The 115,343-nt window shown below is 54.6% G+C and carries 100 protein-coding genes, 2 tRNA genes and 3 pseudogenes (1 of these 105 only partly in view); 64 read left to right on the top strand and 41 right to left on the bottom strand.

The features are described 5' to 3' along the window. The 7 genes from ACX9GT_RS25100 to ACX9GT_RS25070 form a co-directional block, all read left to right on the top strand. Positions 1 to 146 carry the 3' portion of an ABC transporter permease gene (locus ACX9GT_RS25100; RefSeq protein WP_473189209.1) on the top strand. It extends 796 nt beyond the left edge of the window, so 146 of the gene's 942 nt are visible here — the last part of the coding sequence; its start codon lies off the left edge, out of view; it ends in the stop codon at positions 144 to 146. Positions 147 to 148: 2 nt separating this feature from the next. Beyond that, positions 149 to 1,030, top strand: a complete 882-nt coding sequence (locus ACX9GT_RS25095; RefSeq protein WP_473189208.1) for an ABC transporter permease — start codon at positions 149 to 151, stop codon at positions 1,028 to 1,030. A gap of 15 nt (positions 1,031 to 1,045) precedes the next feature. After that, positions 1,046 to 2,647 carry a gamma-glutamyltransferase family protein gene (locus tag ACX9GT_RS25090; protein WP_473189207.1) on the top strand — a complete coding sequence of 534 codons (1,602 nt, stop codon included), beginning with the start codon at positions 1,046 to 1,048 and terminating at the stop codon, positions 2,645 to 2,647. A gap of 247 nt (positions 2,648 to 2,894) precedes the next feature. After that, entirely contained in the window at positions 2,895 to 3,614 is a 720-nt protein-coding gene (locus ACX9GT_RS25085; protein ID WP_473189206.1) for a DUF3053 domain-containing protein, read from the top strand. A gap of 574 nt (positions 3,615 to 4,188) precedes the next feature. Next, a complete protein-coding gene (locus tag ACX9GT_RS25080) occupies positions 4,189 to 6,105 on the top strand; it encodes a PTS mannitol transporter subunit IICBA (RefSeq protein WP_473189205.1) in 1,917 nt (638 codons plus the stop codon). Between the two features lie 64 nt (positions 6,106 to 6,169). After that, positions 6,170 to 7,324, top strand: coding sequence for a mannitol-1-phosphate 5-dehydrogenase (locus ACX9GT_RS25075; RefSeq protein WP_473189204.1), 1,155 nt, complete (start codon positions 6,170 to 6,172; stop codon positions 7,322 to 7,324). A gap of 141 nt (positions 7,325 to 7,465) precedes the next feature. After that, a complete protein-coding gene (locus tag ACX9GT_RS25070; RefSeq protein WP_473189203.1) occupies positions 7,466 to 8,026 on the top strand; it encodes an MltR family transcriptional regulator in 561 nt (186 codons plus the stop codon). On the opposite strand, the gene ACX9GT_RS25065 is transcribed toward ACX9GT_RS25070, so the two are convergent. Further along, positions 8,023 to 8,631 carry a LysE family translocator gene (locus ACX9GT_RS25065; protein ID WP_473189202.1) on the bottom strand — a complete coding sequence of 203 codons (609 nt, stop codon included), beginning with the start codon at positions 8,629 to 8,631 and terminating at the stop codon, positions 8,023 to 8,025. The genes ACX9GT_RS25070 and ACX9GT_RS25065 overlap by 4 nt on opposite strands. Positions 8,632 to 8,772: 141 nt before the next feature. Between ACX9GT_RS25065 and ACX9GT_RS25060 the strand changes: the two genes are divergently transcribed. Continuing rightward, positions 8,773 to 10,230, top strand: coding sequence for an aminotransferase-like domain-containing protein (locus ACX9GT_RS25060; RefSeq protein ID WP_473189201.1), 1,458 nt, complete (start codon positions 8,773 to 8,775; stop codon positions 10,228 to 10,230). 77 nt (positions 10,231 to 10,307) lie between these two features. Next, complete coding sequence (locus ACX9GT_RS25055) at positions 10,308 to 10,670, top strand: YibL family ribosome-associated protein (RefSeq protein WP_459400712.1); 363 nt, start codon at positions 10,308 to 10,310, stop codon at positions 10,668 to 10,670. A gap of 43 nt (positions 10,671 to 10,713) precedes the next feature. Here the strand turns inward: ACX9GT_RS25055 and yiiM are convergent, their stop codons facing one another. From yiiM to fdhD, 6 genes are all read right to left on the bottom strand, one after another. Beyond that, positions 10,714 to 11,385, bottom strand: a complete 672-nt coding sequence (gene yiiM / locus ACX9GT_RS25050) for a 6-hydroxyaminopurine reductase (RefSeq protein ID WP_473189200.1) — start codon at positions 11,383 to 11,385, stop codon at positions 10,714 to 10,716. A gap of 102 nt (positions 11,386 to 11,487) precedes the next feature. Then, positions 11,488 to 13,419: a methyl-accepting chemotaxis protein gene (locus tag ACX9GT_RS25045; RefSeq protein ID WP_473189199.1), complete on the bottom strand. Its 1,932-nt coding sequence runs from the start codon at positions 13,417 to 13,419 to the stop codon at positions 11,488 to 11,490. Positions 13,420 to 13,665: 246 nt separating this feature from the next. Beyond that, on the bottom strand, positions 13,666 to 14,289 hold the full coding sequence (gene sodA, locus ACX9GT_RS25040; RefSeq protein WP_473189198.1) for a superoxide dismutase [Mn]: 624 nt from the start codon (positions 14,287 to 14,289) through the stop codon (positions 13,666 to 13,668). Between the two features lie 130 nt (positions 14,290 to 14,419). Next, entirely contained in the window at positions 14,420 to 15,016 is a 597-nt protein-coding gene (locus ACX9GT_RS25035) for an HNH endonuclease family protein (protein WP_473189197.1), read from the bottom strand. A gap of 7 nt (positions 15,017 to 15,023) precedes the next feature. Next, the gene (locus tag ACX9GT_RS25030) at positions 15,024 to 16,355 is read right to left on the bottom strand and encodes an AAA family ATPase (RefSeq protein ID WP_473189196.1); all 1,332 of its coding nucleotides are present in this window, start codon (positions 16,353 to 16,355) and stop codon (positions 15,024 to 15,026) included. 37 nt (positions 16,356 to 16,392) lie between these two features. Continuing rightward, positions 16,393 to 17,166 carry a formate dehydrogenase accessory sulfurtransferase FdhD gene (gene fdhD / locus ACX9GT_RS25025; RefSeq protein WP_473191687.1) on the bottom strand — a complete coding sequence of 258 codons (774 nt, stop codon included), beginning with the start codon at positions 17,164 to 17,166 and terminating at the stop codon, positions 16,393 to 16,395. A gap of 219 nt (positions 17,167 to 17,385) precedes the next feature. Here fdhD and fdnG point away from each other — a divergent pair, with 219 nt between their 5' ends. The 7 genes from fdnG to selB all read left to right on the top strand — a co-directional run bounded on the left by fdnG (position 17,386) and on the right by selB (position 27,090). After that, on the top strand, positions 17,386 to 20,433 hold the full coding sequence (fdnG, locus tag ACX9GT_RS25020) for a formate dehydrogenase-N subunit alpha (RefSeq protein ID WP_473189195.1): 3,048 nt from the start codon (positions 17,386 to 17,388) through the stop codon (positions 20,431 to 20,433). A gap of 12 nt (positions 20,434 to 20,445) precedes the next feature. Further along, positions 20,446 to 21,348, top strand: a complete 903-nt coding sequence (gene fdxH, locus ACX9GT_RS25015) for a formate dehydrogenase subunit beta (RefSeq protein WP_473189194.1) — start codon at positions 20,446 to 20,448, stop codon at positions 21,346 to 21,348. Continuing rightward, positions 21,345 to 21,986, top strand: a complete 642-nt coding sequence (gene fdoI, locus ACX9GT_RS25010; protein ID WP_473189193.1) for a formate dehydrogenase cytochrome b556 subunit — start codon at positions 21,345 to 21,347, stop codon at positions 21,984 to 21,986. Before fdxH ends, fdoI begins: the two co-directional genes overlap by 4 nt. Then, positions 21,986 to 22,915: a formate dehydrogenase accessory protein FdhE gene (fdhE, locus tag ACX9GT_RS25005; protein WP_473189192.1), complete on the top strand. Its 930-nt coding sequence runs from the start codon at positions 21,986 to 21,988 to the stop codon at positions 22,913 to 22,915. Before fdoI ends, fdhE begins: the two co-directional genes overlap by 1 nt. A gap of 249 nt (positions 22,916 to 23,164) precedes the next feature. After that, positions 23,165 to 23,818, top strand: coding sequence for a DcrB-related protein (locus ACX9GT_RS25000; RefSeq protein ID WP_473189191.1), 654 nt, complete (start codon positions 23,165 to 23,167; stop codon positions 23,816 to 23,818). Positions 23,819 to 23,860: 42 nt separating this feature from the next. Next, entirely contained in the window at positions 23,861 to 25,252 is a 1,392-nt protein-coding gene (gene selA / locus ACX9GT_RS24995) for an L-seryl-tRNA(Sec) selenium transferase (RefSeq protein ID WP_473189190.1), read from the top strand. Continuing rightward, positions 25,249 to 27,090, top strand: coding sequence for a selenocysteine-specific translation elongation factor (gene selB / locus ACX9GT_RS24990; RefSeq protein ID WP_473189189.1), 1,842 nt, complete (start codon positions 25,249 to 25,251; stop codon positions 27,088 to 27,090). The genes selA and selB overlap by 4 nt, the downstream gene beginning before the upstream one ends. Before the next feature lie 43 nt (positions 27,091 to 27,133). Here selB and ACX9GT_RS24985 read toward each other — a convergent pair whose 3' ends face one another. The 8 genes from ACX9GT_RS24985 to xylA all read right to left on the bottom strand — a co-directional run bounded on the left by ACX9GT_RS24985 (position 27,134) and on the right by xylA (position 35,540). Continuing rightward, positions 27,134 to 28,375 (bottom strand): MdfA family multidrug efflux MFS transporter, encoded by a 1,242-nt coding sequence (locus ACX9GT_RS24985; RefSeq protein ID WP_473189188.1) that lies wholly within the window; start codon positions 28,373 to 28,375, stop codon positions 27,134 to 27,136. Positions 28,376 to 28,518: 143 nt separating this feature from the next. Then, on the bottom strand, positions 28,519 to 29,433 hold the full coding sequence (locus ACX9GT_RS24980) for a GlxA family transcriptional regulator (RefSeq protein WP_473189187.1): 915 nt from the start codon (positions 29,431 to 29,433) through the stop codon (positions 28,519 to 28,521). Positions 29,434 to 29,435: 2 nt separating this feature from the next. After that, entirely contained in the window at positions 29,436 to 29,987 is a 552-nt protein-coding gene (locus ACX9GT_RS24975; protein WP_473189186.1) for a cysteine hydrolase family protein, read from the bottom strand. A 120-nt stretch (positions 29,988 to 30,107) separates the two neighbouring features. Continuing rightward, positions 30,108 to 30,395: a type II toxin-antitoxin system RelE family toxin gene (locus ACX9GT_RS24970; protein ID WP_473189185.1), complete on the bottom strand. Its 288-nt coding sequence runs from the start codon at positions 30,393 to 30,395 to the stop codon at positions 30,108 to 30,110. Next, a complete protein-coding gene (locus ACX9GT_RS24965; RefSeq protein ID WP_473189184.1) occupies positions 30,392 to 30,643 on the bottom strand; it encodes a type II toxin-antitoxin system Phd/YefM family antitoxin in 252 nt (83 codons plus the stop codon). Before ACX9GT_RS24965 ends, ACX9GT_RS24970 begins: the two co-directional genes overlap by 4 nt. Positions 30,644 to 30,723: 80 nt before the next feature. Further along, positions 30,724 to 32,175 carry a xylulokinase gene (xylB, locus tag ACX9GT_RS24960; RefSeq protein ID WP_473189183.1) on the bottom strand — a complete coding sequence of 484 codons (1,452 nt, stop codon included), beginning with the start codon at positions 32,173 to 32,175 and terminating at the stop codon, positions 30,724 to 30,726. Between the two features lie 183 nt (positions 32,176 to 32,358). Further along, the gene (locus ACX9GT_RS24955) at positions 32,359 to 33,732 is read right to left on the bottom strand and encodes an IS4 family transposase (protein WP_473189182.1); all 1,374 of its coding nucleotides are present in this window, start codon (positions 33,730 to 33,732) and stop codon (positions 32,359 to 32,361) included. Between the two features lie 488 nt (positions 33,733 to 34,220). Beyond that, complete coding sequence (gene xylA / locus ACX9GT_RS24950) at positions 34,221 to 35,540, bottom strand: xylose isomerase (RefSeq protein WP_473189181.1); 1,320 nt, start codon at positions 35,538 to 35,540, stop codon at positions 34,221 to 34,223. Between the two features lie 318 nt (positions 35,541 to 35,858). On the opposite strand from xylA, the gene xylF reads away from it, so the two are divergent. The 6 genes from xylF (at position 35,859) to ACX9GT_RS24920 (ending at position 41,904) form a co-directional block, all read left to right on the top strand. After that, positions 35,859 to 36,854, top strand: a complete 996-nt coding sequence (gene xylF / locus ACX9GT_RS24945; RefSeq protein WP_473189180.1) for a D-xylose ABC transporter substrate-binding protein — start codon at positions 35,859 to 35,861, stop codon at positions 36,852 to 36,854. Positions 36,855 to 36,881: 27 nt separating this feature from the next. Beyond that, on the top strand, positions 36,882 to 38,423 hold the full coding sequence (locus ACX9GT_RS24940; protein ID WP_473189179.1) for a xylose ABC transporter ATP-binding protein: 1,542 nt from the start codon (positions 36,882 to 36,884) through the stop codon (positions 38,421 to 38,423). Continuing rightward, complete coding sequence (gene xylH / locus ACX9GT_RS24935; protein ID WP_473189178.1) at positions 38,401 to 39,585, top strand: xylose ABC transporter permease XylH; 1,185 nt, start codon at positions 38,401 to 38,403, stop codon at positions 39,583 to 39,585. The genes ACX9GT_RS24940 and xylH overlap by 23 nt, the downstream gene beginning before the upstream one ends. Before the next feature lie 54 nt (positions 39,586 to 39,639). Next, positions 39,640 to 40,818 (top strand): D-xylose utilization transcriptional activator XylR, encoded by a 1,179-nt coding sequence (xylR, locus tag ACX9GT_RS24930; protein WP_473189177.1) that lies wholly within the window; start codon positions 39,640 to 39,642, stop codon positions 40,816 to 40,818. A gap of 74 nt (positions 40,819 to 40,892) precedes the next feature. Continuing rightward, positions 40,893 to 41,513 carry a nucleotidyltransferase domain-containing protein gene (locus ACX9GT_RS24925; protein ID WP_473189176.1) on the top strand — a complete coding sequence of 207 codons (621 nt, stop codon included), beginning with the start codon at positions 40,893 to 40,895 and terminating at the stop codon, positions 41,511 to 41,513. Next, the gene (locus ACX9GT_RS24920) at positions 41,464 to 41,904 is read left to right on the top strand and encodes a DNA-binding protein (protein ID WP_473189175.1); all 441 of its coding nucleotides are present in this window, start codon (positions 41,464 to 41,466) and stop codon (positions 41,902 to 41,904) included. The genes ACX9GT_RS24925 and ACX9GT_RS24920 overlap by 50 nt, the downstream gene beginning before the upstream one ends. 225 nt (positions 41,905 to 42,129) lie before the next feature. On the opposite strand, the gene ACX9GT_RS24915 is transcribed toward ACX9GT_RS24920, so the two are convergent. Continuing rightward, the gene (locus ACX9GT_RS24915; RefSeq protein WP_459400732.1) at positions 42,130 to 42,720 is read right to left on the bottom strand and encodes a DJ-1/PfpI family protein; all 591 of its coding nucleotides are present in this window, start codon (positions 42,718 to 42,720) and stop codon (positions 42,130 to 42,132) included. Between the two features lie 172 nt (positions 42,721 to 42,892). Here ACX9GT_RS24915 and ACX9GT_RS24910 point away from each other — a divergent pair. The 6 genes from ACX9GT_RS24910 to ACX9GT_RS24885 all read left to right on the top strand — a co-directional run bounded on the left by ACX9GT_RS24910 (position 42,893) and on the right by ACX9GT_RS24885 (position 55,698). After that, positions 42,893 to 42,987 (top strand) — tRNA-Sec (locus ACX9GT_RS24910). Positions 42,988 to 43,296: 309 nt separating this feature from the next. Further along, entirely contained in the window at positions 43,297 to 44,934 is a 1,638-nt protein-coding gene (locus ACX9GT_RS24905) for a ShlB/FhaC/HecB family hemolysin secretion/activation protein (RefSeq protein WP_473191686.1), read from the top strand. Next, positions 44,934 to 45,485 (top strand): toxin-activating lysine-acyltransferase, encoded by a 552-nt coding sequence (locus ACX9GT_RS24900; protein WP_473189174.1) that lies wholly within the window; start codon positions 44,934 to 44,936, stop codon positions 45,483 to 45,485. The genes ACX9GT_RS24905 and ACX9GT_RS24900 overlap by 1 nt, the downstream gene beginning before the upstream one ends. Before the next feature lie 51 nt (positions 45,486 to 45,536). Continuing rightward, the gene (locus tag ACX9GT_RS24895; RefSeq protein ID WP_473189173.1) at positions 45,537 to 46,118 is read left to right on the top strand and encodes an Ail/Lom family outer membrane beta-barrel protein; all 582 of its coding nucleotides are present in this window, start codon (positions 45,537 to 45,539) and stop codon (positions 46,116 to 46,118) included. Between the two features lie 124 nt (positions 46,119 to 46,242). Continuing rightward, entirely contained in the window at positions 46,243 to 55,341 is a 9,099-nt protein-coding gene (locus tag ACX9GT_RS24890; RefSeq protein WP_473189172.1) for a hemagglutinin repeat-containing protein, read from the top strand. Continuing rightward, entirely contained in the window at positions 55,342 to 55,698 is a 357-nt protein-coding gene (locus tag ACX9GT_RS24885; RefSeq protein ID WP_473189170.1) for an immunity 8 family protein, read from the top strand. A gap of 36 nt (positions 55,699 to 55,734) precedes the next feature. On the opposite strand, the gene ACX9GT_RS24880 is transcribed toward ACX9GT_RS24885, so the two are convergent. Then, positions 55,735 to 56,085, bottom strand: coding sequence for a hypothetical protein (locus tag ACX9GT_RS24880; protein WP_473189169.1), 351 nt, complete (start codon positions 56,083 to 56,085; stop codon positions 55,735 to 55,737). 57 nt (positions 56,086 to 56,142) lie between these two features. Here ACX9GT_RS24880 and tnpA (ACX9GT_RS24875) point away from each other — a divergent pair, with 57 nt between their 5' ends. Genes tnpA (ACX9GT_RS24875) through tnpC (ACX9GT_RS24865) form a run of 3 tightly spaced genes read left to right on the top strand, consistent with a single transcriptional unit; the run spans position 56,143 to position 58,471 of the window. After that, complete coding sequence (gene tnpA, locus ACX9GT_RS24875; protein WP_473189060.1) at positions 56,143 to 56,475, top strand: IS66 family insertion sequence element accessory protein TnpA; 333 nt, start codon at positions 56,143 to 56,145, stop codon at positions 56,473 to 56,475. Further along, positions 56,462 to 56,842 carry an IS66 family insertion sequence element accessory protein TnpB gene (gene tnpB, locus ACX9GT_RS24870; protein ID WP_473189059.1) on the top strand — a complete coding sequence of 127 codons (381 nt, stop codon included), beginning with the start codon at positions 56,462 to 56,464 and terminating at the stop codon, positions 56,840 to 56,842. The genes tnpA (ACX9GT_RS24875) and tnpB (ACX9GT_RS24870) overlap by 14 nt, the downstream gene beginning before the upstream one ends. A 42-nt stretch (positions 56,843 to 56,884) precedes the next feature. Beyond that, positions 56,885 to 58,471, top strand: coding sequence for an IS66 family transposase (gene tnpC / locus ACX9GT_RS24865; RefSeq protein ID WP_473191545.1), 1,587 nt, complete (start codon positions 56,885 to 56,887; stop codon positions 58,469 to 58,471). A 242-nt stretch (positions 58,472 to 58,713) separates the two neighbouring features. On the opposite strand, the gene ACX9GT_RS24860 is transcribed toward tnpC (ACX9GT_RS24865), so the two are convergent. Together ACX9GT_RS24860 and ACX9GT_RS24855 are read right to left on the bottom strand one after the other, a co-directional pair. Then, positions 58,714 to 58,938 (bottom strand): SymE family type I addiction module toxin, encoded by a 225-nt coding sequence (locus ACX9GT_RS24860; protein ID WP_473189168.1) that lies wholly within the window; start codon positions 58,936 to 58,938, stop codon positions 58,714 to 58,716. A gap of 81 nt (positions 58,939 to 59,019) precedes the next feature. Further along, positions 59,020 to 59,445 (bottom strand): helix-turn-helix domain-containing protein, encoded by a 426-nt coding sequence (locus ACX9GT_RS24855; RefSeq protein WP_473189167.1) that lies wholly within the window; start codon positions 59,443 to 59,445, stop codon positions 59,020 to 59,022. Positions 59,446 to 59,557: 112 nt separating this feature from the next. Between ACX9GT_RS24855 and ACX9GT_RS24850 the strand changes: the two genes are divergently transcribed. Together ACX9GT_RS24850 and xerC (ACX9GT_RS24845) are read left to right on the top strand one after the other, a co-directional pair. Continuing rightward, a complete protein-coding gene (locus tag ACX9GT_RS24850; protein WP_473189166.1) occupies positions 59,558 to 62,770 on the top strand; it encodes a CHC2 zinc finger domain-containing protein in 3,213 nt (1,070 codons plus the stop codon). Continuing rightward, a complete protein-coding gene (gene xerC / locus ACX9GT_RS24845; RefSeq protein WP_473189165.1) occupies positions 62,770 to 63,822 on the top strand; it encodes a site-specific tyrosine recombinase XerC in 1,053 nt (350 codons plus the stop codon). The genes ACX9GT_RS24850 and xerC (ACX9GT_RS24845) overlap by 1 nt, the downstream gene beginning before the upstream one ends. 289 nt (positions 63,823 to 64,111) lie before the next feature. On the opposite strand, the gene ACX9GT_RS24840 is transcribed toward xerC (ACX9GT_RS24845), so the two are convergent. Then, positions 64,112 to 64,255: a hypothetical protein gene (locus ACX9GT_RS24840; RefSeq protein WP_473189164.1), complete on the bottom strand. Its 144-nt coding sequence runs from the start codon at positions 64,253 to 64,255 to the stop codon at positions 64,112 to 64,114. Positions 64,256 to 64,771: 516 nt separating this feature from the next. Between ACX9GT_RS24840 and ACX9GT_RS24835 the strand changes: the two genes are divergently transcribed. Both ACX9GT_RS24835 and ACX9GT_RS24830 read left to right on the top strand, forming a co-directional pair. Then, positions 64,772 to 65,575, top strand: a complete 804-nt coding sequence (locus tag ACX9GT_RS24835) for a hypothetical protein (RefSeq protein WP_473189171.1) — start codon at positions 64,772 to 64,774, stop codon at positions 65,573 to 65,575. Next, entirely contained in the window at positions 65,576 to 65,932 is a 357-nt protein-coding gene (locus tag ACX9GT_RS24830; RefSeq protein WP_473189170.1) for an immunity 8 family protein, read from the top strand. It abuts the gene before it with no gap. A gap of 36 nt (positions 65,933 to 65,968) precedes the next feature. Here ACX9GT_RS24830 and ACX9GT_RS24825 read toward each other — a convergent pair whose 3' ends face one another. After that, positions 65,969 to 66,319 (bottom strand): hypothetical protein, encoded by a 351-nt coding sequence (locus ACX9GT_RS24825; RefSeq protein ID WP_473189169.1) that lies wholly within the window; start codon positions 66,317 to 66,319, stop codon positions 65,969 to 65,971. Between the two features lie 57 nt (positions 66,320 to 66,376). Between ACX9GT_RS24825 and tnpA (ACX9GT_RS24820) the strand changes: the two genes are divergently transcribed. From tnpA (ACX9GT_RS24820) to tnpC (ACX9GT_RS24810), 3 genes are read left to right on the top strand one after another with little or no spacing between them, the layout of a single operon-like run. Then, the gene (tnpA, locus tag ACX9GT_RS24820; protein ID WP_473189060.1) at positions 66,377 to 66,709 is read left to right on the top strand and encodes an IS66 family insertion sequence element accessory protein TnpA; all 333 of its coding nucleotides are present in this window, start codon (positions 66,377 to 66,379) and stop codon (positions 66,707 to 66,709) included. Next, entirely contained in the window at positions 66,696 to 67,076 is a 381-nt protein-coding gene (gene tnpB, locus ACX9GT_RS24815) for an IS66 family insertion sequence element accessory protein TnpB (protein ID WP_473189059.1), read from the top strand. The genes tnpA (ACX9GT_RS24820) and tnpB (ACX9GT_RS24815) overlap by 14 nt, the downstream gene beginning before the upstream one ends. Positions 67,077 to 67,118: 42 nt before the next feature. Continuing rightward, positions 67,119 to 68,705: an IS66 family transposase gene (tnpC, locus tag ACX9GT_RS24810; protein WP_473191545.1), complete on the top strand. Its 1,587-nt coding sequence runs from the start codon at positions 67,119 to 67,121 to the stop codon at positions 68,703 to 68,705. 242 nt (positions 68,706 to 68,947) lie between these two features. Here tnpC (ACX9GT_RS24810) and ACX9GT_RS24805 read toward each other — a convergent pair whose 3' ends face one another. After that, complete coding sequence (locus tag ACX9GT_RS24805) at positions 68,948 to 69,172, bottom strand: SymE family type I addiction module toxin (RefSeq protein ID WP_473189168.1); 225 nt, start codon at positions 69,170 to 69,172, stop codon at positions 68,948 to 68,950. 81 nt (positions 69,173 to 69,253) lie between these two features. Continuing rightward, positions 69,254 to 69,679, bottom strand: a complete 426-nt coding sequence (locus ACX9GT_RS24800) for a helix-turn-helix domain-containing protein (protein WP_473189167.1) — start codon at positions 69,677 to 69,679, stop codon at positions 69,254 to 69,256. A 112-nt stretch (positions 69,680 to 69,791) separates the two neighbouring features. On the opposite strand from ACX9GT_RS24800, the gene ACX9GT_RS24795 reads away from it, so the two are divergent. Both ACX9GT_RS24795 and xerC (ACX9GT_RS24790) read left to right on the top strand, forming a co-directional pair. After that, on the top strand, positions 69,792 to 73,004 hold the full coding sequence (locus ACX9GT_RS24795) for a CHC2 zinc finger domain-containing protein (protein WP_473189166.1): 3,213 nt from the start codon (positions 69,792 to 69,794) through the stop codon (positions 73,002 to 73,004). Then, entirely contained in the window at positions 73,004 to 74,056 is a 1,053-nt protein-coding gene (gene xerC, locus ACX9GT_RS24790; RefSeq protein ID WP_473189165.1) for a site-specific tyrosine recombinase XerC, read from the top strand. Before ACX9GT_RS24795 ends, xerC (ACX9GT_RS24790) begins: the two co-directional genes overlap by 1 nt. A gap of 289 nt (positions 74,057 to 74,345) precedes the next feature. Here xerC (ACX9GT_RS24790) and ACX9GT_RS24785 read toward each other — a convergent pair whose 3' ends face one another. Continuing rightward, a complete protein-coding gene (locus tag ACX9GT_RS24785) occupies positions 74,346 to 74,489 on the bottom strand; it encodes a hypothetical protein (protein WP_473189164.1) in 144 nt (47 codons plus the stop codon). 516 nt (positions 74,490 to 75,005) lie between these two features. On the opposite strand from ACX9GT_RS24785, the gene ACX9GT_RS24780 reads away from it, so the two are divergent. Then, complete coding sequence (locus ACX9GT_RS24780; RefSeq protein ID WP_473189163.1) at positions 75,006 to 75,896, top strand: toxin glutamine deamidase domain-containing protein; 891 nt, start codon at positions 75,006 to 75,008, stop codon at positions 75,894 to 75,896. After that, positions 75,896 to 76,174: a YrhB domain-containing protein gene (locus ACX9GT_RS24775; protein WP_473189162.1), complete on the top strand. Its 279-nt coding sequence runs from the start codon at positions 75,896 to 75,898 to the stop codon at positions 76,172 to 76,174. The genes ACX9GT_RS24780 and ACX9GT_RS24775 overlap by 1 nt, the downstream gene beginning before the upstream one ends. A gap of 34 nt (positions 76,175 to 76,208) precedes the next feature. Here the strand turns inward: ACX9GT_RS24775 and ACX9GT_RS24770 are convergent, their stop codons facing one another. Continuing rightward, positions 76,209 to 76,349: a hypothetical protein gene (locus ACX9GT_RS24770; RefSeq protein WP_473189161.1), complete on the bottom strand. Its 141-nt coding sequence runs from the start codon at positions 76,347 to 76,349 to the stop codon at positions 76,209 to 76,211. Between the two features lie 102 nt (positions 76,350 to 76,451). On the opposite strand from ACX9GT_RS24770, the gene tnpA (ACX9GT_RS24765) reads away from it, so the two are divergent. From tnpA (ACX9GT_RS24765) to ACX9GT_RS24750, 4 genes are all read left to right on the top strand, one after another. Beyond that, positions 76,452 to 76,775, top strand: a complete 324-nt coding sequence (gene tnpA, locus ACX9GT_RS24765; RefSeq protein ID WP_473189160.1) for an IS66 family insertion sequence element accessory protein TnpA — start codon at positions 76,452 to 76,454, stop codon at positions 76,773 to 76,775. Continuing rightward, positions 76,762 to 77,154, top strand: a complete 393-nt coding sequence (gene tnpB / locus ACX9GT_RS24760) for an IS66 family insertion sequence element accessory protein TnpB (protein ID WP_473189159.1) — start codon at positions 76,762 to 76,764, stop codon at positions 77,152 to 77,154. The genes tnpA (ACX9GT_RS24765) and tnpB (ACX9GT_RS24760) overlap by 14 nt, the downstream gene beginning before the upstream one ends. A 66-nt stretch (positions 77,155 to 77,220) precedes the next feature. Continuing rightward, on the top strand, positions 77,221 to 77,505 hold the full coding sequence (locus tag ACX9GT_RS24755; RefSeq protein WP_473189158.1) for a damage-inducible protein J: 285 nt from the start codon (positions 77,221 to 77,223) through the stop codon (positions 77,503 to 77,505). Further along, positions 77,502 to 77,807 carry a type II toxin-antitoxin system RelE/ParE family toxin gene (locus ACX9GT_RS24750; protein ID WP_473189157.1) on the top strand — a complete coding sequence of 102 codons (306 nt, stop codon included), beginning with the start codon at positions 77,502 to 77,504 and terminating at the stop codon, positions 77,805 to 77,807. Before ACX9GT_RS24755 ends, ACX9GT_RS24750 begins: the two co-directional genes overlap by 4 nt. Positions 77,808 to 78,522: 715 nt before the next feature. Here the strand turns inward: ACX9GT_RS24750 and ACX9GT_RS24745 are convergent. Continuing rightward, positions 78,523 to 79,610, bottom strand: a protein-coding gene (locus tag ACX9GT_RS24745) for an IS3 family transposase (RefSeq protein ID WP_473189156.1) whose coding sequence is annotated in 2 segments (ribosomal slippage) — positions 78,523 to 79,358 and positions 79,358 to 79,610 — 1,089 coding nt in all. Because the reading frame shifts where the segments join, the coding sequence is not laid out codon by codon here. A gap of 112 nt (positions 79,611 to 79,722) precedes the next feature. On the opposite strand from ACX9GT_RS24745, the gene ACX9GT_RS24740 reads away from it, so the two are divergent. Both ACX9GT_RS24740 and ACX9GT_RS24735 read left to right on the top strand, forming a co-directional pair. Then, positions 79,723 to 80,364: a hypothetical protein gene (locus ACX9GT_RS24740; protein WP_473189155.1), complete on the top strand. Its 642-nt coding sequence runs from the start codon at positions 79,723 to 79,725 to the stop codon at positions 80,362 to 80,364. A 4-nt stretch (positions 80,365 to 80,368) separates the two neighbouring features. Beyond that, complete coding sequence (locus ACX9GT_RS24735) at positions 80,369 to 80,674, top strand: hypothetical protein (protein WP_473189154.1); 306 nt, start codon at positions 80,369 to 80,371, stop codon at positions 80,672 to 80,674. A 36-nt stretch (positions 80,675 to 80,710) separates the two neighbouring features. On the opposite strand, the gene ACX9GT_RS24730 is transcribed toward ACX9GT_RS24735, so the two are convergent. Together ACX9GT_RS24730 and ACX9GT_RS24725 are read right to left on the bottom strand one after the other, a co-directional pair. Then, positions 80,711 to 81,055: a hypothetical protein gene (locus ACX9GT_RS24730; protein WP_473189153.1), complete on the bottom strand. Its 345-nt coding sequence runs from the start codon at positions 81,053 to 81,055 to the stop codon at positions 80,711 to 80,713. Next, the gene (locus tag ACX9GT_RS24725; RefSeq protein ID WP_473189152.1) at positions 81,052 to 81,270 is read right to left on the bottom strand and encodes a SymE family type I addiction module toxin; all 219 of its coding nucleotides are present in this window, start codon (positions 81,268 to 81,270) and stop codon (positions 81,052 to 81,054) included. The genes ACX9GT_RS24730 and ACX9GT_RS24725 overlap by 4 nt, the downstream gene beginning before the upstream one ends. Before the next feature lie 99 nt (positions 81,271 to 81,369). Here ACX9GT_RS24725 and ACX9GT_RS24720 point away from each other — a divergent pair. Next, positions 81,370 to 82,131 (top strand): annotated as a pseudogene (locus ACX9GT_RS24720) (virulence RhuM family protein); the annotation flags it as partial. 33 nt (positions 82,132 to 82,164) lie between these two features. On the opposite strand, the gene ACX9GT_RS24715 reads toward ACX9GT_RS24720, so the two are convergent. Then, positions 82,165 to 85,251 (bottom strand): efflux RND transporter permease subunit, encoded by a 3,087-nt coding sequence (locus ACX9GT_RS24715; protein WP_473189151.1) that lies wholly within the window; start codon positions 85,249 to 85,251, stop codon positions 82,165 to 82,167. Further along, positions 85,248 to 86,384: an efflux RND transporter periplasmic adaptor subunit gene (locus ACX9GT_RS24710; protein ID WP_473189150.1), complete on the bottom strand. Its 1,137-nt coding sequence runs from the start codon at positions 86,382 to 86,384 to the stop codon at positions 85,248 to 85,250. Before ACX9GT_RS24710 ends, ACX9GT_RS24715 begins: the two co-directional genes overlap by 4 nt. Before the next feature lie 300 nt (positions 86,385 to 86,684). Between ACX9GT_RS24710 and ACX9GT_RS24705 the strand changes: the two are divergent. Next, positions 86,685 to 86,798: pseudogene (locus ACX9GT_RS24705) on the top strand (hypothetical protein); the annotation flags it as partial. A gap of 128 nt (positions 86,799 to 86,926) precedes the next feature. On the opposite strand, the gene ACX9GT_RS24700 reads toward ACX9GT_RS24705, so the two are convergent. Together ACX9GT_RS24700 and cuyA are read right to left on the bottom strand one after the other, a co-directional pair. After that, positions 86,927 to 87,295, bottom strand: a complete 369-nt coding sequence (locus ACX9GT_RS24700) for a CcdB family protein (protein ID WP_473189149.1) — start codon at positions 87,293 to 87,295, stop codon at positions 86,927 to 86,929. Positions 87,296 to 87,324: 29 nt separating this feature from the next. Continuing rightward, a pseudogene (cuyA, locus tag ACX9GT_RS24695) lies at positions 87,325 to 88,210 on the bottom strand (D-cysteate sulfo-lyase); the annotation flags it as partial. 346 nt (positions 88,211 to 88,556) lie between these two features. Between cuyA and ACX9GT_RS24690 the strand changes: the two are divergent. Then, entirely contained in the window at positions 88,557 to 89,039 is a 483-nt protein-coding gene (locus ACX9GT_RS24690) for an AEC family transporter (protein WP_473189148.1), read from the top strand. Between the two features lie 352 nt (positions 89,040 to 89,391). Here ACX9GT_RS24690 and ACX9GT_RS24685 read toward each other — a convergent pair whose 3' ends face one another. The 6 genes from ACX9GT_RS24685 to ACX9GT_RS24660 form a co-directional block, all read right to left on the bottom strand. Continuing rightward, a complete protein-coding gene (locus ACX9GT_RS24685; RefSeq protein WP_473189147.1) occupies positions 89,392 to 90,255 on the bottom strand; it encodes a winged helix-turn-helix domain-containing protein in 864 nt (287 codons plus the stop codon). Positions 90,256 to 90,644: 389 nt separating this feature from the next. After that, complete coding sequence (locus ACX9GT_RS24680; protein WP_473189146.1) at positions 90,645 to 91,253, bottom strand: helix-turn-helix domain-containing protein; 609 nt, start codon at positions 91,251 to 91,253, stop codon at positions 90,645 to 90,647. Between the two features lie 167 nt (positions 91,254 to 91,420). Continuing rightward, positions 91,421 to 94,009 carry a fimbria/pilus outer membrane usher protein gene (locus ACX9GT_RS24675; RefSeq protein WP_473189145.1) on the bottom strand — a complete coding sequence of 863 codons (2,589 nt, stop codon included), beginning with the start codon at positions 94,007 to 94,009 and terminating at the stop codon, positions 91,421 to 91,423. 75 nt (positions 94,010 to 94,084) lie between these two features. After that, entirely contained in the window at positions 94,085 to 94,747 is a 663-nt protein-coding gene (locus ACX9GT_RS24670) for a fimbria/pilus periplasmic chaperone (protein ID WP_473189144.1), read from the bottom strand. Between the two features lie 96 nt (positions 94,748 to 94,843). Then, positions 94,844 to 95,389, bottom strand: a complete 546-nt coding sequence (locus ACX9GT_RS24665; RefSeq protein ID WP_473189141.1) for a fimbrial protein — start codon at positions 95,387 to 95,389, stop codon at positions 94,844 to 94,846. 117 nt (positions 95,390 to 95,506) lie between these two features. Further along, on the bottom strand, positions 95,507 to 95,890 hold the full coding sequence (locus tag ACX9GT_RS24660) for a winged helix-turn-helix domain-containing protein (RefSeq protein ID WP_473189143.1): 384 nt from the start codon (positions 95,888 to 95,890) through the stop codon (positions 95,507 to 95,509). A gap of 1,553 nt (positions 95,891 to 97,443) precedes the next feature. On the opposite strand from ACX9GT_RS24660, the gene ACX9GT_RS24655 reads away from it, so the two are divergent. From ACX9GT_RS24655 to ACX9GT_RS24640, 4 genes are all read left to right on the top strand, one after another. Continuing rightward, positions 97,444 to 97,824, top strand: coding sequence for a winged helix-turn-helix domain-containing protein (locus ACX9GT_RS24655; RefSeq protein WP_473189142.1), 381 nt, complete (start codon positions 97,444 to 97,446; stop codon positions 97,822 to 97,824). A 119-nt stretch (positions 97,825 to 97,943) separates the two neighbouring features. Beyond that, positions 97,944 to 98,489 (top strand): fimbrial protein, encoded by a 546-nt coding sequence (locus ACX9GT_RS24650; protein WP_473189141.1) that lies wholly within the window; start codon positions 97,944 to 97,946, stop codon positions 98,487 to 98,489. 96 nt (positions 98,490 to 98,585) lie between these two features. After that, complete coding sequence (locus ACX9GT_RS24645) at positions 98,586 to 99,248, top strand: fimbria/pilus periplasmic chaperone (protein ID WP_473189140.1); 663 nt, start codon at positions 98,586 to 98,588, stop codon at positions 99,246 to 99,248. Between the two features lie 66 nt (positions 99,249 to 99,314). Continuing rightward, positions 99,315 to 100,508, top strand: coding sequence for a fimbrial protein (locus ACX9GT_RS24640; protein WP_473189139.1), 1,194 nt, complete (start codon positions 99,315 to 99,317; stop codon positions 100,506 to 100,508). Positions 100,509 to 100,604: 96 nt separating this feature from the next. Here the strand turns inward: ACX9GT_RS24640 and ACX9GT_RS24635 are convergent, their stop codons facing one another. Then, positions 100,605 to 101,000 carry a (R)-mandelonitrile lyase gene (locus ACX9GT_RS24635; RefSeq protein ID WP_473189138.1) on the bottom strand — a complete coding sequence of 132 codons (396 nt, stop codon included), beginning with the start codon at positions 100,998 to 101,000 and terminating at the stop codon, positions 100,605 to 100,607. Between the two features lie 129 nt (positions 101,001 to 101,129). Here ACX9GT_RS24635 and ACX9GT_RS24630 point away from each other — a divergent pair, with 129 nt between their 5' ends. Then, positions 101,130 to 102,023 (top strand): LysR family transcriptional regulator, encoded by an 894-nt coding sequence (locus tag ACX9GT_RS24630; protein ID WP_473189137.1) that lies wholly within the window; start codon positions 101,130 to 101,132, stop codon positions 102,021 to 102,023. 41 nt (positions 102,024 to 102,064) lie between these two features. Here ACX9GT_RS24630 and ACX9GT_RS24625 read toward each other — a convergent pair whose 3' ends face one another. Further along, entirely contained in the window at positions 102,065 to 103,120 is a 1,056-nt protein-coding gene (locus ACX9GT_RS24625) for an NAD(P)-dependent alcohol dehydrogenase (RefSeq protein ID WP_473189136.1), read from the bottom strand. Between the two features lie 263 nt (positions 103,121 to 103,383). Here ACX9GT_RS24625 and ACX9GT_RS24620 point away from each other — a divergent pair, with 263 nt between their 5' ends. Together ACX9GT_RS24620 and ACX9GT_RS24615 are read left to right on the top strand one after the other, a co-directional pair. Continuing rightward, positions 103,384 to 104,007, top strand: coding sequence for a histidine phosphatase family protein (locus ACX9GT_RS24620; RefSeq protein ID WP_473189135.1), 624 nt, complete (start codon positions 103,384 to 103,386; stop codon positions 104,005 to 104,007). 161 nt (positions 104,008 to 104,168) lie between these two features. After that, positions 104,169 to 104,405 (top strand): DUF4282 domain-containing protein, encoded by a 237-nt coding sequence (locus ACX9GT_RS24615; RefSeq protein WP_473189134.1) that lies wholly within the window; start codon positions 104,169 to 104,171, stop codon positions 104,403 to 104,405. A 173-nt stretch (positions 104,406 to 104,578) separates the two neighbouring features. Here ACX9GT_RS24615 and ACX9GT_RS24610 read toward each other — a convergent pair whose 3' ends face one another. Next, positions 104,579 to 105,328: an NAD-dependent epimerase/dehydratase family protein gene (locus ACX9GT_RS24610; protein WP_473189133.1), complete on the bottom strand. Its 750-nt coding sequence runs from the start codon at positions 105,326 to 105,328 to the stop codon at positions 104,579 to 104,581. 616 nt (positions 105,329 to 105,944) lie between these two features. Between ACX9GT_RS24610 and bglF the strand changes: the two genes are divergently transcribed. The 6 genes from bglF (at position 105,945) to dppA (ending at position 115,306) form a co-directional block, all read left to right on the top strand. Then, a complete protein-coding gene (gene bglF / locus ACX9GT_RS24605; RefSeq protein ID WP_473189132.1) occupies positions 105,945 to 107,816 on the top strand; it encodes a PTS beta-glucoside transporter subunit IIABC in 1,872 nt (623 codons plus the stop codon). Positions 107,817 to 107,838: 22 nt separating this feature from the next. Then, positions 107,839 to 109,239, top strand: coding sequence for a glycoside hydrolase family 1 protein (locus ACX9GT_RS24600; protein WP_473189131.1), 1,401 nt, complete (start codon positions 107,839 to 107,841; stop codon positions 109,237 to 109,239). A 203-nt stretch (positions 109,240 to 109,442) separates the two neighbouring features. Next, entirely contained in the window at positions 109,443 to 110,837 is a 1,395-nt protein-coding gene (locus tag ACX9GT_RS24595; RefSeq protein ID WP_473189130.1) for a carbohydrate porin, read from the top strand. A gap of 307 nt (positions 110,838 to 111,144) precedes the next feature. Then, positions 111,145 to 112,839, top strand: coding sequence for a kdo(2)-lipid A phosphoethanolamine 7''-transferase (eptB, locus tag ACX9GT_RS24590; protein ID WP_473189129.1), 1,695 nt, complete (start codon positions 111,145 to 111,147; stop codon positions 112,837 to 112,839). 107 nt (positions 112,840 to 112,946) lie between these two features. Next, positions 112,947 to 113,023 (top strand) — tRNA-Pro (locus ACX9GT_RS24585). Between the two features lie 675 nt (positions 113,024 to 113,698). After that, complete coding sequence (gene dppA, locus ACX9GT_RS24580) at positions 113,699 to 115,306, top strand: dipeptide ABC transporter periplasmic-binding protein DppA (protein WP_473189128.1); 1,608 nt, start codon at positions 113,699 to 113,701, stop codon at positions 115,304 to 115,306. Positions 115,307 to 115,343: the final 37 nt, after the last annotated feature.

The raw sequence follows: 115,343 nt of genomic DNA, 5'->3' as shown, positions 1-115,343 counted from the left end.
TTGGCAAGATGATTGTCGACTCGGTGTTCAACCGTGATTACGCGGTGGTGCAAGGCGTGGTGCTGGTAGTGGCGATCGGTTTTCTGCTGCTGAACCTGCTGGCGGATGTGCTCTACGTGCTGATTAACCCGAAAATGCGAGGCTGACCATGAGTGACGTTTTGGTTTCCGGCACGGCGGCGGTTGCACCGCTGCGCGCGCCGGGTAATCGGGTGCTGAAGAAGTTTCTCGCTAATAAAAGCGCGATGATTGGGGCGGCGATCGTGCTGCTGTTTGTGGCGCTGGCGCTGTTGGCCCCCTGGCTGGCACCGTTCGATCCGGTAAAAGCCAACTTCCTGGCGGTGCGCAAGCCGCCGTCGGAGCTTTACTGGCTTGGCACCGACGAACTGGGGCGGGATATCTTCTCACGCCTGATTTGGGGGGCGCGTACTTCGCTGCTGGCGGGCTGTATTTCGGTGATGATCGCCATCGCGATCGGTGTGCCGCTGGGCCTGATCGCCGGTTACTGGCAGGGAATTTGGGATGGCGTAATTTCACGCGTGATTGAAGCGCTGCTGGCTTGCCCGTTCCTGATCCTGGCGATTGCGCTGGGCGCATTTCTTGGCCCCAGCCTCGGTAACGCCATGATCGCTATTGGCCTGTCGGCGATGCCGATTTTCGCCCGCCTGACGCGTGGTCAAGTGCTGGCGGTGCGCCATGAAGAGTATATCGACGGCGCAAGGGCCATCGGCCTGCCGGACCGCTGGATTGTGCTGCGCTATGTGTTGCCTAACGTGATGTCACCGATTCTGGTGCAGGCCACGCTGGCCATCGCTGCGGCGATTATTACCGAAGCCAGCCTGTCGTTTCTCGGGCTGGGCCAGCAGCCGCCCAATCCTTCGTGGGGGGCGATGCTGAACACGGCAAAAGGTTATCTGGAACAGGCACCCTGGATGTCGATTTTCCCAGGGATCGCCATTTTTCTCACCGTGCAGGGCTTCAATTTGCTGGGTGACGGGCTGCGTGACGCGCTCGATCCGCGTAACGACTGACAAAAAGGAAGAGTGATGAGTGGAGAATGGGATTTTAGCCAGGGTTACCCATCCTGGCGCGTGCCGATGATGGGAGCGAATGCGGTAGCGACTTCGCAGCCGCTGGCGGCGCAGGCCGGGTTGCGTATGTTGCAGCAGGGCGGCAATGCGGTGGATGCGGCGATTGCCACCGCCATCGCCTTAACCGTGGTGGAACCTACCGGTTGCGGTATCGGCAGCGATGCGTTTGCCATCGTTTGGGACGGCAAACGGCTGCACGGGTTAAATGCCTCCGGCCGCGCGCCTGCGGCCTGGTCACCGGAAACTTTTGCCGGGCGGCAAGCCATGCCGGAACTGGGCTGGGATGCGGTCACGGTGCCGGGTGCGGTTTCTGCCTGGGTGGCGTTGGCGGAACGTTTTGCGACCCTGCCGCTCACCACGCTGGCGCAGCCTGCTATTGATTATGCGCGCAACGGTTTCCCGGTTTCTCCGTTGATCGGCGCGCTTTGGCAGCGGGGCTATAGCAAGCTGCGCGATCAGCCCGGTTTTAGCGCCTGCTTCGCGCCAAACGGCAAGCCGCCGCGTGCCGGTGAGCTGTTCCGTAACCCGGATCAGGCTAATTCGCTGGAAAAAATTGCTGCTACTCAGGGTGAAGCGTTTTACCGTGGCGAGTTGGCGGAAAGGATGGTGGCTTTTGCCCGCGAGCATAATGCGGCGCTGAGCATGGACGATCTGAGAAATCATCGGGCTGATTGGGTTGAGCTGATATCGCGTCCGTTTGCCGGTGGCTCGGTGCATGAGTTGCCGCCTAACGGCCAAGGGATCGCCACGCTGATTGCGTTGGGCATTCTTGAACAGTGGGATATTGGCCGTTATCAGCCGGATTCCGTGGCGTGGCTGCATTTGTCGATCGAGGCCATGAAGCTGGCGCTGGCGGATCTCGAACGTTACGTGGCTGACGAACAGCACATGGAGTTCCCTGCCGAACTCCTGTTGAGTGACAGCTATCTGAAAACGCGTGCGGCGCTGATCGATCCGCAAAAAGCCGGTGACTTTACCTTTGGCGCGCCGACGCAGAGCGGCACGGTATATCTTTCTACCGCCGATGCAAATGGCATGATGGTGTCATTTATTCAGTCCAACTATATGGGCTTCGGTTCAGGCGTAGTGGTGCCGGGCACCGGCATCAGCCTGCAAAACCGTGGCGCTGGTTTTTCTTTGGATAAACAACACCCGAACGTGGTGGCCGGTAATAAACGCCCGTTCCATACCATTATTCCGGCATTTGCCCTGGACGGTAACGGGCAGCCGCTGATGTCGTTTGGCGTAATGGGCGGGCCGATGCAGGCGCAGGGGCATTTGCAGATGGCGCTGCGTATTATGCTGCATAAGCAGAACCCACAGGCGGCGATCGACGCACCGCGCTGGCGGATCGTCGCCGGGCGTGAGGTGATCGTGGAGCCTTCGATGGATCGTAATACGCTGGCGGCGCTGCGGGCCATGGGCCATAACGTGGTGCTGGAAGATCCGCTGCAAACCTACAGCTTCGGCGGGGCGCAGGCGATTATCCGCGATCCGCAAGGGTTCTATATTGCAGCGACTGAAAGCCGCAAAGACGGGCAGGCGCTGGTGTTTTAGCGGCTATCAGGGCCGGAGAGATCCGGCCCTATTTCTCTGGCATTGTTACCTTCATACCCATATCCCTCCCAGCAAAATGAAACACAATGTAGCCAGAAAGCCGAATCGCGTATCGCATCGCATTCAGTTGATCTATTCTTATAGCCCCCGAAGCATCTGTTGGTCGAGATGAGGGGGAGAGGCGCATGGAGAGCAGTAAAGGGTATGGAGCCTGATAAAAGAGACGTTTAAACAGGAGTTATGTCACATGGCGGTAGGGATCCAGAGCAGAGGTTTCGCGCGTTGGTTGGCACCGGTGTTGGCATTGTTGGTGGTTATGCAACTGACCGCCTGCGGCGATAAAGAGCCAGAACAACGCAAGGCATTCGTTGATTACTTACAGAATACGGTTATGCGCAGCGGCGTGAGCATCCCGACGCTGAGCGAAGATCAGAAACAGAAATTCGGCAGCTATGCCGGTGATTACGCCATTTTGGTCGGTTTTTCCCAGCAGTTGTCGAAGTCGGTTGATGCCAGCCTGACTCCGGTGCTGGATCAGATTAACCAGATCCACACCGCGCAGGATTACATGATCAAGCGCGATAACCTGAAGCAGTCGGTGGGCGCGTTAAACCTGTTAGGGCAGCAGATCCAGTCGGCAAAGTCGCAGGCGGATACCGCGCGTGCGGCATTGAAACAGCCGGACGATCTGAAAGCGGTTTACAATCAGGCGTATGACAAAATTGTCACCGCACCGGCCAATGCCTTAATGCCAGCCATTCCAACTACGGCCAGCTTCGTGCAGGATCTGGTGCAGGTTGGGGATTTCCTCCAGGCGCAGGGCAATCAGGTCAGTTTCAACAATGGCGGCGTACAGTTCCGCAGCCAGCAGCAGGCAACGCAGTACAACACCATGATGGCTAATCTGGTGGCTAAGCAGCCCGATTTTCTGAACGCACAAAAAGCCGTGCAGGCGGTAATGCAATAAGGCGAAAACGCCGCTGTGTATTGAACGATGTGGGTGGGCCAACGTGTTGGCCTACCCACATAACGCCCATTTTTTCTCATGACTTGCCACACTTCCCCTCTGCACTTCTGTACTACACTTCAACTAGGTGGAATACCGCCGAACCATCAATTCTTTTAATGTAGTTTTCTTTCATTCGCTCCACGGTTAATGGCTGGCGGAGTGCGTGCCCACAGGGAAGATGCGCTTTCTGGTTATTTTCTGGTTAGCGTATGTAAAATAAATTGTGATTAAAGTCACAATTTAAGAACAAACACCCGAGGTAAAAATGTGATTTATGTCTCATTTTTCCTGTGTTTTGTGTGATTAACAACCTGCTGTGCTTTTTTTACACTGGATAAATGTGACTTATATCACTATAAACGCCTGATCATAGGGGTTTTATGTGTGATGTGAATCACAAATTTGTCGAGAGGTTCGCGCAGTAAAAAGAGCGTGGTAGAGTCCGTTTCGCATACAGCATCAACATGGCTGGAACGTTACAACAATTATCACGCGCTCTTATTGTCAGCGCGTAACAATAGGGGTGTGTTTTATGTTTTCACCAGATATCAAGGTTAAAGTGCAAAACTTTGGCCGCTTCCTGAGTAATATGGTGATGCCCAACATTGGCGCATTCATCGCCTGGGGTATCATCACCGCGCTATTCATTCCTACCGGCTGGTTGCCTAACGAAACGTTAGCCAAGCTGGTTGGCCCAATGATCACCTATCTGCTGCCACTGCTGATCGGTTACACCGGCGGTAAACTGGTGGGCGGCGAGCGCGGTGGTGTGGTGGGGGCTATCACCACCATGGGCGTGATCGTCGGGGCCGATATGCCGATGTTCCTCGGCGCCATGATTGTTGGCCCGCTGGGTGGCTGGGCAATCAAACATTTTGACCGCTGGGTAGACGGTAAGATCAAAAGCGGCTTTGAGATGCTGGTGAACAACTTCTCCGCCGGTATCATCGGTATGCTGTTGGCGATCCTCGCTTTCCTTGCCATTGGCCCATTGGTCGAAGCGTTGTCCAAGATTCTGGCGGCTGGCGTGCATATCATGGTGGTCAACAACCTACTGCCATTGACCTCGATCTTCGTTGAACCGGCGAAAATCCTGTTCCTGAACAACGCCATCAACCACGGTATCTTCTCGCCGCTGGGTATCCAGCAGGCTACCGAAGCCGGTAAGTCAATTTTCTTCCTGATTGAAGCCAACCCAGGCCCGGGTATGGGCGTGCTGATGGCTTATATGTTCTTTGGCCGTGGCAGTGCCAAGCAGTCTGCGGGCGGTGCGGCAATCATCCACTTCCTGGGCGGTATCCATGAGATTTACTTCCCATACGTGCTGATGAACCCACGCCTGATTCTGGCGGTTATTCTGGGCGGTATGACCGGTGTGTTCACCCTGACCGTGCTGAACGGCGGCCTGGTTTCCCCTGCTTCTCCAGGTTCTATTCTGGCAGTGCTGGCCATGACGCCAAAAGGTGCCTACTTCGCCAACCTGGCGGCGATCTTCGCAGCCTTCCTGGTTTCCTTCCTGGTTTCTGGCTTCCTGCTGAAAACCTCGAAAGTGAAAGAAGAAGACGACCTGGAGGAAGCGACCCGTCGCATTCAGGACATGAAAGCACAGTCCAAAGGTGGCAAAGCAGCGAACGCAGCGGCAGACGGCGATCTGAACACCGTGCGTAAAATCATCGTAGCCTGTGACGCCGGTATGGGTTCCAGCGCCATGGGTGCCGGTGTGCTGCGCAAGAAAGTAGCAGACGCCGGGCTGAAACATATCTCCGTGACCAACTGCGCGATTAACAGCCTGCCGGAAGATGTGGATCTGGTGATTACTCACCGCGATCTGACCGAGCGTGCGATGCGCCATGCGCCGCAGGCCCAGCATATTTCGCTGACCAACTTCCTCGACAGCCAGTTGTACAACGATCTGACCGCGCGTCTGGTGGCGGCCAACAAAACCAGCGAAACCGATCAGAAAGTGATCGCCACGTTGGACGACAGCTTTGAAGCCGGTGAGCAGAACCTGTTCAAACTGAGCGAAAGCAACGTATTCCTCAATCTGCATGCCACCGACAAAGAGCAGGCAATACGCTTTGCCGGTGAGCAACTGGTGAAAGGCGGCTACGTTGAGCCTGAGTATGTTCCGGCGATGCTGGAGCGTGAGAAGCTGACTTCCACCTATCTGGGCGAGTCGATTGCCGTGCCACATGGCACCATCGAAGCCAAAGACCGCGTGCTGCGCACCGGCGTGGTGTTCTGCCAGTATCCGCACGGCGTGCGTTTCGGTGACGAAGAAGATGAAGTGGCGCGCCTGGTGATTGGTATCGCGGCACGCAACAACGAGCATATTCAGGTGATCACCAGCCTGACCAATGCGTTGGATGACGACAGCGTGATTGAGCGGTTGGCGAATACCACCAGCGTGCAGGAAGTGTTGGATCTGCTTGGCGGCAAGAAAGCCTGATAAAACAGAATCATTTTAAAGGGTGCAGCTTGCTGCACCCTTCTCCATTAATAAAGGTAGGACTATGAAAGCATTACACTTCGGGGCCGGGAATATCGGCCGTGGTTTTATCGGCAAGCTGCTTGCTGATGCACATGCCGAACTGACTTTTGCTGACGTTAACCAGACGGTGCTGGATGAGCTGAACAAGCGCAAAAGCTACCAGGTTCATGTAGTGGGTGAGCAGGCGCGCGTTGAGAACGTGAACAACGTCAGCGCCGTTAACAGCGGCAGCGAAGAGGTTGTGGCGTTGATCGCCACCGCGGATATCGTCACCACCGCCGTTGGCCCGCAGATCCTGGCGAGAATCGCCGGGACGATCGCCAAAGGGCTGGTTAAACGCCATCAGCAGGGCAATACCCAGCCGCTGAACATCATCGCCTGTGAAAACATGGTACGCGGCACCAGCCAACTGAAGCAGCATGTGTTCGACGCACTGCCGCAGGATGAGCAGGCCTGGGTTGAGCAGCATATCGGCTTTGTCGACTCCGCCGTAGACCGCATCGTGCCGCCAGCGGAAGCAGGCAGTAACGATCCGCTGGAAGTGACGGTTGAAACCTTCAGCGAATGGATTGTCGATCAAACCCAGTTTAAGGGCCAACCACCGGCGATTGCCGGTATGGAACTGACCGATAATCTGATGGCGTTCGTTGAGCGCAAGCTGTTTACTTTGAACACCGGCCATGCGATCACCGCCTATCTTGGCCAGCAGGCTAATCTGCTGACCATCCGCGATGCGATCCTCGATCCGGCGATTCGCCAAACCGTGAAAGGTGCGATGGAAGAGAGCGGTGCGGTGCTGATCAAGCGTTACGGTTTTGAGGCCGACAAGCACGCGGCGTACATCAACAAAATCCTGTCGCGCTTTGAAAACCCCTATCTGCACGATGACGTAGAGCGCGTTGGCCGCCAGCCGCTGCGTAAGCTGAGCTCGGGCGATCGCCTGATCAAGCCGCTGCTGGGCACGCTGGAATACGGCCTGTCGCATGCCAATCTGATCCAGGGTATTGCTGCGGCCATGAGCTATCGCAGTGAGCAGGATCCCCAGGCCAAAGAGCTGGTGGAACTGCTGGCAACGCTGGGACCACAGGCCGCGCTGGTGCAAATTTCCGGCTTACCGGCTGACAGCGCCGTGGTGAGTGAAGCGGTCGCTGCGTATAACGCCATGCAGCAACGTTAATCTGTTAATTATTTGCCATTTTGAGGTCGGGCGATGCTCGACCTCTTTGACTGACTCCGTGTATGCTGCGCAGTCCGTTCACCAACGGAACATGAAGCCTATAGAGTGTTAAAGTACAATCCCCACGCCATTCGAAAAGCGATGATGGAACAAGCACAGGCATTTGAAAATAAAGTGTTGGAAAAGCTGAACGCAGGCAAAACGGTGCGCAGTTTTCTGATTGCAGCGGTCGATCTGCTGGCAGAAGCGCTTAACGTATTGGTGGTTCAGGTATTCCGTAAAGACGACTACGCGGTGAAATATGCCGTAGAACCGCTATTGTCTGGCGAAGGGCCGCTGGGCGAACTTTCGGTCCGCCTCAAGCTGATGTATGGCTTAGGTGTGATTTCACGCCATGAATATGAAGATGCCGAACTGCTGATGGCGATGCGTGAAGAACTGAATCACGATGGCTCGGAATACCGCTTTATCGATGACGAAATCCTTGGCCCTTTCAGCGAATTTCACTGCGTCAGCGCCTTGCCGCCGGTGCCGACCTTTCTGCAACCCGGCGAAGCGGATGAATCGCTGATTGCCATGCAGCACCAGCGTTACCAGCAGATGGTGCGTTCCACCATGGTGCTGTCGATGACCGAACTGCTGGCCGGTATCGGAGCCAAACAACCCTCTCGCCTTTCTCCGCTCGGCGCGCAAAAGCCTTAAGCGAAGGCCATACGCCACTCGTCAAACAGCAGCCACAATGCCGTTGTGGCCATTAATCCCGCCATCACCGCGTTAAATAATCTCAGCTTCCAGGTCATGCGCAGCGCGTGGCGCAGCCGATCGCCCATCAATGCCCACACCAGTACGCAGGGAATATTCACTGCGCTGAAGCTGGCAATGATCAGCAGCGTCTGGCTAAGCGTGGCCCCTTCGCGCGGGGCGAACAGGATCGCCACGTTAATCGCCATCAGCCAGACTTTTGGGTTGATCGCCTGAAACAGCGCCCCATTGATAAAGCGCATCGGCTGCGCCTGCTGTTTGGCATCCGGTGACGCGGCTTTGAACAGCTTCCACGATAGCCACAGCAGGTAGGTACAACCGACGACGGCCAACGGAAAGCGAATTGCGCCCACCCAACTGAGGGCCACGGCCAGCAGCGTGGTGGTCAACGCGAGCTGTACGGCACAACCGGCCACGATGCCAAATAACATCGGCAAGGTGCGGCGAATACCGAAGTTGACGCCGGACGACGCCAGCAACAGGTTGTTGGGGCCGGGGGTAATCGACATCACGGTAACGTAACTGACAAAGGCTGAGTCCAGCATAAAAAGCTCCTAAAAGGGATGGATGCGGGTTGGCTATCAGCATAAGGGCCGAGGCTGGATGGTGACAGAGCCAGAAATGCAGTATTGTTATGGTTACAGTTTCACTATTTTTAAACTGTACCCATTACCTGGAGCCAAACTGTGACCCTGCTCGATGAGATCCCAGACATTCGTTACCGGCAACTGGCCGATACGCTGGCGGTAGCCATTCGCCGTGGCACCCTGTTGCCCGGCAGCCGCCTGCCTTCGGTACGGCGCTGTGCGCAGACCCACAGCGTCAGTATCAATACCGTGGTGGCGGCTTATCGACAGTTGGAAGACCGTGGGCTGATCGAAGCGCGGCCGCAGTCCGGTTTCTACGTGCGTGCCACGTTACCAGCGCTGAAAACCGCCTCGGCTCCCAGTAACCGCATAGAAAAACCGGCGGATGATGTGCTGGCATTGATCGATACGGTGTTCGCCGCCCAGCAGAACTCGGCATTTACCAATCTGTCGCTGGCCTGCCCGCAAACCAGCGATTTTTATCCCGGCAGCAAGCTGGGGCGCATGCTCGCCTCACAACTGCGCCGCCAGCCAAACCTGATTGGGCAATACGCGTTGCCACCCGGCAGCCTGCGGTTGCGCCAGCAGATTGCCCGGCGCTCAATGACCTTGGGTATGCTGCTGGAGCCAGGGGATATCACCCTGACGCACGGCTGTATGGAGGCGCTGCAACTGGCGCTGCGCGCCACCACCAAACCGGGTGACTGCGTGGGCTTGGAATCGCCAACCTATTTTTACCTGCTGCCGTTGCTCGCCAGCCTGGGGCTGAAAGCGTTGGAGATCCCCACCGACCCGCAGCACGGCCTGTCGCTGGATGCGCTGGAGTTGCTGTTGCAGGAAAAGCGGCTCAATGCGCTGATCGCCATGCCGACGGTGCAAAACCCGCTCGGGTGTATCATGCCGCTGGCGGCGAAAAAACGCTTGGCACGCTTGATGAACGATCACCAGGTGCCGTTGATTGAAGATGGCCTGTATGCCGAACTGCAATTTGGCAGTGCGCTCAGCCCGGCGGTAAAGGCGTTCGATCGCGATGGCTGGGTGCTGTTCTGCTCCAGCTTTACCAAAACGCTGGCACCGGATTTCCGCATTGGTTGGGTGGCCGGTGGGCGCTTCAGCGAAGCGTTGCACAAGCTGAAAGCGGTCTCATCTATGTCAGAGTCACTGCTGTTGTCGGAAACCTTGGCGATGTTCCTGGAAGCGGGCGGTTACGATCATCACTTGCGCAACCTGCGCAAACGTTATGCCGCACAGGTGGAAGAAGCCAGGGCGCTGATCGCCCGCCATTTCCCGCGCGGCACGCGGGCGACGCAGCCCGCGGGGGGATTTGTGTTCTGGGTCGAGTTCCCGCTGGCGGTAGATTCGGTAGCCCTGTTCCATCAGTTGCTGGAAGAACAGATCTGCCTGACGCCGGGCACGCTGTATTCCCCCAGCGGGCGTTATCGCAACGGGCTGCGGCTTTCCTGCTGTTATCCGTTTGATGCCCGCTACACCCAGGCGCTGGCGCGCGTGGGGGCCAAAGCCTGCGAAATGAGCGGGCTGCCACCGGGAATTGCGTAAGACGAACGATCGGCGTTTTGCTATACTGCCTGCATCATTTTTAGCGTGCCGATAGCGGCACAAACAGGCCAAAAACCATGAAAGAGATAGAAAAGGCAGAGATTAAGCGCCTTAGCGACCTGCTGGACGCACTGAACCATAAAGATACTGTGGTGATCCAACAGGGCAATATTGACCTGATCGCGCAGCACACCAAAGAAAAAGAGAAGCTGGCGGCAGAAATTGAACGCCTGAAGCACGTGCGCGTAGAGAAGCTGAGTGCAGAAGCACAGAAGCTGAGCCAACTGCCGTTCAGCCGTGAGATCACCAAGAAAGAGCAGGCGGATATGGGTACGTTGAAGAAAAACGTGCGCGGCCTGATCGTGGTGCATCCGATGACGGCGCTGGGCCGTGAGATGGGCCTGAAAGCGGTCACCGGTTACGCGAAAAAAGCCTTCTGAACCTCAGTGCCTGGGGGATGCCCCAGGCGCTCTTTTCCCTACTTCAGTGGCCGAGCAAGCGGCGATTGAAGTCTTCAATCCTGCTGGCGGTAATGCGCGTCAGCATGGTTTTGCTCCAACTGGCAGAAAGCCCGGCCACCGCCAGCAGGCGGCGATACTGCTCTTTGTCGAACGGCAGGTGCCAGGCAATGCCAACCGCCTCGGCGACGGAAACGTCGCTGCTGCGGGTGACCAACTCAAGCGGCCGATCGCCGCTGACCATGCCAGCCGAAATGATGCGGTACAGCCAGCCGCAACGGCCGCTTTGTTGCATCAGCACCGAGAGATCGTCAATGGCGAAATGCGCGTTGAGTTTGAAGCACGGTGAACGTGGTTGAGTGACCTGGATCAGCGCATCCCCCCAGCGGTAGATATCGCCCATAAACACGTTGTCTTCGGTCAGGCCGAGGGTGGAAAGGTTTTCGCCAAACGCCGGAGCATTGAACAACTCGGCCTGTGCCGGGAACTGCTCGCGCCAGTGGGCGTAATGTTCACGCGGGTAGTGGCAGAGCGCGCGATCCGGCCCGCCATGATGGGCTTTTTCTGCCTGTTCATCTCCGATCAAACCTAGCGGCGTGAGTATCACTGCGCCATCGACCCGGCGTTTGGCAATGGCGCTGGGCCGCATGCCTGCGTAGGGTTGGATGCTACCGGTATAAACCTCAGGGTGGTGCATAATAACCTCCACTTTCATAGTGCAAACCAAGGGCGTAGCCCAGAATACCCTGAGTGGATAGAGAGCAACAGCATAACCCGCCTGGCCGATCAGGCGGGGGCATCAGAAAGTGGTCCAGTTGTTTTCCGTTAACGTGGAGGTTTCTCGCGGTTTTGCTGCCAGCGGTGATTTGACCATTGCCGTTTTCGCTTCGACGGGCTCAGCATGTTCTGCCAAACGGAACACCGCAACGCTTTGCAGCAGCATTTCCGCCTGTTCTTCCAGCGAATCTGCGGCGGCGGCGGACTCTTCCACCAGAGCAGCGTTCTGCTGGGTAGTGTGATCCATTTCCACAATAGCCTGGCCGATCTGCGCGATGCCACGCGTTTGCTCGTCAGAAGCGGCGGCAATTTCTGCCATGATATCGCGCACGTGCGTGACTGAACGGACGATCTGCTCCATGGTATTGCCGGTATTTTCCACCAAGGCGGTGCCGGTTTGAACGCGGCTGACGGACTCGGCGATCAGCCCTTCAATCTCTTTCGCCGCCTGCGCACTGCGCTGCGCCAGATTGCGCACCTCACTGGCCACTACCGAGAAACCGCGGCCCTGTTCACCGGCCCGGGCAGCTTCCACCGCTGCGTTCAGCGCCAGAATATTGGTCTGGAAGGCAATGCCGTTGATCAGGGTGGTAATTTCGGCGATCCGCTGCGAACTGCTAGAGATATCACGCATCGTGCTGACAACCTGACTCACCAATTGGCCGCCCTGCTGTGCGGTTTGTGAGGCATCGGTTGCCAACTGATTGGCATGATGCGCGTTTTCGGCATTCTGTTTCACCGTGGCGGTGAGCTGTTCCATGCTGGCGGCGGTTTCTTCCACTGCCGCCGCCTGCTGCTCGGTACGTGAGGAGAGATCGGTATTGCCTGCGGCAATTTCCCCGGCGGCGGTAGACACCTGGCTGATGCCCATCTGGATTTTCTCAATCATATCGCGCAGATTCTGGCTCATGGCCGCTACGGCGTTCAGCAATTGGCCCAACTCATCGCGGCGGGTGCTGGTTTGCGTTTGGCGTAAATCGCCAGTGGCAATGCGTTCTGCCAGTTCCAGCGTGGTGTGCAGCGGGCGGGTGATTTGCAAGGTGATGCGCCATGACACCAGCAGGCCTGCGAGAATCGTGATCACGGTAATGATGCCCATCTGGATCTGGGCGGTATCGATATTACTGTTGGTTTGCGCCAGTTCATCTTTCATAAACACGCCGATCAGCGTATCGACTTTCTGGGCGGTGTCGCCTAATTGCTGACTGAGCTTTTGTTCGTTTTCATAAGCCGGTAGGTAAGCCGCAATACGGTCTTTATATTCATCCAGCGCCGCCAGCAACGGTTGCAGCAATGGCCGATCGGTATCCTGTAAACGTTGGCTGAGCGCATTGGCCGCGCTGCGGGCGTCGTCGATGGCAACCAGCAGCGGCGCTTCTGACTCTTTGTTCGGGCTCAGCAGCAGGCCGTGGGCACCGTAGCGGATTAACGTCAGCTTCTGGTTAAGTTGGGCAAAAGCCAACGGCAGATCGCCCTGGGCTAACTGTGGTCCGATCTGGCTCAAGCTGTCTTGCACTTCGGACATATTCCAGGTGGCACGCACTGCGTCTTTCTTTGTCACGGCCTGTTGGAAGCTATCTCGCTGCTGCTGATACTTGCCCATCAGCGCTTTCAGCGATTCCAGCTCTTTACGGCTTTGTGGATCCCAATTCAGTTCCTGCGCATGATTGATCAGCTTGACCACATTCTCGATATGCGTGCGGTTATTGTTCAGATAGTCGATTTTGTAGGTTTGGCCGAACATCGCGCGGGCGTATTTCGCCTGGCTGATTTCGCTGGTTATCTGATAGCTGAAATCGATGCGTTCGGTGCGCGATTCAATGAGACGAAGGTAGTAACCCCCGGTGCTGGCGATAATGATGGCCAGTAATAAAATCAGGCTAAATCCCAACGAAAGCTTTTTACCTACGGTGAGATGGGTGAACTTTCCTGCCAATGTCTTCAGTGCCGCCATAAGATTTTCCTTTTGAGGCGCTTGTTAGTTAAACGCAATATCGGCAGGAAAAGGGCGGGCTTTAGTTATAATGCCGGTCAGTTAAGCGCAAAGCTGCATAATTATGCAGCAGGTGCTAAAGGTGTGGCCTCCCTCTCCCTGTGGGAGAGGGAACTGGTTAGCCTTAACTGACAAGCATTAGGGCTTTAGTTATGAGTGGGCAAAAAATGCCCGCATCAGCGGGCATCATCATCAGGGCTAACAGAATTACTTCTGCGCTTCGGCAAAGCGTTTTGCCGCTTCGTCCCAGTTCACCACGTTCCAGAAGGCTTTGATGTAATCCGGGCGGCGGTTCTGGAATTTCAGGTAGTAAGCGTGTTCCCACACGTCCAGGCCGACCAGCGGGAAACCGGAAGCGCCAGAGACGGCTTCGCCCATCAGCGGGCTATCCTGGTTGGCGGTGGAAACCACGGCCAGCTTGTTGCCTTTCAGCACCAGCCAGGCCCAGCCGGAACCGAAACGGGTGGCTGCGGCTTTCTCGAACTCTTCCTGGAATTTCTCGACGCTGCCGAAATCACGCTCGATGGCGGCTTTCAGATCGCCACTCAGCGTGGTACCGGTTTTCAGGCCTTTCCAGAACAGGCTGTGGTTAGCGTGGCCGCCCGCGTTGTTACGCATAAAGGTGCGTTTGTCGGCAGGAACTTTATCCAGATCCTGGATCAGCGCTTCAACGCTCAGCGAAGCCAGCTCAGGGTAAGCTTCCAGCACGGTGTTGGCATTGTTGACGTAGGTCTGATGGTGTTTGGTGTGATGGATTTCCATCGTTTGCTGATCGAAATGCGGTTCCAGTGCGTCATAAGCGTAAGGCAGGGATGGCAGTGAATAACTCATAATCATCATCTCCAATGGGTGTTGGGCGGCGCAAGGCATGAGCACCGCATAAGCAATCGGCTCCCATTATAAGGGATTAAATGATATTGAAAATGATTATCAATGCCTTATGGGTTGTGTGGTTTTTGTGCTAATCGAGATCGTCTAAGAAGTAGCGGTAACTGAAATCGTCTTTAATATCAGTTTCTCGATCACGTAGATGGTAACGCTTGCGCTCTCTTTGACGGCTGGTTTTCCTTTCCGGAAGATTTAGGCCGTAATGATCAAGCGTGATACGCGCTCGCTGTTGAGCCGCATTGTTAGCGAATCCTGATGGTTCGATTTCTCCGGTAAGATAATTAGCAATAAAGTAATCGTTAAATTGATAATTCACATCATCCGGCGCCAACAGGCCGATATCGAATCGTTCGCCTTTCTGGCTTTGGCATTGGTCACAGCACGGGTAAAGATTCTCCCATTTATAGGCCAATGTTGGGTAATCACTTTTAGGCCGAAAATGTTCAATGGTTCTGCGGCTCTCCGCGCCAATGTTGCCACCATCGCAGAAAGCGCAGTGCCCCTGTGTCATAGAAAATAGAAGAGATAATGTCTGCTCGTATTCGAATTTTTTATACCAATCGAATTTATACTTTGGATTCTTATTTTTTGCGGCAATAAATTTTTCTGTCAATGCTTCCCAACATTCCGCTAAATACGGAGGCGTTTCTTCCCTGAAAAATTTGTACATGGGCACCTCAATCTTTTTTGGTCAGCCGCGCTAATTGACGTAATTCCATGCTAATGATGGCAGAAACCTCCTCACTTTTTTTGCTCAGAAGATTGGCGAGCGCTTTCAGTTGGCCGTCGTCCGTGGGGTTAGCCAGATAGTTGTTACGCAACCGGTAGAAATCAGCGAGTTGCTGCTCTGTTTCCACATCAAATTGTTCTGGTACACCAAACACCTCTTCCAGAATCAGTTGATAGCTTTTACCTGCGGATGACGGTTCTGGTTTGATAACATCGGCAATATGTGGATCGCGGCAAATATTCTGTTGTGGCTCAGGCAGGCGATAAACCCAGGCATCTTCAACGGAACCGACCACAAAGGGGGAGTGGGTGGAAACGAACACCTGTGCATTGGGCAGCAGCGTTTGAATGGCGGGCAGAATACGGCGCTGCCATTTGGGGTGCAGGTGAATATCCACTTCGTCCAGAAACAGGATGATGGGTTGAGAAAAAATATCAGGTTTTCCCTGACCTATTTTCCAACTGATTGACTCAATACGTAAAGCTAAGTCGGTAATCCAGCTTAATATAGACTTCAATCCTTCTGGTAGCACATTGAAATCCATTATTACCCCGTTAAGAGTAATACGCAGTTCCAGATTGCTGTCTAAAGTAAAATCTAGATTTACATTGCAAATATCATAAATGAATTCTTGTATTTTTTTTAAGGAAAGCTTTTGCTTTTCAGCATTGGCATTATCTCCAGAGAGTTGGGATAAAGCGACTTTCGTTCTATTATTAGCTATCCATTGTACCAATAACCCTGGGCGAACCGTATTTGTAAAAGAGAGTGCTTTATCAAATGGAGATTCTTTGATTTGGCTGATGCTGCTGACTTTAGCTAATGAGTGATCTTCTCTAACACCTGAATAGGCGAATGCAGCAAAAAGTAATGGAAATAGAGGGCCGGTTAAGTTCTTTGATGTGATGCTATGGTAGCTATCAAGAATAGCCGGGGCCATCTTTATTGAGGTGGCCGCATGGTTTATTTTCAACATTTCTTCAGAAAAGCCAGAGAAACAACCCTCATCACCTGAAAATGAAAAATTGACTTTATTTTTCCCGCCAGTGATAAAACGCGCTTTTAGCAGTTTGTTATTAACATTATCATGCTCAAAAATCGCCGCCAACGCATACAGCAAGGTACTTTTCCCGCAGCCATTGGGTCCGGTGAATATATGAATCTCTGCTTTTTTATTATCTGCCTCAATGCTTTTAATTGGCGGAAAGTCAAAGCGCGTATGTTCAAATACGCCAATATCACGCAGAGTAATGCTTTCAATCCGATAGGGTTGTCGCATAAATTCACCTTTCCGTTGGGAATAAATTTTAACCAAGTTAACTCAAACGCTGCGGATGAGTAAACACCGTCGCCCGGCCGGGTTTGCTAAAGCCTACTAACGTTAAATTACTGCGCTCGGCGATTTCTACCGCCAGCGAGGTCGCCGCAGAGACCACGAACAGGATCTCGGCACCGCACATGGCCGATTTTTGCACCATCTCATAGCTGGCGCGGCTGGAAACCAGGATCGCCCCCTGCTGCCAGCCCTGTTTGGCGCGCAGGCCGAGCATTTTGTCCAGCGCCACATGGCGGCCGACGTCTTCGCAGCCGCCCAACAGTTCACCTTCTGGCGAGATCCAACTGGCGGCGTGGGTGCAGCCGGTATGCTGGCCGACTTCCTGCACCTGGCGCAATTGCCCCAATGCACGATCGAGATTGGCGAGCGAAAATGTTTGGGTGAAAGGCAGCGGGGCGACCGGGCGGAAGATATCTGCCAACTGTTCAATACCGCAGACGCCGCAGCCGGTGCGGCCCGCCATCGCGCGGCGGCGCTCTTTCAGCCCGCTAAAGCGGCGGCTGGAAAGCTCAATCTGCACCTCAAGGCCGTTGCAGGTGGGATTAACCTCTATACTGTAGATATCGCGCGGTGAGTCGATAATACCTTCTGACAGGGAAAAACCCAGGGCGAAGGCCTCCAGATCTTTGGGGGTACACATCATCACCACGTGGGAAATGCCGTTATAAACCAGCGCAACCGGAACCTCTTCCGCCAGCCAGTCTTGCTGCTCAAGAGAGAGTTGCCCGCGCTGAAATACCGGAGCCTGGATCATGCCTGTGATCGCAGTCGCGTTTATGGGTTGCTTTGGGTCTATATTGTTCACTTTAGTGGTACCTGTTTGTAACAACCCCAAGTCCGCTATGATATCATCGCGGCGTCGTTGCGGCCTTCTGGCCAAGCCAACATAAGAATAGCGATTTTAGCGCTTCCCGCTTTGCCGGGGAAAGCGCCATTTGAAACAATGTGACAACACGAGTGAAAGGAGACCCCCATGCAGGTCAGCAGAAGGCAGTTCTTTAAGATCTGCGCTGGCGGTATGGCAGGGACGACGGTAGCTGCTCTGGGCTTTGCCCCGGAAGTGGCGTTAGCGGAAACCCGGCAGTACAAGCTGCTGCGCGCCCGTGAAACCCGTAATACCTGTACGTATTGCTCAGTCGGCTGTGGGCTGTTGATGTACAGCCTTGGTGATGGCGCGAAAAACGCCAAAGAGAGCATTTTCCACATCGAAGGGGATCCGGATCATCCGGTAAACCGTGGTGCGCTTTGCCCGAAAGGCGCCGGTCTGGTGGATTTCATCCACAGCGAAAGCCGCCTGCAATACCCGGAATATCGCGCGCCAGGTTCTGATAAATGGCAGAGAATCAGCTGGGATGATGCCTTTACCCGCATCGCCAAATTGATGAAAGAAGACCGCGATGCCAACTTTGTAAAAACCAACGATAAAGGCGTGACCGTCAACCGTTGGCTGACCACCGGTATGCTGTGCGCCTCGGCCTCCAGCAACGAAACCGGATACCTGACACAAAAATTTAGTCGCGCTCTCGGCATGCTTGCCGTAGATAACCAGGCGCGTGTCTGACACGGACCAACGGTAGCAAGTCTTGCTCCAACATTTGGTCGCGGTGCGATGACCAACCACTGGGTTGATATCAAGAACGCGAACTTAATTATCGTCATGGGCGGTAATGCGGCAGAAGCGCATCCGGTGGGTTTCCGCTGGGCGATGGAAGCCAAAATTCATAATAAAGCCAAGCTGATCGTCATCGATCCGCGCTTTACCCGTACCGCATCGGTGGCGGATTTCTACACGCCTATCCGTTCTGGCACCGACATTGCCTTCCTGTCGGGCGTCTTGCTGTACCTGATCACCAACAACAAGATCAACCGCGAATACGTTGAAGCCTATACCAACGCCAGCCTGCTGGTGCGCGAAGACTTCAGCTTTGACGATGGCCTGTTCAGCGGCTACGACGCGGAAAACCACAAGTACGATAAAACCACCTGGAACTACCAGCTTGACGAGAACGGCTTTGCCAAGCGTGACGTCACCCTGCAAGATCCGCGTTGCGTGTGGAACCTGCTGAAACAGCACGTCAGCCGCTATACGCCAGAGGTGGTGAACAATATCTGCGGTACGCCAACCGAAGACTTTATCAAGGTTTGCGAATATATCGCCGAAACCAGCGTCAACGATAAAACCGCCTCGTTCCTGTACGCCTTGGGCTGGACACAGCACTCGGTCGGCGCACAGAACATCCGTACCATGGCGATGATCCAGTTGCTGCTCGGCAACATGGGGATGGCGGGCGGTGGCGTGAACGCCTTGCGTGGTCACTCCAATATCCAGGGTCTGACCGATCTCGGCCTGCTGTCACAAAGCCTGCCAGGCTATCTGACGCTGCCTTCCGAGAAACAGCCGGATCTGGACACCTACCTGAAGGCCAACACGCCGAAAACGCTGCTGCCGGGCCAGGTGAACTACTGGAGCAACTACCCGAAATTCTTCGTCAGCCTGATGAAGAGCTTCTACGGTGACAAAGCGCAGAAAGAAAACAGCTGGGGCTTTGACTGGTTGCCGAAGTGGGACAAAGGCTACGACGTTCTGCAGTACTTCGAAATGATGTCGCAGGGCAAGGTTAACGGCTACCTCTGCCAGGGCTTCAACCCGGTCGCTTCGTTCCCGAACAAGAACAAAGTGGTGGGGGCGCTTTCCAAGCTGAAATTCCTGGTGACCATCGATCCGCTGAATACCGAGACTGCCACTTTCTGGGAGAATCACGGTGAATCGAACGACGTTGATCCTTCGAAGATTATGACCGAAGTGTTCCGCCTGCCATCCACCTGCTTTGCCGAAGAAAACGGCTCGATCGTTAACTCCAGCCGCTGGCTGCAATGGCACTGGAAAGGGGCTGATGCCCCAGGTGAAGCGCTGGCCGACGGCGAGATCCTGGCCGGGCTGTTAACGCGCCTGCGTGAGATGTACAGCCGTGAAGGCGGTGCCGTGCCTGAGCAGGTGCTGAACATGAGCTGGAACTACCTGACACCGGATGCACCAGCGCCAGAAGAAGTGGCGATGGAAAACAACGGCAAAGCGCTGGCGGATGTTCTTGATCCAGAAGGCAAAGTGCTGGCGAAAAAAGGCGAACAGCTCAGTACCTTCGCGCATCTGCGTGATGACGGTACCACCTCGAGCGGTTGCTGGATCTTTGCCGGTAGCTGGACGCCTGCGGGTAACCAGATGGCGCGCCGCGATAACGCCGATCCATCCGGCCTTGGCAACACGCTGGGCTGGGCCTGGGCTTGGCCGCTCAACCGCCGCATTCTGTACAACCGTGCTTCTGCCGATCCTGCCGGTAAACCGTGGGATGCCAAACGTCAGCTGATCGGCTGGGATGGCACCAAGTGGAGCGGGGCCGATATCCCGGACTACAGCGCCGCCGCACCGGGCAGCGATGTCGGGCCGTTTATCATGCAGCCGGAAGGCATGGGCCGCCTGTTTGCTATCGACAAAATGGCGGAAGGGCCGTTCCCTGAGCACTACGAGCCGTTTGAAACGCCACTCGGCACCAACCCGCTGCACCCGAACGTGGTGTCCAACCCGGCAGCGCGCGTGTTTAAAGACGATCTGGCGACGATGGGCAAAGCCGATAAGTTCCCGTATGTGGGCACCACTTATCGTCTGACCGAGCATTTCCACTACTGGACCAAGCACTCGCTGATCAACGCGATCATGCAGCCGGAGCAGTTTGTGGAGATCGGTGAAAAGCTGGCCGAGAAGAAAGGCATCAAGCACGGCGATCTGGTGAAAGTCAGCTCCAACCGTGGCTTTATCAAAGCCAAAGCGGTCGTGACCAAGCGTATCCGCACGTTGCAGGTGCACGGGCAGGATGTGGACACCATCGGTATCCCGATCCACTGGGGCTATCAGGGTGTGACGCAGAAAGGCTTTATCGCCAATACGTTGACGCCGTTCGTTGGCGATGCCAATACGCAAACGCCAGAGTTCAAGGCGTTCCTGGTTAACGTGGAAAAGGTGTAACGGAGACGAATTATGGCAATGCAATCTCAAGACATCATTCGTAAATCCGCGACCAATGGTTTTACACCGGCCCCGCGTGCCCGTGACCACCAGGAAGAAGTGGCCAAGCTGATCGATGTCACCACCTGTATCGGCTGCAAGGCCTGTCAGGTGGCCTGTTCTGAGTGGAACGATATCCGCGATGAAGTGGGGCACAACGTCGGGGTTTATGATAACCCCGCCGATCTGAGCGCCAAATCGTGGACGGTGATGCGTTTCTCCGAAGTGGAGGAGCACGGCAAACTGGAGTGGCTGATCCGCAAAGACGGCTGCATGCACTGTGCCGATCCGGGCTGCCTGAAGTCCTGCCCGTCGGAAGGGGCGATTATCCAGTACGCCAACGGCATCGTCGATTTCCAGTCCGAGCACTGTATCGGCTGCGGTTACTGCATCGCCGGTTGCCCGTTCGACGTGCCGCGCATGAACAAGGACGACAACCGGGTGTACAAATGCACCCTGTGCGTTGACCGCGTTGATGTCGGCCAGGAACCGGCCTGTGTGAAAACCTGTCCGACCGGGGCGATCCACTTTGGCACCAAAGAGGCGATGAAAGATGTTGCCGCTGGCCGTGTCAGCGAACTGAAAACCCGTGGCTACGAAAACGCCGGTCTGTACGATCCGGCGGGCGTGGGCGGCACTCACGTGATGTACGTGCTGCATCACGCCGATAAACCGCAGCTCTATCACGGTTTGCCGGATAACCCGACCATCAGCCCGGCGGTGACCTTCTGGAAAGGGATCTGGAAACCGTTGGCGGCCGTCGGTTTTGCTGCCACCTTTGCGGCCAGCGTGTTCCACTACATCGGTGTCGGGCCAAACCGCGTCGAAGAAGAGGAAGAACACGACGAACCGCACGATGAGGAGACGCGCAAATGAGGAAGGAAAAGCCAATTCAGCGTTATAACGCGCTGGAGCGGATGAACCACTGGGTTGTAGCGTTCTGCTTTATTCTGGCAGCCGTCAGCGGGCTGGGGTTTTTCTTCCCCTCCTTCAACTGGCTGATGAACATTTTCGGAACGCCACAGCTGGCGCGCATTCTGCACCCCTTTGCCGGGGTGATTATGTTCGCCGCGTTCATGATTATGTTCCTGCGCTACTGGAAACATAACCTGTTCAACCGCAACGATGTGGTCTGGGCCAAAAACCTCCACAGAATCACGTTGAATGAGGAAGTGGAGGGTGATGACACCGGGCGTTATAATTTCGGCCAGAAATGCGTATTCTGGATAGCGATCATCAGTCTGGTGCTGTTGCTGGCCAGCGGTGTGGTTATCTGGCGGCCATACTTCGCCCCTGCTTTCCCTATCCCGCTGATCCGCATTGCGTTGCTGGTGCATTCGCTGGCGGCGGTGGGGCTGATCATTACGATTATGGTGCACATTTATGCCGCTCTGTGGATAAAAGGCACCATTACCGCGATGGTGGAAGGCACTGTTCCGGCTGCCTGGGCCAAGAAACACCATCCGCGCTGGTACCGTGAGGTCCGCGAGAAACAACGGGAAGATAAACCCTGATGAGTATCCGCATCGTTCCTAAAGAGCAGTTAGGGGCACAGCGTGAGAAGTCCACAACGGCGGAAACCATTCCGCCGTTACTTTTCGCGAATCTGAAAAGCCTGTATACCCGCCGAGCTGAGCGTTTGCGCCAATTGGCCACAGACCATCCGCTGGGCGATTATCTCAACTTTGCTGCCAGCATCGCAGCCGCGCAGAACAATGCGTGCCACGATAACCCGTTGGTGCTGGATCTCAGCGCTGCGCTGATCCAAGGGGCCGCCAGCGGCAAGCCACCGCTGGATGCGAGCGTTTACCCGCGCAGTGAGCACTGGCACAAACTGCTGGCATCGCTGATCGCTGAATTGCGTCCGCAGGCGCCGGAACACGTGGCTCCGGTGCTGGAAAACCTGGAAAAAGCCTCGGCCCATGAGCTGGAACTGATGGCCAGCGCGTTGCTGAACCATGAGTTTGCCAAAGTGGGCAGTGATAAAGCGCCGTTTATCTGGGCTGCACTGTCGCTGTACTGGACGCAGATGGCCAGCCAGATCCCTGGCAAGGCGCGCGCCGAATACGGTGAGCACCGCCAGTTCTGCCCGGTGTGCGGCAGTATGCCGGTCTCCAGCATGGTGCATATCGGCACGGTGAACGGCCTGCGTTATCTGCACTGCAACCTGTGTGAAAGCGAATGGCACGTGGTGCGGATTAAATGCAGCAACTGCGAGCAAACGCGCGATCTCAACTACTGGTCACTGGACAGTGAGCAGGCGGCGATAAAAGCGGAAAGCTGCGGCGATTGCGGCACTTACCTGAAGCTCCTCTATCAGGAAAAAGACCCGCAGGTGGAAGCGGTGGCCGACGATCTGGCTTCGCTGGTGCTTGATGCCAAGATGGAAGACGAAGGCTTTGCCCGTAGCAGTATCAATCCGTTCCTGTTCCCTGGCGAGTAACACCCGCACCGTTCTTCTCGGGAGTGGGGGTGAGAGGCTTTAACTCTCCCCTCACCCTAACTCTCTCCCCGAAGGAGAGGGTACATTGCTGATACCCATGGTTAATCGAGAGCACCGGTCGGCTCCCTCTCCCTGTGGGAGAGGGCTGGGGTGAGGGGCGATCCGCTAATTTTGGCTTGGGCATCTGGCAAACTCGGGGGCGAGTTGCTACGGTTACGCCAGAATGCGTAGAGCGCAAGGAAAGGAATAATGTTGAAGACGATTACCAGATTGACGGCGTGTGCTGTTTTGCTGAGCGGGCTGGTGGCCTGCGATGATCAAGGCAGCAAAAAGCCGGAAGCCCCCAAACCGCAACCAAAACCGGTGGTCACCCAGCCCGCCCCACCTGCCACCCCGCCAGTAGTCGAATCCAAACCGGTCCATCCTCCTGGTCTGAGCGTTTCGCTGCAAAAGGGCAACATCACCTTTGAATTGCCAGCGGGTTTTAGCGATCAAACCAAGCTGAGCGGCATCGTCAACGACGATAAATCCGTCATTCAGCTGTTCCTCAACGGTAAAGCGCGCCAGCGTACCGTCGCTTCTGAAGTGATCCCGCCAGCGGGCATGAAGCTCAATACCAGCGATGCGATGCTGAAAGATCTGACACAAAGCATCATCACCGAACTGGGCGATCGCTATCAGAACATCAAGAAAACCAAAGAACAGAATTTCACCGTCGGTAAACAGAAATTCCATCGCTTGGACACCGAGCAAACGGTGAACGGGCAGAAACTGGTTTCCACCATTGTGTTAACGGTGTTCAATAAACGGGTCGTGACGTTGCAGATGCTGTCACCGGCCAAAACGCCCGAAGCACATCAGGCACTGGTACAGCGGATTATTGATACGCTGGCGGTGAAATAGTTGATTTCACCGCACCATTAAAACATTGAAAACCGAGCGCCCATGAGCACTGAATCTCAGCAACTTTACAGCCAGCTACCCGCCATCGACCGTCTGTTGCGCGATCCCGCCGTTGAACCGCTGGTGGCGAAACATGGGCAGACGTTGATTAGCGAACTGCTGCGCCAGATGCAGGCGCAGGCGCGCGAGGTGATTAAAACCCGCCAGCAACTGCCGGAATGGTGCCAAGACTGGCCGCAGGCGCTGCTTACGCGCCTGAACCAACAGCAGCGCTCGGCGCTGCAACCGGTGTTCAACCTCAGTGGTACCGTGCTGCATACCAATCTTGGCCGCGCATTGCTGGCGCAACCGGCGATCGATGCGGTGGTGCAGGCGATGGGCAGCGCCGTCACGTTGGAATACGATCTCGATGGTGCCGGGCGTGGCCACCGCGATCGGGCTATCGCCGATGTGCTGTGCCAACTCACTGGCGCAGAGGACGCTTGTATCGTCAACAACAACGCGGCGGCGGTCTTGCTGATGCTGGCGGCGGTGGCTCCGGGTCAACAGGTGGTGGTGTCGCGTGGTGAACTGGTGGAGATTGGCGGCGCGTTCCGCATCCCCGATGTAATGCGCCAGGCCGGTTGTGACCTGGTGGAAGTAGGCACCACTAACCGTACTCATCTGAAAGATTATCGTGCCGCCATCAACGAGCAAACCGGCCTGTTGATGAAGGTACATACCAGTAATTACTGCATTCAAGGGTTTACCACCGCCGTGGATGAAGCGGAGCTGGCGGTGCTGGGCCGCGAACAGGGCATCCCGACCGCGACCGATCTGGGCAGCGGTGCGCTGATCGACATGACGCAATACGGCTTGCCGGCAGAGCCGATGCCGCAGCGCTTGATTGCTGCGGGCGTGGATTTGGTAACCTTCTCCGGTGACAAACTGCTGGGCGGGCCGCAGGCAGGCATTATCGTCGGTAAAAAAGAGCTGATCGCCCGCCTGCAACAGCATCCGCTGAAACGCGCGCTGCGCGTTGGCAAAATGACGCTGGCGGCGCTCGAGGCCACGCTACGGCTGTATCAGCAACCGGAACTGTTGGCAGAACATCTGCCGACGCTGCGCCTGCTTACCCGCCCACAACAGGCGATGCAGCAAGCCGCCGAACGGCTACTGAACCAGTTGACCGCGCGCTTTGCCGATCGTTTCGAACTGCGTGCTGAACCCTGCTGGTCACAGATTGGCAGCGGCTCGCTGCCGGTCGATCGCCTACCAAGCTATGCCCTGACCTTTGCCCCGCTTGATGGCCGTGGCGCTACGCTGGAGTTGTTGGCGCAGCAGTGGCGTAGCCTGCCACAGCCGGTGATTGGCCGGATCCACGATGGCCGGTTATGGCTCGATCTGCGCTGCCTGGAGCAAGAGAGCGCACTGCTTGAGGTGCTGAAGCCATGATTATCGCCACCGCAGGCCACGTCGACCACGGCAAAACCACGCTGTTGCAGGCGATTACCGGCATCAATGCCGATCGCCTGCCAGAGGAAAAACGCCGTGGCATGACTATCGATCTCGGCTACGCCTATTGGCCGCAGCCGGACGGGCGTGTGCTGGGGTTTATTGACGTTCCCGGCCACGAGAAATTCCTGGGTAACATGCTGGCGGGGATTGGCGGTATCGACCATGCCTTGCTGGTGGTGGCGTGCGACGACGGTGTGATGGCACAGACCCGCGAACACTTGGCGATTTTGCGCCTGAGTGGGCACCCGCAACTGACGGTGGCGCTGACCAAGGCCGATCGCGTTGACGAAGCGCGGATCGCCGAAGTGCGTTCACAGGTGGCTGCCGAGCTGGCGCAACAGGGTTGGCACGATGCGCCGTTGTTTGTCACGGCAGCGGCGCAGGGTTTGGGCATCGAACCTTTGCGTCAGCATCTTTTGGCGTTGCAGCCTGGCGAGCACGCGCTGACGCGCCGCTTCCGGCTGGCGATCGATCGCGCCTTCAGCGTGAAAGGGGCGGGGCTGGTGGTGACCGGCACCGCATTGGGCGGCAGCGTTAAGGTGGGTGACACCCTGTGGCTGACCGGTGCCGATGTGCCGGTGCGGGTGCGCGGCCTGCATGCCCAGAACCAAGCGGCGGAACAGGCGTGTGCCGGGCAACGCATTGCGCTGAACATCAGTGGTGATGTCAGCAAAGAGCAGTTGGAGCGCGGTAACTGGCTGCTGGAGCAGCAACCGCCGGTGGCCGCTGAGCGTATTCTGGTGGCGATCGAGGCGGATGCACCGTTGCAGCATTGGCAACCGCTGCATCTGCACCATGCTGCCAGCCATATTACCGGCCGAATTGCGCTATTGACCGGCAACTTGGCGGAGTTAATTCTCGATCGGCCGCTGTGGCTGGCGGAAAACGATCGCCTGGTACTGCGGGATATTGGCGCTCGCCACACGTTAGGCGCTGCACGGGTGCTGGTATTGGCTGCGCCGAAGCGTGGCAAACGTCAGCCAGACTATCTGGCTTGGCTGGCGGCGCTGGCCGAGGCGCAGAGCGACGAACAGGTGCTGGATTTACGCTTGCCGGGCGGTGCGCTGGATCTGGCTGCCTTTGCCTGGGCGCGGCAGTTGACCCACAGCGGGCTGGCGCAGTTGCTGGCTGGGCGCGCATTGCTGATTGCCGGTGAAGTGGCGCTGGCGCAGGCCAACGTGCAGCAGGGCGAGCAGCGTGTGTTGCAGGTGTTGGCCGAATATCACCAACAGCATGGCGATCAGTTGGGGCTGGGGCGTGCGCGTCTGCGGCGTATGGCCTTGCCGGTGCTGGATGAACCGCTGGTCTTTATGATGATCGATCGGTTGTTGGCAGCCGGTCTGCTGCGCAATACGCGCGGCTGGCTGCATTTGCCCGAGCATGGCCTGGCGTTCAGCGCCGAGCAGCAGGCGCTGTGGGTGCGCATCGAACCGCTGTTGGGTGATGAAGCCTGGTGGGTGCGCGATCTGGCCACAGCGCTGGGGGAAGAAGAAGCCAACGTTCGCGTCGCGCTGCGTAAAGCCGCCCAGATTGGCCATGTGAGTGCCGTGGTGGTGGATCGCTACTATCGCAGCCAGCGGATTGAACAGTTTGCCGCGTTGATCCGCGAGCTAGATGCGGCGCAAGGCAGCGCCAATGCCGGTGATTTTCGCGATCGGCTGGGGGTTGGCCGCAAACTGGCGATTCAGGTGCTGGAATTTTTCGATCGCAGCGGTTTCACCCGCCGCAAGGGCAATCAGCATCTGCTGCGGGATAGCGGGTTGTTTGGTGGTTGAAAACCGGGTGCCATCTGTTCACCCGGTTTAAAATGGCCCGTCTTTAAGCCGCTTCCGTCGGCGTTGAGGCTACGCCACCGCGTTTGGTGAGGAACATCGCCACCAGCGCCAGCCAGCACAGGCCACTCAGCAGGTTGAACAGATTAAACCATCCGCTGCCGCCCCAGACATAGGCGACTTTAGCCAGCTCGATACCCACGGTAAATACCGCCATGCTCAACATCCCCATGGTGGCAGAGACGGTGCCTTTGCTGATGTCGCTGGAAAACAGCGTCAAGCGATACAGCCCGGCGTTTGCCAACCCGATACCGAAAGCATACAAACTTAACCCGGCGGTCATCCACAGATAAGCGTGCTGCGAGAACACCGTTGCCAACGCGGCGATCAATAAGCCAACGATCATCGGCCCGGCCCCCAATTTAATCAGGCGCTCAACGCTGTTTTTGCCGGTTAAACGTGCCAGCGTCAGGTTGCCGAGGATCAGCGCGCCGAATACCGGGATTTGCAGCAGGCCGTATTCCATGGTGGAGAGTGACTCACCGCTGATCAGGATCACCGGCGACTGGGCAATCCACGCCAGCAGCGGCAGGCTGGCAAAACCGATCGCCAGCGCACCGCAGATAAAACGGCGGTTAACCAGCACCTGGCGGTAATCGCGCCACAGGTTGGCAGCGGAAAAAGCATCCCCCTGCAAGGTGGCGGTTTCCGGCATCGCTTTCCACAGGCCGACGAAGGCTATGGCTGCCAGAACGGCAAAGATCACAAACATGCTCTGCCAGGGCGCAAACTGGATCAAGGCGGCACCGGCCAGCGGCCCGAGCAGCGGGGCGATCAACGCCACGTTGGCCATCAGCGCGGTGATCTTGATGCACACCGACTCTTCAAAGGATTCCTGAATGGTGGCATAGCCCACCGCACCGATAAAGCACAGGCCGATCCCTTGCAGGAAGCGCATAAAGATGAACTGCTCAATGCTGGTCACCAGCAAAATTGCCAGGCAGGCGACGATAAAGAAGGCAACCCCAGCCAGCATCACCGGGCGGCGGCCACGCCGGTCCGACAGCGGGCCAAGCAGCCATTGCAGAAAGATTCCGCCCGCCAGATAGGCGGTCATTGAGGTTGGCACCCACTCAACGCCTGCGTTGAAATCGGCCACCACGGCCAGCATACCGGGTTGAATCATATCGTTGGCGATATAGGTGGCGAATTCGAACAGCACCAAACAAAGCGGGAATAACAGCGCCTGTCGGCCCAAGCGTGCCACAGGGGGTAATGTTGTTTTCATATTTATACTACTGATAGCAAAGAAAAATAAGGAACTGCCAGGGGCGGGAAGCGCAATCTGAGCGAGTCGAAGCGGTTATTTTGCCGCCAATTGTTAGGCTTGGCAATCATAAGATAAACCGTCCGCACATTCTGATATTACGCTTAAGCGTTACGCTGCTGCGCGCGCCGGAGCTGGCGACCAGAAGAGAATCCGGCGGTTAATGCGGCTTTCTCCAGCCCGTAGCCTTGTTGCAGGCGCTGCTGCGCCACGGCCAAGCGCAGCTGTTCATGATATTCCCGCACGCTGATCCCGATATGCTGGCGGAACAGCCGGGCCAGATGTCGGCTGCTGACATGCGCTTTTTCCGCCACCAACGGCACCGACCAATCGGCTTCCGGTTCGGCGGCCATCACATCCTGCGCCCGGTGCACGGCGGGGTGCAGATGGTTGCGATAGCGCAGCCAGGGAGAAAGCTGCGGATCGTCGCCTGAGCGGCGGAAATAGACCACCATTTCACGTGCAATCTCCAGCGCACGGTCGGCTCCGCAAGATTGATTGACCAGATGCAGCGCCAGATCGATCCCTGCGGTGATGCCCGCGCTGGTAAATACGCCGCGATCTTCCACAAAGATGCGGTTTTCTTTCACCTGAGCCGTCGGTGCCTGCTGGCGCAGGCGTGTGAGCACGTTGTGATGGGTGGTGCAGTGGTAGCCGTCGAGCAACCCTGCCTGTGCGGCCAGCAAAGCACCGGAACAGACACAGACCAGGCTAAAGTGCTGCTGTGCCAGCGCGGGCCGTAATCCCTCCAGCCATTGCCGGGCCTGAGCGGCTTGCGGATTGGCGAAAAATGTGGCTGAGTCCGCCACGCCCGGCACTACCAGAATATCGCCATCGGCCAACTGCGCAGGCAATGGCTGCAACTGGCCGATAGTCATGCCGATAGAGCAGGTGATTTGCGGCACCGGGCTGACATAGTGCAATTGAAACTGGCCAGAAAGCCGCAAAACTTCCGCCGGGCCGCTGACATCCAGTGACAGCACGTTGGGCAACATCAGAAAGTAAACGGCCTTGGGCATGGTTATTCCTGTTTCAGTTGAGCGAGTACCTCATCAACGCTGGCCAGCGTGGCGAAGCGGTTGACCAGTACGGTTTCAGTATGCCGCTTCAACTGTTCTGGGGTAAAGAGCGTACCGTCAGGATGGTGCATCGGGAAGGTGAGCGTCGCCTCGGTGACAAACGTCACCTTGTAGCCCAGATCGGAAGCGACGCGGGTGGTGGTTTCGCAGCACTGCTCGGTACGCATACCGCTGATGATCAGATGATCAATCTGGCGTTCGCGCAGCCAGGCATCCAAGCCAGAATCGGTCAGCGCATTGTGTACCTGTTTGTGTACCGTGACGTCGGCCTGATGAGCCAGGAACGGCAGGCGTTTCACGTAGCCGGAGGCGAGAGAAAACGGCCCTTCCGGCGCGACGTGGAACACATCCACCAGCGCTACGCCTTGCCGCTGGCAGCCCGCAATCAGCCGCGTCAGCGCCTGTTGAAACGCGGGCAGATCGTCTTCCTGCCAGAATGGGCGGTGTTGAAACGAGTGTTGAACGTCGATAATCAATAATGCGCTATGTGACATTTTCGGCCTTCCTTCAGTGGGGTATAGCGCTATATTGCGCCGCTAACCTGGGTGAAAGAAGGCCAAAAACGGCCATCATTAGGGCAAGGGCGGACCAGTATTTGGCTGAGCGGAGTACCCTTATCTTAAACGTTCGCTGGCGAGCTGATAAACATCGCTCCGTTCTCTTTTCCCTACGGCGACAACGGCAATCACCAGGCAGTGATCGATCACTTCATAAACCAGCCTGAACCCTGAGGCGCGCAATTTTATTTTATAGCAGTCAGGCATACCGCGTAATTTGGCTGCGGGTATGTGTGGATTTTCACAGCACTTTTTCAATTTCTTGGCAAACTGCTGCTGTACTGACTTATCCAGTTTGTTCCATTCTTTCAACGCCGATTCACGGAACTTAACCTGATACGTCATAGAAACTCGTCCAGATCGACCTCAATAAGCGCCTGTTCTCGACGTTCATTGACCAGTTTAGCCAGTTCATGGTCGTCTAACGCATCGAGCATCTGCTCATACAGTTCTGCCGGTACGCAGTAAAACGCTGGCTGGTTGCGATTAAGAATGGCTACCGGAAAACCCGCTCCTGCCCCGACCGTTGCCATCGGGTTTTTTTTCAGTTCGCTGATGCTGGCGCTGGTATCACTCAAAATAATGTTGGCCATGTTTACCTACCAAAAAGACTGATTAACAGGTCTGATTGTAGCGGCGAAATGACCTGTTAACCAGTCTTTGAAGGGAGAAATCACATCAGCGGCCGCAGGCAGCGATACAGCTCGCGGAAGGTGCTGCGCCGTTCGGCGTACTGTTGATGCCGTGCGGCATCCGGCTCGTGCACCTGCTCCAGCGGTAACGCGGGCAGCAAATCGCTTAACGGTTGGCCGGGGTTCAGCGCAATCTGCGCCAAACGTGCCGCCCCCAGCGCCGGGCCGACGTCGCCGCCGGTGCGGTATTCCAGCCGCTGGCCGCTGATGTCTGCCAGCATCTGGCGCCAGAACGGGCTGCGCGCCCCGCCGCCAATCAGCGTGATGGCAGAAGGTTGCAGGCCGCTGGCGTGCAGCACCTCCATGCCGTCCGCCAGTGCGAAACCAACGCCTTCCAGCACCGCGCGCGCCAGGTCGTTCGGCCCATGCTGATGGGTAAAGCCCCAGAAAGCGCCTTTGGCATTCGGATTATTGTGCGGCGTGCGCTCGCCGGAAAGATAAGGCAAGAACCATAGCGGGGCTTCTGCCGGTGCAGCCTGTTCGGCATTGCGCAGCAGGGTGGCAACGCTGTCTACGTTGGTCAACTGGCAGGCCCAGTCCAAACAGGATGCGGCGCTGAGCATCACCGACATCAGGTGCCAGGTGTGCGGCAGCGCATGGCAGAAACTGTGTACCGCGCTGGCCGGGTTGCTGAGAAAACCATCGCTGACCGCAAAATAGACGCCGGAGGTGCCGAGCGACAGCATCGCCTGCCCGGCCTGATACAAGCCAACGCCAATGGCTCCGGCCGCGTTATCGCCGCCACCGGCAATCACCGGCACTGGGCTAATGCCCCAGCGCTTGGCCAGCTCAGCCTGCACCTGTCCGGTGATCTGATCCCCTTCAAACAGCGCAGGCATCTGATCGCGCGTGAGCCCGCAGGCGGCCAGCATTGTGTCACTCCAGTCGCGCTGCGCCACATTCAGCCATAGGGTGCCTGCCGCATCGGACATATCGCTGGCAAACTCGCCGGTAATGCACCAGCGCAGATAATCCTTCGGTAATAACACCTTGTCGATTTGGCGGAAAACCTGCGGTTCATGCTGTTGAACCCACAGCAGTTTGGGGGCGGTAAAGCCCGGCATCATCAGGTTGCCGGTAATGTCCCGCGAGTTGGGTACGCTTTGCTCCAATGCCTGGCATTGCGCAAAACTGCGGCCGTCATTCCATAAGATTGCCGGGCGCAGCACCCGTTGCTGCTTATCCAGCAGCGTTGCGCCGTGCATTTGGCCGGTCAGGCCAATGGCTTTTACCGTTTGCAGATTATGCTGTTTGGCCAACGCCAGCATGGCGCGATCGGTAGCTTGCCACCAATCTTGAGGAGATTGTTCAGACCACAGAGGGTGCGGGCGCGAGATGGGTAAAGGTTCACTTTGGCTGGCGAGCAGTTGGCCCTGTTCGCCGAGCAGGATGACCTTTACGCCGGAAGTGCCAAGATCGATACCAATGTACATGGATGCAGTTCCTTTAATATGTCGTATCGCCCCTTCACCAGAGGGAGAAGGTTTTTTCCCCTCATCCTAGCCTTCTCCCCAAGGGAGAAGGGACGTACGGTGAAAACTTGCAGGTAGCAGCTATGCTGTTCAATCGAGCAGAATGCTCGACGTATCGCCCCCTCTCCCTGCGCTGTCTCTTGATCAGATCTCCTGATCAAGAGACTTCGCGAGATTATACCCTTCAACGATATCCTGAAGCTTGAACCAGCCTTCCCACATCACTACCCAGCCCGCACGGCCCGTTCGTTTGCTGTCATACCAGTGCCCCAGTTTTGCCAGATTCAGATACGCCCATTTCAGCGTCGGCGCTTGCTTCGGTAACGCTTTTCCTTCCTGTTTTACCCACAGCAGTTTCCATTCTATTGGGCTTAAGACGCGTTCACAGGACGCATTCAACGTCTCTTCGCTCAGCCCGCCCTGACGCAACGCCAACACCCGAACCGCAATAAAGGCAAGAATGACCACCATACGTTCCAGATTGGCCCGGCTTTGCATGCGAGACGCCTCAACCTGCGTCCCACCACTTTTCCACGCTTTGTGATATTCCTCTATTAACCAGCGACGTTCGTAGTAGCTGATGATGACGCGCGCTTCTGCTGCCGAGCCCACTTTTTCTGAGGTTAACAGATGCCAGCAGGCCCCTTCCGGCTCTTCTTCACGGCAGCAGATATACGTCAACGGTACGGAGGCTCCGGGCTGGTTTGGATGTTTTATTTCAACAGGACAGTAACTGACGAACATCTGTGCCTGACGGGCTGCGCGCCCTCCTTTTTGAACGACATTCAGCCAATGGCTGCCTGTTTGTGTGAGTGTGGCAGGCAACTCGAAGAGTTTATCACTGCTGTCTTCAAGCCGGCGATTTTGTGCCGCCCGGACGACGAAGCGCTGGCCCTGGCTGATTTTATAGTCGAGGTAATGCCAGATATCGGCTTCCCGGTCACAGACCGAGATAACTTGCTGTTGCGTATCGCCGAGCCGCTGCGCCATGAGTTCAGACGCCTGCTGCCATTTGTAACTTTCTTTTTCTTCGTAAGCGTGTTGTTTTCGCTGGTGTTTCTTACCGTATTCAGCGATGTCACGACTCCAGCGCTGCTGGTCGATAAGGCCCACCACTTGTGCCGTTTTGGGTGAGTAAAGCAAGACAGAATGCGCCAGTAGCCCCCGTATTTTAGGGCTGGTCGTTGTATTGCCGAGTTCGTCAAAAGCCGTGGGATGACTGAAGTTGATGGAAGTCGTGTCCTCTAATGCAAGGAGAAGTGGGTGCTCTTTGGCGGCGCTTGCCGTTGCGATGAAACCCGCATCAGCGACGGCTTCCGGCGAGACATTGGGGTTACGCATGAGGCGGTATGCGCCTTCGACTTCGGCAGGGGAATGTGATGATTTCACAATAGAAAGTCCTGTGTGTTGAGCCAGTGAAGCAGTGAGTTTCACCAGGCGATGAGTCCTGCGTTTGTCGCCGAGTTGAGCAAGACCGAAAGTGTCTTGAGCCCATGAATCACAATCAGAAAGCACCATACTAAAAACCGAAGGAAGGGAGAATATCAAGACAGATCAACAGATAGGAAAAAAGTTCAAAAACCCCCGACGAGTATGTCGGGGAGTTGTGTATAAGAGACAGCTCCCTGCGGGAGGGCCGGTGTGAGTGGCATTGGCGAGCGGTATCCCCTCATCCTAGCCTTCTCCCCAAGGGAGAAGGGACGTACGGTGAAAACTTGCAGGCAGCAGCTATGCTGTGCAAGCGAGCAGAATGCTCGACGTATCGCCCCCTCTCCCTGCGGGAGAGCCGGTGTGAGTGGCATTGGCGAGCGGTATCCCCTCATCCTAGCCTTCTCCCCAAGGGAGAAGGGACGTACGGTGAAAACTTGCAGGTAGCAGCTATGCTGTTCAATCGAGCAGAATGCTCGACGTATCGCCCCCTCTCCCTGCGGGAGAGGGCTGGGGTGAGGGGCTTTCGCCAATGCACCCCTCACTCAACCTTCCCCCCAAAGGAGCCAGAAGCGGAATTAACCAAACAGATAACGGTTAACCAGATTCTCCAGTTTCTCCTGATGCCCGCTCGCATGTTGCGGTGCCAGAGCCTGCTGCTCAGCGTACTGCGCCAGCGCGGCGAGTGACAGTTTCCCCTGCAAGATTTGCTGGCCCAGTTCACCGTTCCAACCGGCGTAACGCTTGGCCACCTGCTGATGCAACTGACCATCCTCGATCATGCGCGCCGCCACTTTCAGCGCCAACGCCATAGTATCCATCGCGCCGATATGACCATAGAACAGGTCATATTTATCGGTGCTCTGGCGGCGCACTTTGGCATCAAAGTTCAGGCCACCGGTGGTGAAACCGCCCGCTTTGAGGATCTCGAACATCACCAGCGCATTCTCTTCCACGCTGTTCGGGAACTGATCGGTGTCCCAGCCGAGTTGCGGATCGCCACGGTTGGCATCAACCGAGCCGAAGATGCCCAGCGCGATGGCGGTGGCAATCTCATGGTGGAACGAATGCCCGGCCAGCGTGGCGTGGTTGGCTTCGATATTCACCTTGATCTCTTTTTCCAGGCCGAACTGCTTGAGAAAACCGTACACGGTAGCAACGTCGTAATCATACTGGTGCTTGGTGGGCTCCTGCGGTTTCGGCTCGATCAGCAGCGTGCCCTGGAAACCGATTTTGTGCTTGTGCTCCACCACCATCTGCATAAAGCGGCCAATCTGCTCGCGTTCCTGGCGCAGATCGGTATTCAGCAGGGTTTCATAGCCTTCGCGTCCGCCCCACAGCACATAGTTTTCACCGCCCAGTTGATGAGTGGCGTTCATGGCGGTGAACACCTGGGTAGCGGCCCAACTGAACACTTCCGGGTTCGGGTTGGTGGCGGCACCGGCGGCATAGCGCGGGTTGGTGAAGCAGTTAGCGGTGCCCCACAACAGCTTCACGCCGCTGCTTTGCTGTTTTTCGGCCAGCACTTCGGTCATGGCGGCAAAGTTGTTCAGGTACTCTTTCAGCGTTGCGCCTTCTGGCGAAACGTCGATGTCGTGGAAGCAGTAATAGGGCACATTCAGCTTGTGGAAAAACTCAAAGGCCACGTCGGCTTTACGTTTGGCCAACGCTAGCGCATCGCCCGGCTGCTGCCATGGGCGATCGAAAGCTCCCACGCCAAACATGTCTGCACCGTTCCAGCAGAAGGTATGCCAGTAGCAGGCGGCAAAACGCAGGTGATCGGCCATCCGTTTGCCAAGGATGATTTCATCGGGATTGTAGTGGCGGAAGGCCAACGGATTATTACTGCTGGGGCCTTCGTAGCGAACCTGCTCAAGCTGATCAAAATAGGATTGCATTAGCGAACTCCTGAATAACGGGGGGATAATGGGTTGGGTTTATCTTCGGAGTTAGCTGGCTGATGCTCAATTACGTTATTTCACACTTAAATTCACAGAATTATTAAATGTGCGCGGGATCTCATATTAGCGTTTATTCAACGTCATTAGCGGCAGGGTTATAAAACATGATCGCTATCATAAAATTAACATTAAACCAAAAATCGTAATTCGCCGGTAAAAATCTGCAATTGCCGAATGAAAAATAAGTGTCAACAATCGGCTGGACGTTTCGTGATTCATATTACCCATACACACTACATTGAAAAGGGTTATAAGATGATGATTAAGCCTATTCTCCTCTCCGCCTGCGCTCTTTTGCTGCTGGCCAGTCAATCCGGGTTCAGTAAAGAAATTAAAATCGGTATGGCAATTGACGACCTGCGTTTAGAGCGCTGGCAGAAAGATCGCGATATCTTTGTTAAAAAAGCCGAATCGCTGGGGGCAAACGTGTTTGTGCAGTCTGCCAACGGCAATGAAGAAACCCAGATGGCGCAGATTGAAAATATGATCAACCGTGGCGTCGATGTGCTGGTGATTATCCCTTACAACGGCCAGGTGTTGAGCAATGTGATCAGCGAAGCGAAACGCGAAGGGATTAAGGTGCTGGCCTATGACCGGATGATCAATAACGCCGACATCGATTTCTACATCTCGTTCGATAACGAAAAAGTGGGCGAAATGCAGGCGCAAAGCCTGGTGCAGCGGGTGCCGCAGGGCAATTACTTCCTGATGGGTGGCTCACCGGTGGATAACAACGCCAAGCTGTTCCGCAAAGGGCAGATGACCGTGCTGCAACCCTTGATCAGCAGCGGCAAGATTAAAGTGGTGGGCGATCAGTGGGCCGATGGCTGGCTGCCGGAAAACGCGCTGAAGATTATGGAAAACGCCCTGACGGCCAATAACAACCATATCGATGCGGTTGTCGCCTCCAACGATGCCACCGCCGGTGGGGCGATCCAGGCGCTGGCGGCACAGGGGCTGGCGGGCAAAGTGGCGATCTCCGGCCAGGATGCCGATCTGGCGGCGGTGAAGCGCATTGTGGCGGGCACCCAAACCATGACGGTGTATAAACCGATCAGCAAACTGGCCGATGAAGCGGCAGATATTGCGGTGCAACTGGGTAAAGGTGAACAACCCAAATCCAATGCCCAATTAAATAACGGCAGTAAAGAAGTGGCTGCCTGGTTATTAACCCCGGTTCAGGTGGATAAATCGAATATCGATAGCACCATTATTGCCGATGGCTTCCATAAGAAATCCGATCTTAATTAATTCTGACGAAGCTCTTTGGAGGGAATAATGCCCTGCCTGTTAGAAATGAGAAATATCACTAAGCAATTCGGCGTAGTAAAAGCCGTGGATAATGTCAGCCTGCAATTAGAGGCCGGGCAGGTATTATCCTTGTGCGGTGAAAATGGTTCAGGGAAATCAACGTTGATGAAAGTGCTGTGCGGAATATATCCGCACGGCAGTTATCAGGGCGAGATTTATTTTTCCGGCGATATTATTACGGCAAAAACCATTCGCGATACCGAACAGAAGGGCATTGCCATTATTCACCAGGAACTGGCGCTGGTGAAACAGATGACGGTGCTGGAGAACATGTTTCTCGGCAACGAGTGGGGCCGCTTTGGGCTGATGGATTACGACAATATGTATTTGCGCTGCCAGCGCATGCTGGCGCAGGTCAAACTGGAGGTGGACCCGCATACCCGTGTTGGTGAACTGGGGCTGGGCCAGCAGCAACTGGTGGAGATCGCCAAAGCGTTAAACAAGCAGGTGCGCCTGCTGGTGCTGGATGAACCTACCGCCTCGCTGACGGAAAGCGAAACTGCCACTCTGCTGGCGATCATCGCGGATCTGCGCGATCACGGTATTGCCTGCATCTACATTTCGCACAAGTTGAACGAGGTGAAAGCGATCTCGGATCTGATCTGCGTGATCCGCGATGGCAAACACATCGGCACCCGGCCAGCGGCAGGCATGAGTGAGGACGACATCATCGCCATGATGGTGGGGCGTGAACTGACCGAGCTGTATCCGCAGGAGCAGCACGCGATTGGTGAGGTGATCCTACAGGTGGAAAACCTCACCGCCTGGCACCCGGTCAACCGGCATATCCGCCGGGTGGACGATGTTTCTTTCACTCTGCGGCGCGGCGAGATCCTCGGCGTGGCCGGGCTGGTGGGTTCTGGGCGCACCGAAGCCATGCAGTGCCTGTTCGGCGCGTATCCAGGGCGCTGGCAGGGCAGCATCAGCATCGACGGGCAGCCCGCTACCATCACCACCTGCCGACAGGCAATGCAGTATGGCATCGCCATGGTGCCGGAAGATCGCAAACGCGACGGCATTGTGCCGGTGATGAGCGTTGGCTCGAACATGACGCTGGCGGCGCTGGGGGATTTCAGCGGCCCGCTGACGGTGCTGGATAGCGCACAGGAGCAGGCCACCATTCAGCAGTCGCTGGCGCGGCTGAAGGTGAAAACCTCTTCGCCGGAGCTGGCGATTGGCCGGCTGAGCGGCGGCAACCAGCAGAAGGCTATCTTAGCGAAATGCCTGCTGCTGAAGCCGAAAATCCTGATTCTGGATGAACCGACGCGCGGTATCGATATCGGTGCCAAACATGAAATCTACAAACTCATCAACCAACTGGTGCAGCAAGGGATCGCGGTGATTGTGGTGTCTTCCGAACTGCCGGAAGTGCTGGGGCTGAGCGATCGGGTGCTGGTGATGCATCAGGGGCGCATCAAAGCCGATTTGGTCAACCGTAGTCTGACCCAGGAACAGGTAATGGAAGCGGCATTGAGGAGTGAAACCCATGTTGAAAAGCACGCAATCTGAAGCAAACCTGCCGCCATTGGTGCAGAAAAAACCGTTATCGGGACTGAAGTCCGTCAACTTGCAGGTGTTCGTGATGCTGGCGGTGATCGTTGTCATCATGCTGTTCTTTACCTTTACCACCGAAGGGGCCTATCTCAGCGCACGTAATATCTCCAACCTGCTGCGCCAGACGGCGATCACCGGCATTCTGGCGGTGGGCATGGTGTTTGTGATTATTTCGGCGGAGATCGATCTTTCCGTGGGCTCGATGATGGGCTTGCTGGGCGGCGCGGCGGCGATCTTTGACGTCTGGCTCGGTTGGCCGCTGCCGCTGACCATTGTGGTGACGCTGCTGGCCGGGCTGTTACTGGGTGCCTGGAACGGCTGGTGGGTGGCGTATCGCAAAGTGCCTTCGTTTATCGTCACGCTGGCGGGTATGCTGGCGTTTCGCGGTATTCTGATCGGTATCACCAACGGCACCACCGTGGCCCCGACCAGCAATGCGATGTCGCAGATTGGCCAGAGTTACCTGCCAAACGGGCTGGGTTTTGGCATCGGTGCCGTTGGCCTGATGCTGTTCGTGGCCTGGCAGTGGCGGCAGCGCAGCAGGCGCGCCCTGCTTGGATTGCCGGTGGCGGCACCGAGCGGAGACGTTACCCGGCAAAGTATTCTGGCGATTCTGGTGCTGGGCGCTATCTATTTGCTGAATGATTACCGTGGTGTGCCAACGCCGGTGTTGATCCTCACCGCGCTGATGTTGGCGGGGATTTTTATGGCGACGCGCACCGCTTTTGGCCGCCGTATTTATGCGATCGGCGGTAATATAGATGCTGCGCGGCTTTCCGGGGTGAACGTTGAGCGCACCAAGCTGGCGGTGTTTGCCATCAATGGCCTGATGGTGGCGATTGCCGGGCTGATCCTCAGTTCACGCCTGGGAGCAGGTTCACCTTCGGCGGGGAACATTGCCGAACTGGACGCCATCGCCGCCTGCGTGATCGGCGGCACCAGCCTGGCGGGCGGGGTTGGCAGCGTGGCCGGGGCGGTGATGGGGGCGTTTATCATGGCGTCGCTGGATAACGGCATGAGCATGCTCGACGTGCCGACCTTCTGGCAGTACATCGTCAAAGGTGCCATCTTGCTGCTGGCGGTGTGGATGGATTCCGCCACCAAGCGCCGGGTGTAACCACTCAGGGGATCTTGGCGGCGAGGTAAAATTCACAGATGCAGGAGGATCCCAATGTTCGAAAAGCGCTACCGTATTACCTTGCTGTTCAACGCCAATAAAGTGTACGACCGCCAGGTGGTGGAAGGTGTGGGCGAGTATTTACAGGCATCGCAGAGTGATTGGGACATCTTTATTGAAGAAGATTTCCGTTGCCGCATCGATAACATCCGAGACTGGCTGGGGGATGGGGTGATCGCCGACTTTGACGACCGGAACATTGAACAGTTGCTGCACAACGTTAACGTGCCGATTGTCGGCGTTGGCGGCTCTTATCACCGCGAAGAGGATTACCCGCCGGTGCATTACATCGCCACCGATAACCACGCGCTGGTGGAAGCGGCGTTTATGCACCTGAAAGAAAAGGGGCTGAACCGTTTTGCGTTTTATGGCCTGCCGGTGGAAGGCGGCAAACGTTGGGCGCAGGAGCGCGAACAGGCATTCCGCCAACTGGTGGCAGATGAACAGTATCAGGGCGTGGTGTACCAAGGGATGGCCACTGCGCCGGAAAACTGGCAGTACGCGCAAAACCGCCTGGCGGATTGGGTGCAAACGCTGCCGCAGCAGACCGGGATTATTGCCGTTACCGATGCGCGGGCGCGCCACTTGCTGCAAGTGTGCGAGCACTTGGATATCCCGGTGCCAGAAAAGCTGTGCGTGATCGGCATCGATAACGAAGAGCTGACCCGCTATCTTTCGCGCGTTGCCTTATCGTCGGTGGCGCAGGGCACGCGCCAGATGGGCTATCGCGCCGCCAAGCTGCTGCACCAGTTGCTCGATCGGCGCGAGTTGCCGCTGCAACGCATTCTGGTGCCGCCGGTGAAGGTGATCGAGCGCCGCTCCACCGATTTCCGCTCGCTGCGCGATCCGGCGGTGATTCAGGCCATGCATTACATTCGCCACCACGCCTGCAAAGGGATCAAGGTAGAACAGGTGCTGGACGCGATCGGCATGTCCCGCTCCAACCTGGAAAAACGCTTCAAAGACGAAACCGGCCAGACCATCCATAACGTGATCCACGAAGAGAAACTCGATCGCGCCCGCAACCTGCTCACCGCCACATCGCTGCCGATCAATGAGATTTCGCAGATGTGCGGTTACCCATCGCTACAGTATTTTTATTCGGTGTTTAAGAAGGGCTATGACATGACGCCCAAAGAGCATCGCGATCGCTATGGTGAGGTGGGGTATTAGGTAGTATCCACAATTTGTTTTATGTAGCTTTATTGGCTACATTTGAAGCCAATAAAGCTACATGGAGTTCCCGCATGAACGAGCCTTTACTGGAGTTTTTATTCAGCGATTACCGGCGCAAAGTGTTAAATCTGTTGCTGAATGCTCCGCAACAGGCGTTTCACGTGCGGGAAATTGCGCGCCAGACCGCAACTCAGGCAGGAACGCTGCATAAAGAATTGAGTAAGTTGGCACAGGTGGGCATTCTGCAAAAACAGGAACAGGGTAAGCAGCTTTATTATCGTGTGAACGTAGATTGCTTGATTTATCCCGAACTGGCTGCGATTTTCCGCAAAACCTCTGGACTAGCCGTACATTTACGCTCCGCATTGGCTGTTTTTGAGTCGCGAATCATTCTGGCATTTGTTTTTGGCTCAGTGGCCAGTGGCAAGGCGACTGATGCCAGCGATGTGGATCTGCTGATCGTTGGCGATGTGACATTCAATGAGATTGTCATGGCGTTATACCCACTCCAGGCGGAATTGGGGCGGGAAATAAATCCCAAGGTTTACTCTGTGGCTGAATGGCTGGCCGCATTGGATGAGAAAACGGCGTTTATTCAGGATGTATTGAGTAAACCCAGATTATGGATTGCAGGGGATAAGGATGACGCTGAGCAATTTAGTCGGGATAGGGTTGGAGGCAATCCCAACTGATACGCTAACTATCAAGAAATTATTGGCGGCCGCCGAACGTAATTTGCGGGATGCCGCTATTTTGCAACTTAGCAACGAAAACCGCTTCGATACTGCTTACAAAGCGATTATGCAAATGGCTAATCTGGCGTTGCAGGTAGAGGGTTTCCGCACCTTAACCAGTAAACCTGGTCATCATCAGATGATGATTCAATCATTGCCTTTGACCATAGGTATTTCGCGTGAAACCATGATTTACCTTGATGCATTACGTAAGCAGCGTAACGTTGCTGATTATTCAGGTGATTTGGTGACGGATAGCGCTGTTGCAGCTTGTATAGAGCAAGCTGAAGCGCTGTGGCAAGCCTTGATACTTTGGTTGAAGCAAAAACATGCTGCTTTGTTGAACTAATCTTCCAAACCAAGCTGCAAAAGATGTCATTTATTACGTAGTGAAGCGGTGAAACGTTTGCGAACGTCGATGTGCAATGAGGTAGGGAATAACACGTTTACTTTGCTGAATATGCAGGCATGACTAAGGGTTTAAAAACAGAAAGCGCGGTAACAGTCTTCGCTCCCGGCGTCAGGCCAGAAAGCGCTAGCTGTGCCGCGCCCAGTTAGCAGCAGTGTTTAGCGTTTATGCAGGCACTGCTTGTTGTGGTACTTGCCAGTTTTCGTGATAGATATGCTCAGCCTGTTCCTGCGTGGCGGCATAATCGCCAGTGAGGCGGTAGGCAACCGTGAAGGCGAAATCAAACGCAGCCCCCGGCCCTTTGCCACTGATCAGGTTACCGTCTTCAACCACTCTTTCAGCCACATAGGTGCCATCTGCCACGCTACGATGCAGTTCACCGGAGCAGACATAACGGCGCCCTTGCAGCAACCGGTTAACGGCCAGCACGCGAGCAGCAGCGGAACACAGTGGGCAAATCAACTTTGCGGCTTCATCGTGACGGCGGATAAACTCCACGGCCATCGAATTATCCGCCATGTTGGCAGTTGCCTGCGGCCCACCGGGGATTACCACGGCGTCGTACATGACATCCATACGGCGTTCCAACAGAGCATCGGCGAACATGCGCATCTTGTTATAGCTGCGGAGTTCCAGCCGATCCTGACAGGACAGCAGTTCCACATCAATCTTCAGACGACGCAATACGTCGATCACAATAACCGCCTCAGCCTCTTCAAATCCTTCGCTTAGCAGGACGGCAACTTTCTTGGTCATAGCATCTCCAGCAATGGACGGGTGAATAACCCGGGCCGGATCAGGTTAGCAGATAAGTAGCGATGATTTTTGCCGGGAGGCAAAGTGTAAGAAGGGGATCGCGGAAACACGATTTCGCGCTTAGCACTAAGGGTGATTCGCGCTATAATCCGCCACTTGCTTCCGTTTTAGAGGAAGATCCTCGTCCCCGGTGGGGCGGCTGGACTTCAAATCCAGTTGGGGCCGCCAGCGGTCCTGGGCAGGTTCGACTCCTGTGATCTTCCGCCATTCGATGTATTCTGAACTCTCCCAACGTCAACTAAACTCTCGTTAAACCCTTATGTATCTTGAATGATATGGCAAATATAGATCTTCGGTAACCCTGCATTCATCCACCAGGGTTGGTAGAGGTGTTTTTATCTGCGGCCAAGCCAGGATAATTATTGCAAACTGACTTTCTCATGGTTAATATTCGCGCAAATTTGTATAAGCAAATATTAAGCGTTTTCCAACAAGGATTGTTTGATGCCATCCCCCCGTTTTATCCGTCGGGCACGCCATTGCCGTGCCTGTGCTATTGCTGTGCCTGCGCTCCTGATGGTTTCACCTATGGTATTTGCGGCTAGCGCCATCAATAACAACGAACAAGTGATCTTGCAGCAGCAGCGTCAGCGCGCGCTGGAACAACAGCTGTTGCCCCCGACGCCCGATGTGCGTCTGTTACCCCCGGCTTCGCGGTTGGGGCGTTTGGCATTCCCGCTGGAAAAACCCTGCTTCAATATCGATCGCGTGGAATTGAGCGGTCAGGAAGCGTTGCCACGCTGGTTGCCATTACAGCGCATCGCCAATCAGGCGCAGGGTCAGTGTCTGGGTGGTAAGGGTATCAACCTGTTGATGAGCACTATGCAGAACCGCCTGGTGGATCACGGCTATATCACTACCCGCGTGCTGGCCCCGCAGCAAGATCTAAAAAGCGGCACGCTGCAACTCAACATCCTGCCCGGTTTTATCCGCCAGGTGAAACTGACGCCGGACAGCGGAAACTATGTCAGCCTGTTCAATGCGTTCCCACCGCGAGCAGGTCAATTATTGGATCTGCGCGATATCGAGCAAGGCTTGGAGAACCTGCAGCGCCTGCCGACCGTGCAGGCCAAGATGGAAATCGTCCCCGGTGAAAAACCCGGCGAAAGCGACATTCTGCTGCATTGGCAACAGGCCAAAATCTGGCGGCTGGGCGCATCGCTGGACGACTCCGGTTCGAAAGGCACCGGGCGTTACCAGGGGGGATTGACCTTCTCGCTGGATAATCCGCTGTCCCTCAGCGACCTGTTCTACATTTCCGGCACGCGTGCGCTGCAACCCGGTAATGCCAAGAGCAGCAAAAACATCACCGCTCATTACTCAGTGCCGTTCCGCTACGCGATGCTGTCGGTCACCGCCAACGACTACGACTATCACCAGACCGTGGCCGGGCTGAACGGGGATTACCGTTACCGTGGCGACAGCCAGAACCTGACGGTGCAACTGAGCCGCGTATTGCACCGCAGCGGCACCCAGAAAACCACCTTTACCTACGATATCCTGACGCGTGGCGCGAAAAACTACATCAATGACACCGAAATAGAAGTGCAACGCCGCCGCACTGCCGCCTGGCGCATGGGGCTGCAACACCGCCACTTTATCCAGCAGGCGACGCTGGATGCCGGTATCAGCTATCAACGTGGCACTCGCTGGTTCGGTGCACTGCCTGCGCCGGAAGAGTATTACGGTGACGCCACCGCGCTGAGCAAGATTATCCAGATCTCCAGCCAGTTGAACGTGCCGTTTTCGCTGGGCAAGCAGACCTTCCGTTACAACGTTCAGTATCAGCGCCAGATGAGTAACACTCCGCTGACGCCGCAGGACCAATTTGCCATCGGCAGTCGCTTTACGGTGCGCGGCTTTGACGGTGAGCGCACGCTGAACGCTAATGGTGGTTGGACGGTGCGTAATGAGCTGGCCTGGAGCACGCCGGTACCCAATCAGGAACTGTATCTGGGGGCGGACTACGGTCACGTCAGCGGTCGTGGTCCTGAGGAACTGATAGGCACCAACCTGGCCGGTAGCGTACTCGGCGTGCGGGGCAGCGCCTTCAAGACCCGTTATGATCTTTTTGCCGGGGTACCGCTCTCCAAACCGGATGGTTTTGATACCAGCCCGGTCACGCTGGGTTTCACCCTGAACTGGGATTTTTGATGCAGATAGGTGCTTATGACGTGCATGCCCCGTTGATGCTGGGCGGGGATCGCAGTGAGGCCGAGGTGCTCGGGGCCGCCGTGTGGCTGTGGATGCATTCGCCACAGCACCGGGATCTCCCGTTGCACGCGTTGCCCACGGTGCTGCTGCCGATTATCAAACACCAGCACTACATGCTGGTCAGCCGGGGCACCCAGCCGCTGTTTTTCCTCAGTTGGATGTGGCTGAGCGTTGAGGCGGAAGCGCGTTATCTCACGCAACCGGCCATCCTAGTGCAGGAGGATGACTGGGCCAGCGGCGAGCGCCTGTGGCTCCGTGACTGGATCGCGCCGTTTGGCGACGTCCGGGCGATGCGCCGCCTGGTGGGTGCAGCGCTGTTTCCTGAGCAGTGTTTTCGTTCCCTTTATCATCGTGGTACACAACGCGGTAAACGCGTCATGAATTTCAAGGGTGACCAGGTCAGTCATGCGCAGGCTCGCGCCTGGCGTGCAGCCAATCCCTTATCCGTTTCTCTTCCCGAATACCCGCACGCCGATCAGCGGCGGGACTAGGGACGACGTAAAACTGCTGCCAAGGCAAGCACACACTTAAAGGATGAAACAATGAAAGCGTTATTGATGACCTCTGCATTAGTCGCCGCTCTGGGTTTGAGCTCACTGGCACAGGCCGATCAGCACACGGTCTCTCTGGGGTATGCACATAGCAAGGTGCAGGATGCGAGCAGCTTAAACGGTGTCAATGTGCAATATCGCTACGAATGGGATTCTCCACTGAGTATTGTGGGTTCTTTCAGTTATCTGAAAGGTGATGACACCAATGCCTATCATGATGCCTGGGGTGATTCCTATAAAACCAGTCTCGATACGAAATATTATTCGTTGCTGGCCGGACCTGCCTACCGCATTAATGATTATGTCAGCCTCTATGGGCTGTTGGGGTTTGCTTATACAAAAATGGACGGACGCTATGAATGGCGCAACAGTGTTGATGCGGATGCGCCAGAAGGTCATATGACCATTACGGGTTCCCGTAATTCAACGAACTTTGCGTATGCAGCGGGTGTTGCAATCAATCCTGTTGAGAATTGGTCCGTTAATATCGGTTACGAAGGCTCCAGCCTGGATGATGGCAGTAAATCTCATGCTATCAACGGTTTCAATATCGGTATCGGTTACCGCTTCTGATACCAGACATCCCGGTTTTGGCCGGGATTAATGACCTGAAGCGATAGCGTTCACGCTGTCGTTTGAGGTCATTAAGGTAGAGACCTTATTTTTTTACTTTTTGCTTTTCCGCAGGGACGCAGTCATGAACAAGAATTTATACCGACTCATTTTCAACCAGGCTCGTGGCATGATGATGGTGGTGCCCGATATCGCCGGGGCTGGCCGTGCGGGGGCCGCGTCGTCGCCGTCCGGCACTGGCCACACCCTCAGCCAGATGATAGGTATTGTTCATGGCCTGTGTTTTGCGGTGCTGCTGGCCCTTGGGGCCATTCAGCCGGTGCAGGCCAATATCGTGGCCGATGGCAGCGCGCCGGGCAACCAGCAGCCGACCATCATCAGCAGTGCCAACGGCACGCCGCAGGTCAATATCCAGACGCCAAGCGCGGCAGGGGTTTCGCGTAACGTTTATAGCCAGTTCGATGTGGATAACAAGGGCGTGGTGCTCAATAACAGCCACCTCAACACCCAGACCCAGATCGCCGGGATGGTGACCGCCAACCCGTGGCTGGCAAAAGGCGAAGCTAAAGTCATTCTCAATGAGGTCAACGCCCGCGATCCGAGCCAGTTGAACGGCTTTATTGAAGTGGCCGGGCAGAAAGCGCAGGTGGTGATCGCCAACCCGGCAGGCATCACCTGTAGCGGCTGTGGCTTTATCAACGCCAACCGCGCCACACTCACCACCGGCCAGGCGCAGATGACCAACGGCCAACTGACCAGTTATAACGTTGAACGCGGCGAGATTGTGATACAGGGTAATGGGCTGGACAGCAGCCTGCAGGATCACACCGACCTGATCGCGCGTTCGGTCAAAATCAATGCCGGGGTGTGGGCCAATGACCTGGCGGTGACCACCGGGCGCAACCAGGTGGATGCCGCACATCAAACTGTCGCAGCAAAAACCGCTGACGGCAGCCCACGCCCACAGGTGGCGGTGGATGTGTCCCAATTGGGCGGGATGTACGCCAATAAAATCCGCCTGCTGGGCACCGAAGCCGGGGTGGGCGTGCACAATGCCGGGGCGCTCAATGCGATTGCCGGTGACGTGGTGGTCAATGCTGATGGCACACTCACCAACAGCGGAGCCATTACCGCCTCTCAGAACGTCCAGGTGACGACCACCGGGGATATCAATAACAGCGGCAAGCTGTATGCCGGGGCAGATACCCAGGTGCAGAGCCGCGGCGCACTGACCAACAGCGGGATTGTGGCAGCACAAGGCAACACCCGGCTTACTGCAGCCAGCATTAATAGCACCGCACAAGGCGTACTGGCGGCAGGCATGGCCAGCGATGGCAAACTCGGCAGCAGCGGCAACCTGACGCTCAACAGTCAGGGGCAACTCACCGCCAACGGGCAGAACTCGGCAGCGGGGCAACTTTCCGCCACTGGCACCGCGCTGGATCTCAGCGGCAGCCAGACCTATGGCAACACTCTCGATCTTCAGGCCACGGTGGGTGATATCAGCACCGCCGGGGCCAATCTGGCAGCAACGCAAACACTCTCCGCGCGTACCGGCGGGATGCTCAATAACGACGGCGGTAAACTCAGTGCCGACCAGCTTTCACTGACTGCCAAGGCGCTATCTAACCAGCAGGGCACGGTGCAGCAGCTCGGGCAGCAGGATTTAACCCTCTCGCACACGACCAGCATCAACAACCGTGCAGGCACCATTGCCAGCAACAGTAAAAACCTGACGCTCAACACGGCGAACCTTAATAACGAGAAAGGCACGATTGTGCATGCCGGTGATGGGGCATTGACCCTCCAGACCGGGCAGATGAACGGCGACAACGGTGCAGTGGTGTCCAACGGCAGCCTGGCACTGACGGGCTCCCAACTGCAACTGGATAATACCACTACTCAGGCAGGAAATATTATCCTCAACGCCGCTAGCCTGTCGCACCGTGGTGGGCAGATGACCCAGACCGGCAGCGGCACGTTGAACCTGAATGTTACCGACCTGTTCGATAATCGGGAGGGGGAAATCTTCTCCAACGGCGCGCTATCGCTGACCGCCGGAACCCTCAATAACCAGCAGGGCCAACTGATTGCTGCCGACAAGCACGATCTGACGCTGACCCTGGACGGTACGCTCAACAACCGGGACGGCCTGATTGCCGCCGATGGTCGTTTGACCTCGCTCAGTGGCGCGGTGGATAACACCGGTGGGTTGATGCAGGCGGGTTCAGCACTGAGCCTGAACAGTCGCGGTGCCGAGGTGGTGAACCGCAACAGCGGCGCACAGGGCGGCATTGTCAGCGCAGGCGATATGCAGCTTGCGACCGGCAACCTCGATAATCGCAACGGCCAGATTGCGGCCAGCACCCTGAATGCCCAGACCGGCAATATCAACAACGGCGCAGGCAAAATTCTGGCGGATAACGGGCTGACGCTCAGCAGCGGTGCCCTCAACAATCAGGCGGGCAACCTACAGTCCGGTGCGGCACTGACGCTGAACACTCACGGCCAAACAATTAATAACTCGGCAGGCGGGTTGATCGGCGCAACCGGTGCGTTATCGCTTTCCAGCGGCGCTTTGGATAACCGCCAGGGCAAGCTGGTGGGCGGTGGCGATACGCAGTTGCACACCGGGTTACTGGATAATCGGGGCGGCCAACTGGCTTCTCTGAGCAATCTGTCACTGTTCAATACCGGCCTACTCAACGATGACGGCGGTCTACTGCAAAGTGCTGCCGACCTGCTGATCGACACCCAGGGTGGGACGCTCAGCAACACCCACAGCGGCGACCAGGGCGGGATCACCAGCCAGGGTTCATTGACGCTGAAAACCGGCACTCTGGATAACCAGCAGGGTGTGCTCATCAGTAACCAGCAACTGACCTTGACCTCCGGGGCCATCAATAACCAGCAAGGGCAGATTGCGGCGCTCGGCAGCATCAATGCCCTGACGCAGGCGCTGAATAACGCCTGGGGTACCTTGCAGTCCGGTCAGGATATGCAGTGGAATACCCAAGGTTATGCACTCGATAATCAGCACGGCACCTTCAGTGCGCAGGGTGATCTGTTACTCGCCAGTGCGGATGTGAACAACCAGTACGGGCTGTTGGCTTCCGGCGGGGCGATGACGCTCAATACCGCTGCGTTCGACAACAGCCAGCAAGGCAACCTGTTCAGCAAAGGCACATTGGATCTTACTGCCAGCCGCATCAACAACCAGCAGGGCCAGATCCAGGCGCTGGGTGATATGGCGCTTAACGCGGCTCAATCGGTGATCGACAACGGGGCCGGGCTGATCCAGGGGGCACTGAATGTCACCCTGAACGCTGCCAGCATCTTCAACCAGAATACCCTCGATGCACAACATGGCATCCAGGGCGGCAGCCTGACGCTGAATGCGGTGGATGTCGACAACAGCCAGGGCGCATTGCGTGTGGATGATGCGCTGACGCTCAACCTGAGCGGCAGCCTGAACAACACCTCGGGGCTGTTGAGCGCACAGAACCGCCTGCACACCCAGGCCCAGCAAGTCACCAACAGCGCCGGAGCCATAGAAGCGGGTCAGCAACTGACGTTGAACAGCGGTTCCCTGACCGGCGACGGCTCGCTGCTGTCGCTGGGGGATATGTCGCTCACGCTGGCGCAGGATTTCTTCAATACCGGGTCAGTGCAGGCGGGCCATGACCTGAGCTTGACCACCCAGGGTAATTTGACCAACCAGTCACTGATCCAGGCCGGTAACCAGCTTGACCTGATGGCGACCAACCTGTTCAACAGCGCCAGCGCGGAAATCAGCGCGGGCACCACGCAACTCACTGCAACCCAGACCCTGACCAACTATGGCCTGATTGATGGCTTTTATACCCGCCTCAATGGCACCACCGTCAATAATATCGGCAGTGGGCGTATTTACGGTGATGCGCTGGCCATCAATGCTGGGACGTTGAACAACCTGGCGGAGAACGGTCAGGCGGCGACGATTGCTGCCCGGCAACGGCTGGATATCGGTGTCGGCACCCTCAATAACCGTGACCACGCACTGATTTACAGCGACGGTTTCCTGGCAATTGGCGGCGCGCTGGATGGTAACTACCAGGCCATCGGCCAGGGCGGCGTGCTCAACAACCACAGTTCCACCATCGAATCTGCCGGAGATATGACGCTCAATATCGGGCAAATCAACAATATTAACGACCACTTCTCGCTGGAGAACGTGCTGGTTTCCCAGGAGCATATTTCTGAATACGAAGTGGCGCGTCTGAATAACGGCGTGCGTTACAACGACAAAGATTACACCATCTACATCTACCAGGACGAAGTGAATGTGCTGTGTATTGAAGGGGTGATCTGCCACACCACCAACGGTGACCGTTTTACCCATTACGACTACACCCGCACCATCACCGAAGACCGGGTGAAAGAGACTGATCCGGCCAAAATCATTGCTGGGGGCAATCTCAGCATCAATGCGGGGAGCGTTCTTAACGACAAGAGCCAGATTATCGCCGGTGGCGCGTTGGCACTCCAGGCAGGGTCTGTCGATAACGTTGAGGTGGAAGCCAACCGGCAGATCAATGATGTCGGCAAGGCCACCTACTATTCCCGTCACCAGCAGAAGGGCGGTGACTCTTCCAATGTTGATGAAACCGGCTACACACCGCCCACGGTGATCCAGGCCATCACGCTGAAGCCGAGCACGCTGGCGGAATATACCCAGGGCCAGGGCAGCAATCTGGTGATTGATGCCCAGCAGCAGGCCGATATCAACGGTGATATCCAGGGTGCAGCGGGTATCAACGCCGGGCCGATTGCCGGACCGGGTGCAGGCAACCTGCTGCCGGTAGTGCCAGGGGCGATTACCCTGCCAGCGGGCAAAACCTTCGAGGTAAGCCTTGGGGACTCCGGCAAGGTGGTGCGCCTGGTGGGGCCAAACACCCAACTGCCGGACAACAGCCTGTTCCAAGTGCGCCCAGAAAGCAGCCCGTATCTGGTGGAAACCGATCCGCGCTTTACCAACCAGAAACAGTGGTTGGGCTCGGATTACATGATGAACGCCTTCACCACCGATCCGAACAACGTGCTGAAACGGCTGGGGGATGGCTATTACGAACAACGGTTGATCCGCGAGCAGGTGATCGCCCTGACCGGTAACCGTTACCTCGACGGTTTCCAGAATGACGAAGACCAATACAAGGCCCTGATGAACAACGGGGTGGAATTCGGCAAGAAATACAACCTGACGCTGGGCGTGGCGCTCACCGCTGAACAGATGGCACTGCTCAGTGGCGATATCGTCTGGCTGGTGGCGCAGACCGTGACGTTGCCGGATGGCAGCACCCAGCAGGTGCTGGTGCCGCAGGTGTATGCCACGGTTAAAGCGGGTGACCTGGATGGCAGCGGTGCGCTGTTGGCCGGGAAAAATGTCGGCCTGAACCTGAGCGGCGATCTGACCAACAGCGGGCGCATCAACGGCCAGCAGAGCACGCAGATCCTGGCAGAAAATATCAACAACCTGGGCGGACTGATCCAGGGTAACGATGTGACCCTGAAAGCGCGCACCGATATCAATAATGTTGGCGGGGTGATTGCCGGTCAGCAAAGTCTCACCGCGACCGCCGGGCGGGATATCAACGCCATCACCACCACCCGCAGCGCCGAGAGCGCCGGTGGCGATTTTGCACGCACCACGCTGGATCGCGTCGCCGGGCTGTATGTTCAGCAACCGGATGGCACCCTGGCGCTCCAGGCTGGGCGGGATGTGAATCTGACGGCGGCGCAAGTGGTTAACAGCGGCGAAGGCGGCAGCACGTCAATCACGGCGGGGCGTGACCTGAACCTCAATACGGTGACCACCGGCAGCAAAGACAACCTCAACTGGGGCGATAACTGGCAGCATCATTCCAGCAGTCAGCAGGTCGGCAGTGAAGTCGTTGGTGCAGGCACTGTTCAACTGGGTGCCGGAAATAATGTGAATATCACCGCAGGCAACGTTTCTGCCGGTGAAAAACTCAGTGTGGCGGCGGGTAACGATATCAACATTCAGCATGGTATCGACACCACCACACTGGACCAGCATTACAAGGCCACGGGCAGCAGCGGCATGCTCTCCAAAACCACCACCGAATCACGGGACACCCTCAGCCAGCAGACCGTCAGCGGCAGCCAGTTGAGCGGCGACACGGTGACCCTGCAGGCGGGACGTGACCTGACGGTGAGTGGTAGCAATGTAGTTGCCACGCAGGATGTCACGCTTTCTGCGGGTAACAATCTGAGTGTGCAGGCCGCGACCGAGCAGCGGGATGAAACCCACATGCTGCAAGAGAAGAAAAGCGGCCTGTCCGGCACCGGCGGGATTGGGTTCAGCTACGGCACTAATGACACCAAAACCACCGATGACGGCAAATCCCAAACCAGCGTCGGCAGCACCGTGGGCAGCACCCAGGGTAACGTTACGCTGAATGCAGGAAACACCCTGACAGTTCAAGGCTCCGACGTATTGGCCGGAAAAGATATCACCCTGACCGGCAAGGAAGTGAATGTCCTCGCCGCAGAAAACCAGAGCACCCAGAAGCATGTGGTGGAGCAGAAACAGAGCGGCCTGACGCTGGCGCTCTCTGGTACGGTGGGCAGTGCGGTGAGTTCAGCGGTATCGAGCGCCAATGATGCGAGTAAGGAAAGCAGTGGGCGTCTTGCCGCCTTGCAGGGGATGAAGTCGGCATTAAGCGGGGTACAGGCCGCTCAGGCCAATGAACTGCGCGAGGCAGGGGACACCAACACCAGTCTGGTGGGGCTGAACCTCTCCTACGGCAGCCAGTCGTCGAAATCCGAGCAGACGACCGTGCAATCGCAGAGCCAGGGTAGCACCCTGACGGCGGGCAACAACCTGAACATCCGATCAACCGGCACCGATATCAACGTTCAGGGCAGCCAGTTGCAGGCCGGGAAGGATATCAACCTGAATGCGGCTCGGGACGTCAATCTGCTCTCTGCCCAGAACACCCAGACGGTGGACGGCAAGAACGAAAGCCACGGTGGTTCTGTCGGTGTGGGCGTGAACTTCGGTCAGGGCAAGAACGGCCTGACGCTGAACGCCAGCGCCAACAAGGGCAAAGGTTCTGAAAGCGGCAATATGCTGACCCACACCGAGACCACGCTGAACGCCGGTAACAACCTCAACATCACCAGTGGGCGCGACACCACCCTCACCGGGGCACAGGTGAGCGGCGAGAAGGTGACGATGGATGTGGGTCGCAACCTGACGCTCACCAGTGAGCGCGATAGCGACAACTACGACTCGAAGCAGCAGAACGCCAGTGCGGGCGGCAGCGTCGGGTTTGGTTCTGCCAGTGGTTCGGTCAATCTGAGTCGTGACAAGATGCACTCGACCTACGACAGCGTGCAGGAGCAGACCGGGGTCTTCGCCGGGAAAGGTGGCTTTGATATCACCGTGGGTGAGCATACGCAGTTGAACGGGGCGGTTATCGGTTCGACAGCGACTGCGGATAAGAACAAGCTGGATACCGGTACGCTGAGCTTTAGCAATATCGAGAACCAGGCCGCGTATGATGTTGAGCACCAGAGCGTGGGTATCAGCAGCGGTGGCCCTATCGGTGGGCAGTTCGCGGGGAATATGGCGAATGGCCTGCTGACCGGGGTGAATGGCAGCGGTAGCGCGAGTTCGACCACCCAGTCGGCGGTGAGTGAAGGCACGATTACTATCCGTGACCAGGCCAACCAGAAGCAAGACGTGGTAGATCTGAGTCGTGACGTGGAGAACGCCAACCCTGGGTTGGACAAAATCTTCGACAAGGAAAGAGAACAAAACCGGCTGAAAGAAGCGCAGTTGCTGGGTGAAATTGGCAGCCAGGCGGCAGATATTGCCAGAACCCAAGGGGATATCAACGGGCTGAAAGCGGCGAAAGAGAAGTACCCGGATAAGACCGCCGAGCAACTGCGTGAAACCAAAGAATACAAAGATGCCATGAAGCAGTATGGCACCGGCAGCTCACTACAGCAGGGTATCCAGGCGGCAACGGCGGCCATACAGGGGCTTGCAGGCGGTGATATGGCGAAAGCGCTGGCGGGTGCCAGTGCGCCGTATCTGGCGGAAGTGATTCATAACATGACCACAGATGCCAACGGCAAGGTAAATACCGAAGCCAACCTGATGGCCCACGCCGTTCTGGGCGCGGTGACCTCAGCCATTAATGGCAACAGCGCGTTAGCGGGAGCCAGCGGTGCGGCAATGGGTGAATTTATTGCTCAGCAGATGTACCCCGGTGTCAATCGCAATGACCTGACGGAAGAACAGCGGCAGACCATTAGCGCCCTGGGCACATTGGCGGCGGGGCTGGTTGGTGGCGTAGTGGGTGATAGCAGTGCTAACGTTGTTGCGGGGGCACAGGCCGGGAAGAACGCGGTGGAGAATAACGCGCTGAGTGATATCGGCGAGAACAAAGTTGCTGGCGTGACGCAGGAACAGAAATACCAAAAAGCCCAGGATGAACTCAACGCACTCGTAGAAGACTACAAGCAGAAAAACTGTGCCGGGATGAGTGCAGAAGCGTGTTCAGCGAAGATAAGCGAGAATCGCGATGAACTGCTGAAAGGAGCTGCGGGCTTTGGGATAGACTTCGTGCCTATCATTGGTGATATCAAGAGCTTTGCGGAGGCGCAGAGTGCGCTGGATTATCTGGTTGCGGCGATGGGCATTTTACCGGTTGCTGGTGATGCAGCGGGTAAGGCAATCAAAGCGGCAGAGGCGGCGCTGAAGAAGGGGGATGTTGCTGAAGCGTCTCAGTTGATCAATAAGGCCAGTGATGAGATATCGGCAAGTAGCTCAGCCAACTATGCGAAGTTGAAAGACGATTTAAGGCAACAAAACCTCGATAGCATTGCGAAGCAAGATCCGAGGTTGGATGCTGTAATCAAAGGCGATAATGGAAAGCTAAATTATGGCGTTGGTGCGGGTACTAAAGAGGAAGCTGATCAGCTGGGTAAAATTTGGGTTGGCGAAGGATCTAGACCAACGAGTGATGGCACAGGGTTAGTTAGTGCCGATGGAACCAGAATTTATCGATCCCCAAAAGAAAAACCAAATACACCGGGTTCACTAAATCCAACAGGAACGCAGGCTAACTTTGAAAGTTATACAAAAAATATTGAAACAGGAAAAATGGATAAAGTTGGTAACGGTCACTTGAATATTTCGGGGGAAAAGTAAATGAAAGCATCTCTAAGAAGTATTGGTTGTGATTGGTTTGATTTATCAAGTTATCAACCTGAACAGGATGATTGTTTTCAATTTTTAGCTCATTTATGTATAGGACCAGTAGGAGAAGAAGGAATCAATCATTTTGATGTATTTATCTGCACCCCAGAGTGGCTCTGTAAGCACCATTGGGTGCCTGAGCTGATGCGTCATACTCTACTGGTTCGCAAGTATGATCTTGATGAGATTACTAAAACCATCACAGATTATATTGATCAGTGTGAAGGTAGTGACTGGATGGAGATCGCCCAAAAGCTCTCCCGCGTCTTTGCCTGGGAGTTCGAAGATTACCAGCCTTACCAACCATAAACAGTAACCCCGGCCAGTTGGCCGGGGTTGTTGCTTTTATGCTTTGAAAACCTCCACTTCCCGCCGTTGTAACCGAAGCACACCGGGCGCAATGGTGAGTTCCAGTTGTTCCGCGTTGGTAATGCCGGACTCGGTGAGCCAGTCGCCGCCGATAATCAGCTCGCCGTTATCCCGCACCCAATCCGCACCCAAGTCGGGACGGTCTTGGCTGGCTTCGCACAATGCTTCCCAGGTGGCGTCGTCGGTGACGACAGTGATCCACAAGGTGTGATGCTGGCGCGTCAGTTGTAACGGGGTGCCAGCGGTAAATCCGAGTCTGGCCAACGTAGCGCCTTCAATCATCAGTTCCGGGATCGGTGTGTACTTCCGGTGAACTCGTATTTTCATAATAATTTCAGCAGGTAAGATCGGCACCATCCTCCACTGACACAAGGGTGTTTACCGATGCAAAAACAACGATGGTTCATTGACCAGAAAAAACAACACGTCGCCAGTTGGCGCGCCAGCGGCCTTACCCGCCGGCAGTATTGTGAGCTCAACGATATTCCTTTTACCTCCTTTCGTGAATGGCCCCAAGATGTCGCAAAAGCTCAACGACGTGCAAGCAAACCTACTGTTTTGCCCGTTCATATCGTCCAATCCGCTCCACCTTCTGAACCCTTTTCATCTGTGGCGAATGAACCCGTTACGCTATTCCTGCCCGGCGGAATACGGATGTGCTGCCATCCTTCACAACTGACCGATGTCTTCAAGGCGCTCAAGCATGCTGACGCCTGAAAATGTCTTTCTCGCCGTGAAACCCGTTGATATGCGGCGCGGGATCGACACGCTTACGCAGTACGTGCAAGATGAACTGCAGGCGTCCTGGCACGAAGGTGCCGCCTTCGTCTTCACCAACAAGGCTCGCTCCCGCATTAAGGTGCTGCGCTGGGATAAGCACGGCGTCTGGTTGTGCGTTCGTCGTCTGCACAAAGGAAACTTCCGCTGGCCCCGGGCAAATGAGGTTGCCTGGTCACTCACGCCCGATGAGTTCAACTGGCTCGTCAGTGGTGTTGACTGGCAGCAGGTGAGAGGCCACGACCTCGAAAAATGGGTCTTCCGTGGCGAGTCTGAATATGGCTCGCAGAACATGATAACCTCATGAAGAATAATGATTATCCATGTCGGGAGTGGTATAATGATCCGCATGGATATCTCCGTTCTCACCACCATCAGTGACATCGAACAGCTTCGCACTCTGGCACTTGCCATGGTGCAAAATGCAATGTCTGAGAATGCAGAAAAAGAAAAACTTCGTCAGCAAAATACCGGGCTTCAACAGCGTATCGAACTCCTGGAAGAAATGCTGAAACTGGCCCGCCAACAGCGCTTCGGGAAAAAAAGTGAGACCCTGGCCGGGATGCAACGCTCCCTGTTCGAAGAGGATATGGATGCCGATATCGCCGCCGTTGAAGCGCAACTGGATACATTGCTTCCCCCAGAAGAAACGCCCCCCGGCAAAAGTCCGGCACGTAAACCGCTTCCGGCACATCTTCCGCGAAAAGAGATCGTTATCGTTCCCGCATCAACGGAAAGCTGCCTTGACCCCGAATGCCCTGGAATGCTGCACCACATCCGCGATGAAGTGAGCGAAAAACTGGAGTACATCCCGGCCCGCATCGTGGTTAACCGGTATGTTCGCCCGCAGTACGGCTGCAACTGCTGCCAGTGTGTGGTCAGCGGTGACATGCCCGCGCACATTATCCCGAAAAGTGTGGCTGAACCGTCACTCATCGCGCAACTGGTGATAAGTAAACACTGTGACCATATGCCGCTGTATCGTCAGCAGTCGGTGCTGGCCCGGTCAGACATCAGTCTGCCCGTCAGCACGATGGCGGATATGGTCGGGCGTGCGGGCACCGTACTGACGCCACTGGCAGAGACGTTGCACCGGATGTTGCTGACACGGGATGTGGTACACGCCGATGAAACGCCCCTGCAACTCCTCGACACGAGAAAAGGGGGCAAATCCCGCGCCGGTTATCTCTGGTGCTACGTCAGTGGTGAACGAAGTGGCCCGCCAGTGGTGTGCTTCGACTGTCAACCCGGCAGAAGCAGCCAATATCCGGCGGGATACCTGAAAGACTGGGCCGGGAGCCTGGTGGTTGACGGGTACCCGGCGTATGAAACGCTGGCAAACCAGCACAACGGGATAATCCTGTCGGGGTGCTGGGCTCATGCCCGCAGAAACTTCGCGGACCTGTATAAAGCGGGTAAAGATCCGCGTGCAGCCACGGCGATAAGACAGATAGCCAGCCTGTACCGGCTGGAAAAGAAGATCCGGCACCGGCCAGTAGAAAAGGTCCGCCAGTGGCGACAGCGTTATGCGCGACCGGCACTGGAAAAACTTTGGCACTGGCTGGAACAGCAGAAAAATGCGTGCCCGGAGAACTCTGCGCTGGGCAAAGCGATCACGTACGCGCTGAAACGTCGGGTTGCCCTCAGTCGCTTCCTGGACGATGGCGGGTTGCCGCTGGACAACAATGTCTGCGAGCGGGCGATCAAACCGGTGGTCATGGGCAGAAAATCATGGTTGTTCGCAGGTTCGGTTGCAGCAGGCGAACGCGCGGCGAAAATCATGAGTCTGCTGGAAACGGCAAAGATGAATGGCCTGGAGCCGCATGCCTGGCTGACGGATGTTTTGCGGCGTCTGCCGGGCTGGCCAGAAGCGCGTCTGGAGGAGTTGTTGCCGCTGCCGGGGTTCACCTTCGCGGGGAGCGACGCCTGCCAGTAATCCCGTGACTTCCCGCACTAAGGACTTGCGGCGCTGACACCGTAAATATCGGGAGCCCGCGTCCCACATGGCTTCAACGGCAGCGACAACGGACTCAGCCCCTGTGCCAAAGCCCCCCAACACCACACTCAGCACTTCACCACCTGACGAACGGCCTCCTGTAAACCAGATGCAGGTCTCATAAACCTGTCAATACGGGTTCACCGGAAGCACACGGATCGGTTGAGGGGTAAAGGTGACGTTCATGCGTTCCCCTCCGTGGCGGGCGTGGTGCGGATAATCAGTTGGCCGTGTTCGGCGGTAATGCTCACCGGTTGGCCCTGGGTAAAGCCCAACGCTTCCAGCCAGCGGCCCTTGATGGTCAGTTGTGGCAGCGGGTTCGGCCTGCCGCCGTTGGTGCGGTAACCGACCACGCTCTTACGTGCTTGGGGTGCGGTGGGTTGTGACGTAGAATCTGTTCTAGCCATGGTAACTACTCCTGTTAGTTGCGGTGGTGAGCAGGTTGTTGGTGTTCCACCACCTTCAACCTGCGTTAAAAATCCTGTCTGTTAGCTGCCTGTCTCCTGCTGCTGCGCCTGTGCAATCACCGCATCCAGCATCTCAGCCACCATCTTCTGCCGGGCCTTCGGTAGCTGGCTGATCACTTCAATCTGCTGTTCCAGCCGGGATGCCGGGCCGCGCTTGCGCGGTGTGCGCTCTGTCTCTTCACCCAGCAATCCCTCCAGAGAAACCGAAAGCAGCTTCGCTACAGCAGGCAGTGCGGATATCTGTATCCGCCGTCTGCCTGCTTCCCAGGACTGTACGGCCTGCTGTGAAACGTTCAGTGCTTGCGCCATCTGCGCCTGAGTCATGCCAGAAGCCTTACGGAGTTCTGTCATGCGCTTGCCCAGCGCGGCCATAAATATCTGTTCTTCATTGGTAACAGGGGCGGCCATCGTCTTTTTTACCGTGGTTGTTCGTGACTTGATGACCATAATCTACTCCCTGTTTTACATCTCTCTGTTGTAAATACTACCTACTGTGGTATATGCTTGTCGAGTTATTTTTACTGAAACCCTATTGACAGGTTTTTACAGGAGCAGCGAAATGGGCAGGATCACCCCGGAAGATCTGGAGCAGTTAAAGCGTGATGTGTCGCTGTTGAAGGTGGCACAAAGCCAGCGGCGTGAACTGAAACGCCAGGGCAAGGACTCTGTGACGCTGTGCCCGTTCCACCGGGAGAAAACCCCGTCCTGTGTGATCTCGCCTGACAAGAACCTGTATCACTGCTTCGGCTGCGGCGCAGCGGGTTCGGTGCTGGACTGGTTGATGAAAACCGAATATCTGGACTTCCTGAGTGGGCTGCTGCGGCTGAAAGAGCTGGCGGGGCTGTCGTCGTTTACTGTCGCTGCGGTGAAGGCCGTAGCCCCTTCTCCTGCTTCGCCGCCTGTGGTGCGCCCCAAACTGGCCGATCTGGATGATGATGGCCAGGCGCTGCTTAACCAGGTGATCGACTTCTATCACCAGCAGTTGCTGGCGTCGCCGGAGGCGCAGGAATGGCTGGTGAGCCGCGGGTTGACGCATCCCGACCTGGTGAGTCACTTCCGGCTGGGGTATGCCGGGGCGCACGGTATTGCGGGTGAAGCCGGGGTGTTGCCCTCAAAATCGAGTAAGGAGGGCAGGCGGCTGCGGGAGCGGTTGATCGCGGTGGGGGTGCTGCGGGAAGTCACCAAGCAAGATCACTTCCGGGGCTGCGTGGTGATGCCGGTGATCGGCTGGTCGGAGTCGGCCAATGTGGCTCATCGTGGCCGGGTGCTGCAACTGTATGGGCGCAGAACGGTGGTTGATCACCAGGTGAAAAAAGGCTCGTCCAAACACCTGTATCTGCCGTCGCCGCTGGCCGGGGTATGGAATGAAGCGGCGTTGAAAGCGTCCTCGGAAGTGATCCTGTGCGAAGCGCTGATCGACGCCATGACCTTCTGGTGTGCCGGGTTCCGCAATGTGATCGCGGCCTATGGCTGCAACGGCTTTACAGCGGATCATCTGGCGGCGTTGCAGTATCACGGCGTGAAGCGGGTGTTGATCGCCTTCGATCGGGACGAAGCTGGAGATCGGGGGGCGGAAGCCGTCGCCGGTGAGTTGCTGGAGCTGGGGATCGAAGCGTGGCGGGTGCGGTTCCCGCAAGGGTTGGATGCGAATGCGTATGCGCTGAAAAGCGGCAATCCTGAAAAGGCGCTGGGGCTGGCACTGGAACAAGCCGCGTGGATGGGCCATGGAACCGGGCCGGGGGCGGTGTTCGTGCAGGAAACACCGGGGCCGGACACCCCTTCTTCTTTAGCCGCCTTGCCGGGCGTGCAGGTTGCGCCGTTGTCGGCTGAAACCGCGCCTATCCCCGGCGAAGTCACGGCAGCGGGTGAGCTGTTGATGCGCTGCGGCCCGCGTGTGTGGCGGGTGCGCGGCTGGCAAAAGAATACGGTGCCGGACGTGATGAAGGTGAACGTCCAGGTGCGAGATGAAGCCAGCGGCGCGTTCCATGTTGACCAGTTGGACATGTACCACGCCAAACAGCGGCAGGGCTTTATCAACGTGGCCGTGGTTGAGCTGGGCTGTGAGTTGGCGGTTATCAAGCGCGAGGCTGGCCGGTTGCTGCTGTTGCTGGAGCAGAAACAGGACGAGGCGCGGCAGGCGGTAGAGTTGGCCGCACCTGCCGGGGTGGCGTTGAGTACTGAGGATGAAGCGGCGGCGCTGGCACTGCTGAAAGATGCACGGCTGGCTGAACGGGTGGTGAATGACCTGGCATCGTGTGGTGTGGTGGGCGAATCCTCCAACCTGCTGACCGGGTATCTGGCGGCGGTGAGTCGCAAACTGGACAGGCCATTGGCGGTGCTGATACAGAGCAGCTCGGCGGCGGGGAAATCGTCGTTGATGGATGCGGTGCTGAACCTGATGCCGGAAGAAGAGCGCGTCCAGTACTCGGCCATGACCGGGCAGAGCCTGTATTACCTGGGGGAAACCTCGCTCTCGCACAAGATACTGGCCATTGCAGAGGAAGAAGGTGTTCGCCAGGCGGCGTATGCGCTGAAGCTGTTGCAGTCGGACGGGGAGTTGAAAATCGCCTCCACCGGGAAGAACGAGCAGAGCGGCGAACTGGTGACGCGGGAATACAAGGTGCAAGGCCCGGTGATGCTGATGCTGACCACCACGGCTATCGATGTGGATGAAGAACTGTTGAATCGCTGTCTGGTGCTGACGGTGAACGAATCGCGGGAGCAGACGCAGGCCATCCACGCCTTGCAGCGGCATCATCAAACGCTGGAAGGGTTGCTGGCGGCGAATGAAAAAGGCTATCTGACGCGGTTGCACCAGAATGCACAGCGGCTGTTGCGGCCGCTGAAGGTGGTGAATCCGTATGCGGAACAACTGACGTTCTTATCGGACAAAACCCGCACCCGGCGCGACCATATGAAGTATCTGACGTTGATACAGAGCATCGCGCTGTTGCACCAATACCAACGGGAGGTGAAGCGGGTACAGCATCGCGGTGAATGGCTGGAATATATCGAGGTGGCGCGGTCAGATATCGCGCTGGCGAACCGGTTGGCGCATGAGGTGCTGGGGCGGACGCTGGACGAAATGCCACCACAAACCCGCAAGCTGTTGGTGTTGCTGCGGGACTGGATAAAGGGCCGCGCCGAACAGCAGGCACTGCAAGCGGACGAGGTGCGGTTCACGCGGCGGGATGTGCGGGCGGCGTTACAGTGGGGTGATACACAGCTCAAGGTGCATCTGGCGCGGCTGCTGGAGATGGAGTACCTGGTCGTGTTCCGGCGTGGCTTAACCTATGAATACGGGCTGTTGTGGGACGGTGAAGACAACGGCGCGGCGCATCTGTGCGGCTTGTTGGAGGTGTGCGAAGCGTCTCGGTCGGGGTCTGAGGTAGAACAGTCGGCCCCTGGTCGGGGTGGGGTCGGCGGTCAGTCGGAGAGTGAAAAAGTGCCTTCATGTCAGGCAGAGCAAGGCTTGGCGGCGGAAGTGGTTGGGGTTGCGCCGGATAGAGTAATCAAGGGAAAAAATAAACGTGCGGCTTCCCCATCGCCCACCCTAAACGGCGTGGATGAGGGCAAAGAGAACCGGTCGGGGTCTGAGGTAGAACGGTCGGCCTCTGGTCGGGGTGGGGTCGGTGGTCAGTCGGCAGGTGAAAAAGTGGCTTCGAGCCAGGCAGGACAAGGCTTGGTGGTGGAAGCGGTCGGGGTTGCCTCAAACACCGTAATAAAGGGAAAAAATAAACGGACTGTTGCCCCTGCTGTTGGAGGTGAGTAATGGCCTACCGCAGACCCCGCGCCGATGCGCTGCTGACCGTGGATGAAGTCTACCGTAAGCCGGTTGGCCCGGCGCATGACCCCAAAAGCCTGTATGCGCTGCTGCTGCGGTTCGTGAAGTGGCGCAGAGAGCGTAACTGGTCGGAAACCACGCTGAAGACCCAAACCCATCATCAATACCGCTTTATCCTGTGGGCCGCTGAACGCGGGCTGCACTATCCGCAAGAAATCACCTTGCCCATCCTGGAACGTTATCAGCGGTATCTGTTCACCTACCGCAAACCGGACGGCGAGCCGTTGAGCAGCCGGACGCAGCGGAGCCAGTTGGGGCCGTTGGTGGTGTGGTTCGCCTGGATGACGCGCAGCCATCTGCTGTTGGCCGACCCGGCATCGGGTCTGGTGTTGCCGAGGCTGGAGAAGCGGCTGCCGCGCCATATCCTGAGTGTGGAGGAGGTGGAGCAGGTGTTGGCGTTGCCGGACATTAGCACGCTGAAAGGGCTGCGTGACCGGGCGCTGCTGGAGCTGTTGTGGTCAACGGGGATGCGGCGCATGGAAGTGGCCGGGCTTGACCAGCACGCGGTGGATGCCAGCCGAAGAACCGTCACTATCCGGCAGGGCAAGGGGAAGAAAGACCGGGTTATCCCCATCGGGGAACGGGCGTTAAAGTGGGTGCTGCATTATCAGCACCAGGTGCGGCCGCAGTTGCTGGTCAATCCCGAGGTGACGGCGCTGTTCGTGGCGCTGGACGGTGTGGCCGGGCTGACGCCGAACGGCGTGACCCTCGTGACCAAGGAATATATCGTGGCGTCGGGCCTCAGCCGTTGGGGCAGTTGCCACCTGTTCCGCCATGCGATGGCCACGCAGATGTTGGAAAACGGCGCAGATATCCGCTGGATACAGGCGATGTTGGGCCATGCGAGTATCGAATCGACGCAAATCTATACGCAGGTGAGTATCCGTGCGTTGCAGGCGGTGCATGCGTCGACCCATCCGGCGGAGCAGGCGGACAGTCAAGAGCCGGACGCAGTAACGGTGATGTCGGACAGCCTGTAAAGCTAGCTCGCTCTCTGTGAGTGCGTTGGCGAGTGCTCAGGCAGCAGGCGCGCCGTTCGCTTCTGTACGTTCCTAAGCCGCAGCGCGGCGCACCTCCTGCCCTGGTCAGCCTCGACGTGTGCGGGGGTCAATACCCGCCCGGCCAGCGTTAAACCGTGGTGCTCTCTGTTGGTTGGGTTGCTGGCCGTTCGGTCATTAAACATAACGCGGGAGATTATGCGCACCCGTCCCGACGGGCAGTAAACCCTATCTAAAGCCCAGCCAGCGGGCCGTATACGCATAATCTGCGTTATGTCGTGCGCCCCCGCAGCGGGCAGGTTCTGCGTCGGTTGCGGGTTGGGCAATCTTCCTTGGCATCATTAACGGCCAGTGCGGTGTGGCGCGCCGCTCGCAGGCTCCCGCCGCTGTTGGCGACAGTGTTCTTCTTCAACATCAAGGTCAACGGCAAAAGGGTTGTCGGCCTGGCGGCCTCCGCTTGAAGGGCTTAATGCCCGCCCGGCTGCGTCTGGCTGCGGCGGCTCGCAGTCGTTCCTCCTTGCTCGTTCCCGCCTCGCCAGCTTCCGCGCCCGCCCCGGTTCTGTGTGGTCATGCAAAGTCAAAACCCGGCTTGGGCAGGTGTGCAACAGAGCGCCGTTCCGGCCCTTGCGGAGGCTCGCCGCCCCGCACCTGGCAGGCGGTTCGGCGACGCACAGCAAAAAGCCGCTGTGCGCCGCCTCCCGCCGCGGAGAAAACCGGAAAAGCGGTAATGGCAGCGGCTGACGCCGCTGCTATGATGTGTGTGCGGTTGCTCTTTAACAGTGCTGGGGAAAGTGTGATACCGGGCGTAAAAGTCGCGTCGGGGCAAAAAGTTGCGAGTGTGAAAATGCACTGGCGAAATGGGCTTGTAACTGACTGACGGCACAGGGAAAAAGTGGTTGCGGCGGTCAACTTCACGACGGAGCACGTTGTTGTGGAGAATAACGCGCTGAGTGATATCGGCGAGAACAAAGTTGCTGGCGTGACGCAGGAACAGAAATACCAAAAAGCCCAGGATGAACTCAACGCACTCGTAGAAGACTACAAGCAGAAAAACTGTGCCGGGATGAGTGCAGAAGCGTGTTCAGCGAAGATAAGCGAGAATCGCGATGAACTGCTGAAAGGAGCTGCGGGCTTTGGGATAGACTTCGTGCCTATCATTGGTGATATCAAGAGCTTTGCGGAGGCGCAGAGTGCGCTGGATTATCTGGTTGCGGCGATGGGCATTTTACCGGTTGCTGGTGATGCAGCGGGTAAGGCAATCAAAGCGGCAGAGGCGGCGCTGAAGAAGGGGGATGTTGCTGAAGCGTCTCAGTTGATCAATAAGGCCAGTGATGAGATATCGGCAAGTAGCTCAGCCAACTATGCGAAGTTGAAAGACGATTTAAGGCAACAAAACCTCGATAGCATTGCGAAGCAAGATCCGAGGTTGGATGCTGTAATCAAAGGCGATAATGGAAAGCTAAATTATGGCGTTGGTGCGGGTACTAAAGAGGAAGCTGATCAGCTGGGTAAAATTTGGGTTGGCGAAGGATCTAGACCAACGAGTGATGGCACAGGGTTAGTTAGTGCCGATGGAACCAGAATTTATCGATCCCCAAAAGAAAAACCAAATACACCGGGTTCACTAAATCCAACAGGAACGCAGGCTAACTTTGAAAGTTATACAAAAAATATTGAAACAGGAAAAATGGATAAAGTTGGTAACGGTCACTTGAATATTTCGGGGGAAAAGTAAATGAAAGCATCTCTAAGAAGTATTGGTTGTGATTGGTTTGATTTATCAAGTTATCAACCTGAACAGGATGATTGTTTTCAATTTTTAGCTCATTTATGTATAGGACCAGTAGGAGAAGAAGGAATCAATCATTTTGATGTATTTATCTGCACCCCAGAGTGGCTCTGTAAGCACCATTGGGTGCCTGAGCTGATGCGTCATACTCTACTGGTTCGCAAGTATGATCTTGATGAGATTACTAAAACCATCACAGATTATATTGATCAGTGTGAAGGTAGTGACTGGATGGAGATCGCCCAAAAGCTCTCCCGCGTCTTTGCCTGGGAGTTCGAAGATTACCAGCCTTACCAACCATAAACAGTAACCCCGGCCAGTTGGCCGGGGTTGTTGCTTTTATGCTTTGAAAACCTCCACTTCCCGCCGTTGTAACCGAAGCACACCGGGCGCAATGGTGAGTTCCAGTTGTTCCGCGTTGGTAATGCCGGACTCGGTGAGCCAGTCGCCGCCGATAATCAGCTCGCCGTTATCCCGCACCCAATCCGCACCCAAGTCGGGACGGTCTTGGCTGGCTTCGCACAATGCTTCCCAGGTGGCGTCGTCGGTGACGACAGTGATCCACAAGGTGTGATGCTGGCGCGTCAGTTGTAACGGGGTGCCAGCGGTAAATCCGAGTCTGGCCAACGTAGCGCCTTCAATCATCAGTTCCGGGATCGGTGTGTACTTCCGGTGAACTCGTATTTTCATAATAATTTCAGCAGGTAAGATCGGCACCATCCTCCACTGACACAAGGGTGTTTACCGATGCAAAAACAACGATGGTTCATTGACCAGAAAAAACAACACGTCGCCAGTTGGCGCGCCAGCGGCCTTACCCGCCGGCAGTATTGTGAGCTCAACGATATTCCTTTTACCTCCTTTCGTGAATGGCCCCAAGATGTCGCAAAAGCTCAACGACGTGCAAGCAAACCTACTGTTTTGCCCGTTCATATCGTCCAATCCGCTCCACCTTCTGAACCCTTTTCATCTGTGGCGAATGAACCCGTTACGCTATTCCTGCCCGGCGGAATACGGATGTGCTGCCATCCTTCACAACTGACCGATGTCTTCAAGGCGCTCAAGCATGCTGACGCCTGAAAATGTCTTTCTCGCCGTGAAACCCGTTGATATGCGGCGCGGGATCGACACGCTTACGCAGTACGTGCAAGATGAACTGCAGGCGTCCTGGCACGAAGGTGCCGCCTTCGTCTTCACCAACAAGGCTCGCTCCCGCATTAAGGTGCTGCGCTGGGATAAGCACGGCGTCTGGTTGTGCGTTCGTCGTCTGCACAAAGGAAACTTCCGCTGGCCCCGGGCAAATGAGGTTGCCTGGTCACTCACGCCCGATGAGTTCAACTGGCTCGTCAGTGGTGTTGACTGGCAGCAGGTGAGAGGCCACGACCTCGAAAAATGGGTCTTCCGTGGCGAGTCTGAATATGGCTCGCAGAACATGATAACCTCATGAAGAATAATGATTATCCATGTCGGGAGTGGTATAATGATCCGCATGGATATCTCCGTTCTCACCACCATCAGTGACATCGAACAGCTTCGCACTCTGGCACTTGCCATGGTGCAAAATGCAATGTCTGAGAATGCAGAAAAAGAAAAACTTCGTCAGCAAAATACCGGGCTTCAACAGCGTATCGAACTCCTGGAAGAAATGCTGAAACTGGCCCGCCAACAGCGCTTCGGGAAAAAAAGTGAGACCCTGGCCGGGATGCAACGCTCCCTGTTCGAAGAGGATATGGATGCCGATATCGCCGCCGTTGAAGCGCAACTGGATACATTGCTTCCCCCAGAAGAAACGCCCCCCGGCAAAAGTCCGGCACGTAAACCGCTTCCGGCACATCTTCCGCGAAAAGAGATCGTTATCGTTCCCGCATCAACGGAAAGCTGCCTTGACCCCGAATGCCCTGGAATGCTGCACCACATCCGCGATGAAGTGAGCGAAAAACTGGAGTACATCCCGGCCCGCATCGTGGTTAACCGGTATGTTCGCCCGCAGTACGGCTGCAACTGCTGCCAGTGTGTGGTCAGCGGTGACATGCCCGCGCACATTATCCCGAAAAGTGTGGCTGAACCGTCACTCATCGCGCAACTGGTGATAAGTAAACACTGTGACCATATGCCGCTGTATCGTCAGCAGTCGGTGCTGGCCCGGTCAGACATCAGTCTGCCCGTCAGCACGATGGCGGATATGGTCGGGCGTGCGGGCACCGTACTGACGCCACTGGCAGAGACGTTGCACCGGATGTTGCTGACACGGGATGTGGTACACGCCGATGAAACGCCCCTGCAACTCCTCGACACGAGAAAAGGGGGCAAATCCCGCGCCGGTTATCTCTGGTGCTACGTCAGTGGTGAACGAAGTGGCCCGCCAGTGGTGTGCTTCGACTGTCAACCCGGCAGAAGCAGCCAATATCCGGCGGGATACCTGAAAGACTGGGCCGGGAGCCTGGTGGTTGACGGGTACCCGGCGTATGAAACGCTGGCAAACCAGCACAACGGGATAATCCTGTCGGGGTGCTGGGCTCATGCCCGCAGAAACTTCGCGGACCTGTATAAAGCGGGTAAAGATCCGCGTGCAGCCACGGCGATAAGACAGATAGCCAGCCTGTACCGGCTGGAAAAGAAGATCCGGCACCGGCCAGTAGAAAAGGTCCGCCAGTGGCGACAGCGTTATGCGCGACCGGCACTGGAAAAACTTTGGCACTGGCTGGAACAGCAGAAAAATGCGTGCCCGGAGAACTCTGCGCTGGGCAAAGCGATCACGTACGCGCTGAAACGTCGGGTTGCCCTCAGTCGCTTCCTGGACGATGGCGGGTTGCCGCTGGACAACAATGTCTGCGAGCGGGCGATCAAACCGGTGGTCATGGGCAGAAAATCATGGTTGTTCGCAGGTTCGGTTGCAGCAGGCGAACGCGCGGCGAAAATCATGAGTCTGCTGGAAACGGCAAAGATGAATGGCCTGGAGCCGCATGCCTGGCTGACGGATGTTTTGCGGCGTCTGCCGGGCTGGCCAGAAGCGCGTCTGGAGGAGTTGTTGCCGCTGCCGGGGTTCACCTTCGCGGGGAGCGACGCCTGCCAGTAATCCCGTGACTTCCCGCACTAAGGACTTGCGGCGCTGACACCGTAAATATCGGGAGCCCGCGTCCCACATGGCTTCAACGGCAGCGACAACGGACTCAGCCCCTGTGCCAAAGCCCCCCAACACCACACTCAGCACTTCACCACCTGACGAACGGCCTCCTGTAAACCAGATGCAGGTCTCATAAACCTGTCAATACGGGTTCACCGGAAGCACACGGATCGGTTGAGGGGTAAAGGTGACGTTCATGCGTTCCCCTCCGTGGCGGGCGTGGTGCGGATAATCAGTTGGCCGTGTTCGGCGGTAATGCTCACCGGTTGGCCCTGGGTAAAGCCCAACGCTTCCAGCCAGCGGCCCTTGATGGTCAGTTGTGGCAGCGGGTTCGGCCTGCCGCCGTTGGTGCGGTAACCGACCACGCTCTTACGTGCTTGGGGTGCGGTGGGTTGTGACGTAGAATCTGTTCTAGCCATGGTAACTACTCCTGTTAGTTGCGGTGGTGAGCAGGTTGTTGGTGTTCCACCACCTTCAACCTGCGTTAAAAATCCTGTCTGTTAGCTGCCTGTCTCCTGCTGCTGCGCCTGTGCAATCACCGCATCCAGCATCTCAGCCACCATCTTCTGCCGGGCCTTCGGTAGCTGGCTGATCACTTCAATCTGCTGTTCCAGCCGGGATGCCGGGCCGCGCTTGCGCGGTGTGCGCTCTGTCTCTTCACCCAGCAATCCCTCCAGAGAAACCGAAAGCAGCTTCGCTACAGCAGGCAGTGCGGATATCTGTATCCGCCGTCTGCCTGCTTCCCAGGACTGTACGGCCTGCTGTGAAACGTTCAGTGCTTGCGCCATCTGCGCCTGAGTCATGCCAGAAGCCTTACGGAGTTCTGTCATGCGCTTGCCCAGCGCGGCCATAAATATCTGTTCTTCATTGGTAACAGGGGCGGCCATCGTCTTTTTTACCGTGGTTGTTCGTGACTTGATGACCATAATCTACTCCCTGTTTTACATCTCTCTGTTGTAAATACTACCTACTGTGGTATATGCTTGTCGAGTTATTTTTACTGAAACCCTATTGACAGGTTTTTACAGGAGCAGCGAAATGGGCAGGATCACCCCGGAAGATCTGGAGCAGTTAAAGCGTGATGTGTCGCTGTTGAAGGTGGCACAAAGCCAGCGGCGTGAACTGAAACGCCAGGGCAAGGACTCTGTGACGCTGTGCCCGTTCCACCGGGAGAAAACCCCGTCCTGTGTGATCTCGCCTGACAAGAACCTGTATCACTGCTTCGGCTGCGGCGCAGCGGGTTCGGTGCTGGACTGGTTGATGAAAACCGAATATCTGGACTTCCTGAGTGGGCTGCTGCGGCTGAAAGAGCTGGCGGGGCTGTCGTCGTTTACTGTCGCTGCGGTGAAGGCCGTAGCCCCTTCTCCTGCTTCGCCGCCTGTGGTGCGCCCCAAACTGGCCGATCTGGATGATGATGGCCAGGCGCTGCTTAACCAGGTGATCGACTTCTATCACCAGCAGTTGCTGGCGTCGCCGGAGGCGCAGGAATGGCTGGTGAGCCGCGGGTTGACGCATCCCGACCTGGTGAGTCACTTCCGGCTGGGGTATGCCGGGGCGCACGGTATTGCGGGTGAAGCCGGGGTGTTGCCCTCAAAATCGAGTAAGGAGGGCAGGCGGCTGCGGGAGCGGTTGATCGCGGTGGGGGTGCTGCGGGAAGTCACCAAGCAAGATCACTTCCGGGGCTGCGTGGTGATGCCGGTGATCGGCTGGTCGGAGTCGGCCAATGTGGCTCATCGTGGCCGGGTGCTGCAACTGTATGGGCGCAGAACGGTGGTTGATCACCAGGTGAAAAAAGGCTCGTCCAAACACCTGTATCTGCCGTCGCCGCTGGCCGGGGTATGGAATGAAGCGGCGTTGAAAGCGTCCTCGGAAGTGATCCTGTGCGAAGCGCTGATCGACGCCATGACCTTCTGGTGTGCCGGGTTCCGCAATGTGATCGCGGCCTATGGCTGCAACGGCTTTACAGCGGATCATCTGGCGGCGTTGCAGTATCACGGCGTGAAGCGGGTGTTGATCGCCTTCGATCGGGACGAAGCTGGAGATCGGGGGGCGGAAGCCGTCGCCGGTGAGTTGCTGGAGCTGGGGATCGAAGCGTGGCGGGTGCGGTTCCCGCAAGGGTTGGATGCGAATGCGTATGCGCTGAAAAGCGGCAATCCTGAAAAGGCGCTGGGGCTGGCACTGGAACAAGCCGCGTGGATGGGCCATGGAACCGGGCCGGGGGCGGTGTTCGTGCAGGAAACACCGGGGCCGGACACCCCTTCTTCTTTAGCCGCCTTGCCGGGCGTGCAGGTTGCGCCGTTGTCGGCTGAAACCGCGCCTATCCCCGGCGAAGTCACGGCAGCGGGTGAGCTGTTGATGCGCTGCGGCCCGCGTGTGTGGCGGGTGCGCGGCTGGCAAAAGAATACGGTGCCGGACGTGATGAAGGTGAACGTCCAGGTGCGAGATGAAGCCAGCGGCGCGTTCCATGTTGACCAGTTGGACATGTACCACGCCAAACAGCGGCAGGGCTTTATCAACGTGGCCGTGGTTGAGCTGGGCTGTGAGTTGGCGGTTATCAAGCGCGAGGCTGGCCGGTTGCTGCTGTTGCTGGAGCAGAAACAGGACGAGGCGCGGCAGGCGGTAGAGTTGGCCGCACCTGCCGGGGTGGCGTTGAGTACTGAGGATGAAGCGGCGGCGCTGGCACTGCTGAAAGATGCACGGCTGGCTGAACGGGTGGTGAATGACCTGGCATCGTGTGGTGTGGTGGGCGAATCCTCCAACCTGCTGACCGGGTATCTGGCGGCGGTGAGTCGCAAACTGGACAGGCCATTGGCGGTGCTGATACAGAGCAGCTCGGCGGCGGGGAAATCGTCGTTGATGGATGCGGTGCTGAACCTGATGCCGGAAGAAGAGCGCGTCCAGTACTCGGCCATGACCGGGCAGAGCCTGTATTACCTGGGGGAAACCTCGCTCTCGCACAAGATACTGGCCATTGCAGAGGAAGAAGGTGTTCGCCAGGCGGCGTATGCGCTGAAGCTGTTGCAGTCGGACGGGGAGTTGAAAATCGCCTCCACCGGGAAGAACGAGCAGAGCGGCGAACTGGTGACGCGGGAATACAAGGTGCAAGGCCCGGTGATGCTGATGCTGACCACCACGGCTATCGATGTGGATGAAGAACTGTTGAATCGCTGTCTGGTGCTGACGGTGAACGAATCGCGGGAGCAGACGCAGGCCATCCACGCCTTGCAGCGGCATCATCAAACGCTGGAAGGGTTGCTGGCGGCGAATGAAAAAGGCTATCTGACGCGGTTGCACCAGAATGCACAGCGGCTGTTGCGGCCGCTGAAGGTGGTGAATCCGTATGCGGAACAACTGACGTTCTTATCGGACAAAACCCGCACCCGGCGCGACCATATGAAGTATCTGACGTTGATACAGAGCATCGCGCTGTTGCACCAATACCAACGGGAGGTGAAGCGGGTACAGCATCGCGGTGAATGGCTGGAATATATCGAGGTGGCGCGGTCAGATATCGCGCTGGCGAACCGGTTGGCGCATGAGGTGCTGGGGCGGACGCTGGACGAAATGCCACCACAAACCCGCAAGCTGTTGGTGTTGCTGCGGGACTGGATAAAGGGCCGCGCCGAACAGCAGGCACTGCAAGCGGACGAGGTGCGGTTCACGCGGCGGGATGTGCGGGCGGCGTTACAGTGGGGTGATACACAGCTCAAGGTGCATCTGGCGCGGCTGCTGGAGATGGAGTACCTGGTCGTGTTCCGGCGTGGCTTAACCTATGAATACGGGCTGTTGTGGGACGGTGAAGACAACGGCGCGGCGCATCTGTGCGGCTTGTTGGAGGTGTGCGAAGCGTCTCGGTCGGGGTCTGAGGTAGAACAGTCGGCCCCTGGTCGGGGTGGGGTCGGCGGTCAGTCGGAGAGTGAAAAAGTGCCTTCATGTCAGGCAGAGCAAGGCTTGGCGGCGGAAGTGGTTGGGGTTGCGCCGGATAGAGTAATCAAGGGAAAAAATAAACGTGCGGCTTCCCCATCGCCCACCCTAAACGGCGTGGATGAGGGCAAAGAGAACCGGTCGGGGTCTGAGGTAGAACGGTCGGCCTCTGGTCGGGGTGGGGTCGGTGGTCAGTCGGCAGGTGAAAAAGTGGCTTCGAGCCAGGCAGGACAAGGCTTGGTGGTGGAAGCGGTCGGGGTTGCCTCAAACACCGTAATAAAGGGAAAAAATAAACGGACTGTTGCCCCTGCTGTTGGAGGTGAGTAATGGCCTACCGCAGACCCCGCGCCGATGCGCTGCTGACCGTGGATGAAGTCTACCGTAAGCCGGTTGGCCCGGCGCATGACCCCAAAAGCCTGTATGCGCTGCTGCTGCGGTTCGTGAAGTGGCGCAGAGAGCGTAACTGGTCGGAAACCACGCTGAAGACCCAAACCCATCATCAATACCGCTTTATCCTGTGGGCCGCTGAACGCGGGCTGCACTATCCGCAAGAAATCACCTTGCCCATCCTGGAACGTTATCAGCGGTATCTGTTCACCTACCGCAAACCGGACGGCGAGCCGTTGAGCAGCCGGACGCAGCGGAGCCAGTTGGGGCCGTTGGTGGTGTGGTTCGCCTGGATGACGCGCAGCCATCTGCTGTTGGCCGACCCGGCATCGGGTCTGGTGTTGCCGAGGCTGGAGAAGCGGCTGCCGCGCCATATCCTGAGTGTGGAGGAGGTGGAGCAGGTGTTGGCGTTGCCGGACATTAGCACGCTGAAAGGGCTGCGTGACCGGGCGCTGCTGGAGCTGTTGTGGTCAACGGGGATGCGGCGCATGGAAGTGGCCGGGCTTGACCAGCACGCGGTGGATGCCAGCCGAAGAACCGTCACTATCCGGCAGGGCAAGGGGAAGAAAGACCGGGTTATCCCCATCGGGGAACGGGCGTTAAAGTGGGTGCTGCATTATCAGCACCAGGTGCGGCCGCAGTTGCTGGTCAATCCCGAGGTGACGGCGCTGTTCGTGGCGCTGGACGGTGTGGCCGGGCTGACGCCGAACGGCGTGACCCTCGTGACCAAGGAATATATCGTGGCGTCGGGCCTCAGCCGTTGGGGCAGTTGCCACCTGTTCCGCCATGCGATGGCCACGCAGATGTTGGAAAACGGCGCAGATATCCGCTGGATACAGGCGATGTTGGGCCATGCGAGTATCGAATCGACGCAAATCTATACGCAGGTGAGTATCCGTGCGTTGCAGGCGGTGCATGCGTCGACCCATCCGGCGGAGCAGGCGGACAGTCAAGAGCCGGACGCAGTAACGGTGATGTCGGACAGCCTGTAAAGCTAGCTCGCTCTCTGTGAGTGCGTTGGCGAGTGCTCAGGCAGCAGGCGCGCCGTTCGCTTCTGTACGTTCCTAAGCCGCAGCGCGGCGCACCTCCTGCCCTGGTCAGCCTCGACGTGTGCGGGGGTCAATACCCGCCCGGCCAGCGTTAAACCGTGGTGCTCTCTGTTGGTTGGGTTGCTGGCCGTTCGGTCATTAAACATAACGCGGGAGATTATGCGCACCCGTCCCGACGGGCAGTAAACCCTATCTAAAGCCCAGCCAGCGGGCCGTATACGCATAATCTGCGTTATGTCGTGCGCCCCCGCAGCGGGCAGGTTCTGCGTCGGTTGCGGGTTGGGCAATCTTCCTTGGCATCATTAACGGCCAGTGCGGTGTGGCGCGCCGCTCGCAGGCTCCCGCCGCTGTTGGCGACAGTGTTCTTCTTCAACATCAAGGTCAACGGCAAAAGGGTTGTCGGCCTGGCGGCCTCCGCTTGAAGGGCTTAATGCCCGCCCGGCTGCGTCTGGCTGCGGCGGCTCGCAGTCGTTCCTCCTTGCTCGTTCCCGCCTCGCCAGCTTCCGCGCCCGCCCCGGTTCTGTGTGGTCATGCAAAGTCAAAACCCGGCTTGGGCAGGTGTGCAACAGAGCGCCGTTCCGGCCCTTGCGGAGGCTCGCCGCCCCGCACCTGGCAGGCGGTTCGGCGACGCACAGCAAAAAGCCGCTGTGCGCCGCCTCCCGCCGCGGAGAAAACCGGAAAAGCGGTAATGGCAGCGGCTGACGCCGCTGCTATGATGTGTGTGCGGTTGCTCTTTAACAGTGCTGGGGAAAGTGTGATACCGGGCGTAAAAGTCGCGTCGGGGCAAAAAGTTGCGAGTGTGAAAATGCACTGGCGAAATGGGCTTGTAACTGACTGACGGCACAGGGAAAAAGTGGTTGCGGCGGTCAACTTCACGACGGAGCACGTTGTTGTGGAGAATAACGCGCTGAGTGCGACTGATGAGAAAAAACGGCAGGATGCGAAGTGGTCGTTGCCATACCTGGACGGTGAGAAGAAGGCGCAGGCAGAGAAGCTCATTAATGACCTGAATGCGAAGGACAAGGCATTCGATGCAGCGTTAGACTCAGCCTGTAAAGGACTGTCTTCAGCAGCCTGCCAAGGTATGCGCCAGGAACTGGCTGTAATGGCGAAGAGTTACGACGAACAGCTCGATGGTCAATACATCGGTACTATGCGTAACGTCTATAGAGATGGTGCGGAGCAGGTTGATGGCTTGATGTGGCAGTATGCTGGCGCTGATGCGAAAGCGGCGCGTGACGCGAATATCCAGCGCATGGCCAGTAACTGGGGCGTGAGCCAGGAAGCTGCTGCAACGTTATATGATGGTATGGCGTTTGTTCACACCACAGCAGCGATTGGTGGTGCGGTGTATGGGATGAAGGGTACAGGAGCAAGTGGGGAGACTGCTGGCTCTATTAAAAATGTTAACCCAGGATACCCAGAACCAGGCAGAACACATAACTGTGTGAACTGTTCTGTTGCCACCGATGCTACTTTAGCTGGAAATCCTGCATCGGCGTTGCCTGTAAATCATAACAACGGTATTCCTTTGACCGTTTTGGAAAGCCAATACGGTACGAAATTTAAGTATGTTTCTTCGTCCGAAAGTATTACACAGCAAATGACAGGTGCAGGTTCTGGTTCCAGGGGAATCGTTTTTGGTTCATATGGGCCAGGTCAACCTGGACATGTGTTTAATGTTGTAAACCAAAACGGAACAGTCCGATTCCTTGATGGGCAAACGGGTAAGCCTGCTGATCTCAGCCAGTTTAAATCATTCCAATTATTGAGGACGAATTGATGGTTAATTTTGAAGAGGCTGTAGAAAAGGCGACAGAATATCTAAAAGATACAGATATTCCGGTTGTTATTACCCTTCAAGGACGTTTTTCTGAAGGATGGTTTTTTTGTTTTCAATCCCGAGAATATCTTGAAACGGGAGAGTTTTCTGCGCAACTTGCGGGTAATTCGCCATTTATAGTTGATAAGGATACAGGTGAAATACATGAACTTGGAACGGCGTATCCTATTGAAAAATATTTACAAGATTACGAAGAAAAGAAAAATAATCTAAGTTAGAAGAATCCCGGCCAGTTGGCCGGGATTTTTGCATTTAAGCCCTAAAAATCTCCACTTCCCGCTGCTGTAACCGGAGCATACCGTGCGCAATGATGAGTTCCAGTTGTTCCGCATCGGTAATGCCGGACTCGGTGAGCCAGTCGCCGCCGATAATCAGCTCGCCGTTATCCCGCACCCAATCCGCGCCCAGATCCGGGGTAATGGTGCGGGGAACTCACATTCCAATTGATTTTCGCCTAGGTAACATGCCGTTATATTCATCAAGCGGAGAAATAAAATGCCTAAGCGTTACACCCCTGAGTTCAAAAAACACCACGTCGACACTTGGCGCGCCAGCACTCTAACCCGACGCCAATACGCCGAATCCCAAGGTATCAACGAAGGGACCTTTAAGCACTGGCCCTCTCAGATAAACGCAAAACCCAAACATCACACCGCTGTCGAATGCCCAGAAGTTCTCCCAATCCAGATTGCCCGGCCTTCTGCATCTCATGTATCGCTCGACCCTGTTATGGTCTACCTGCCCGGTGGCTGCCGAGTCGCCTGCCAACCCGCTCAGCTTGGCGATGTCTTCCGGGCGCTTAAATATGCTAAAGCCTGAGCACCTGTTCCTGGCGGTCAAACCCGTTGATATGCGCCGCGGCATCGACACCCTGACGCAATACGTTCAGGAGACACTTAACGCATCGTGGCACGAGGGCGCAGCCTTCGTCTTTGCCAACAAATCGAGAACACGCCTCAAGGTCCTGCGTTGGGACAGGCACGGTGTCTGGCTCTGCGCTCGTCGTCTTCATAAAGGTCACTTCATCTGGCCCCGAGCGAATGACATGGCCTGGTCGTTGACGCCAGACCAGTTTGAGTGGCTTATCACCGGTATCGACTGGCAAAAAGTGCAAGGTCATGACCTTTCCCGGTGGGTTTATCCGTGCGTTGCAGGCGGTACATGCGTCGACCCATCCGGCGGAGCAGCGGGAGGTTGAAAGTGACAATCCGGAAAATAGCTTGCATAATGACAACACAAGTGACACCACGTAGGCGAGTTAATAATGAGCACAATCCACTTCAGAATAGATGAAGAGACCAAGCGTCTAGCGATGCAGGCAGCAGAAAGACAGAGAATGAGTCTGACAGAAATGATGCGCCAGCGGGCAGAGGAACTGGCTGCGGATGAGCGTCGGTATCAAAACAGTGAACATGAAAGCTGGCTGGAGCAGCAGATAATGGATGCGTTCAGTCGCTATGATGATGGTGAAGGTGATTTTATCAGCAACGATGAAATGAATAGCCACATGAATGAGCTAAAAATGCAGGCAGCGCGGGGCAAACTGTGACATCAGTCGTTCAGTGGGAAAAACAGGCCCAGGCAGACCGAAAAGCAATCTTCCATTATCTGTACAGAGAAGCGGGTCTGCCGATAGCCAGTGCTACAGACGACAAGTTCGTCAGTATGGCAGACATCCTTCAGGATAATCCGTTGGCGGGAGTGAAAGCGGGGAATACGGAGAAACAGCGCAAACTGGTCGTTCCACGCTTCCCGTTCATTATCGTATATGTAGTTGAAGATAGTGTTGTTCGTGTTCTGCGAGTGCTGCACACCTCCCGTAAAATAGCTGGATATTACAGCAAAAGTTAGCGCGTTCTCTGTGAGTGCGCTGGCGAGTGCTCAGGCAGCAGGCGCGCCGTTCGCTTCTGTTCGTTCCTAAGCCGCGGCGCGGCGCACCTCCTGCCCTGTTCGGCTTCCGTGTGTGCGGGGGTCAATGCCCGTCCGGCCAGCGTTAAACCGTGGTGCTCTCTGTTGGTTGGGTTGCTGGCCGTTCGGGCATTAAACATAACGCGGGAGATTATGCGCACCCGTCCCGGCGGGCAGTAAACCCTATCTAAAGCCCAGCAAGCGGGCCGTATACGCATAATCTGCGTTATGTCGTGCGCCCCCGCAGCGGGCAGGTTCGGCGTCGCACAGCCAAAGGCCGCTGTGCGTCGCCTCCCGCCGCGATAAAAACCGGAAAAGCGGTAATGGCAGCGGCTGACGCCGCTGCTATGATGTGGGTGCGGTAGCTCTTTAACAGGTTGGGGAAAATGGCGTCACGGGCGTAAAAGTCGCGTCGGGGCCAAAAGTTGGCGGTGTGAAAATGTACTGGTGAAATGGGGTTGTAACTGGCTGATGGCACAGGGAGAAATGGTGTTCGCTGGCTAACTTCACGACGGAGCACGTTGTTGTGGAGAATAACGCGCTGAGTGACATCGGCGAGAACAAAGCCGCTGGCGTGACGCAGGAGCAGAAATACCAAAAAGCCCAGGATGAACTCAAAGGGTAATCCCCCCATATTTAACGGAGGTAATAAGTAGAGTCAGGCCATGCGTTGTCTATGCTGCATCGGTGTGTAGCCATTCAACGCCATATTGGGCCGTTCGTGATTATAAAACCATTGCCACTGCGTGGCATAGTTCTGCAATTCATCCAGCGATGAAAACAGGTGCTGTCCCAACCAATCATAGCGCACCGTTCGGTTGTAACGTTCGATATAGGCATTTTGCTGCGGATTACCAGGCTGGATGAAGTTAATCTGGATCCCTTGCTTACAAGCCCATGATAGTAATGTCTTACTGGTATATTCCGGCCCATTATCACACCGTATTGCTGCTGGCTTACCTTTCCATTCAATGAGATGTTCCAACGTTCTCACGACCCGATTTGCGGGCAGGGAAAAATCCACCTCAATGGCCAGTGCCTCACGATTAAAATCGTCAATTATATTCAGTAAACGCACTGAACGACCATCTGATAACTGATCGTGCATAAAGTCCATTGACCAGCATTCATTGCTGTTTGCAGGCACGGTCAGTGGTTCGGGTTTATCCCGTTTCAGGCGTTTTTTGGGCTTGATCCGCATGTTCAATGACAGCTCGCAGTAAATTCGATATACCCGTTTGTGGTTGAAACGAAAGCCTTTTACGTTACGCAGATATAAAAAACACAGGCCAAACCCCCAGTTACGTTGGCTATCCGTAATACGGAGCAGCCAGTCGGCAATGGCGTCATTTTCTTCACTCAATTTAGCCTGATAGCGGTAGCAACTTTCGCTGACAGCAAATAGCTGGCAAGCAAAGCGAATGCTGATGTTTCGGCTCCTGACAGCGTTCTGAGCCATCTGCTTTCGACACGATGGCTTCACCACTTTTTTGCCATGGCTTCCTGAATAATTTCGGCTTTAAGTCGCTCTTCGGCATACATCTTTTTGAGGCGGCGGTTTTCGTCTTCCAGCTCTTTCAGACGGGCCATCATGGAGACATCCATGCCGCCAAAGCGTGAACGCCATTTGTAGAAACTGGCATTGCTCATGCCATGTTCGCGACACAATTCAGCCACTGGCGTTCCAGCCTCGGCTTGCTTAAGGATGGCCATGATTTGGCTATCGGTAAAACGCGATTTTTTCATAGAAATCTCCTCCGTTCAGATTACGAGAAAATTCTACTTATGAACACACCGCTTTTTCGGGGGGATTACCAAAGCACTCGTAGAAGACTACAAGCAGAAAAACTGTGCCGGGATGAGTGCAGAGGCGTGTTCAGCGAAGATGCAGGCCAATAGCGACGAGCTGCTAAAAGGGGTTACCGGCTTTGGGTTAGACTTCGTGCCTGTTATTAGTGATATCAAGAGCTTTGCAGAAGCGCAGAGTGCGCTGGATTACCTGGTTGCGGCGATAGGGATTATCCCTGGTGCGGGTGATGCAGCGGGTAAACTTATCAAGGCGGCAGAAGCGGCGCTGAAGAAGGGGGATGTTGCCGAAGCGTCTAGTCTGATCAACAAGGCCAGTGATGAGATCTCAGCACAGCCAATCTGGAAAGGCTCTATTGTTCAGTCAAGAGTTAACCTCAAAGTTGGGGACGGGTCTACAGGTTCAGGTTTGGAATATGCTTGGAAGAAACATGGCGGTGAGTGGGGATCTAATAAATCACACTTTACTGTCACCCAGGATGAACTGAAGACAATCTTGCAATCAGATACAGTTGTGAAGACACCAGTCCAATACTCCCCATCTACTGGTAATTATATCCGTACCGTGGACATGGGTAAAAATATCGGTGTTGATGCAATGAATAGTAGTACTCCAACATCCATAATGACGGTCATAACTGATAAGCAAGGTAATCTGGTTAATACGTTCCCAGGTAAGACAGTAGTGAGGTAACTATATGTTTATAGTGTATTTATGGGATAAAAAAGTAGGTGAAAGCATCACCTCATTAAATGATTTTTCAGGCAATGAAAAATTTTTAATTAAAAATGATCACCAAAAATATCCCCTGTTATCAGAGCTATCTAACTGTGACATGGAACTCTTTAGTGATGAGCAGCTTATTGATCTTCGTAAAGAGATTGAGGAGTTAATGGTGGATAAATTATCTGAAAGAGATGTTCATGATTACTTATCATCAATTATTACATTAATTGATCAAGCTGAAAGAGACTGTCAAAGCATATTATTTTCACCCTTTTAAACAGGAATCCCGGCCAGTTGGCCGGGATTTTTGCTTTTACGCTTTGAAAACGTCCACTTCTCGCCGTTGCAACCGGAGCACACCGGGCGCAATGATGAGTTCCAGTTGTTCCGCATCGGTAATGCCGGACTCGGTGAGCCAGTCGCCGTCGATAATTAGTTCGCCGTTATCTCTCACCCAATCCGCGCCCAAATCCGGACGGTCTTGGCTGGCTTCGCACAGTGCTTCCCAGGTGGCTTCGTCGGTGACGGTGGTGATCCACAGGGTGCGATGCTGGCGCGTCAGTTGCAGCGGGGTGCCAGCGGTAAATCCGAGCCTGGCCAACGTAGCGCCTTCAATCATCAGCTCCGGGATCGGTTCAGGGGTAAAGGTGACGTTCATACGTTCCCCTCCGTGGCGGGCGCGGTGCGGATAATCAGTTGGCCGTGTTCGGCGGTAATGCTTACCGGTTGGCCCTGGGTAAAGCCCAACGCTTCCAGCCAGCGGCCCTTGATGGTCAGTTGCGGCAGCGGGTTCGGCCTGCCTCCGTTGGTGCGGTATCCCAGGCAATGATCTGCGAACTTTACGGCAAAGCTAAAGCGACTATCAGCGAACATATCAAGAATATCTTTGAAGACGGTGAGCTGGTCGAAAATTCAGTTGTTCGGTTTTACCGAACAACTGCCAGTGACGGGAAAAACTATCAGGTTCAATATGTTAGTCTGCCGATGATACTTGCTGTTGGCTACCGTGTTCGTTCCGTCCGAGGCATCCAATTCTGCCAGTGGGCAACCCAAACGCTCCAGGAATACCTGATCAAAGGTTTTGTGATGGACGATGAGCGGCTGAAAAATCCGCCCGTGGGTTCATCAGATGTACCTGACTACTTTGACGAGATGCTGGAACGTATCCGCGATATTCGTGCCAGCGAGCGGCGGGTTTATTTGCGGGTTCGGGAGATCTTTGCGTTAGCCGCCGACTATCAACCATCACTCAAAGAAACAACGCTGTTTTTTCAAACTATCCAGAACAAGCTGCATTTTGCCTGTACCGGTCATACTGCTGCCGAATTGATCCACCAGCGTGCCGATGCCAGCTAGCCCCATATGGGCTTGAGTAGCTATAAAGGCGAAGAAGTGCGTAAAAGCGATGTGACGGTGGCGAAAAATTACCTTAATCAAGATGAAGTCAGCGAACTCAGCTGCGTGATCAACATGTGGCTGGATTTTGCCGAAGATCAGGCCCAGCGTCGCCAGCAGGTGTTCCTGCGTGACTGGCAGGAAAAGCTGGATCAGTTCCTGCAATTTAACGATAGCGAGGTTCGGCAAGGTGCTGGTACGGTCAGTAAGAAAATGGCAGATGAAAAAGCGCAGGCTGAATATATCCAATTTGCTGAGCAGCAACGGCGCTTAAAAGAAGCTGAAGGCGAAAAGGATATCACCGGTTTAGTGCAGTGGAAAACCGACACCATGATCTGAGCGGGCCATTCAATGGCCCGCTCAGATCCGTGACTAAGACTGATTTTTAATGAATTTGCGGTAACACCACTGGCTAAAGTCATCAACGTATAAAAATATCGCCGGGATCACCAGCAGGCTCAGCACGGTCGAGGTCAACAAGCCGCCAATCACGGCAATGGCCATCGGTGAGCGGAAGCTGGGGTCGGCACTGCCCAGCCCTATCGCAATTGGCAACATACCTGCCCCCATGGCAACGGTGGTCATGATGATCGGGCGCGCACGTTTATGGCAGGCATCCATCAGTGCCTCTTGGCGCGGTTTGGCAGCCACAACCGGCCGCCCGTCGCTGCCATCATTGCCACGCCGCGCCACAATAGCGTACTCCACCAGCAGAATAGAGTTCTTTGTGGCAATCCCCATCAACATAATCAACCCAATCAGCGAAGGCATTGATAAGCTTTGCCCAGCGACCAACAGGCCGACGAAGGCCCCCCCTAAAGAGAAAGGCAGTGCGGCAAGGATGGTCACCGGGTGTAGAAAATGTTTGAACAGCAGCACTAACACGATGTAAATACAGAGGATACCAATCAGCATGGCTAACCCAAAGCTGGCAAAGAGTTCACCCATGGTTTCAGCATCGCCGACTTCTACCACACTCACCCCGGCAGGCAAATTCTGTATTGAGGGAAGTTTTTTAACCTCATTTACCACTGTGCCTAATGGAACATTGGAAAGTTCGATCTCCAGATTGATATTGCGTGAGCGATCGTAGCGGTTGATCACCGCAGGCCCGCTTGCGATCGCGATATCTGCAACCTGGCTGAGCATCACCGGGCCTTTAGTACCGGGGATAATAAGGCGTTTTAATGTTTCGATATCTTGCCGTGCTGCATCATCCAGTTTCACCACGATGTCCAGTTGCCTTTGGGGCAAATTCAGCTTTGGCAACGACATGTCATAGTCCCCCAACGTAGCGACCCGCAGCGTTTCTCCGATAGCGGCACTGCTGACCCCCAGATCGGCTGCGCGAGCAAAATCAGGACGAATGACCACTTCCGGCCGGACGAGGCTGGCGGTAGACGCGATATTTCCCAACCCTGGGATAGTGCGCAAATCGCGCAGCACCGCCTGTTGGGCTGACGTCAGACTGCGCGGATCTTCGCCACTCAGCACCAGAATATATTTCTCTCCAGATGCACCTAGGCCCACTTTGGTACGCACCCCGGGCAGTTGTACCAATAGATCACGGATGCGTGCTTCAATATGTTGTTTACGCTCCCTCTCATTGCGCGCAATGAGTTGGATGGTCAAGGTCGCATTACGTGGCTCCACCAGGGCGGAGGAGAAGGGATCGCTTCCCGCACTTCCGGCGCCAATAGTGGTATAGACGCTGCGTATTTCAGGTATCTGACCGAGCAACTGACGAGCCTGTTCAGCCATCGCTTCAGTCTGGGTTAACGTCGATCCTGGCGGCAGCTCAACAGACACTTGAGTTTGCGAGTTATCATCCGGCGGCATAAATCCAGAGGGTAGCAGGGGGATCAACATCAGCGATGCAATAAAGAATAGCCCGACAGAAAGCAGCGTTTTGACCTTATGATGAGTACACCAGTTGACGATGCGTAAATAGCGGGTGAGCCAGGCCGGATCGCGATCGCTTGCCACCAGGGGTTTGAGCATATAAGCGGCCATCATTGGCGTAAGAATGCGCGCAACGACCAGCGAAGCAAAAACGGCGATCGACGCCGTCCAACCGAACTCTTTGAAAAATTTGCCCGCAATACCGCTCATAAACGCCGTAGGAAGGAAAACGGCGATCAGTGTAAACGTGGTGGCAATTACCGCTAAGCCAATCTCATCAGCGGCTTCTATCGCAGCTTCATAGGGGGTTTTACCACTGCGCAAGTGGCGCACGATGTTTTCGATCTCGACAATCGCGTCATCAACCAGAACCCCGATCACCAACGACAGGGCCAGCAGAGTGATCACATTGATAGAAAACCCCAGCAAGGCCATGCCAAAAAAAGCCGGGATCACCGACATGGGCAGCGCCACTGCCGAAATAAAAGTAGCCCGCCATTCGCGCAGGAAAAACCAGACGACCAACACCGCCAACAGCGCGCCTTCATACAGCAGATTGAGTGATGAGTTGTACTCCGCTTTGACTGGGCTGACGAAGTCAAATGCTTGGGTGAAAATCAGATGCGGGTATTCTGCCTTAATTTTTTCCAACGCTTTTTCCACGGCGTCGCCAACCTCTACCTCGCTCTCCCCGCGGCTACGCACGATCTCAAATCCAACGACTGGCTTACCGTCAACAAAGGCAGAAGCGCGGACTTCAGCCACGGTGTCGGTGACAGTAGCGAGTTGATCGAGGCTAACGTAGCGCCCATCGATAAGCGGGATCTGTAGTGCAGCGATCTCCTTGGCGGAGTGTTGCCCCCCTAGGGTGCGGATAGTCTGTTCGCTGTTGCCGAGATCGGCTCGTCCACTGGGGGCATCCTGCTGCACTAAACGCAGTTGTTGCGAGATCTGTGCCGCGCTCAGCCCCAGACTTTGTATCTTTAACGGATCGAGCACGACCTGGACCTGACGATTGACGCCCCCGACTCGTTTGACGGCCCCGACGCCGCGGATCGCCTGCAAGTTGCGCACCAGTTTGTTATCCACAAACCATGACAGTGCTTCTTCATCCAAATGCTCTGAGCGCACCGCATACACCAGCACAGGCGTTCCGGCCAGATTGACGCGTTGTACAACAGGATCACGGACATCGCTGGGTAGATCAGAGCGCACACCCTGTACTGCCGAACGAGTATCATCCACGGCTTCCTGGACAGGTTTCTCCAGCTGAAATTCCAGCGTCATAACCACGCTGCCTTCGGAGATCTTGGTATAGATGTGTTTTAGCCCCTGAAGGGAAGCAACGGAGTCCTCCAGTTTGCGCGCCACGTCGTTTTCCAACTGTTCCGGCGAAGCGCCCGGCAAGGCGGCGCTAACGGTGACCATCGGTAACTCGATATCTGGAAACTGTTGGACCTTCATACTACGGAAACTGATGATCCCAGCGACGGTGAGCAGCACAAACAACATTGCCGCGGGGATGGGATTACGTATAGACCAGGTAGAGAGATTCATTGTGCGGCTTCCCCTGTGGGGAGGGGGTTAACGCGCACTCTTTCGCCGTGATTGAGGAAACTGGCACCGCGGGTAACGATGCGCATATCAGGCCGCAGGCCGGTGAGGATCTCAAACCGTCCTTCATATAACTGACCAATGTCGACTTTAATTTCGCTGACGTTGCCCGCTTCATCTACAGCAAAAAGGTAGTGAAATCCTTCGCGTGAGACGAGAGCGGATTGTGAAACGGTGAGCGCCGATATTTCACCGACGTGGAACGCCCCTTGGGCAAACATGCCCGCTTTTACCCCGAGCTGTTGTTGCTGCGTTGGGGTGATATCGACATAGACGATGGCGTTGCGTGTTTGCAGATCGAGTGCAGGGGCCAGGGCGCGGATGCGGCCAGTGAGCTCGGTTCCTGCTGTGGTGCGCAAGACGGCACTCATACCCGGTTTGAGGTAGGGTAATTCTGCCGCAGTCAGTTCTGCGCGCCATTCCAGGCGCTCTTGACGGATCAGCCGGAATAACTCGTTGCCACGGTTGGCGACGTGACCAACCGTTGCGCTGCGCGATGAGATAATACCGTCGTCGGGGGCCAGTACGCGCGTTTTTTCCAGGCGCAACCGCTGGTATTGAACTTGCGCTTTCGCTTGTTGGACGCGAGCTCGTGCTGTTTTATCGGCGGCGAGATATTGGTCGATCTGCAATTCGCTGAGTGCGCCGGTATTTTTCAGTTGGCGTGCGCGTTGTGCATTAGTGCTGGCTTCGTCTTTATTTGCCTGAGCTTCTGCTAAAGCAGCCTCTGCTTGGGCAAGGTCAGTGGTGACTGTTTCGGTATCAAAACGCGCAAGAAGTTGGTCTTTACGCACGCGGTCGCCCACATTGACGTAAATTTCTGCCAGGCGTAACCCATCAGCCTCGCTACTGACGCTCGCCTCCTGCCAGGCGGCAATATTACCATTGGCGTTGATTTGGCGTGGTAAATTCTGTTGTTGGGGTATTTCGATATTAACGGTGAGAGCAGCCTGTTTCTCTGGGGGAGTATCATTATGGGCTGGTTTGTTTGCACTTATTGTAAAGATAAAATAAATGCTGATACCGATTATGAGGACAGCAGCGCCGAGAAAAATTCTATTTTTGTACCACGTCATCTTAATTCTCAACCCAGTGGTGGTGATTAAAAAAGTCCATTTAATTCATCAGCATACTATGCCAAGTTATCCGAAGAATCAATCGTTACGGCAATCAGGAAATATCTCAAAATCACACTTAGGTAGACTTAACGAGTTCCCACTGCAAGAACAACATCCCATAGGCTATCTGATAGGGCAAGATCGTACTCCAAGTGAATTTAATCATGCTTAGGTATTCAGAAACTATCCTATAACGAAAGAGTAAAACACCTGCATCATGTAGCCTGACATACTAAGTGTATACAGCATCTAAGTCGGATTAAAGCGCAGGCGGAATATGCCCAGTTTGCCGAGCAGCAGCGCCGCTTAAAAAAAGCTGAAGGAGAAAAGGATATTGCCGGTTTGCTACAGTGGAAAACGCATTTGGGCTGAGAAAATGTTAAGTCAGATATGATCTGACAGAGATCTGTATAAATAATCGGTAACTGTCAGTTCAGGTCTGAGCTAATACCGTTATCTGTTTTCATCACTAAAATCTTTGTCAGCAGCTCACAGCGTTTTTAGATATCGTCGAGGAGGAAATCTATCGCGGCCTTTACTTGGGTACGGTATTGCGACGCATCGCAGAGCTCAGCTCCGAGAGCTCGAACAGGTATACTTACCAACTCGTGAGTCATTACAGCGTATTCCTTGCCGTCCGTTAGCTTGATAAGGGGAATCATTCGAACCGGACGACGGCTACCCGGATAATTTTCAATAGGCAGCAGTGGGATGACAACTCGGCGGTTTAACTGCCCAATAATGTCACTAGTGACGTCCAGTAGCAGGGGGTAAACGACGTTTTTTCCAGCATTACGGTATACGGTGTATTGTACACGTAAGTATACACGCACTATAACTCCGAAAGTCGGTTCAGGCACATTTTCCATGCTCTCCCAAACGCCTCGGTGAACGCCACAATCAACCCCGCCATGCCTTTGCCTGAATAGACGGGATCGAGCAGAATGCCTTCCAACTGGGCAGACAGGCGCAGTGCTTCCAGCATGCCATCGGTCGGCAAGCCATAGCCATCACCGACATAATCACTGTTGGCCACCACGGCTTCACGCGGGAATTCCCCTTTCAGCCCCAGCAGTTCCCAGGTGCGCTGCGCCATTCTGCTCCTGTTTGTCTTTCGGTGCTCTGACGCTGATGCCCAGCACCGGAATACCGCTGTTGCTGGCGGTAAGCCCGGTCACCAGGCCCGCCTGAGTGCCGGTGCTGCCCGTTGCATGGACGATGTGATCGATCCGCAACTGCTGCTGGCTCGATTGATAGAGTAACTCCTCTGCGCAGGCCACATAACCCAGGGCACCGATCGGATTAGAGCCGCCGCCGGGGATGATATAAGGCCGTTTCCCCTGTGCCCGTAGCGTCTCCGCCAGATGCTCCATGGCCTGCTGCATATCCGTGCCCGCAGGCGGATGGCCCGCAATGGTTCCCCCCAACAGGTTATCCAGCAGGATATTGCCCGAGTGCTGATAGTCATCGCCAAAATCACTGACGCGTCTCTCCAGCAGAACCTGTGCTTGCAGGCCCAGCTTGGCGGCGGCGGCAATGGTCTGGCGCACATGGTTAGACTGCGTTGCCCCTTGGGTAATGATAACGTCGGCCTTTTGTTGCAGGGCGTCCGCCAGCAGGAATTCCAGTTTGCGCGTTTTATTCCCTCCGGTGGCTAACCCGGTACAGTCGTCGCGCTTGATATAAATAGTCGGGCCACCCAGGTAGCGCGACAGATTGGGTAATGCTTCCAACGGAGTAGGGAAATGGCCGAGTGAAAGGCGTGGAAAGCGAGCGAGATGCATAATAATCCCTTAATAGGTGAACTAAATATTGAGATGGCGGCGGGCTTCGTATTAATCATTTATTATTGTTTGCTGTGGAAATAAACATCAACTTTCTCAGGCTATATTCTTTGCCATTTTTCATCTAATCACTATTGAGAATAACCTATAGCGAAACGTCACAAACAATGGATTAACAGTATGCTGAATTTCACATATAGATAGCACAATAATTGCTAACGGCGGATGAGCGTTTATTCTCGGTCAACTGCCAATATAGGTTATTCAATTCGGTTATTTGTGGGGTTCACCTTTGATGGGTAACATTCTTCCGTTTTTATGGATGTTATCTCAAGGAGAAATAATAATGATAACCACGCTGTTATCACTGATTCCGGTGATGTTTCTCATTGTGATGGGTTTTGTGCTGCGCAATAGGAACCTGATTGATAGCGGTTTCTGGTTGCCTTGTGAAAAGCTGAATTATTTTTATCTGTTTCCTGCGCTGATGTTTGTGCAGGTTGGCAAGGCCGATCTTAGCCAGTTTCCAATAAAACCTATCGCCTGGTCGATTCTTGGCGCGGTGTTGATTGGGGCCATTTCACTTTGGTTATGTCGTATTTGGCTGAAACAATCGGGGCCCGTATTCTCCTCCGTGATTCAGGGTGCGTTGCGCCCGAATACCTATACCCGGCTCACTATAGGCTTCAGCACGCCCAGTTGCTGCAACTGTTCTGCATACACAAAGGTGCGATCGCCCCATTTAGATCCTGGTACAGACATAAACAGGTATTCCATCCGATTCCAGTACCATCATTTTTCTTCCTTCCCTGAAGGTATCAATCGGTAAACTCCATTTCTTTTCTCTTCTGCTCATCGGTTCCAGCAGCTTTTTCATCGTGTCGGTGAGCGTTGCTGGCGTGAACACCATGAAAGACTTGCCCTGATCCTGGGTGATGACAAAGGGGATTGGCTGTTCTATGTATAATGCTTCCTTACCTGTTTCACTGAGTTGCCCTAAAAAATTGAATTGTCCCGAGTTCCCCATCACCGAGTATGTGGTCAAGGCATCGTAGGTTATGTCACCGTTGTGAAGGTAAACCTTATTCCAGCAGGTGAAGTGGCTGTTTTGATAGTTATAGAGAGCGTTCGCCAGCAAGGGTAAAAAAATAACAGTGAAGAATGCTAGCCATAACAGTAGATTACGATATTTTGGGGTCATTGTTATATTCGAAAAAGTAATGTGTTAAACACGAAGAGATACCCGACGAGTTTTTGTTACAGATGTGGACTGACATTCGGGTATTCGCTGTATTGGCGGTGATGTAAGCCACCTGACCGGGTTCACACGAGATTTTTTTTTCCTTTATAAAGGAAAGATACTCTCCGTTGCTGTTCGGTATTTTTGTTGTTTTTGCAAATACCAGACACTGATTAGCCTCTCCAATCTGATGGTATGCAGAGAAGTAGTTCAACGTGCGCGTAACATTGTGGTACAGCTGCTGGCAAGTAACCCAGAAAAATGTGAGAGAAGCGCTGACTATAATGAGATGTATTATCGTGTGTGATTGTTTTATTTTACTGAACAGTAACGCTGCTACTCCTTTGCTAAATGGCTTTTCATCGCTTTCTAAAGGTTGAGCCTCCTCTGATTTTTCTTCTGCCCTCTCGGTGGCTGTAGGCGGTTTAGATTCTGTTTCTTCAGCGACCAAGTCAGCCTCTATTTCTTCTTCAATAAATGTTACTGTGCCAGAAAATTTTATCCCTTCTTTTGGCACGGTCTGGATGATATTGCCATGCAATCCAGCAGATCTCAGGCCGCGCCGCAGCAAAGAGATATTTTGATAGAACGCATTAGTCGTGACGTATTGCTTCTGGTTTTCCCATACTTGTTTAAAGAATTCTTGTTGGCTAATAACCGTATTGGGCTTTTGCAAGAGCAACAGTAAGCATCTGCTGGCTGGCAGGTTGAGCGTGCTTTCTGAGCCTGTTCCACCTGCCGGAACTAATCGATGTTCATCAGGATAGAAAAAAATAGACTTATTAATAATGAATTTTTTGTTCATTTTCAGTTACGTGGTTGGATTTAGGATTTTTCGCACGACTAATTAATATTGTAGCTTGAAAGTATGAACTTACCACATGCGGGAGTAGCATTTTGATAAAAGATTTTTGTATTGCGCAGATTTTTAGAACAACTTAACGAAATATTCCAATGGTTCCTATCGCATTATTATATTTGGCGGGCGGGGAAGCGGAAGATAAGAGCGATGATCGAGTGCAAAGTCTACGTTATCTACCCTATGGTGTATTCACTGTGCTCTGCGATTGAGAGTCGCGTTGAGGTATAAGCTATGCGCAGCAATCAAAGCTATCCTATTCATCAGTGCAATATGTCAACAAATTATGTTGACTATCAGAGTATGTTTTCAACTTTGCAATCGATAGTATCAGGTTATAAACGAAGCATGTTCTGAGCCTTAAAAAATATTGATATATCTTCTATAAATGAAGGGCTGTTTATAGGTTTCCGCGTTCTGATAATATCAGTAATCTTGCGTGCGCCTAGTTTATGCAGTGCATTCCTTTTGTGCGTATAGACCGTTTTTATTGAAATATCCAAGAAATCACTGATAAAGGCAGTGCTATGGCCGTTCATAATATGCAATAGTATATTTTTTTCACTGTTTGTCAGTTTTATATTATTGTGGGGGTAATATTTTTCCCCTAGTAAAACATTGGAAATGGCGTTGCTGATGTCTTCTATCTCTGATTTTTCATTGATAACGTGACCAAAGTTAAAGCTTGAATAGAATTTAATGAGGTGCTTGGGGGAAATGATAATGACTCCACCTATATGATTCATAAATGAAAATAGGGAGTAGGGCAAATAATCATATTGTGATGTATGAAAAATAAATGCACTGGCCTCATGTTTCATCCTGCTGTCAATGGATGAGGCATTTTTGTGAGAAATCAACTTAAGGGTGCAAAATTCTTTTTTTAAAATCGCCTGCAATCCGATGAAAAAATAATTGTCATCAGTGATCAAATAAACAACCATAAAATCTCCTTGATATTATACAAGTATTCCTTGTGATTTATTGCCTGTGTTAAATCTTGTGTTAATTAATAATGAATGAAGCGATGTTCTCCAGAAATAAGATGTCACATGCTGACCTGATTCAGGCTGGCGACCTCTTTGGTTCGCCAGCCTGTACGGCTTATCTTTTACGGCTGACAGACCGAATCGAAGCGCTGCATCAGCTGTTGCTGGCTGCCTTTCGCCTGTGGCAGCAAGCGATAGCGTACGCTGCATTGCATGCCGCTGCCTTCGCCCCATATGATGCGCAACTGTCCTTGTTCTTCCGCCACGCGTGCATACAGTTGGCCCCCTTGCCCTACTGAGCCGACACTATTGCCTTTTTCGTCCACAACATTGGCCCCAAACGGCACCGGTTCTCCCTGATAGGTTGTCATGATCAGGATCGGGGTGCCTCGCTTGCTATCATATTTCACCTTCACCACCGCACCGGAATACGGTGCTACTTTCTGGCTGGTGTTATTCAGTTCGATGTCTGTCGGCATGCCATTCGGATCGATACTGACTTCGTTCATCTGATACGCATTGAGGTAAGGCACGACCGCATAGCCGCGCGAGTCGATTCTCACACCTGGATAAGACGATACGTTGGCACCTTGTGCGCCTTTGGCCTCCACCAGAGCGAAGGTATCTGAGGTATATGGCGTGAATGTCACCCCACCAGAGTGCCCAATCACCGTTCCATAAAGCCCGGCAGAAACGCTCTGATAACCCTTGCCAGTGCTGTAAGTTCCACTCAGCGCCGTGAACGGGCTGCGGTAGTTGGTACTCAATGAGCCGCTGGAACCCACGCCCTGATTGGCATTCATCGCGGTGACGCCATAGCTGAACTGATTTTCCATCCCGGCGGTACCGGACACGGTGGCCTGCTGGCCATTACGGCCGCTGCTATCATGTGACAAATCCATGCGCAACTGAGGCGTGTGGATCTGGTCATTACGGCCCAACGGCAGGCTGAAACTCAGCAGATAGTTCGTCTGGGTCGCTCCCAGGCTGGAATAACTGCGGTTGACGCTGATGCCATACGACAAACTGTTATAATTGTTGTTGTAGCCCACCTGGTACTGCTTCTCGGTACCCTCTTTGTTCCAGTAGTTTTGTATCGAGCCGCTGACATACAGCTGCCCCCAACCCTCGGCCAGCCCTTGGCCAGCGGTAACGGTGAATCGATTCTTGGCTCGCCATACTGAATCAGGTGAAAAACCTTTCGCTACCGCATCACGGGTCTGCATCGCGGTCATAAAGTCCATATAACCATGGGTAGAGAAGCGGTACGCCGCCAATGACAGGTTACTGTTGGTTTCATTGATCATCTTGCTATAGCTCAGCTGATAGCTTTGCCCGCTGAGGCTATTGTTCGGTTGATGCTGGCTATCATCCGCCACTGGGCCTCTCCCCAGATACGTACGAGCCTGGGTCACGTCGAAAGCCATTGCCCCAACCGGCAGACCGACCGCTGCGCCCAGTTGCAGCGCATAATAATCTTGGCTGACTTGCAGGCCACCGTAGCCGGTGATGGCGTTGGTCAGCCCACGTTGGTAAGTTGCCTGATACAGTGCGGGTTTATCGCGGATATTATCGCTGCGTAATTCACCTGCGGTAATGGCATAGCGTGATGATCCTGGGCGCAGCAGTTGCGCGACCGACGCATAAGGGACCCGGAATGTCTGTTCGGTGCCGTCAGACTCACGCACGGTAACGTCTAAGTCCCCACCGTATCCGGTCGGGTACAGATCGTTGATCAGGAACTCCCCTGGTGTCACGGTGGTTTCATACAGCACCTGGCCGTTCTGCCGTACGGTGACGCGGGCGTTGGTGCGGGCAATGCCTCGGATATCCGGCGCATAGCCACGCAGGGATTCCGGTAACATCCGCTCATCGCTGGCCAGTTGAATACCGGAGAACGGCAAGGTATCAAAAATCTGCCCAGGCGTGTTGGATTGTCCTACTAGCATCCGGCCCATCAGCTGCGGAATATCGCGTTGCAGATAAGTATTGATATTGCTGTACTGTTTCTGCCCGCTATCCGTCCAGTTATAGGAACCATTATGCCGTAAATACCAGCCATTCACGTTCAGCCCGGCATTCACACCGGCGAACATCGAACTGAAAGTATTACCCTGAGATTCGCTGGTGTAGCCATTGACGTTATAGCCGAGCAATAACGCCGGGACGCCGCGATCCCATAATTCAGGGCTGACGGTACCGCGAGCGGCGTTAAGCATATAAACCTGGGGAATAACGATATCCAGCCGCTGTTCATTACTGTCGTAGTTAACCTGTGCCTGTGGCAGCTTGCGTTGCAGATCGACGCATAATTCACCGTCGCCTTGCTGGTTTAGAAAATTTGCAGGCAGTTTCTCGTAATTGAACGTAATATTTTTAATGATCTCGCTGGTCAGGCACGGATAGACCGATTTATCTTCCCGCGCTTTAAACTCAATATCGGTATTACTCACGAGTTGGTTGTTAACATACAAAGCAGTTTTATATACTCCAGGCAGCGCCGAAGAGCCGTTCGCGAAGCGACTAAGGTCGACCGATTTTCTATCATCAACATTCAGGAAAGAAGCATCAAACTCCAGATTCTTTGCTAGCTCTTTTGGCGGGTTAACCACAACATCAGCACTGGCGTTGCCCACGAAAAAAGTTGATAAGATGGCGATGGCCAGAGGGGAAAGCCTGCTCTGGATGCCACATTGCCAATATTTTGACATATAAAATTCCTTCAAGAATTTATTCCCTGAATAATGACTAAAGTGCTGAATAAATATATTTATGTATGTGGCGATTTATTTCACGACAGCATCGAAGGTATTTACTGCACCATAGTCATTAACAAAGGTGCCGGTTATCTGATTGCCAGCCTTGCCGGGCAGGGCAAAGGTCAGGGTCGAGTGTGGGGCGATCATGTCGCCTTCAATTTCTTTCCCGTTCACTTTCAGGCTGACGAAAGACACGTAAAACGGCGTCGGGTTTGAGGCCTGCACGCTGTTGTCTTTGGCGCGCCAGGTCACGGTTTTCGCGGCATCATCGGCATTGCCTGCCAACCCTGCCGGGCGATAGAACAGCTTGATACGCGAGCGAAAAGCCACCTGCAGCAGGTTCTCATCGGCCTTGGCCTGTTTCTTCGCGGGCACTTCCAGCACGTTCAGCCAGAATATCGACTCCTTGTCCTTCGGCAGTGCGCCGCCGGTATAGCTGATGCGCAGGGTCTGGCCTTTGCCCTGTTCCACACGGTTCATCGGTGGTGTCAGCACAAACGGCACCTGAATAGAGGCAGGCTTGGCCGTGGTATCCCCGGTATCAATCCAGCTCTGAATAAGGACAGGCGACGGGCCCGCGTTGGTGAGTTTGACGCTGACCTCTTTGGCATCAGACGGATAAATCACCCGGGTTCCGGTAATGACCACACTGGCCAGACTCTGGGCACTGAACAATGCAACAGCAGCCATGCTGAGTGCTTGCAACCTGTAACACGAGAGGAACGACATAAAAAGCTCCTGGCAAACCGGTAAAATGGGAGGAGAAAAGTCTCCTCCCCGGCGCTCTTATTTGTACTGAATGGAGTAAACCACGTTGCTGACGACCGTACCGGCCGTGGTCTGGCCATCGGCATAGTATTCAACGGCGTACGGCAGAGTGGCGCTACCGGTGGCAACACTGATATAGGCGGTATTGGTTCTCTGGTTGCTGTTACCCACCTGAATCGGAGTCTGAGACGCGGTAGAAGCGTCACGCAGTTGCAGGCTGACCTTGGTGGCATTGCCGCTCATGTTTTTCAGGTGGCCGGTTGCCTGGTCAACGGAAGCCCCTTCTTCGAAGTAGGCGGAAGCGGTTTTCAGGGTGCCTGAACATTCGGTCAGCGCCATGGCAAAACCGGTACGGCCAGCCGTCTGGGTGGCCTCCGTCAACTGGTTGGTTCCGATGGTAGGCAGGATCACGGTGGCATCAGCCGCCTGGCCGTCGACAATCACGTTACAGGTTGTCGCCGTCAGTTCACCTTTGAAGGTGATCGTGCCGGTAGAGGCCGCCTGAGCCATACCGACAGAACCCAATACCACAGTCAGGGAGGCAGCGATTGCTAACTTTTTCATATATATTCCTATTACTCACTAGTTTTGTTAAGCCATTTTAATAATGATTAAAACAGCAGGGTGACATCCATATTTTATGGATACATTCATATTCACATGTGGATAACACAATGATGCTTATTGGTAATACAATGGCGTCACCACATGGTTATTTACGGCATAGCCAACACCTTTTACGTTGACAATAAAGCTTTCTGGCAAGCCAATTAAGCTGAGCTTCGCTCTTAATTCTTTAATCGCCTGCCACAGGCGTTGGCTGGAGGAAGAAATATTGTTCTTCTCCCATATGTTTTCGAGCAGATCTTCTTTTGATAATGCTTTATTTTTGCCATGGTGTATCAATAAAAAGACCAACAAATCAATTGCGGTGCCATTTAATGTTACTGTGCAGAACAGCGTTGTTTTTTCCGTTTTCTCGGTATAAATACGGACAAGTCTGCGGTTGGCAATGTCAAGCTGAATATCATTATCAATAAGGAACCCGTAAAGACTACGCTCCATATAATTTCTCAAGATATAGGCAGGGCAAGCTCTTGTGAAAAATTACCACTCCATTGATGCTCTATTATAGAATCAGATTGATCTGAATCAACCCGGCTCACTGGCTAAGGGAGCGAGGGCGGCATCAAATGGGTGTGGTTTTTATCACTTAACTTCAAACATAAATCAGCATATTTAACTGGTTTTTTGTTCTTTAATAGCCTGTGGTGTTGATATTTAAATATAAAACATTAAGTAGTTTTAAATTCTTTTTTTCTCATCAAAACAAGTAAAAAATCTATTCAATATTAGGATGAGGCTTATGACACCGGTTTGCTTTGTGCATACTGCCTCTATCTCCATCTTGTCCTCCACCTTGTCTTTCTGTTGAGATAAATGCTAGGAAAAAACTTAGGCATAGTCTAATGAACTCTTCTTATTTCTTTTTAATAAAATCAATTCACCAACCACAAACCGCTCCTTTGGGAGCAAAAATAGAAAGTCGTCTCAGAAAATATTTTAATAGAATCATATGTTTTTTTGCTGCTTGTTTTTATTAAGATTTCTTGAACCCTGGGGTGTAGGCAAGAGGACTATTTAAATAGTCAATGCCTTGTTTATTGGTTTGTGAGGCGTATTTTTATCCATTAGGAAGTGGGGGTTGTTCTTACCGTCTGGCGAATACATCAAAACATCATGAACTGAGCCACTTTTATTTTAGATCTGATGCCGTTTGGTCATTTTTCTGGAATAACCGGTTGAGCTGTTCTTTTTTACTGGGGTGGGAACGATCCATATTGATATGAATGAACTCAGAGGGGTATCGCACAGAGCAATATGCGCGCAACAAACGGGTTCTCTCCCTTGGTATCGACATGGGAGAGCGTTTTCTGGTGGTGGAATGCTGAAAGCAGGGTTTTTTTAATGATGCAGAGAGAAAAATGGCGTCGTGGTACAAGGTGTTATGCCGGTCTGATGAACACTCCCCTATTTAAACCGGCTGCCTGTTCATTTCTGATAAACCCAAAAATCTTAATAAAGATAAATTATAATAAAAACAGGGGATTAATTTTTTTTCTGTGTGATTTTTTCTCTTGAATGATGTGTGGTTATGCCGGAAGTTCTGCTAGGTACCGTTGTTTTATTAAAAAGAAATAAGAAGAGTTCATTAGACTATGCCTAAGTTTTTTCCTAGCATTTATCTCAACAGCAAAACAGGGTGGAGGACAAGATGGAGATAGAGGCAGTATGCACAAAGCAAACCGGTGTCATAAGCCTCATCCTAATATTGAATAGATTTTTTACTTGTTTTGATGGAAAAAACAGAATTTAAAACTACCCAAGGTTTTTTAATGAAATATGAACGTTGTGGACTATAAAGAAACAAAAATCCAGGTAAATATGCTGATTTATGTTTGAAGTTAAGTGATAAAAACCATGCCAATTTGATGCCGCCCTCGCTCCCTTAGCCAGTGAGCCGGGTTGATTCAGATCAATCTGATTCTATAATAGAGCTTCAAATGGAGTGGTAATTTTTCACAAGAGCTTGTCCTGCCTATATCTTGAGAAATTATATGGAGAATAATCTTTACGGGTTCCTTATTGATAATGATATTCAGCTTGATATTGCCAACCGCAGACTTGTCCGCATCTATACCGAGAAAACGGAAAAAACAATGCTGTTTTGCGCAGTAATGCTAAATGATATCACCATGGATCTGTTGATCTATTTATTGAATCAGCACGGTAAGAATAAAACATTATCAAAAGAAGAGCTGCTCGAAAACATATGGGAGAAGAACAATATTTCTTCCTCCAGTCAACGCCTATGGCAGGCGATTAAAGAATTAAGAGTGAAACTCAACGTAGTCGGTCTGCCAGATGACTTTATTGTGAATGTAAAGGGAGTCGGTTACTCCTCAAATGGCCATGTGGTAACACCTTTGTTTTATTAAAAATTCCATCCCATTATCAAGGCGATAATATAAAGCGACTCGTGGGAAATGGATGTCACCCTGCTGTTTTAATCATTATTAAAATGGCTTAACAAAACTAGTGAGTAATAGGAATATATATGAAAAAGTTAGCAATCGCTGCCTCCCTGACTGTGGTATTGGGTTCTGTCGGTATGGCTCAGGCGGCCTCTACCGGCACGATCACCTTCAAAGGTGAACTGACGGCGACAACCTGTAACGTGATTGTCGACGGCCAGGCGGCTGATGCCACCGTGATCCTGCCTACCATCGGAACCAACCAGTTGACGGAGGCCACCCAGACGGCTGGCCGTACCGGTTTTGCCATGGCGCTGACCGAATGTTCAGGCACCCTGAAAACCGCTTCCGCCTACTTCGAAGAAGGGGCTTCCGTTGACCAGGCAACCGGCCACCTGAAAAACATGAGCGGCAATGCCACCAAGGTCAGCCTGCAACTGCGTGACGCTTCTACCGCGTCTCAGACTCCGATTCAGGTGGGTAACAGCAACCAGAGAACCAATACCGCCTATATCAGTGTTGCCACCGGTAGCGCCACTCTGCCGTACGCCGTTGAATACTATGCCGATGGCCAGACCACGGCCGGTACGGTCGTCAGCAACGTGGTTTACTCCATTCAGTACAAATAAGAGCGCCGGGGAGGAGACTTTTCTCCTCCCATTTTACCGGTTTGCCAGGAGCTTTTTATGTCGTTCCTCTCGTGTTACAGGTTGCAAGCACTCAGCATGGCTGCTGTTGCATTGTTCAGTGCCCAGAGTCTGGCCAGTGTGGTCATTACCGGAACCCGGGTGATTTATCCGTCTGATGCCAAAGAGGTCAGCGTCAAACTCACCAACGCGGGCCCGTCGCCTGTCCTTATTCAGAGCTGGATTGATACCGGGGATACCACGGCCAAGCCTGCCTCTATTCAGGTGCCGTTTGTGCTGACACCACCGATGAACCGTGTGGAACAGGGCAAAGGCCAGACCCTGCGCATCAGCTATACCGGCGGCGCACTGCCGAAGGACAAGGAGTCGATATTCTGGCTGAACGTGCTGGAAGTGCCCGCGAAGAAACAGGCCAAGGCCGATGAGAACCTGCTGCAGGTGGCTTTTCGCTCGCGTATCAAGCTGTTCTATCGCCCGGCAGGGTTGGCAGGCAATGCCGATGATGCCGCGAAAACCGTGACCTGGCGCGCCAAAGACAACAGCGTGCAGGCCTCAAACCCGACGCCGTTTTACGTGTCTTTCGTCAGCCTGAAAGTGAACGGGAAAGAAATTGAAGGCGACATGATCGCCCCACACTCGACCCTGACCTTTGCCCTGCCCGGTAAGGCTGGCAATCAGATAACCGGCACCTTTGTTAATGACTATGGTGCAGTAAATACCTTCGATGCTCTTATTAAGTAATGTTCAGATTAAAATTTTACTTTTTAGTAACACCAACATGAATAGCCAAACAGAGGGCAATAACTCATGAAATTATCAATAAATAAAATTCTGGGCCTTTTGGGTGGGCTATTGCTGAGTGTTATCAGTTCCAGTAGCTGGGCCAATGTGGCGTGTTCGATAGCTGCTAGCTCAACGCAAACTGAAGCCGTGCCGTTGAACCCAGCGGCGATTTCTGCCGGGGCCGATATTCCCGTGGGGACGATTCTCTATCAGGGAACCTGGGTGATGAAAATGATCCCGATGACGTGCAACTGGGCACAAGCCGATGTGGGTAAATCATTCTGGTACAACAGTACAACGGTGGTTACCAATACGCCATTCCCCCTCAGCAATTTGACGACCGGCCCATTTGCTGGTGCAGTCTATCAGACCAATATTCCGGGCATCGGTGTGGTCATTTCACGCGCCTCTAATAGCAGCCCAATAACAACAACCAGGCTTATTGCTGCTGATATGGAGACCGTCATTAAGCAAGTGAATGGGGAGCTTGGTGGGGTCTATAATATTGCGGGTTCAACACGCTATGTATCATTAATTAAAACCGGACCTATCACACCGGGTAACTATACGCTCAGCGGTGCAAACCTCCCGAGTATCAAGACCACTCTTGACCCCGCGTTGAATAGCCATACTGGCTCGGCAACGGTAACCGGGTTCCCGTTTGCTTTTTATAATATCAGTTTTCAAGGTAATCTGACGGTATCAACCCAAACCTGTACAACGCCAGATGTTGCTGTTGCCATGGGGAAGTATAATATCAATACGGATTTTAACGGGATAAATACGAGCCCGCCTTGGGTAGATGCCTCAATTTCCCTGACCAATTGCCCGACATTCTACGGTTTCTATAATAATACCAATACGACGTTGTTAATGAATTACGGTACTGGAGCGAGTAACGTAACCACCTCACTCAATAATAGCATTGGCGTGCAATTAACCCCGGCAACCACGGTAACTGATTCTGGCAATGGGATAATGGCGATCGATTCAACGGTATCTGGCGCTGCATCAGGGGTGGGGATCCAGATCGGTTGGGGAAGGAGCGACCAAACGCCGACCTTGTTTAACTTTGCAACGGAATATCCGATGACTCTGCCGAAAGACGGCAGCCCGACCATACGTATTCCATTAGCTGCCCGCTATATTCAAACGGCGGCAAATATCACTCCGGGGCAAGCGAATGGCAAAATCGTGTTTCTGATTAACTATTATTGAAGACATTACCGCACTAACCCAATGAGCCGGGCAAGCGTTGATGTTGACCTTCAACGTTTGCTCGGTTTTTAAACATCAATAGCTAGGGTAAAGCGATTAACCCAGATACTGGGCATCGCTGACGGGTTCCATCCACTCCACCGGGCTGCCGTTGAGGGATTCGGCGATCGCGATGTGGGTCATGCTTGAATCGGCTGCGGCACCGTGCCAATGCTTCACGTTTTCCGGGATCCAGACGATATCACCGGGTCTGATCTCTTCGGCTTCTTTTCCCCATTCCTGTACCAGACCATGGCCTGCGATCACCAGCAGCGTTTGCCCCAGTGGATGCGTATGCCAGACGGTGCGGGCGCGGGGTGCGAAGGTTACGGTTGCGCCGCCAACCCGTGCCGGTTCGCTGGCCTGGAAGGGGGAGGCAATGTTCACTTTACCGGTGAACCAACTTTCTGGGCCTTCGACGGTGGGTTGAGCATCGCTACGGATAATCTTCATGGGTTCTTCCTCTGAATTGAGTGCTGTAAGGAAACGGCGTACCGTTGGTTCTGGTTTAACAGGGTACTGCGCAGACTGTGGAGCGACTAGAGAGCAAAATGCGCAAGAACCTATGAGAAGGGCTCACTAATGTTGAGAGAAAATGTCCACGATCTGATCTCTTTTTCCGTGGTTGCCACAGAAAAAAGCTTCACCCGCGCCGCCGCCAAGCTGGGTGTGTCTCAATCGGCCCTCAGCCATGCGATTCGTGGTCTGGAAGAGCGCTTGAAGATCCGCTTGCTGACGCGCACCACCCGCAGCGTGGCCCCCACCGAAGCCGGAGAGCAACTGCTTAGCCGCATTGCGCCGCTGCTGGAGAATATCGAAGATGAGCTGATCGCGTTAACCGAGATGAATGATAAGCCAGCAGGAACTATCCGTATCACCGCCGCCGAGCATTCAGCCCAGACGGTGCTGTGGCCTGCGCTTGAGCGTTTCTTGCCTGGTTATCCTGATATCAAGGTGGAGGTCACCATCGATTATGGCCTTAAGGATATTGTCTCCGAACGTTACGATGCGGGGATCCGTCTGGGGGAACAGGTGGCGCAGGATATGGTGGCGGTACGCATTGGCCCGGATATGCGCATGGCAGTGGTCGCAACGCCCGGTTATCTTGCCGGAAAAATGCCTCCCGTTACGCCGCATGATCTGCAACAGCACCGTTGCATCAACCTGCGGCTACCAACATTGGGGGGCATCTATGCTTGGGAATTTGAGAAAGATGGTCGTCCGTTACGAGTGCGGGTAGACGGCCAGTTGATCCTGAACTCCAACTCGCAAATCATGAAGGCGCTGTTGGCCGGGTTCGGGATGGCCTTTGTGCCGGAAGATACGGTGCTGGATGAGCTGCGAAGCGGCAAGCTGGTGCGGTTTCTCGAGGACTGGTGCGCGCCGTTCCCCGGTTACTATCTCTACTACCCGAGCCGTCGACAGCATACTTCGGCCTTCGCCCTGTTGATTGAAGCACTGCGTTACCACGGATAGTCACCCAACCCTTCATTCTGCGTGAAGGGCTGGGCTGCACATCACGCTTGCAGCGAAGCCATGTCGATCACGAAGCGGTATTTGACGTCGCTTTTCAGCATGCGCTGATAGGCTTGATTGATATTTTGTATATCAATCAGTTCCACATCGGAAGTAATGCCGTGTTGGCCACAGAAATCCAGCATTTCCTGCGTCTCGGCAATGCCGCCAATCACCGAACCGGCAACGGATTTGCGGCCCATAACCAACGGAGCGCTGTTGAGCACCGGATCCAGATCCCCCAGATAGCCCACCAGAACCAGCGTGCCATCCAGCGCCAATGTCGGTATGTAGGGCTTCAGGTCATGCACATAGGGGATCGTATCGATGATCAGATCGAATTGGCCTTTTACGCTGGCCATCTGGGCGTCATCGCTGGAAAGCACTACATGATGAGCGCCTAAACGGCGTGCATCCTGTTCTTTGCCCGGCGAACGGGTAAACAGGGTGACTTCTGCCCCCAGAGCATGGGCCAGCTTCAGCGCCATATGGCCTAAACCCCCTAAGCCCACCACGGCAACTTTGCTGCCGGGGCCAACCTGCCAATGTCGCAGCGGCGACCAGGTGGTGATCCCGGCACACAGCAGCGGTGCTGCACTTTTTAAATCGAGCCCCGACGGCATTTTCAGGACGAACTTGTCGGAGACCACGATTTTCTCTGAATAGCCGCCGTAGGTTGGCATCTGGTCATGCCGATCAGTATTGTTGTAGGTCAGGGTTGGACCTTCTTCACAATATTGTTCCAACCCCTGTTCACAGGCGCTGCAATGCTGGCAGGAATCCACCATGCAGCCAACGCCCACATAGTCCCCTGGCTTGAAGCGTGAAACTCCAGCACCAACACCGATCACCTGGCCAATAATCTCGTGGCCTGGCACCAGTGGGTAGGTCGCTCTGCCCCAATCATTCTGCACATGATGCAGGTCAGAGTGGCAAACGCCACAGTAGAGAATTTGAACCACAACATCGTTGGCCCGTGGATCAAGGCGAATAAAGCGATGTGGAACCAGCGCTTCTTTTGCTGCCATGGCAGCGTAACCTAGTACATTCATCGACATGTTGATGCCTCTTCGGATCGGTGTGCGCAGACAACGCGCAGGGTTTGACGTTAATGAGCCAAGGTTAACAGCGGGTCGCCCGTGGGAATAGCCAGGGTAATCAGCATGAGCTTATGAGTTGAACTCATAAGCGGCGATGGGCCTGTATGGCGTAAGGGGGCACGTTATAACCAGAAAACGTTGCGGAGTTGTCTGATTAAAGGGGGTAGCTTCTGGCGATGGTCTATAGTTAACCCTCAGGACGGCGGGCCGAGAGGGAAGATATGCGCTTTATCGTTATCAGGCATGCAGAATCAGAATGGAACCGGGAAGGGATCATCCAGGGTCAGCTCGATAGCCCGGTGACGCCACATGGGCACCGGCAGATCGCGGCGTTAATGGCCGCGCTGAAAGAGACTCCCTTTACCCAATTTTTCAGCTCGCCTTCGGGGCGGGCGATGGCCACCGCACAGGCGCTGGCGGCACACTGCCAGTGCGAGGTCAGCAGTGATGCGCGATTGTATGAGCAGCATTTTGGTTGCCTGCAGGGCCAGCCCTATCATCAGGCAATGCGTAATCACCCCGATACCTTTGCGCGTATTTTTGCCGGTGAACCTACGGCCGCAGCTCCGCAAGGCGAATCGGCAATGGACGTTGCCCAGCGTATGGTCGCTTTCTTTCTGGCGTTTCCGCCTTCCCAGCGCGGTACCTTTGGTGTTGTGACGCATGGGCATGCATTGCAGGCGTTGATTTGGCAACTGAAGGGCAGTGATTGGATGGAAGATATCAGCAAATACGGCCACCCCAGCTGTGGCTATTCCGTGATTGAAGTGAGTCATGGGCGGCTGCAATTGCAAAGCTGGGGAGTGGCGACGCATTTGCGATCGTTGCATCCGGCACCGATTTGATGACCTCAACACCGTGTGTCAAAAGACGCTTTTCCTTTAATCGATGAGTTTACTCTTTGTAAAACTCAGAAAAGATTATTAATATTTGGTCGCTGCTTGTGGCAGTGAGAGGCACGTTTGCCTCTCTTGGGATCTTGAATATTAACGAGGGAAAACACACTGTGAAAAATATTTTCTTTTTTGAGGCGATGTTGACGCCGAAAATCATCACTTTTGTCTACTGGCTCTGCTTGGTGAGCGTTGTCATTGGTGGTGTTGGGCTGATGGTTTATGGCGAATTTTTCCGTGGCCTGCTGGGCTTGGTCATCGGCGGTGTGTTCACCCGCGTATGCTTTGAAATGATCATTATTGCGTTTAAAAATAATGAGTACCTGCGCAAAATTGCCGAAAAACCGTAATATCGTACGTCATCAGCGCCGGGAATAGCCCGGCGTTGGCGTTATTTCTTCTCGCCCGCCTTGGCTTTTATCAATTATCCATTGGGTATCATTGCGGTTATTACGAATAATACGGCTGTAAATCATCATCAACGGATGTTGCGTGCCGGGTTCACCTCTTTACCTGAGTGAATTTAGGTAAAACCGTGCAGGGCAAACGCATCATCTTTGGGATGGTAGCCGAGCAGGTGCGTGGTTTCCTCCAGCGATAGCCTTTTGTAGTGATTGTTGGAAATGCCATGCACCACGGCATGCTGTACATCTGCCACCCGAATGCAGCGATCAAGCAGATTGGCGGCATCCCGATGGCTGAGAAACGCGCTCATGTCGCGGGCGCTGATACGTTGGTGGGTTGCCAGCGTCGTTAAGTTGGCAATCCGCACCGACAGTGCCGAAAGCCCCTCCTGATGGGCAAAATAGGCGGCAATACCTTCCCCAAAGGCCTTACTGAGGCCGTACAGATTCTTTGGCTTCGGCGCATCTGCCGGGCGTACCTGATAATCCAGCGGATAACCCTCAACAACCTGTGCGCAGCTGGCGAAGACTACGCGCTTGCAGCCCGCATCTTTTGCCGCCCGGAAAATATTGAATGTGCCAAGAATATTGTTTCTCATCAGTGAGGTACAGAAATCCGCATTGGGCGAAGGATCGGCTGCCAGATGTAAAACGGTATCGATATTGGTACAGGCGGTGCGACAGGCCTGGATATCGGTGATGTCAAACACCAGCGCTTCATCATCGGGGCGCATATTGGTCAGCAAAGCCTGTTCTTTTTCTGCCAGCCGAAAAAGATAACGGTCGGCAGCCGATTGCCTGAAAGCCATTGCAACCCGGCCGCCTGCGCCGGTAATTAAAATCCGCCCAATCTTTGTACGTAAAGCCATGGTCACGGCTGTCCCTAAAACAAATACGCAGGGCATCATTAATAATACTGCTGAATATTTTTGTCCAGAATTTAATTAATTTTTCTGATGTATCATGCCGGGAATGCAAGACTTTTCCCATAGATTATTTGCGGAAATAGACTGTTATTTAAGAGTTTTCTTGTTGAAAGACATCGTGGCGTGATAAAGGGAGTTGACGGTAAAAAAACGGATCAAAACTAATACCATGTTATACAGGTGCTTTTCTCTTTTTTGACGAAGTGAAATATTCAAGTTAAATGTATACTTACTATGAATTACATCAGTACATTTAATTAGAAATATTAATGATTTTTTTGCATGTGACGTCATGCGCCGTTTTGCATCCTGGATCACAGTTCGGCAACTTTGTGGCGGAAAGTCTTGCTGCATTGAAAAACGGAATGTTACCGTCATAGCTCAGCCGATTTAGGGTTGTCACTGTTTCGGCAGGCAAAACCTAAACCTCACGCTTCTGTATTCCCAGTTGGGATCAGAGGCAGTGAGGTTTAGGTTTTTTTTTGCGCTGAATTCCACCATGGCGATTGGCCCTCGCCGTGGAGGCGAATCGGCAGAGCTGAGTGTTAAGGATACCTTTATGAAATATCAGGAATTAGCCAGTGAGATCTTGGCCGGCGTCGGTGGCCGCGACAATGTGAAAAGCCTGGTGCATTGCGCCACCCGCTTGCGGTTTAAACTGCGCGATGGCAGCCAGGCGGGTGCTGAAACATTGAAGAAAAACCCAGGCATTATCATGGTGGTGGAAAGCGGCGGCCAGTTTCAGGTGGTGGTCGGTAACCATGTAGCGGAAGTCTATCAGGCAGTGAATAGCTTGGCCGGATTCGGTGATGAGGCTCCGGCCAAAGACGATGATGGCAAAAAAGAGAACCTGCTCAGCCGGTTGATCGACGTTATTTCCGGCATTTTCACGCCACTGCTCGGCGTGATGGCGGCTTCGGGGATCCTGAAAGGTTTCCTGGCGCTGAGCCTGGCCTGCGGCTGGCTGCTGGAGGGCAGTGGCACCTACAAACTGCTGTTTGCGGCCAGCGACGCACTGTTCTACTTCTTCCCGATCATGCTGGGTTATACCGCGGGTAAAAAGTTCGGCGGCAATGTCTTTGTGACCATGGCGATTGGCGGCGCACTGACCCACCCCTTGATGATGGCGGCGTTCGAGGCGGCACGGCAGCCGGGCGCGCAGGCGGAGCATTTTCTCGGCATTCCCATCACCTTTATTAACTACAGCTCGTCGGTGATCCCGATTATTTTTGCGGCTTGGGTTTCCTGCCGCCTGGAGCCGCTGTTTAACCGGGTGATCCACAGTGCGCTGCGTAACTTTGTCACGCCGCTGCTGTGCCTGGTGGTGACCGTTCCGCTGACTTTCCTGCTGATTGGCCCGGCCGCGACCTGGTTAAGCCACCTGCTGGCTCATGGCTATCAAACTATTTATGCCTTCAACCCGTTGATTGCCGGTGCCTTTATGGGGGCCATGTGGCAGGTTTGCGTGATCTTCGGTCTGCACTGGGGGCTGGTGCCGTTAATGCTTAACAACCTGAGCGTGCTGGGGCGTGACACCATGTCGCCACTGCTGCTGCCTGCGGTGATGGGGCAGGTGGGGGCCACGCTGGGCGTGATGCTGCGCACTCGCGACGCCAAACTGCGCGTCATGGCGGGATCTGCCGTCAGCGCCGGTATCTTCGGGATCACCGAACCGGCGGTTTACGGGGTCACGCTGCCGAATAAACGCCCGTTTATCTTCGGCTGTATCGGCGGTGCGCTGGGTGGGGCGGTGATCGGTTACTTCCACAGTGCGGTCTACTCGTTTGGTTTGGTGAGCATCTTCACCTTTGCCCAGATCATCCCGGCTGGAGGTTTTGATGCCACGGTGTGGGGCGCGATCGTCGGCACGCTGGTGTCGTTTCTGTTTGCCGCGATTGCCAGTTACCTGTTTGGCCTCGCGCCACCCGCCGAAGAAACTCCAGCGGCGGGGCCATTGGCTGAGACGCCACTTAACCGTAAGCAATTCGTCAGCAGCCCGATTGCCGGAGACATCATCCCATTAGAACAGGTTAATGACGCCACCTTCGCCAGTGGTCTGCTGGGCAAAGGGGTAGCGATCAAGCCGCATCTGGGGCGGGTAGTGGCACCGGTTAACGGCCATGTGGTGTCGCTGTTCAAGACCAAGCACGCTATTGGCATTGAATCGGACGAGGGGGCCGAACTGTTAATCCATGTCGGTATTGATACCGTCAAACTCGATGGCTTGCATTTCACCGTGCACATCAAAGAGGGCGATCGCGTGATGCAGGGCGATCTGCTGATCGAGTTCGATCAGGCCGCCATTCACGCCGCCGGCTTTGACACCACGACGCCGATCATTATCAGCAACAGCGATGACTACGTTGACGTGCTGACCAGCGGACACAGCCCGGTGCAGGAACAGGCATCGTTGCTGACTTTATTACGTTAATCAGGATCATTGAGGAGAGACAATGAGTAGCAAATTTCCAGAACACTTTCTGTGGGGCGGCGCGGTCGCGGCAAATCAGGTGGAAGGCGCGTATCTGACGGACGGTAAAGGCCTTTCAACCTCGGATCTGCAACCACAGGGGATTTTCGGTGCGCTGACGCCGCGCGTGGCGGGCGACAGCGGTATTAAGGACGTGGCGATCGATTTCTATCATCGTTATCCGCAGGATATCGCGCTGTTTGCCGAAATGGGCTTTAAGTGCCTGCGTACCTCTATTGCCTGGGCGCGCATCTTCCCACAGGGTGATGAGGAAGTGCCGAACGAAGCCGGGCTGGCGTTTTACGATCGGCTGTTTGATGAGATGGCGAAATACGGCATTCAGCCGCTGATCACCCTGTCTCACTACGAAATGCCGTATGGCCTGACGCAAAAATATGGCGGCTGGGCCAGCCGTAAAACCATCGGTTTCTTCGAACGTTATGCTCGCACGGTGTTTGAGCGCTATAAACATAAGGTGAAATATTGGCTGACGTTCAATGAGATCAATATGTCGCTGCACGCGCCGTTCACCGGCGTCGGCTTGCCTGAATACAGCAGCAAAAGTGAGATTTATCAGGCGATTAACCATCAACTGGTCGCCAGTGCCAAAGCGGTCAAAGCCTGCCATGAGATTGTACCGGGCGGGCAAATCGGCAATATGCTGCTGGGCGGTATCCTCTATCCGCTGACCTGCAAACCGGAAGACCTGCTGGAAACCCAGCGCCAGAACCGCGACTGGCTGTTCTTTGGCGACGTGCAGGCGCGTGGTGCCTATCCGGCCTACATGCAGCGGTTCTTCCGCGAAAACGGTATCCAGGTGGAGATCACCAGCGAAGATAAACAGGCGCTGCGTGAAACCATCGACTTTATCTCCTTCAGCTATTACATGAGCGGCTGTGTGACCACCGACGAGGAACAGAACAACACCGCGCGTGCCAATATCCTCAATATGGTGCCTAACCCGCATCTGGCCAGTTCAGAATGGGGTTGGCAGATTGACCCCGTTGGCCTGCGCTACTTGCTCAACGTGCTGTATGACCGTTATCAGAAACCGCTGTTTATCGTCGAAAACGGGTTGGGGGCCAAAGATCGTCTCGAAGCCGACGGCAGTATCAACGACGATTACCGCATCAACTATCTTAACGATCACCTGGTGCAGGTGGGTGAGGCGATCGACGACGGGGTTGAGGTGATGGGCTACACCAGTTGGGGGCCGATCGACTTGGTGAGCGCCTCGAAGGCCGAAATGTCGAAACGTTACGGCTTTATTTATGTCGATCGTGACGACGCCGGTAACGGCAGCCTGGAGCGCCACCGGAAAAAAAGTTTCTACTGGTATCGTGATGTGATCCGCAGCAATGGCAGCAGCCTGAAAGCCAAGTAATCATCGCTAAATTCCCTCTCTCCCGGTGGGAGAGGGAACATCATATTGAGCATCGTGCGCTTAAGCGCGATGTGAATCCATAGGGCGAGTTATTCAATAAATAACGAAAACATCTTGTTGTTCATTATGGGTTATTTGTACCCAGGGAATGCTGTTGCCCGCAGTCAGTACCTGGGAATATTAGCATACGGAGAAAGTTAATAATGAAATATTCGATACCTCAGGCGCTGACTCTGGCAACGCTATTGCTGGCCGGTGGCAGTGTGCAGGCAGAGGCACTGCAAAGCAGCCAAGACGTTGAGGCGTCAACCCCGCAGTGGCAGGGGATTGTACTGGGCTTTGAACCGCCACAGGCGGGGCTGTTGGGAGAGATGCTGGGGATCAGACCCATTCTGGAAGATCATGGGTTCCATTATAATCTTGGCTATCTCAGCCAGATTTCCTATAACGCCGGTGGGGGTTACAACCACGATAAACAGGCGTCGTATATCGATCAGTTTGCGCTGACGTTCAGCCAGGATCTGGAGCAATGGAGCGGTATTCCCGACGCGGCGATCGAAGGCAATATCGTCAACCGTAACCACGATAACAACCTGACGCGCGATCGCCTGCAAGACCCACGGGTTAATCCGACCGATCTGTCACAGGAAAGCTACGGCGGGCAGTCCATCACCCGGCTTGGCTGGCTGACTTTCAGCCGCAGCTTTATGGATCGTAAGCTGCATTGGCGCATTGGCCTGATGAACAAGGTGCAGGATTTCGATCAAATCATTCCCTGTGATTTCCAGACGCTGTCGCTGTGTGGCGGTAAATCGGCCAATTCACTCACTTGGTACAACTGGAACGTCCATTATTGGGGCACCAGCTTACAGTACAAACTCACCGATGAACTGACGCTTAAAACCGGGATCCTCGAGCAGAACCCGCAGGCACCGAGCCGCAGCCACGCCTGGAGCTGGTCCACCAAAGGCAGTAAAGGGATGCTGTTACCGGTTGAACTGGAACTGAAGACCCAGGCTGTCAATCAGTTGCCTGGGGTGTATAACCTTGGCGTGCTGTACACCAACGCCGATCAGCAGGATTTGTACCGGGGCGTTTCCGGCGGGCCAGGAGCCAGCGATCCGGGTGGCTACCGCAGCTATAATCAAACCTGGTTTATGTACACCGGTTTCAACCAGCAGGTGACGCGCCACCAAGGCGACGCCAACCGTGGCCTGAGCCTGTTTTACAGCATGAGCCTGGCCGATCAGCGTTCCAACTATATGCACTATGCGCTTGCCACCGGGATCCGCTACCGCGGCCTGTTTGATGCGCGCCCTGATGACTGGCTGGGGCTGGGGGTATCGCGGGTGAAATTGAGCGATCGTTATCAGGACAACCAGCGCTACCTGAACCAGCTCAACAACGCCACCGATTATCAGGATCCGAACTATCATCCGGTTCCGGGCCATTCGGTAACGGCAGAGCTGTATTATCGCTTCAAAGCCACACCGTGGATGGAGTTGCAGCCGGGCCTGCAATACTGGCATCGTCCTGGCGGCGTGAGTGAAACCCAGGATGCGTGGGTGACGGCGCTGAAAACCGTGGTGACCTTCTAGTGGGGCGTGGCGTGACGCCGGAAGTATGTCCGTTTTCTTATGTTACTCGCGGTCATATCGGCGTTACCCATAACATTAAGTAATGTTTTCTGCCAATATCCGGTAAAAGTTGGGGCTTCGGCCCCGCTTATTATGCCTATTTCCCCACCAATTCCTGCCACAAAAAGCGGAATAGAATGCTTATTGCGTGATAATTATCTTAATTATATCGGATAAAGCCGAACTTATTGCCTAGCAGTTGAACCTGCAACTGCATCGACTGTCTGAGGGAGCCATAACAAGTCAAGCCTCGGAGCTTCTGTGTTACATGAATAAGGTTAACTCTTTGTCTCAGCAGAACTTATCGTTATTGCTGGCGATCTATATTGGCATTTTTTTGAACATTTCCGTTTTCTACCGCCGTTTTGATTCTTTTGCGCACGGCATTCAGGGGATTAAGGTCATTGCAGCGGTGACCGAAGTGGCTGCCATTGTGCTGTTCACCTTCTTTATCATGCGGCTGATGTCGCTCGGTGGGCGGCTGTTCTACCGCATTATCGCCTCGCTGCTGGTGCTGATCTCCGTGGCGGCCAGCTATTACATGACGTTCTTCAACGTGGTGATTGGCTACGGGATTATCGTTTCGGTAATGACCACCGATATCGATCTTTCCAAAGAGCTGATTGGGCTGCACTTTGTGCTGTGGATGGTGGTGGTCAGCGCTTTGCCGCTGCTGTGTATCTGGACGAACAACTTGCGGAACACGCTGATTGAGCAACTGAAAACCCCTGGGCACCGCACGAAACCGCTGCTGGTGCTGCTGGCGGTGGTGGCTCTGGTGTGGCTGCCGTTGCGTACGCTGGATAAGCAGCAAAACGCGCAGGAAAAAATCACCAATATCGACCTGCCCAGCTACGGCGGCGTGGTAGCGCACTCTTATCTGCCTTCCAACTGGCTGTCGGCGCTTGGGCTGTTTGCCTATACCCGTTACGATGAAAGCCAGGATGAAGCCACGATGTTTGATCCGGGCAAAACCTTCACTTATCTGCCACCGGCCGGGATCGATGAGACCTACGTGGTGTTTATTATCGGCGAAACCACCCGCTGGGATCATATGGGGCTGCTGGGCTATGACCGTGATACCACGCCGAAATTGTCTCAGGAAAAAAACCTGGTGGCATTTCGTGGTGAATCCTGTGATACCGCCACCAAGCTGTCACTGCGTTGTATGTTTGTGCGCGAAGGGGGAGCCTTGGATAACCCGCAGCGAACCCTGAAAGAGCAGAATGTGTTTGCCGTACTGAAAGCCTTGGGTTTCACCTCTGAACTGTTCGCCATGCAAAGTGAAGTGTGGTTCTACAACAATACCAACGTGGATAATTACTCTTTCCGCGAAATGATCGCCTCTGAGAAGCGTAACGATGGCAAGTCGGTTGACGATATGCTGCTGGTGGACGAGATGAAAGAGTCGCTGGCGCGTTATCCGGATGGTAAGCATCTGGTGATTCTGCATACCAAAGGGTCACATTATCTCTATTCGCAGCGTTATCCTCGCAGCTTCGCACGTTATCAGCCGGAGTGTATGGGGGTGGATGAATTCTGTTCCAAAGAGCGGCTGATCAACGCTTATGACAACTCGGTGCTGTATACCGATACCTTTATCAGCAGTGTGATCGATCAGGTGCGCGACAAGAAAGCCATCGTGTTTTATGCCGCCGATCACGGCGAGTCGATCGGTGAGAACTCTCACTTGCACGGCACGCCGCGTGAAATGGCCCCGTCAGAGCAGTTTCGCGTGCCGATGATGGTTTGGGCATCCGATCAATTCCTGACCGAACCGCAGCATCAAAGGGCGTTCGAGCAGTTGCAGGCGCAGCAACGTATTGGCAAAACACATCGTCACGTCGAATTGTTTGACTCCATTCTTGGCTGCCTCGGCTACACCTCACCAAACGGCGGCATTGCGGATAAAAACAACTGGTGCCATGTGCCACGCAGCGAACCGGTGAATAACGTGCTGTAATCTGTTTACCAGAGCTTGGCTGGCTGATGCTTTTGCCACCAGTTGGGCAGTACGATGGAGAAAGTCATTGACGCGTATAATCGCCAGCAGTAATATGCGCCCCGCTACGGCGAGTAGCGCAGCTTGGTAGCGCAACTGGTTTGGGACCAGTGGGTCGGAGGTTCGAATCCTCTCTCGCCGACCACATTTGAAAAACCTGCTTAATAAGCAGGTTTTTTTTCGTCTGGAGTTTAAGAGGATGCTAGCCACCCTCTTTTACCAACCCATGTTAAGCCGTTTTTTCCGCCTAAAGTTTAAGGGTGATAAACGCTGCTACCTCCGCTCTATTGAGATAGTGCGCAGCATTTCCTCCTGCGTTTTACCTTGATCACAAAAATAACCGTTCAGATATTCATCATTTAGCAACAAACTTTTTTGGTTTTTTATCGGAGCTTAACGCTGGTTAATTTCTATTAACTGGCGTATTGGTCTGAAAAAATACCCATATCACAAATTTTAATTCTGCAAATGTTATCGAAAGGTTTTTTTTATGTTTGTTTGCTGTTTCTCACAGTCTAGGCAAATCACCGCTGGTTATATTGACGGCACCCCAAACAGTTGGCAATTTGGTAGCCTCAGGGATAAGAGCGAGAGTTGCATGAGTGAATTCCACGTGCTCAAACGCCCCGCTGTGATGCGTTCCATCCGGCACTTTCGCGCTATAATTCCTCTTGCCTTCGGGCACCACTGCACGGGCCGCGTAACAAAAAATATAGGGCCTGGCAGCATTACCCAATAGGTTTCAGGTTACAGCCCATGTCGCTGTGGCGTGAAAATGAGGGTGTACACACACCACATCACACAAATTGGAGCACGAGCGATGACAAGTTCCTTGGCAAAATCGGGGATTCTGAAATTCGGTATTGGGCTGATCGCGCTGACCGTAGCGGCCAGCGTACAAGCCAAAACACTGGTTTACTGTTCTGAAGGTTCTCCTGAAGGGTTCAACCCGCAGTTGTTCACCTCTGGTACTACTTTGGATGCCAGTGCAATCCCAATCTATAACAGTCTGGTTCAGTTCAAACCGGGTACCACTGAGCTGGAGCCCGGCCTGGCAGAGAAGTGGGAAGTCAGCGAAGACGGCAAAACCTATACCTTCCACCTGCGCCAAGGCGTGAAGTGGCACAGCACCAAAGATTTCAAGCCAACGCGTGATTTGAATGCCGATGACGTTCTTTTCTCCTTCCAACGTCAGCTTGATAACAATCATCCTTACCACAAAGTTTCTGGCGGTACTTATGAGTACTTCCAGGGGATGGGCATGGGTGATTTGATCGCCAAGATTGAGAAAGTGGACGATCAGACAATTCGTTTCCACCTGAACCGCCCAGAGTCACCGTTCCTGGCCAACCTGGGGATGGGTTTTGCCTCGATTCTGTCTGCGGAATACGCCGACAACATGATGAAAGCCGGTACGCCGGATAAAGTGGATCTGAACCCGGTGGGTACCGGTCCGTTCCAACTGCTGCAATACCAGAAAGACTCCAAAATCCTGTACAAAGCCTTTGACGGCTTCTGGGGCACCAAGCCGAAGATTGATCGCTTAGTGTTCGCCATTACGCCGGATGCATCCGTGCGTTACGCCAAGCTGCAGAAAAACGAGTGCCAGGTCATGCCGTACCCGAACCCGGCTGACATTGCCCGTATGAAGCAGGACAAAACCATCAATCTGATGGAACAGCCTGGCCTGAACGTCGGTTATGTGGCGTTCAACGTTGAGAAAAAACCGTTGGATAACGTGAAGGTGCGTCAGGCACTGACCATGGCGGTGAACAAACAGGCAATCATTGAGGCGGTCTATCAGGGGGCGGGTCAGCTAGCTAAAAACCTGATCCCACCAACCATGTGGGGCTACAACGATGCGGTGCAGGATTACGTTTACGACCCTGCCAAGGCAAAAGAACTGCTGAAAGAGGCTGGCTTGCCGGATGGTTTCACCATCGATCTGTGGGCGATGCCGGTACAGCGTCCGTATAACCCGAACGCGCGTCGTATGGCCGAGATGATCCAGTCTGACTGGGCGAAAATTGGCGTTAAAGCTAATATCGTCAGCTACGAGTGGGGCGAATATCTCAAGCGTGCCAAAGAGGGTGAACATCAGGCGGTGATGATGGGTTGGACCGGGGACAATGGGGATCCGGATAACTTCTTCGCTACCCTGTTCAGCTGTGCGGCAGCCAAAGATGGCTCCAACTATGCTCGCTGGTGTTATAAGCCGTTTGAAGACCTGATCCAACCGGCACGTTCTGAAGCGAATCACGACAAGCGTGCAGAGCTCTACAAACAGGCTCAGGTAGTGATGCACGATCAGGCTCCGGCGCTGATTGTTGCCCATTCAACCGTTTATGAGCCAGTGCGTAAAGAAGTGAAGGGCTACGTGGTTAATCCGCTGGGCCTGCACGATTTCCAACACGTTTCTCTGGATTAAATTTTAATCTGCTGCACGGCCAGGTAGCCGTGCGGTG

It is taken from the genome of Serratia sp. YWN4 (assembly GCF_055790845.1).
This window is presented reverse-complemented; position numbering and strand designations above follow the sequence as displayed.

Excerpts from the sequence above, each read along its gene's own strand:
- ACX9GT_RS25090 (WP_473189207.1), top strand. The coding sequence starts at position 1,046 with ATGAGTGGAGAATGGGATTTTAGCCAGGGTTACCCATCCTGGCGCGTG.
- dppA (WP_473189128.1), top strand. The coding sequence starts at position 113,699 with ATGACAAGTTCCTTGGCAAAATCGGGGATTCTGAAATTCGGTATTGGG.
- xylR (WP_473189177.1), top strand. The coding sequence starts at position 39,640 with ATGTTCGAAAAGCGCTACCGTATTACCTTGCTGTTCAACGCCAATAAA.
- ACX9GT_RS24975 (WP_473189186.1), bottom strand. The coding sequence starts at position 29,987 with ATGTCACATAGCGCATTATTGATTATCGACGTTCAACACTCGTTTCAA.
- ACX9GT_RS24655 (WP_473189142.1), top strand. The coding sequence starts at position 97,444 with ATGGAGAATAATCTTTACGGGTTCCTTATTGATAATGATATTCAGCTT.
- ACX9GT_RS24735 (WP_473189154.1), top strand. The coding sequence starts at position 80,369 with ATGTTTATAGTGTATTTATGGGATAAAAAAGTAGGTGAAAGCATCACC.
- ACX9GT_RS24740 (WP_473189155.1), top strand. The coding sequence starts at position 79,723 with ATGAGTGCAGAGGCGTGTTCAGCGAAGATGCAGGCCAATAGCGACGAG.
- fdhE (WP_473189192.1), top strand. The coding sequence starts at position 21,986 with ATGAGTATCCGCATCGTTCCTAAAGAGCAGTTAGGGGCACAGCGTGAG.
- ACX9GT_RS24685 (WP_473189147.1), bottom strand. The coding sequence starts at position 90,255 with ATGAACAAAAAATTCATTATTAATAAGTCTATTTTTTTCTATCCTGAT.
- selB (WP_473189189.1), top strand. The coding sequence starts at position 25,249 with ATGATTATCGCCACCGCAGGCCACGTCGACCACGGCAAAACCACGCTG.
- ACX9GT_RS24710 (WP_473189150.1), bottom strand. The coding sequence starts at position 86,384 with ATGACGTGGTACAAAAATAGAATTTTTCTCGGCGCTGCTGTCCTCATA.
- ACX9GT_RS24915 (WP_459400732.1), bottom strand. The coding sequence starts at position 42,720 with ATGACCAAGAAAGTTGCCGTCCTGCTAAGCGAAGGATTTGAAGAGGCT.
- ACX9GT_RS24985 (WP_473189188.1), bottom strand. The coding sequence starts at position 28,375 with ATGAAAACAACATTACCCCCTGTGGCACGCTTGGGCCGACAGGCGCTG.
- ACX9GT_RS24965 (WP_473189184.1), bottom strand. The coding sequence starts at position 30,643 with ATGGCCAACATTATTTTGAGTGATACCAGCGCCAGCATCAGCGAACTG.
- ACX9GT_RS24625 (WP_473189136.1), bottom strand. The coding sequence starts at position 103,120 with ATGTCGATGAATGTACTAGGTTACGCTGCCATGGCAGCAAAAGAAGCG.
- xylH (WP_473189178.1), top strand. The coding sequence starts at position 38,401 with ATGTTGAAAAGCACGCAATCTGAAGCAAACCTGCCGCCATTGGTGCAG.
- ACX9GT_RS24860 (WP_473189168.1), bottom strand. The coding sequence starts at position 58,938 with ATGGCTAGAACAGATTCTACGTCACAACCCACCGCACCCCAAGCACGT.
- ACX9GT_RS24970 (WP_473189185.1), bottom strand. The coding sequence starts at position 30,395 with ATGACGTATCAGGTTAAGTTCCGTGAATCGGCGTTGAAAGAATGGAAC.
- ACX9GT_RS24925 (WP_473189176.1), top strand. The coding sequence starts at position 40,893 with ATGAACGAGCCTTTACTGGAGTTTTTATTCAGCGATTACCGGCGCAAA.
- ACX9GT_RS24670 (WP_473189144.1), bottom strand. The coding sequence starts at position 94,747 with ATGGCTGCTGTTGCATTGTTCAGTGCCCAGAGTCTGGCCAGTGTGGTC.
- ACX9GT_RS24665 (WP_473189141.1), bottom strand. The coding sequence starts at position 95,389 with ATGAAAAAGTTAGCAATCGCTGCCTCCCTGACTGTGGTATTGGGTTCT.
- xerC (WP_473189165.1), top strand. The coding sequence starts at position 62,770 with ATGGCCTACCGCAGACCCCGCGCCGATGCGCTGCTGACCGTGGATGAA.
- tnpC (WP_473191545.1), top strand. The coding sequence starts at position 56,885 with ATGGATATCTCCGTTCTCACCACCATCAGTGACATCGAACAGCTTCGC.
- ACX9GT_RS24830 (WP_473189170.1), top strand. The coding sequence starts at position 65,576 with ATGAAAGCATCTCTAAGAAGTATTGGTTGTGATTGGTTTGATTTATCA.
- ACX9GT_RS24885 (WP_473189170.1), top strand. The coding sequence starts at position 55,342 with ATGAAAGCATCTCTAAGAAGTATTGGTTGTGATTGGTTTGATTTATCA.
- ACX9GT_RS24630 (WP_473189137.1), top strand. The coding sequence starts at position 101,130 with ATGTTGAGAGAAAATGTCCACGATCTGATCTCTTTTTCCGTGGTTGCC.
- tnpA (WP_473189060.1), top strand. The coding sequence starts at position 56,143 with ATGCAAAAACAACGATGGTTCATTGACCAGAAAAAACAACACGTCGCC.
- ACX9GT_RS24725 (WP_473189152.1), bottom strand. The coding sequence starts at position 81,270 with ATGTTCGCTGATAGTCGCTTTAGCTTTGCCGTAAAGTTCGCAGATCAT.
- ACX9GT_RS25055 (WP_459400712.1), top strand. The coding sequence starts at position 10,308 with ATGAAAGAGATAGAAAAGGCAGAGATTAAGCGCCTTAGCGACCTGCTG.
- ACX9GT_RS24610 (WP_473189133.1), bottom strand. The coding sequence starts at position 105,328 with ATGGCTTTACGTACAAAGATTGGGCGGATTTTAATTACCGGCGCAGGC.
- xerC (WP_473189165.1), top strand. The coding sequence starts at position 73,004 with ATGGCCTACCGCAGACCCCGCGCCGATGCGCTGCTGACCGTGGATGAA.
- ACX9GT_RS24645 (WP_473189140.1), top strand. The coding sequence starts at position 98,586 with ATGGCTGCTGTTGCATTGTTCAGTGCCCAGAGTCTGGCCAGTGTGGTC.
- ACX9GT_RS25030 (WP_473189196.1), bottom strand. The coding sequence starts at position 16,355 with ATGCGACAACCCTATCGGATTGAAAGCATTACTCTGCGTGATATTGGC.
- ACX9GT_RS24980 (WP_473189187.1), bottom strand. The coding sequence starts at position 29,433 with ATGCCCAAGGCCGTTTACTTTCTGATGTTGCCCAACGTGCTGTCACTG.
- ACX9GT_RS24755 (WP_473189158.1), top strand. The coding sequence starts at position 77,221 with ATGAGCACAATCCACTTCAGAATAGATGAAGAGACCAAGCGTCTAGCG.
- ACX9GT_RS24595 (WP_473189130.1), top strand. The coding sequence starts at position 109,443 with ATGAAATATTCGATACCTCAGGCGCTGACTCTGGCAACGCTATTGCTG.
- ACX9GT_RS24940 (WP_473189179.1), top strand. The coding sequence starts at position 36,882 with ATGCCCTGCCTGTTAGAAATGAGAAATATCACTAAGCAATTCGGCGTA.
- ACX9GT_RS24800 (WP_473189167.1), bottom strand. The coding sequence starts at position 69,679 with ATGGTCATCAAGTCACGAACAACCACGGTAAAAAAGACGATGGCCGCC.
- ACX9GT_RS24785 (WP_473189164.1), bottom strand. The coding sequence starts at position 74,489 with ATGTTGAAGAAGAACACTGTCGCCAACAGCGGCGGGAGCCTGCGAGCG.
- tnpB (WP_473189059.1), top strand. The coding sequence starts at position 66,696 with ATGCTGACGCCTGAAAATGTCTTTCTCGCCGTGAAACCCGTTGATATG.
- ACX9GT_RS24690 (WP_473189148.1), top strand. The coding sequence starts at position 88,557 with ATGATAACCACGCTGTTATCACTGATTCCGGTGATGTTTCTCATTGTG.
- ACX9GT_RS25080 (WP_473189205.1), top strand. The coding sequence starts at position 4,189 with ATGTTTTCACCAGATATCAAGGTTAAAGTGCAAAACTTTGGCCGCTTC.
- xylF (WP_473189180.1), top strand. The coding sequence starts at position 35,859 with ATGATGATTAAGCCTATTCTCCTCTCCGCCTGCGCTCTTTTGCTGCTG.
- fdxH (WP_473189194.1), top strand. The coding sequence starts at position 20,446 with ATGGCAATGCAATCTCAAGACATCATTCGTAAATCCGCGACCAATGGT.
- fdhD (WP_473191687.1), bottom strand. The coding sequence starts at position 17,166 with ATGATCCAGGCTCCGGTATTTCAGCGCGGGCAACTCTCTCTTGAGCAG.
- fdoI (WP_473189193.1), top strand. The coding sequence starts at position 21,345 with ATGAGGAAGGAAAAGCCAATTCAGCGTTATAACGCGCTGGAGCGGATG.
- ACX9GT_RS24715 (WP_473189151.1), bottom strand. The coding sequence starts at position 85,251 with ATGAATCTCTCTACCTGGTCTATACGTAATCCCATCCCCGCGGCAATG.
- yiiM (WP_473189200.1), bottom strand. The coding sequence starts at position 11,385 with ATGCACCACCCTGAGGTTTATACCGGTAGCATCCAACCCTACGCAGGC.
- bglF (WP_473189132.1), top strand. The coding sequence starts at position 105,945 with ATGAAATATCAGGAATTAGCCAGTGAGATCTTGGCCGGCGTCGGTGGC.
- ACX9GT_RS25070 (WP_473189203.1), top strand. The coding sequence starts at position 7,466 with ATGATGGAACAAGCACAGGCATTTGAAAATAAAGTGTTGGAAAAGCTG.
- ACX9GT_RS24730 (WP_473189153.1), bottom strand. The coding sequence starts at position 81,055 with ATGAACGTCACCTTTACCCCTGAACCGATCCCGGAGCTGATGATTGAA.
- ACX9GT_RS24700 (WP_473189149.1), bottom strand. The coding sequence starts at position 87,295 with ATGGAAAATGTGCCTGAACCGACTTTCGGAGTTATAGTGCGTGTATAC.
- ACX9GT_RS24795 (WP_473189166.1), top strand. The coding sequence starts at position 69,792 with ATGGGCAGGATCACCCCGGAAGATCTGGAGCAGTTAAAGCGTGATGTG.
- ACX9GT_RS24900 (WP_473189174.1), top strand. The coding sequence starts at position 44,934 with ATGCAGATAGGTGCTTATGACGTGCATGCCCCGTTGATGCTGGGCGGG.
- ACX9GT_RS25000 (WP_473189191.1), top strand. The coding sequence starts at position 23,165 with ATGTTGAAGACGATTACCAGATTGACGGCGTGTGCTGTTTTGCTGAGC.
- tnpB (WP_473189059.1), top strand. The coding sequence starts at position 56,462 with ATGCTGACGCCTGAAAATGTCTTTCTCGCCGTGAAACCCGTTGATATG.
- ACX9GT_RS24620 (WP_473189135.1), top strand. The coding sequence starts at position 103,384 with ATGCGCTTTATCGTTATCAGGCATGCAGAATCAGAATGGAACCGGGAA.
- ACX9GT_RS24680 (WP_473189146.1), bottom strand. The coding sequence starts at position 91,253 with ATGGTTGTTTATTTGATCACTGATGACAATTATTTTTTCATCGGATTG.
- ACX9GT_RS24635 (WP_473189138.1), bottom strand. The coding sequence starts at position 101,000 with ATGAAGATTATCCGTAGCGATGCTCAACCCACCGTCGAAGGCCCAGAA.
- ACX9GT_RS24650 (WP_473189141.1), top strand. The coding sequence starts at position 97,944 with ATGAAAAAGTTAGCAATCGCTGCCTCCCTGACTGTGGTATTGGGTTCT.
- ACX9GT_RS25035 (WP_473189197.1), bottom strand. The coding sequence starts at position 15,016 with ATGTACAAATTTTTCAGGGAAGAAACGCCTCCGTATTTAGCGGAATGT.
- ACX9GT_RS24920 (WP_473189175.1), top strand. The coding sequence starts at position 41,464 with ATGACGCTGAGCAATTTAGTCGGGATAGGGTTGGAGGCAATCCCAACT.
- ACX9GT_RS24825 (WP_473189169.1), bottom strand. The coding sequence starts at position 66,319 with ATGAAAATACGAGTTCACCGGAAGTACACACCGATCCCGGAACTGATG.
- ACX9GT_RS24850 (WP_473189166.1), top strand. The coding sequence starts at position 59,558 with ATGGGCAGGATCACCCCGGAAGATCTGGAGCAGTTAAAGCGTGATGTG.
- ACX9GT_RS24775 (WP_473189162.1), top strand. The coding sequence starts at position 75,896 with ATGGTTAATTTTGAAGAGGCTGTAGAAAAGGCGACAGAATATCTAAAA.
- ACX9GT_RS24675 (WP_473189145.1), bottom strand. The coding sequence starts at position 94,009 with ATGTCAAAATATTGGCAATGTGGCATCCAGAGCAGGCTTTCCCCTCTG.
- selA (WP_473189190.1), top strand. The coding sequence starts at position 23,861 with ATGAGCACTGAATCTCAGCAACTTTACAGCCAGCTACCCGCCATCGAC.
- tnpA (WP_473189060.1), top strand. The coding sequence starts at position 66,377 with ATGCAAAAACAACGATGGTTCATTGACCAGAAAAAACAACACGTCGCC.
- ACX9GT_RS25095 (WP_473189208.1), top strand. The coding sequence starts at position 149 with ATGAGTGACGTTTTGGTTTCCGGCACGGCGGCGGTTGCACCGCTGCGC.
- ACX9GT_RS24660 (WP_473189143.1), bottom strand. The coding sequence starts at position 95,890 with ATGGAGCGTAGTCTTTACGGGTTCCTTATTGATAATGATATTCAGCTT.
- sodA (WP_473189198.1), bottom strand. The coding sequence starts at position 14,289 with ATGAGTTATTCACTGCCATCCCTGCCTTACGCTTATGACGCACTGGAA.
- ACX9GT_RS24880 (WP_473189169.1), bottom strand. The coding sequence starts at position 56,085 with ATGAAAATACGAGTTCACCGGAAGTACACACCGATCCCGGAACTGATG.
- eptB (WP_473189129.1), top strand. The coding sequence starts at position 111,145 with ATGAATAAGGTTAACTCTTTGTCTCAGCAGAACTTATCGTTATTGCTG.
- ACX9GT_RS24600 (WP_473189131.1), top strand. The coding sequence starts at position 107,839 with ATGAGTAGCAAATTTCCAGAACACTTTCTGTGGGGCGGCGCGGTCGCG.
- ACX9GT_RS24805 (WP_473189168.1), bottom strand. The coding sequence starts at position 69,172 with ATGGCTAGAACAGATTCTACGTCACAACCCACCGCACCCCAAGCACGT.
- ACX9GT_RS25085 (WP_473189206.1), top strand. The coding sequence starts at position 2,895 with ATGGCGGTAGGGATCCAGAGCAGAGGTTTCGCGCGTTGGTTGGCACCG.
- tnpC (WP_473191545.1), top strand. The coding sequence starts at position 67,119 with ATGGATATCTCCGTTCTCACCACCATCAGTGACATCGAACAGCTTCGC.
- xylB (WP_473189183.1), bottom strand. The coding sequence starts at position 32,175 with ATGTACATTGGTATCGATCTTGGCACTTCCGGCGTAAAGGTCATCCTG.
- ACX9GT_RS24840 (WP_473189164.1), bottom strand. The coding sequence starts at position 64,255 with ATGTTGAAGAAGAACACTGTCGCCAACAGCGGCGGGAGCCTGCGAGCG.
- ACX9GT_RS24905 (WP_473191686.1), top strand. The coding sequence starts at position 43,297 with ATGGTTTCACCTATGGTATTTGCGGCTAGCGCCATCAATAACAACGAA.
- ACX9GT_RS24955 (WP_473189182.1), bottom strand. The coding sequence starts at position 33,732 with ATGGTGCTTTCTGATTGTGATTCATGGGCTCAAGACACTTTCGGTCTT.
- ACX9GT_RS24640 (WP_473189139.1), top strand. The coding sequence starts at position 99,315 with ATGAAATTATCAATAAATAAAATTCTGGGCCTTTTGGGTGGGCTATTG.
- ACX9GT_RS24890 (WP_473189172.1), top strand. The coding sequence starts at position 46,243 with ATGAACAAGAATTTATACCGACTCATTTTCAACCAGGCTCGTGGCATG.
- tnpB (WP_473189159.1), top strand. The coding sequence starts at position 76,762 with ATGCTAAAGCCTGAGCACCTGTTCCTGGCGGTCAAACCCGTTGATATG.
- ACX9GT_RS25045 (WP_473189199.1), bottom strand. The coding sequence starts at position 13,419 with ATGGCGGCACTGAAGACATTGGCAGGAAAGTTCACCCATCTCACCGTA.
- ACX9GT_RS25065 (WP_473189202.1), bottom strand. The coding sequence starts at position 8,631 with ATGCTGGACTCAGCCTTTGTCAGTTACGTTACCGTGATGTCGATTACC.
- tnpA (WP_473189160.1), top strand. The coding sequence starts at position 76,452 with ATGCCTAAGCGTTACACCCCTGAGTTCAAAAAACACCACGTCGACACT.
- ACX9GT_RS24895 (WP_473189173.1), top strand. The coding sequence starts at position 45,537 with ATGAAAGCGTTATTGATGACCTCTGCATTAGTCGCCGCTCTGGGTTTG.
- ACX9GT_RS25075 (WP_473189204.1), top strand. The coding sequence starts at position 6,170 with ATGAAAGCATTACACTTCGGGGCCGGGAATATCGGCCGTGGTTTTATC.
- ACX9GT_RS24855 (WP_473189167.1), bottom strand. The coding sequence starts at position 59,445 with ATGGTCATCAAGTCACGAACAACCACGGTAAAAAAGACGATGGCCGCC.
- xylA (WP_473189181.1), bottom strand. The coding sequence starts at position 35,540 with ATGCAATCCTATTTTGATCAGCTTGAGCAGGTTCGCTACGAAGGCCCC.